We start from the raw sequence: 115,343 nt of genomic DNA on the forward strand, positions 1-115,343 counted from the left end.
CAATGAATAGTGCTACGATAGCTCCACCGGTTATTTTCAATCTATTCCATCTATTTAATCTTTTCATCCTATTCATGCTGTTTCCCCCTTTTTGGCCACGCGAATCCGGGGATCAAGCCGAGGATAAATTAAATCGGCAAGCAGATTGAGGCATAGGACGAACAGCGTCATCATTAGGAACAGACCATGCAGCAGCGGATAATCTCGTGCTAAGATCGCTTCTTGCAGTAATTTCCCGATGCCCGGATAAGAGAACACTGTCTCTACCAGTACCGACCCAGCCAGCATTCCCCCTATACGAGTAACGATAACCGTGACCAGGGGCAATGCTGAATTGCGAGCAACATGACGCCACAGGACAGCACGTTCACGAATTCCTTTCGCTGCTGCGAACTCAACATACGTGTCCTGACGTACTCGAATAGCTTCATTTCGCATCAGAAGATACATTCCCGCCAAATTCCCTATCGTCAATGTTGCGATGGGCAAAAAGGCATGTTTGCCGATATCAATAACTCGACCCAACCAATGCTCAGCTTGAGCAAAGGGACTCTCCGCACCGCTAAGCGGGAACGCACCCGCTTTAACAGATAAGCCGATAAGCAGCAGCATGCCTATAAGAAATTCAGGCACCGCGCTAAAACCCAACATCACCATAAAGATGGAGCGATCCTTTCTCCCCGGATATTTCCACGCTGACCACAGCCCAATCGTCAAACCGATAATCATCGACAATGCGGTTGCTGCCCCTACGATCAGCAGTGTCCAAGGCAAATGGGTTACAATCACCTCGAACACTGGAGCCTTGTACGTAAACGATAAGCCGAAGTCGAAAATAAACAGGCCTTGTATATAAGTCATGAACTGAATCCATAGCGAGTCATTCAGATGATAATACTCCAGCATCGCTTGTTTCTGTACCTCAGAGAGGAATATGACGCCTTCTTCCCCGCCTCCGGTCAAATACTCTACCGGCCCACCAGGCAGAAGCCTTGGAAGCCAAAAGTTTATCAATACCACGAACACCAGTACAGCCATATAAGTTAAAGCTTGTTTAGTTGCCGACATCGATAAAAGCTGCCTTATTGTCCCATAATGGTATACCGTCTGCTATACCTCCCGCAGTATTGAACCATCCGTCATATTGGCTCTGTTTATGCAAGAAGTAGAAGGGTCTGTGATACAGTACAAGCGTCGGTAATTCCTCTGCCAAAATATCTTGCATCTCTGACACGATTTCTTTCCGTCTGGGTGCGTCAAGCTCAGTCATTTGCATGACGGCAAGCTGCTGGAACTCCTTATGATCAAACTGCTTTCCTCTCGCGGCCAGAGAGTTGCTGGCCTGACCAAGGAACCATAAACGCAAATAATCAGGGTCTCCACTCAGGCCAATATGCCCGGTTACTGCCATATCATATTTGTTCTCACCCATGGCCGCCGAGAATGTTGCCGAGTCTACTTGCTGAATATTCAAGATGACGCCGACCTTCTTCAGCATTTCCTGCATTACCTGAGCTTCGGGAGATGTGGAGGATACCATCACATTCAGCTTCAAATCCTCGCGTAGGCCGTTCGCCTTCTTCGTATAGCCAAGCTCATCAAGGATTCGCTCTGCCTTGGACGGATCGTATTCATACTGCTTCACCTGCGTGTTGTACCATGGAGAATCCGGTGGAATAATACCTGCATTTCCAACCATCGGCTCACCGCCGGTAATCTTACTTGCCATCTCCTCACGATCGACCGCGTAGGCCAGCGCTTGGCGCAGTCGCTTGTCCTTTAGCTGTGGATGTTCGAGATTAAACGTGACGCGCAAAGCACTCCCCGTTGGTGCACTCTTGATGACATCAAAACCTTCCTTTACCATTTGCTCGACTTCAGCATAATTCAACACCATCGTTGCATCGATTTCGTTTTTTTGCAGAGACAGCACTTTGTTTTGTGCATTAATATAAGCTACTTCCCGAACCCGAACTTTGCCTTTAAAATAGCTATCGTTCGCCGTATACAAATACTGTCCGGCTTTCTCATCATATTCCTTCAATATATAAGGACCAGTTCCAACAAGAGCCGACGAATCGCGGAATTCCAGCGGCTTGTCCACCTGTTCCCACACATGCTTAGGAAGAATCGGAACAATGCCAACAAGATCGGTCAGGAACGGCGCATATTTATTATTCAATGTGAATTGAACTTCATGATCTCCTACCCTGGCCACCGACTTAATTTGACTAATATCGCCTGTCCACATAAAAGGGTGGCTCTTATAATATTCGAAGCTAAATACGACATCATCTGCCGTAAACTGCTCGCCGTCATGCCACTTAACCCCTTGCTCCAGCTCGAAAGTATACTCGAGCCCAGAATCGGATACGCTCCAGGATTTAGCCAGCCATGGGATTACGCCATGCTCATCCTTCCAGGTTAATGTATCGAATAAAAAGGAGTTTCTTAGGAACCCCCCAGGTCCAGAAGCGCTAAAAGCAAACGGAGACGGATATCCACTGTTCCCCCAAGCGATTCTAATTTGCTTCACTTCATTCGCTGCAGGCTGAGCGATCGAGACCTCCCCCGCAGCAGTAATGGGTTGTTCCGAGGAGTCTACTTGTTCAGCATTCTTCTGCATGCCACAGCCTGCAGTCAACACGGCTAAACAGATGATTAAGATAGCCAATATACTTTTTATATAGAATTTCTCGCTAAAGAACATGTCATACTCTCCTTATTTACTCATCGATGATAATGCAGCTTTCCACCCGCTAACCAAGGCAGAAAACCATTCAAAAACCTCTCCGTTGCCGGCATAAAATAAGAACCGTAATGATATTCTGGATCAAGCGTCGTTAAAATGAGCGTTCCCGACGTCGTTAATTGATCCACATATAGAATCGTGCCGCCACCCTCAACATTAATAATGCAATCCACACCTGCTGGAGGATGAAATACACCATGATAATGCCACGTGGCGTCCTCTAGTGTAATGTAATTGAACAAATCATGATCCGGCTTATTAGCCACAAGCCCACTGCTAGCGTCACGATCCAGCCACCACCAGAAATTGGTCGGTCTGAACTCCCACCCGTGTCCAGGCAGCAGATGAGTGGGCTGAGCTCCAAGCCCAGCCAATACGCCCCCCCTCTGCACAAAGTCGATCAATTTCGACTGGGATTCCATTAATAGACGCTGATGAAGCTGTGATGGGATCAATACGACATCATAATCATCCAATGACATACGATGCAGCTCGGGCAAGTAGATAAGCTCCTGACAATAACGCCGATACTTCGTTTCATAGAACGTTCTGTGTTGATGGGCGTTTCCCCCATAAATGACCGCTATTTTCCTCATTGCGTCTCTCTCCTTGCCTGAATCAGCCTATATTCCTCTTCCACCCATGCCTTCAGTTGCTTCCCGATGAGTCCGGTGGTATTGCTGGGATCGTTATAACCCAACAAATTGTTACCCGAATGAACAAGAAGGGTTCCACGCGTACTATGGCGATCGATGTAGGTAATCGGTTCACCGTTAGGCAGTGTCAGCAGCACCTCCGCACGGGAAGGAACCGGATGATGCCCGCGGGCAAAAAAACCGGATACCCCTTTGTTATATGTCAGGTCATTCGCATCGACGCCTGCAAATATCGGATGCGATCCTTGAATCGATACGACATAATCCAGATGGCTATGAATGGGCTTAGGTACGAATAACGAAGCTCCCGGAAGCCACGGCAGGAATAGATTCCCGCTAAAAATCAGCATTTTTCCCCGATCCAAAAATTGCTGAATTCGCTCTCTCTTCTCATATAAAAACTGTTGATCCACAAAACCGTCTATCACTAGACAAGCATGTGGATTCAAATCATAATTTGTTAAACGATATGTGTCTAAGACTAGGACGTCGTCTCCGAGTACTTTTTCACAACTCTCTCGACTGCTGAAATAACAGCCTGAATCCAATACAACAAAGCGTGGCGCTTTGCCTGCCAAACTAGCTTCTGCCGTCATCGTTCTCCTCACCTCTTTATATCAATCATCATCAATTTCGTATGTTACTCTAAATGATAATGATTATCAATATCAAAATTTAAAATATATGCGGTTTTTACTTGAGCGGTTCACGTTATTGTCTAATTATTAGATCATGTAATAGTTAACAAAAAAAATCTTATAACACAAAAAAACACCGCCAGTTAACTTGGCGGTGTGTCCGGTTGTAAGCCAAAATATTCTAATAAAAATATGCGAAATGATTGCGCGACTAGCGGTAATTTATCGTCGGTTCGATGAATGAGTCCGATCGTTCTCGTTACTTTTGGCGTGGAGATGCGTACCCTTGCCGGCTGCAGCGAGAAGCTCTGAAACAGCGCAACTTCTGGCAGCAGGCTAACACCCATTCCCGCAGCGACGAGACCGCGAATCGTGTCCGTCTCCTCGCCCTCAAAAGCAATTTTTGGAGTAAAGCCGGCTTCTAAGCAAGCATGCCATACGATCGGCCTTAATGAATAACCCTTACTAAATAATATAAATTTATCATCTTTCAATTGATTTAATTTAATGCTTTGCTCATTGGCGAGCGGGTGACCTGGGGGTAATATTGCTACCAAATCCTCCGTCAAAATAACATTGCCCGCAACCTGATTATGGTTCTCCGGGAAAGGAGAAATAAAGGCCAGATCGACTTCAGCCGATACAACATCACGAATGAGTGTCGGATACATCCCCTGCTTAAATCGGAACTTTACATTGGGATACAGCTTGCGGAACTCGGCAACTACACTCGGAATAACATGAACACCAAGGCTATGTGGAAAGCCTAGGCGAATTTCGCCTTGCTCTGGGTCAATAAACTCGTGAACTTCATTTACAGCTCGTTCCAAATCCTTCAGGATACTCTCTACACGACTGCAAAAAAGCTGGCCAACCGCAGTCAAATGAAGATTCCTTCCCTTTTGCATGAACAAGTCAACACCAAGCTCCTGCTCCAGTTGGTGGATTTGCCTGCTTACTGCAGACTGGGCCACATGAAGTTCTTCGGCTGCCTGCGTCACATGCTCCTTCTTCGCCACCTTCACAAAGTATTGCAGTTGTCTTAATTCCACGAATCTGATCGCTCCATTTCGATTCCTGTCATTACCCATAGGGGTGACTTGCCATCAATTTACTCTACCCTAACTTTACCATTTACTCACAAGGGGTTCAACGTCGTTTTAACAACCGAATAATTAATCCGTAAATGAAAAATCCGCCGATAAAGCCGCCAAGATGAGCGATCCAGTTAATCTGAGGCACGATGAAGGAGAAGACAACCCCGATCATAAGCAAACTGTACAGTGTCTTACGTGATGTTTCATCCATCAAGTTACGCTGCAGCAGCGCTACATACAGGAAGGCCCCATAAATGCCGTAAATGGCGCCAGACGCTCCCACGGATATATGTAGTTCAGTCGCATGCTGGTAGAACCCCATCGTCAGCAGATTTCCGACGATTCCACTCCCTACATAAAGCAGGATATATCGCCATGAACCGAGCAACCGCTCCATCGGCGGTGTAAAGATAAGAATCCCGAAGCTATTGGAGAACAAATGGCCGAAATCCGCATGCAGAAACATCGCAGTAAAATATCGCCACCACTCGTCCGCGTAAGGCAGTGCGTTCGTAATCGCTCCGTAGCCAATAATGGCGCCATAGGTTCTTCCTTTTAAAGCGAACAGGACATACATCACAATATTTACAGCGAGAATAAGGCAAGTAATTGGATAAGATTTCAGATAGGTTCTCCAGTTCTCGTAACGAATAAATATCATATAATCCATACCTTTCTTCCTAATGTTGGACATTTTCTTTCTAAAAAGATTATAATTAAAATTAGATGCATTCACAAAATCGTTTAGGAGGAGATAACATTGGCACAAGAACGTACTAATGCGGCAACATTTAAAGGTAATCCTATTACTCTAATTGGTCCTGAGTTGAAGGTTGGTGACACGGCTCCAGACTTCAAATTAAGCAAGAACCTGCTCGAGGAAGCAACCCTTCAGGACTTTGCAGGTAAAATCAAACTCATCAGTGTCGTCCCCTCCCTGGACACAGGCGTTTGCGACGCGCAAACTCGCCGCTTTAACGAAGAAGCCGCCAGCCTTGGCGATGACGTCATCATTTTGACGGTTAGCGCGGATCTGCCCTTCGCTCAAGCCCGCTGGTGCGGCGCTGCCGGTGTTGACCGCGTAGTTACGCTGTCCGATTACAAAGACAATTCCTTTGGTGAAGCTTACGGCGTGTTGATTAAAGAATTTAAGCTGGACCAACGTTCCGTATTCGTCATCGACAAAGATAACAAAATCGCTTATGTCGAATACATGAGTGAAATGACCGAGCATCCGAATTACGATAATGCAGTAGCTGCGGTTAAAGCACTTTTGTCATAAGCGCTAGAATAATATGTTGAATAACAAAAGCGAGTAGAAGGCCAACCACCCTCTTGCTCGCTTTTGTCTTCTTATGACGTTACTTTATAAGCGCCAATCTTCTTATCCAAAGCCGCGTAAAGATTAAGAATGTTACGATAATTGCTGCCTAAATCCCCAAGCGAGCCGCGAGTAGCCGAGTAAATATCGACGGCACTGCGAAGCGGCCCTGTGGACACGATTGAAACTGTAATATCCATGGTACGGCCCAAGGCTGTTTTCTTCTCCAGCGTAATTTCACCGACAGACTGAACCTCATGAAGCACCTTATAGCCTGGAATTTTCTTTAAGGTGGAGGAAACCTCCTCCCAAATTTTATCTTTGGACAATTGATAATACCTTGTTTTCATTTCAGGCATTTTCGCGCGATCACTCGTACCTTCTTGGCTGCGGAATATGCCGATGAGCGTTCTTTTTACTGACACTCTACTTCCTCCTTCGTTACTCGTCACGAGACATCGGTGTATGTACTACGTTGTATATAGTTTAACATTGTTACGTTACAAACAAAAGCAATCTCCTCATACTCACAGAGAAAAAAACAGCAGCAAAAAAAGCACCCTGCAGCCTTTAATCAATAAAGGGATGCAAGGTGCTATTAAGCTTGAACTATGTAGACCCGCCTATGCCGTCCGGTTACACTGCCTCGAACCTGCATTAGCAGGTGGGTGACCGCAGCAGCGCGTTTGAAGTCCCCTTATCATAAGTGATAGGGCCTTTCAGCAGCGTTACGATATAAGTCTCCCTGGACATTGTCATTGGTTCAAAACAACATGGAACCGAAACGTACATCGCAGGACGTAAACCTATTATAGTCCTTCTAGTTCTAAATGTAAACCTAATATAATACAATTGCATGATTTTCAAGAAAATACCAATCTGGATGTTTTTAATAAAATATCATCAAAATAACGGTCTAAAGCTTGGTATTCTCCTTGTCCATTCCGATTTCATCTGCATTCGCAGCGTCGACAGCATCTCCATTGCCTTCCGGCAGCCGATCCTGATCCTGGCCATCCTCACGGTTTTCAAGTTTCCCCTCATCCTCAGAAGCTGACTCCTCTTCGCTATCTTTCGCACCTTCTTCGTTCTGACGCATCTTCTCCACTTTCTCCTGCAGCTTGTTATAGCTTACGTTGAAATTGTAAAAAGCGACGAACGCGGTAAGCGTGCCGAAACCGAATAGAATCAGCCATGTGAATTGCGCAGTAATGAAAGCCAGCGCAATGACGCAAAGTACTGTCGACAATACACGAAACGGCCGGAGAATCGTCAACAGAACCGCGTTTTTAATCAAAAGCGTAGTTTTTAAATGATAGTGAGCAACTAAAGAAAAGAAATTAAACAAAGAAACTGAAAGCAAAATTAAGAAAATCAACATAATAATGCCGATGATCTGCATGTTGGCGAATTGCTTCATATACACGTTATAGTCGACAATCATAACAATGATCAGTAGCGTATAGAAGATCCCGCCGATCATGCTCTGCTTATAATTCTCTTTATACCCTTTAAAGTACACCTTAATGACGCTTACATCCGTCTCCCCCATCACCCATTTACGTGTGACAGAGAACAAGGCTGATGTCGCCGGGAATAGTGTAAACGGTGCCAAGATCGCTAGAATCCAGGCGATTTGAATCCACATTTCGATGTCCGGGCTTAATAATCCCGTAAGCACAAAAAACAAAAAAGGCGACGAACAGAGAAGCCAGAGCAAGTTGCTGCCTGATATTCTCATAATCCACTCAGTCACTTTGTAGAAACCGCTCATTAGTCCTTTGTATTCCAAAAAAAATTCTCCCTCCAGTAAGGTTTATGTCTATAAATAATACTATACATGATTCAATGAGCTCTATCCAGCGCCTATTTTGACTTGTTCTAGGTAAGCGTCTAATCTCGTTGAACAATTACACCATAGTATATACCGTAACTTCAAAAACCACACTTTTTAAGGAGGTTATCTCATGTCCAACGTAGGCCCAGGATATGGCGGTTTCTGGACTTCCACAGGTACAATTCTCGTATTGTTCATTCTGCTCGTTATCGTAAGTCGTTCTATTCTGTACTAATCTCCAGCAACAAGAAGACGGAACGCCCGCCGGGCTTCCGTCTTCTTTAATCATCCTACTATCTAATCAATTGTCGAACGAAGGATTGTCGCTGCGTCTAGGAGCTCTGCGTTCTCCACTGTTGCTTGCTGGACGCGGCTTACGATCCGATGAGGAGCGGTAAGAATCCCGTCCGCCGTCACGATTATAACCGCCCTTGCTGCCGTATCCGCCGCGGCCGCCGCCATCGCGATTGTCTCGACGGTATCCACCGCCACTGCGATTGCCATAACCATACGGTTTGCGTCCGCTAGAACGTATGTCCGGATTGCGGCGTTTTACACGAATCGGCTCTTCTGGAGTCAATTCAATGTTTGCTTTATCCGCTTTATCGCCGGTAATGAGCTTAAATGCGGCCGCCAGCAAATTAACGGAATCATATTGCTCCAGAAGCGTAATGGCGATTCCTTTATATTCATTCAGTTCACCAGCTTCAACGAGTTCCAAAATACGCTCTGCTGTAATGCGCTGTTTCCCTTCAATTGCCTCGGCAATCGATGGCAGTGGTTTACGTGTGATCTTCTGGCGGGTAATCCGCTCAATGAAACGAAGATGATCAATTTCCCGCGGTGTAACGAACGACCAGGCTACACCCTCTTTACCCGCGCGACCCGTACGGCCGATTCGGTGTACATAACTCTCCGGATCCTGCGGCAGATCGAAGTTAACAACGTGAGTTACGCCAGACACATCCAGGCCACGAGCTGCTACGTCGGTAGCAACAAGCACATCAATACTGCCATCCCGGAACTTGCGCATTACATTATCGCGCTGGTTCTGGGATAGATCGCCATGCAGGCCATCTGCCGAATACCCACGTTTTTGCAATGCTTCGGCAAGCTCATCTACACGGCGTTTCGTCCGTCCGAATACGATGGCAAGCTCTGGGGATTCCATATCCAACAAACGGGTAAGCGCATCGAACTTCTGACGCTCATGTACTTCGATATAAGCCTGATCGATCAGTGGTGCGCTAACTTGCTTAGGAATAACAGAAACATGCTCCGGCTCTTTAAGAAATTGCTGTGCGAGCTTTTGGATATTTGCTGGCATTGTAGCGGAAAATAGCATTGTTTGGCGCTCTTCGGGGACAAGCTTCAGAATCGACTGAATATCCTCCATAAAGCCCATGTCGAGCATTTCATCGGCTTCATCTAGTACAACAGTCTGTACATCATCAAGCTTAATCGTCTTACGGTTAATGTGATCCAATAAGCGGCCAGGGGTACCGATAATGATCTGAGGTTTCTTCTTTAATGCGCGAATTTGTCTTACAATGTCCTGCCCGCCATAAATCGGCAGGGAACGGATTCCTTTGAAGCGGGACAACTTCCCAATTTCCTCAGCCACCTGGATGGCAAGCTCCCGGGTCGGGGCCATAACGAGAGCAACGATACGATCTTCATTGGCTGGAATTTTACTGATTAGTGGAAGGCCGAATGCTGCTGTCTTCCCTGTCCCTGTCTGTGCTTGTCCGATCAGGTCGCGGCCTGACATCGCAATAGGTATTGATTTGGTCTGGATCGGCGTTGCTTCTTCGAATCCGAGTTCTGTTATTGCTTGTAGAACTTTAGGCTCTAGGCCGAAATCTGCAAATGTACTCAAAATATTCATACTCCTTCTATATAGTGGACATCCCACCATCTTGACTGTATTCTTAAGTAGCATTGGAACGTTTATAGGCTATCCCATCAACCCATAAAATTTACATAGCGTACGGATGTTTAGTCAAATTGCACGGATCGCTTCGTACATTCTTAACCATTTTCCATGGAAAAGGATACCTACTCAAGAATATCTCAAACATTATAGCACAAAACATGAAAAGAACACCAGCAAGCAGCCTGGCATATTTCTACATCTTTAAGAGGTGAATTTTTCAAATGCTCAAAACAATTTGGAACAGTCTAGTCATCGTAATCGGGGCGATACTGATTGCAGCCGGCTTCAATCTCTTTCTCGTCCCGCATCATCTGCTTAGTGGTGGGGTATCAGGTTTGGCTATGCTGACCGGTTACTTCACGCCCCTAAGCATAAGTGTAATGTATCTTGTATATAACATTCCTATTCTCATCGCGGGGCTGTTTTTACTTGGGAGGCGATTTATCCTGCTCAGCATTCTATCCGTCGCGACGGTTACTTGGTTCATCGCCCTAATTCCGGTACGCGAGATTCCGCTTGCGACGGATTCCTTTCTATCCGCGGTCGTCGGAGGAGTACTTGTCGGTGCAGGCAGCGGGATATCCTTTCGAGCCGGCGGTTCCTCTGGCGGCTTCGATATCGTCGGCTCGATCATTACAAGGTATCGCGACTTTCCGGTCGGCAGTGTCCTTGTCTCGATGAACGCTATCGTCATCTTGGCCATGGGCTATATCGAAGGGGACTGGAATCTGGCCCTTGCCTCGATGGTATCAATTTACCTTAGTGGTAAAGTGGTCGACCTGCTTCATGTTAGCCATATCAAAATTACTTTGTTCATTATCACGGACAAAACTGAAGAATTACTGAGTAGACTTTTGAAGCTGCCTCGTGGTGTTACTTTGATCAAAACACAGGGCGCCTTCTCCCACAAAGAGAAGGATATGCTGATGACCGTAACGACTCGCTATGAATTGACAGAGCTCAAAAGCATTATAAAATCTACCGATCCAGCAGCTTTTGTTAACATCGTGGAAACGGTGGGTGTGATGGGCTCGTTCCGTAAAAAGTAAATTTATCCATTAGCCTGTCTGCCGTGCCAATGTATCCAACATTATGTTATAATGAATTATGCGCGGTTCCTTCGTCAATTTCATAAGACTTCAGCTTTACCCGATTTCACAGGCTTTGTGCTTTTCCATGAAGAATGATTCTCTACACGAATGATTCTAGAAGGAAAGGGTGATTGATGTGGAAATGGAAACGGTAAAACTGGCACAAATCGTCATGAAGTGGTTCCCCGACATGCTTCCTTTCTTTAATGAGAAGGAGCTTGACTCCATGATCATCCTTCGGGACGGTATGAGCTTATTGGAACCGAATGATGCGATGGAGATTATTCAATTTAGCATTTGCGAGCTTCAGGATACGAATTTTCTTCATTAATAGAAGTATCCGTGAGACTCAGCATTATAGCAGCACCCAGGCCGCATTCTTTTGTTTTGGCAGAAGAAGCGGCCTTTTTTCGAATTTTTTTAAGACAAATTTAGGACGCGCATACAAATATCTTTTATAATCATCATAGAATGTGTATCTTACAGGGAGAGAATATAATGAATATTATTTGGACTATTTTACTGCTAGCTTTGAGTACCGGTGGCGGTGGGGACATCACTCCGGCTCATAAAAACCCATCTTACAGCAAACTGCCAGGCATACTGCAATCCTCCTATCAAACCTTCTTAGCCAATGCCGCCGAAGGCCGGCTCGATAATCCGCTTCCGCCTACGATGCTTGCAGTAAATCCTCAAGTGGAATCCCCCGTCGTAAAAGGAATTTACGTTACAGCTTATAGTGCAGGCGGTTCCCGCATGGATCAGCTTGTAGATTTATTAGATAGCACTGAATTGAATTCCATGGTTATTGATATCAAAGACGACACAGGTTACATTACGTATAAAACAGACAACCCGAAGCTTCAGGAGCTCGGTAAGCCGCAACCTTTCATTCGTGATATCGATGCCTTGATGGAACGATTGGAAAAACATGATATTTACCCCATTGCGCGAATTGTTGTTTTCAAAGACAGTATTCTTGCGAAGAAGCATCCCGAATACTCCTTCGTACATAGCGACGGTTCCGTCTGGAGTAACGGTAAAGGAGAAGCTTTTGTCAATCCGTACAGCAAGGAAGTATGGGATTATAACCTTGAAATAGCCAAAGAGGCGGCCAAGCTAGGATTCAAAGAAATCCAGCTTGATTATGTCCGTTTTCCAGAAGGCTTTGAGAAACGAGCGGATTCTTTAAAATACTACAAGGATGAGCGGAGCCGCGTTGATGCCGTTACCTCCTTTGTCAAATTTGCCAAAGAGGAACTTAAACCGCTTGGCGTCAAAGTATCCGTTGATATATTCGGTTATGCAGCATCCGTCCCTGCGGCTGAAGGTATCGGCCAGGACTTTGTGAAGATCTCAGAAAACGTGGATATTATTAGCCCTATGATCTACCCTAGCCATTATACAACGGGATGGTTCAATGCTAAGGATCCGGACAAGGCTCCCTACCAGACCATAAAAGGAGCAACGATCGATACACAAAAGAAACTGGAGCCATTAGGCGAAAATCAACCATTGATTCGGCCATGGATTCAGGACTTCACGGCAAGCTGGCTCGGCAAAGGCCACTACATCAAATATGGCAAGCATGAAGTCGAGGAACAAATACGTGCCCTCAAGGATTTGAACGTTGATGAGTATCTGCTTTGGAACGCATCCAATAGATATACATCCGGCGTGACCTATAAATAAGCATCATCTGACGAATATAAATCATACTGCAATTAAATAAAATTCATAATCAAAAAGGGAAATCCATTTGATGACAACTGATCATCTTGGATTTCCCTTTATTTTGTCCGAACTGGGTTCAGTATCTGATATCTGTTCTATACCTTAGTCCTCAATTCGGGACTATTGATTCACCACATCGTCTGTTGCAATTTACTGGGACAGACGGGAAGCGAGCTCATATAAGCCCATATCAAAAGTCTTCTTGGTCGACACTACTTTTTCAATATCCGTAAGAATCATTTCGCCGCCAATCATGCCGCAGGCTTTATTCGACTCGCCTTCAATCAGCTTGCGTACCGCGAAGTCTCCAAGACGGCTCGCCAGGTTACGGTCGAACGGAGTAGGCGAACCACCACGTTGAATGTGACCAAGAACTGTCGCACGCGGCTCAAGGGACGGCTGACGTTCTTTAATCGCTTTGACGACTTCTTCTCCCGAGCCTACGCCTTCAGCAACGATAACGATGCTATGTCTCTTACCGTTATCAAAATTCGCTCTCATCCGGTCAGCCACCTCGTTTAAGTCAAACGGTACTTCCGGAACTAGAATTGTCTCGGCGCCAGAAGCCAATCCCGCCTGCAGAGCAATATCTCCGGAATGGCGTCCCATAACCTCTACGACAGATGCCCGTTCATGGGAAGACATCGTATCCCGCAATTTATTTACTGCATCTACAACAATGCCGACGGCTGTGTCGAAACCGATCGTATAGTCAGTGAATGAAATGTCGTTATCGATCGTGCCGGGAAGGCCCATCGTTTTGATTCCCAATTGGCTAAGCTTGGCCGCCCCATGATAGGAGCCGTCACCGCCGATGACAACCAGGCCATCAATACCGCGATCGCGTAAAATTTGAGCACCCTTCTGCTGGCCTTCTGGCGTTTTGAATTCCACGCAGCGCGCCGATTGAAGAATCGTTCCACCACGTTGGATAATATCGCCTACACTTCTAAGATCCATGGAGAAGATGTCATTATTGAGCAGCCCCTGATACCCCCGTTGAATCCCGAATACTTCAAGCCCGTAGTACAATCCGCTGCGTACGACTGCACGTACGGCTGCGTTCATGCCCTGGGAGTCACCACCACTGGTGAGAACTGCGATTTTTTTAACTGCTGACATAATGATTCCTCCTCAAAGTTTTGTGAAGCAAAACTTGCTTCGTAAGCATTCGCTTAGTTTTGTGAAGCAAAACTTGCTTCGTAAGCATTCGCTTAAGTTTTGTGAAGCAAAACTTGCCTCATACGACTCATTTAGTAAAACTCTTAACTTGTTTTTTCAAACGTTTGCGGATCCAGCGGCTATTGATAAAGAAGAATATACGCATCAGCGAGCTTCTTCTCATTAATTGTTTGGAAACCCCTCGAATTTCCTGCTGCTCACTGACTTTGGGATCAGATAAGTACAAAGCCAACAACCCTTCGATAATCATCACATGGAACGACGATGCCGGCAATACAGCAACATCCTTGCGTGCCTCGTCAACCATAAATACAATACGCTGAAGCATCGTCTCTTTATTATCGTAATAGCTACAGAAATTCAAATCTCCGCCAATTTCATCTTCCGCCTGATCAATTAAATAATCAAGCATGATATGTAGTCCGCATACATAGGGAAAATACGCATCTTGGATCACCCGAGCGCTTGTCATATTCAAATGCTCATCGCTCGCCGAAAGAAACAACATAAATACGCCTAAGGTCGAGCCCGTAGCCGCAGCAAATTCGTTCCACTTCAATTGCGGCGTTCGCGACTGATGAAGCTTCCACCATTTGAGAAGCGCAGCCTCGCGCAAATCGGGGTGGATATGCTTGTACACCTGCAAATCCGTGTACAGCTGCACCAGCTCGGTTATAAAGGGCTGAGCCGCGCGATAACCCGGAAGCTTGCAAATTTGCTCATGACAGGTTAAGACGAGACGGTGCAAATACCCCCCATCCTCACGTTCCTCACGGAGTGCGTAGTAATCAGTCAGCTCTGCCTGCGGATCAATCGCGTCCAGCATACTCTGATGGAGCAGTCGAAAATCTCCCTCATCCATCGATGTGCTTCGGTCACAAAGATTATCTAAATAATCACTGATCGTCTGAAAGGCTACGATTAAGGGGATGAGAATATGCCGCTTCGGCAAATTAGCAGCCGCATATACCGCGCCCCCCTGACAGTGAAACTCCTTCGTCTCAATACTAGCAAGCGCTTGTCTTCTTAGCTCAGGGTCGGGGATCATACCCGCTTCCTTCTTCCAGCCGTTAAGTTCCTTCCGCACATCGGGCAAGATGAACTTGTATACTCGGCTCATCAACCTGATCGGTTCTTTAGGAAACTGGTTTCGGCTTTGCTTGAGTTCAATCAATGGCCTGCCTCCACTAGGTTGTTTGATATAGCGAGTTTTAAAACCAGTCTATATTATAATATGATCCCTCTCTTTGCACAAATTAACTAAATCACAGATGAGATTTTTCCGTAGGCTCATCTTGCGAGACATGCTGATCCCCCTATCGACAGGATTTCTTAATCTATATTATAACTAATTTACTATGTTAAAAAAACTAATTTAAAATACGATTGTGTTATACTATCCATGCTATATAATTACACAAGATTCTAGTGTCCTAATTTATTTTGAACGGAGCGTAGATCGAACGATGAAATCAAGAAACTTAGCTAGCGGCGAGGTGTCTTGGCTACGTGCTTTTATTTTTACCATTTACGGTACGAGTGCACTGGTTGCCTCCTACTTCCCGCTTTTCTACGCAGATCTCGGATTTTCCAGAACGCAAATCGGCTATATTTACGCCGTTGGTCCGATGATCTCCTTAATATCCAATTTGCTATGGAGCTATGCCAGTGATCGATACCGTACGATTAAGAAAATATTGTTTATCCTGCTTACAGGACAATTATTAATGTCGTTCTTCCTTTCGACGTCCACCCAATTTTCAGTCATCATGCTCATCATTACGCTGTACTATTCCTTTTTCTACCCTGTACTTCCGCTAACCGATTCGATCGCGATTTCAACGGCCAATCGTCACAATAAGAACTTTCTCTCCATCCGCATCTTTGGTTCAATTGGCTTTGCTGTCTTTGCTCTGTTGATCGGTTATGTGCTTTCTAAGATCCCTTCCATCTCAACGATGGGCGTAGCGATGACCCTAGCAGGAACCGCGCTATTCTTTACTTTTTTCATTAAAGACCAAGCAACCAGCGTATCGAAAGTGAATTTTTCCGGCGTCTTATCGATTCTTAAGCAAAAAGAACTGCTATGGTTTTTGGGCTGCGTATTTTGCCTCGCACTAGGCATGCGGATGAACGACGCTTTCTTGTCTATTACATTGCACGATCTTGGAGCGGGCGAGGATTTAATCGGCTGGGCTATGCTTCTGTCGGCCTTCTCAGAAATACCGATTTTCCTGCTGCTGACTAGGTACGGAGGGAAATTCAAAGAACTGCCCTTGCTGCTTTTCGCCAGCCTTATGTTTGCCTTAAGGTTTATGCTCGTAGGTATCTCGGATTCGGCAACCGGCGTGCTGCTAATCCAAATGATGCATGGCGTTTCCTTCGGTATATTTTATGTTACCGCCATTCGGATGCTCTCTCGCCTGATCCCTTCCCAATTTCAAGCAACCGGACTAGCCCTGTTCACAGTCATGTGGTCGAGCTTATCGGGTCTGCTCAGCGGAACCTTTGGGGGTATGCTGTTCGAGCATTTCGGCAGAGAAAATTACTATTTTGCTGCGATGGGCACATCGCTACTTGCTTTCATCGGCTTTGCATGCCGTTATTTATACAGAAGCAAACCTAGGCCGAGGGCACAAGCTAACGATTCTTTGCCCTTAAATGATTAATAGCCTTAAACAGATCTGTTCTGTTTCTGTTCAAAAATTGTCATATGCGCTATAATTAAGAGCAGGTTATAGTACCTAGTATTAATCAAAATGAAGGTGGGATATTAGATATTATGGATTTCAACCAATTCCGGGACATCGTCATTACCCGCCGAAGCATACGGGATTTTACAGAAGAGCCTGTGGCGATATCGGATATCGAAGAAATTATCGATTGCGCCCGTTATGCACCTAGTGATACAAACTCACAGACCTGGGAATTCATTGCGGTTGTCAATAAAGAAAAGATTAAGCATATTGAAGATTTCACTTGGAGTAAGCTGCATGAAATTGCCGAGCGTGCTGAAGGGGAGGGGCTGGCGAGAGAAGCCAAGCTGCTGGTCAAATCTTTCGGACCTTATGCTACCGCCTTCTCAGGAGCTCCCGTACTGATCGTATGTCTTTCAACACCGTACACTTCAAAATTCAGGGATCGGATCTTTGACCCTATTTCTTTCGTAGAGCCAGAAGTATGGACGGAAGAGGGACTCAAGAGCAGCTGCCTTGCGACGCAAAACCTAATGCTCGCTGCCCATGCTAAAGGACTTGCGACTTGTCCCATGACAGGCCCTGTTCTCCTAGCGGAGGACAAGCTGCGTGAATATCTCAATATCCCGGAAGACCGGGTAGTGAACATGGTCATTGCCCTCGGCCACCCGGCCATCTCCCCTAAGGCAACTCCGCGTAAAGAAGTTGCGGATATTCTGCAAATTGTGGAGTAGACGGCCTAAATAAGCAGACTTCCAACTAAAGGTAATAAAGGTTAAAAGTAGTAAAAAAGCGGACTGAACAGAGATCCCCTCTCTATGCAGTCCGTTTTTTATGTTGTCTCTGGAATATCCTTGTTTTACCGGGCATGCGGCAGGGCTTTGTCATCTTCGCTCCGAAGCATTAACGATGTCTCCCAAGGAGTTTTTGAACGTTTTCATTCCTTACAGCCGGTTACAGCCGGCCATATGCGCGGAGCTTCAAAAGGTAGCTTATTGTGAGGCATCCCCGCCACTCCTGCTCTGCGGCTATACTCACAGCCGGCCAAAAAATCGGCCACCCTCCGTCAGCTTCTTGCTGTTTCTGAAGCTCATCCAAATGCAGCTCCACCTCATCCCTCGTAACGAAGCGATAGGCATAACTAACGGGAGTGGGCGCATAATCAAGAACTTTTTGTACATACCCTTCGGCATGCGGATTCCGCTCTATAACGCCTGGAGAGCTGAGCCATTCATCAACCTTAGGGTAAAGCTCGGCTGCTCGCGCACGGTCCGGTGCATTGCCCAAAAAGCCAATCCATTGCTCCCCATCATGAAAGTCGTTAGGGCTACTACTCTCTAAAGTCTGCCAAAGAAATGCTATATTTGACTGGAACCATTCCTCTCCCCGTAAACGCTCGCGCAACGGGCTGGCCAAGAGCATCCCTACAATTTTTCCGGTGGGGTTCAAGGCAGGTATGCCGTCTTCATCCGTTATCCACCAAGGGGCATGCCCATAATGATTGACGGCGGTCGTCACCCGCGGCAAACCTCCCCCGGGAAGCGTCATTTTTTCCAAATAGGTCAACAGTGCCGGAACCAGCTCCGACTCCCATCCGCCAACCTCCTCAAGCAGTGAAATCGCCATTTCTGTTGTGACGGGTTGGCTATCTGGACAGCGCATATCCGGCTCAAGGGCTTGCCCAAACCCGCCGTCCTCATTCTGATACGCTCCTAACGCGCGAATGACATCCTCCCTAGAACCATTCTCAAAATGGTATGCAAAGCGCATTCGATCCAGCAGCCTGGCACTGTTATAAATAAAATTTTTAGCCCGCCCTAACGTTTCTTGGCCTTTCACAAGATCCTTCATGTTCTTTTTTTCCTCCTATCGGTTTAATTTAATATAGACAGTGGCTGCTAGTATCATAACGCTCCACCACTTGTCGGGCACGCTCTAGAATATCCGCTCTCAAACGCTGTGGCTCCAGCACCTCTGCGTCCATTCCAAGACTGTAGAACAAAGAGACGGCCCAGTTCCATTCCGTTCGGGGACAGTCGAAATCCACCTCCCACGTCTCATCCTCGACCTGCTTCACATGGTGGCCCATATGATGATCCTGCTCGACCAGGAGCGCCCCTTTATAGGTCAGCTTAACCCGGACATGAATCACTTCAGACCGATCATCGGTATCTGCTTTCTCCGCGGAATAAGCAACTTCCGCAGCTTCTGACGGCTTACAGATCCGTTGCACCTCATCCATTCGATCAACCCGAAAGGTACGCTTCTCCTGATGCTGCACCGAGTAGGCTTCACAGTACCAAAATCCATAAGCGGCAAAAATGCGAAGCGGTTTCACTTCAAGATATCGGCAATGATTTTGGGATCGATAATAAATCCTCAGCCACTCATCCTGTGCAGCGGAATACATTAATGTTGCCAAAAAAGGCGTCTTATAACGTCTGTCCGGTACCTCCAGATCGACACGGCTCAGCAGCGGACTAACTTCGGACAGCATTCCCTCCGGGAGAACGGATCTGATCTTGTCCATCACTGTCCATCTTGCCCGTTGGAATGGCCCATCTGCATACTTAGCCATCCCTTCGAGCGCCAGAAGCACGGTCATCGCTTCCTCCGCATCCAATTGAAGCGGCGGCACGGTATATCCATCCATCAAACGGTAGCCGCCGCCGTATCCGCTTTCCGCATAAAGAGGAACCCCCATTTCAGACAGCGCCTGCATATCCCTCAGCACCGTTCGCCGCGAGACCTCGAGTCTATCGGCCAAAGACTGTGCCGTCTCCGGCCGTTGCTGCAGCGCCAGGATGATTGCCAACATTCGATCAATCTTTTTCATAACGATATCGCCCCGATTCACTCACATCATAACAGGAGATCAGTGACAACTGCATGTCACCAAATATGTAATAGAAAAAAAAGGGAGCTAGAGAATCCCTCTTCCACTACCTAGGCCTGGGCAGCACAAAAAAACACAGCTCATAGAGAGCTGTGTCTTTCATATTTAAGCCTTATTGAAACCAAACTTTATAAGTGATCCGCTAATACGGAAGGATCTTATAATTTGATTACGTTAGCGGCTTGAGGACCACGGTTACCGTCGGTGATTTCGAACTCAACGGCTTGGCCTTCTTCTAGTGTTTTGAATCCTTCGCCTTGAATCGCGGAGAAATGCACGAACACGTCTTCGCCGCCTTCAACTTGGATGAAGCCATAGCCTTTTTCTGCGTTAAACCATTTAACTGTACCTTTCAAATGAACAACCTCCTAAAAATAATCGCCATCATTGACGAATATCCATATTATACTCCATGGTTTGATACATTGCAATGTATCATTTGCCTAGTCTTGCAGCATTTTTTGCGAAAGGCGCTCTCGTGGTTTTTATTTGCTTTCGGGCGGGGCGTGAGTTATCATTTTACATAAAAAATACTACTACTAAATAAAGCATGATCGGAGAACGCACAAATGATCAAAAAACACGAAATATACAAAAGAGACAAATGGAATATGATGACTGTAGAAGTTCAAGGCAAATATATCGTCCTTCGGGAAATTTCCGATCAATGGGGCGAGGAATCCCACACGTTTCTTAGCCGGCCCGCGCTCATGAATTGGGCTGAAAGCCGTTTCCCTAAAGAAGAATTTATCGGTAGGGAAGATGAGTGGACCGATATTATGAATGCGTTCAAGCAAGTTTAGCACGCCTTATTACCTTAATAAAGGAGTAACTATCAAGCCAATGGACAGTTCAAACTATTTGATCTTTATCATTTCCGCATTCGCTCTCGGTATCGTGCTGATCCTGAGCAAGAATCAAGTTCAACCCAAAATCAGGCGTTGGCTCGCCATTTTTGCTAGCTTGATGATTGCCTTTGCGTTTGGTCTGATCATTTACAGCTTCCTGGTATAGAATCCTGGCAGATTTCTGCCGGAGAAGGACAGAGAGTAAGCAGTTCAGTAGGATAAGAGCCATAATGCTTGAATTAGATTCCTGGCTCCGGGGCATACTAGGACAATCCCGTAAAGTGATCTAAGGGAGGCGTCTATGTTATGATCAACATTCCCCTGCTCCCCCTCCTGCTGTCCTCCTCTGTTCTTATGGCAGTTATTCCAGGCGGCTTAGCAGAGACAACGATTCAGCCGACAGCTCACTCAATTCAAAGGAGGATACCTATGACTACAATACCTAAACGTTCCGAAGTACTGCCAGAGAACAGCTGGCAATTAGAAGACTTGTTTCCAAGCCAGAATGATTGGGACAAGGCTTATGAAGAACTGAAGAAGCTTAAAAATAAAGCCGCTGACTACGAAGGTAAGCTGAACACACCTGATAATATTAAGGCGATATTTGCTCTGGAGGATGACCTTTCCCTGCAAATTGAGCGCCTATACGTGTATGCGCACCTAAATCATGACCAGGATACAACCAACCCTACATACCAGGCTCTTGTTCAAAAAGCCAGGAAGCTTAGCGTTGAAGTCAGTGAAGCTCTGTCGTTCATTACGCCTGAAATCCTGTCTCTACCGGAACAAGAGCTGGACAACTATATTAATGATCCGATGCTAGCAGATTATAAATTCACGCTACAAGAAATCAAACGCGAAAAGGCGCATGTGCTTAGTAAGACAGAAGAAGCATTGCTCGCCCAGGTCGGCAACTTATCGCAGGCTCCGCAGCAAATTTTCGGAATGATCAACAATGCCGACATGAAGTTTCCGAAAATTAAAGATGAGCATGGCAATGAGGTAGAACTGACCCACGGCAGCTATATTCAATTTCTGGAGAACCCAGACCGTGAAGTCCGCAAGCGGGCCTTCAAGGCGATTTACGAAACCTATAGCAAGCAAAAAAATACGATTGCCGCTACGCTTAGCGCCAACATAAACAAGAATATGTTCTACTCCCGAGTTCGTAAATACCCTTCCGTCCTGGAAATGTCCCTGTATGGTGACAATATTCCTAAAGAGGTATACACGAATCTTATCGATACGATTCACGAGAGCCTTCCTCTGCTCCAACGTTATTTGAAGCTGCGCAAGAAGCTGCTCGGCGTTGATGAACTGCATATGTATGACCTTTTCGCACCGCTTGTTGAAGAGTATAAGTGGGATATCACCTATGATGAAGCCAAAGCCATGCTGATGGAGGGGCTTAAGCCACTTGGAGAGAATTACCTCAATGTGCTGCGTGAAGGCTTTAACAATCGCTGGATCGATGTATACGAGAATGAAGGCAAACGCACTGGAGCCTATAGCTGGGGAGCCTACGGCACACATCCTTACGTTCTCCTGAACCATAAGAATAACCTGAACAGTATGTTCACCCTGGCACACGAGATGGGTCACGCCCTGCACTCCTATTTCTCTGACGAGAACCTGAAATACCGGGATGCGCAATACACGATCTTCTTGGCTGAAGTAGCCTCTACTACTAATGAAGCTCTGCTCATGGATTATCTATTGAAAAAATCCACCGATCCAAAGCAAAAGCTGTACCTGCTCACCTACTATGCCGATCAGTTCCGGACGACTGTGTTCCGTCAAACGATGTTTGCCGAATTCGAGAAGCTGATCCACGAACGGGCAGAAGCTGGTGAATCTTTGACACCGCAGGAGCTATCCAAAATCTACTACGAGCTCAACGTGAAATATCACGGCAAAGAGATGACGGTAGATCAAGATATCGAGATGGAATGGGCTCGAATTCCGCATTTCTACACTAGCTTCTATGTGTATAAGTACGCTACAGGTTTTAGCGCGGCGACTAGCTTCTCCAAGCAAATCCTTGAGGAAGGCCAGCCTGCCGTTGACCGCTATCTCGGGTTCCTCAAAAGCGGGGGCAGCGACTACTCCATCAATATCCTGAAGAAGGCCGGCGTCGATATGTCCTCGCCAGAACCGATTCGCGAAGCAATGAGCGTATTCGAGCAATTAGTCGAACAAATGGAAAGTTTGACGAAATAACCGCTCAATCAGAATTAATAAATCCCTTGCCCTTTTAGGGTGAGGGATTTTAAACTGTATACAGGAAGGAAGGTGCACAGTTCTATGAAAATTCAATGGTCTCTCATTCTTGCTCTTGTTTTCGCCCTCATTACCGCGGTATTCGCCGTAATCAACGTGGAGCCAGTCCAAGTGAACCTGCTGTTTAACTCAGTACATATTCCCCTAATTCTGCTTATTCTCGGCTCGACACTCATCGGCGGCATCATCGTGGGCTCATTCGGGATATACCGGGGATACCGGCTGCAAAAGGAAGTCAAACTCCTGAGTAGCAAGCTAGCTCAGATTCAAGAGGCGACAGGATACGAGTTCCCTGAAAATGAAAATTTGGATACAGAACAACAGCCTGCTGAAAAGGACATCTCTACTCCTCAAGCCTAAATAATAATTAGAGTATAAGAATCCATATTATATTAGGAGGCCTATTATGATTCACCCCAATGAAACCTACATTCTAGATTTACTAACAAAGCTCCTAAACACCGCCAGCCCAAGCGGCTTCACGCATCGCATCATGAAATTGATCGAGTCTGAAGCTAAAGCGCTTGGACTTCCCTATACGCAAAACGAGAAGGGGGGAGCTATAATCACTCTGAAAGGCAAGGATTCATCACGACGCATTGCTCTCAGTGCCCACGTGGATACCCTTGGAGCGATGGTTCGTTCAGTTACCTCCAAAGGAACGCTGGCAATCACCTCCGTAGGCGGCTTCATGATGCAGAGCATTGAGAACGAGTATTGTACGATTCATACCCGAAGCGGCAAAACATACACCGGTACAATATTGACCTCCCATCCCTCAGTTCATGTATACAGCGATGCCCGAGATTTCAAACGGGAAGAGAAGAACATGGAGGTTCGCATCGACGAGCTTGTGGAAAATAAAGAAGACGTCATGAAGCTGGGCATTATGACCGGTGATTTCGTATCTTTTGATGCCCGTCCGGTCATTACGCCGAGCGGATACGTCAAATCACGTCATCTCGATGACAAGGCGAGCGTTGCAGCCCTGTTCGGACTGCTTGAATCCAGCCGGCGCGAAGGATGGCAGCCGACGCACGACCTCGTACTCCTCATATCCAACTACGAGGAGGTAGGTCACGGCGCTTCCTGGATTCCAGGTGGTATTCAAGAGATGATCGCGGTAGACATGGGAGCGATGGGCGATGACCTGAACTGCAAGGAAACAGACGTATCGATATGCGCCAAGGACTCTACCGGTCCGTATGATTACGAAATGACAGGCAAACTGATTCAGCTCGCCGAAGAACTGATAATTCCCTATGCCGTGGATATCTACCCCCACTACGGCTCCGATGCCTCTGCCGCGTTAAGCGGCGGCAACAACATTCGCGCCGCTTTGCTCGGACCAGGAGTTCATGCTTCGCATGCCATGGAACGGACGCATAAACAAGCAATATTGAACACGACCAAGTTACTGGCAAGTTATGTCATGAGCTGATTCCCAGCCATGCCCCTTAGAATAAACATTGGAACCCCCTTGGTTTAACCGATGAATTCTAGGGGGTGTATTTTTATGTCGATTAACGGTCAGTAGATGTAAAGGTCAGTAAATTTAAAGGTCGGCCGCCCGAATCAGCATGTCTCGTTGGGTCAATTGCCTAGACAAAGTATCTATGGCGAATGTCTAATAAATAGGGGCGAGATCATTTCCTAAGCTAGAATACAACAAATGGAATCTATGTATTTAATTTCGCTCTAAATGAATATTTCAGAGGACTAGATGGATTTTATGCATATAAATCAAGAATCCAACCCATGATAGGCCATTTCCCTTCCTCTAACGACATGAAATCCATTTAAATTTACTTTCCAGCTGCTGCAGAAAACTAACTACCATAAATCCATTTATATAAATTGAACTATCATAACAGGTGTGGCAAGTCCATAAAATGTTCCTCACGAATACTGCTGCTCCCATTTTCATGGGGTAAAATGTCTTCATAAGAGGTAGAAATGCCGATCACAAAACCGGCCTCAAAGACGACCTCTAGCTTATACTGCCGAAGCAGCCTTCATTCAAGAAAAAACGGAGCTATCCTGAAAATCAGTGAAAACTGACTTCTGGACAACTCCATCCATTTCTTAGAAATTAATTCACTCCCTTGCCTGCGACCCATTCTTTAGTTCATCTCATATAGTTCATTAACGCACCAAATGTTTCATTTGCTTCGCTGCTGCTCAATTTTCTCAGCCAGCTCATTTAAATACGTCCAACGATCCATTAGCCGTTCAAGCTCAGCCTCCGCTTCCTGCTGCTCGGCCATCAACTCCTGCAGACGGGAAGCATCACTTGCGGCTTGCTCCATTGCCGCTGCGATCTCGGTGAGCCGCTCTTCCGCGGCTTCTACAAGCCCATCGATTGCCTCATATTCCCGTTGCTCATTATAGCTAAATTTCAATCTGTCTACACGAGACTGATCTTTCTGGCTTCCGGAACCGGATGCCTTATCGCCCTGGCTTGCAGAATCGGAAGCCGCCGAAGAAGCTTCCCTGCCCTTTGCACCGCCGGCTCCCTGACTCGTTCCAGCCTCCGAACTTTTGGCAAGCAGCTGAAGCCTCTCTTCATATTCGCTATAATCGCCGACATGAACGGCAACAACACCGTCTCCTTCAAAAGCCATGATTTTATCCACCGTACGATCCAAAAAATAGCGATCATGGGACACGACGAACACAGCCCCAGGAAATTCATCCAAATAAGCTTCCAACACCGTTAGTGTCTGGATGTCGAGATCGTTCGTCGGTTCGTCGAGCAACAGCACATTCGGAGCTCCCATCAGAACGCGGAGCAAATACAACCTGCGCTTCTCTCCGCCCGACAGCTTGCCTATCGGCGTCCATTGCATAGTTGGCGAGAACAGAAATCGTTCCAGCATCTGCGCTGCCGTAATTCGCGAGCCGTCAGCTGTTGTTATGACCTCTGCCTCTTCCTTGATGTACTCGATGACCCTTTGCTTGTCATCCATCTCCTGATGCTCCTGGGTGAAGAATCCCAGCTTCACCGTTTGACCCAGCTCTACATAGCCATGATCCGGTTCTACGCGGCCGGCAATCATATTAAGCAGTGTCGATTTGCCGCTACCGTTCGGCCCGACAATGCCGACGCGATCTCCTGGAACAGCGGTATAGTTCAGCTCCCCGATCAAAAGCCGATCCCCGGCGGACTTTCTTAACTCAGAAATCTCAACAATTCTTCGTCCAAGCCGAGTCGACGCCACCGAAATATCAAGCTGATCGCTTTTATACTCCGTTTTCTCCGCTTGCAGCTTCTCGAATCGTTCTATTCTTGCTTTCTGTTTCGTCGTCCTTGCCCTGGCACCTCTCTTGATCCAGGCAAGCTCAGTGCGCAGCAGGTTTTGCCGCTTCTGCTCCGCCGAGGCTTCCCGCTCCTCCCGCTCACTCTTCAGCTCCAGGAAGCGGCTGTAATTCGCTTCATAGCGGAACAGACGTCCATGATCCAGCTCCAGCATGACATTGCATACCCGATCCAAAAAATAACGATCATGCGTAATAAGGAGCAGGGCACCGCGCCGTCTTTGCAAATAGGACTCCAGCCATGCGACCGACTCATTATCAATATGGTTTGTTGGCTCGTCCAATATAAGCAGCTCAGAGGGAATAATAAGTGCTGAGGCCAGAGCGATTCGTTTGCGTTGTCCACCGGACAGTTGCCCGACCTTTGCTCCGAAATCGGTAATCCCCAGCTTAGATAACACGCTCTTTGCTTCACTTTCCAGACTCCAAGCCTGCAATCGATCCATCTCTTGGCTCAATCTCATCACCTCGGCCTGCAGGTGCTCGTCCGTAGGATTGAGCTCAAGTCTATCCACAGATTCCATGTATTCGGCTACCGTGCGCAATAATGGATCGCCGCCCTGGAACACCTGCCGCAATACCGTCGTCTCCGGATCAAAATCCGGGTTTTGGGGCAGGCAAGCGATCCGCACATCATTGTTTACTGCAACACGGCCGGAATCAGGCACCTCCAGTCCCGCAACAATACGCAGAAAAGTAGACTTCCCCGTTCCATTTACACCAATCACACCGATTTTGTCATACTCCTCCATACCAAAAGAAGCATCTTGAAACAGTACTTTATCCCCGTAACTTTTCGATATCTGTTCAACCGTTAAAATATTCATTTTGTTCCCTACTTTGCATAAATTACGTATTTATTGACTGCCGACTCTGTACAACTTGAACAATTTTGTCATCCGAGGATAACTTTCTGTACAATCTCTGTTAGCCATCTTCCTAAAACCAAGGCGAGACCTCCCGCCGCAAGCGAACTAATCATATTCACCATATCGTTATTCAGCCAGCTCCAGCCCCGGAGAGGAACCGTATTCTCGTTACAATGTCTGGTTGCCTCAACACTTCGGCCGCAGACTGTACAGCGATACATGCTCTGCAGTGTAGCCCCAAGGTAAGAGTCTAACATCGCTCCGGCAAAGCCAGATAAACCGCCAATCACGATCCAATAGTGAAGCGGCAGGAATATGTAAGAGGTTAGACCGCTCCACATTACGAATAGCCAGGCTGCGCCTCCAATAACGACTCCACCTGCTAAAGCCGCCGAGCTTCCAAGCAGCGAGACTCCCCCAGACGTACCAGGAGATAAAGGCCTACCATTCAAAATTGACCTTGGCGGCTTCCGGCTAAGGCTGCCCCATTCCGTTGCCCAAGTATCCGCAGTCACTGAAGCCATCACGCCGACAAAAAACAACGCCCATCCAGGATCAGGCCAGAGCGCGTTGCCTATGCAGGCAGCCATCCCCAGCCCACCATTTGCCATCACTTGACCAGCATCTCTTCGACCCGTTTTTGCATAACTTTTCTCCGTCTCCCGCTTTTGATCTGCTTTTAGCTTGGAGAATATACTTGATGAAACGAAGAATAGCAGCAATATGCCAAACCAAAACAAATTTCCGGCTCCAAAATACACCGTTCCCATCAGTGCCGCGGCCAGCATACCAGAAAGACTGAGCGACCTTTTCCAGTAAGCGGCTACTGAAACGGCAATCGCGCAAACAGCTCCTATTATCCAGTTCATATTACGATATCAAATCAGGGCCTAGCCGAACGGTACAGCTGCCCAGAACCTGTCCAGCATAATCCAGCTCCAGCTTATCTCCACTAGTTACAGGCCCTACTCCTTCAGGTGTTCCGGTGAAAATCAAGTCACCCTCGCCTAACCCATAATTCTTCGCGATAAAATCAATGATTTGCTGCAACGAGAATATCATATGACGGGGATTTCCCCGCTGAACAACTTCGCCATTCTTGCGAAGCACGAAGTCTGCCCCAGCGATATCCGCTTCTCCCGGAAAAGCGATATAAGGCGTCATGGGCGCCGAGTTAAGAAATGCTTTGGCCGCTGTCCATGGATGCCCCTGATCCTTCAGCTTGTTCTGGATGTCGCGAAGCGTAAAATCGATGCCAAAGGCCATCACATCTACCAGGTCATCTACTTTCATGCCCACCTGATAATCCCGACCAATGCGGAGTACAAGCTCAGCCTCATAGTGTATTTCGCCTCGCCCTTCCGGCAATTCGATGCTACTCCCATCCATTAGAACAGCCGCATGAGAAGGTTTCATAAAAATCAGTGGTTCAGACGGAACATTATTGCCAAGCTCCTCAATATGCAATCGGTAATTCCGCCCAACGCAGTAAATGTTCCTAATTAATTGCCTCATCGCAGGAAGCGCCTCCTAAAATTAATATCCCTGAAAAATCCCTAACTTCATTTAAAGCAACGCATCTTGCCATACATCCGGACGGTTCGTACAAATAAGTATATCTTCATGTAGCGCCGCAACACGCCGCATTGTCCGGGCATCATCGATCGTCCAAGCCATGACGGTCATCCCCAGCTTTGCGGCCCGGGAAGCCAAATCGGCGCTTAAATAGCGGTGGCTGATGGAAAGAAATGAACAACGCAGCAACTGCAGCCGCAAAAGCAAGTCCTTCGGCCTGCCCTCAATAATAAGGCCAGTACGCATACCACGCGCAAGCTCTTTTATATTAGCCAATATTCGAGGTTCAAAAGAGGTGAGCACCACATCATACTCCATCCGATGCCGCTTAATCGCGGCCACCACCTTCTCTTCAATTCCGGGATACATGTTCCCCCGGGTTTTAATTTCAATATTCGCCCGAAGCCGCCCGCACACGCCCTTTAGGAACTCATCCAGCGTGATCAGACGCTCACCCTTGAACACTCTGGATTTCCAGCTGCCGGCATCCAGCTGCTTCAATTCCTCCAGCGTCTTCTCCTTCACTGGTCCGCGCCCATCTGTCGTTCGATTCAAAGTGAAGTCATGGATCAATATCGGAATACCGTCCTTGCTCAATTGCACGTCTACTTCCACCCACTGTACATGCGGCATCTGCATAGCCATATGCACTGCGGCCATCGTATTTTCGGGAGCCTTGCTTGAGAAGCCCCGGTGAGCCACACATAAGTTGTTCAATCCTAGAGGCCTCCTTCAGCGATTTATAACATTTCTTTCAATAGCTGATGACATAAAATAATATGAATAATTACTCTTTAATGAGACTGTGCACATTTCCCAAGCTATCAATACTAATATTATTAGACAAACTCTCCACTTTCTTGAGCAACTGAGCTCCCTCTTCATCCTTTAATGGAACAGGCTGGCCGATGTCTGTGCGGAAAGGATGCAATTTCATTTGGCAGTCCCCTTGCTTTGTACACTTCGCTTCAAATACTGCTGTCTCCAAAGTATCGGGAGCTGTAGGATTTTTAGTAAAAATAAAATTTCCCGTACTATAGGCAATCCATTTGCCTTTGTATCGTTCTAGGCCTTGCAGCACGTGAGGATGACCACCGATGATCAGGTCAGCCCCAGCATCAACAAAGCTATGCGCCAGGGAGGTTTGGTGCTTCTCCAGTACTGTTGCTCGCTCCTTCCCCCAATGGGTAACAACGATTACGAGATCGGCATTCTCCCTAGCGCCTTGTATCGCTTTTACTGCCTCTTTAGGGTCATAAGCAACAGCCAAGCCTGGCTTGTTCTTGCCGGCAGCCCAATCTGCATGAGGGATGACCCGGCTAAATCCGAAGAGAGCCATTTTAATTCCTTTGCGTTCCAGATAAACCGGGGCGTAGGCATCCTGCTTATTTTTTCCGGCTCCGAAATAATGAATCTTGCTGTCTTTTAGATGCTTAATCGTATCGAGCAGGCCTTCGATACCTTGATCCAGTGTATGATTGTTCGCTAAATTCACTGCGTCTACCCCTGCTAGAAGCATAGAGGGCAGCACCTTGGGCGAGGCCTTGAATACAAATGATTTATCTTCAGCCGGCGTGCCTCGGTCCGTGACTGGCGTCTCCAGATTCAGCACACTCAAATCATCGCTAATGAATAAATCGCGAACATGCTCATAGGGATATTGATATCCTTCCTTTTCCAGCATCGATGCGACGCTTCCCGAAAATATCGTGTCTCCGGCAAAATGAAGTTGAACCGTCTCCCCGTCTTCCTGATCCTCAAACAAAGGCGGAGCTTCCTCATCATCAGGAGATTCAATCTCCATTCCTTCGTCTATTTCGTCAGCAGCCGGATGGCCGTCTTGCTCATGAGCAGATGGAGGACTCCCTTCATCCGCCTTCGAAATATCTCTGCCCTCGGCAGGATCCTCCGATGTGTGATTCAAGGAATATTCCACAGAAGCCGGCTCCTCGCTTCGCCCACTGCCTGGTGAAGTGCGTTCTTCAACGAAGTAATAGGCCCCCAAGGCAATGATAGCGATAATGAGGGACACATTTAGTGTAAGCCAGAAACGGCTTTGCCTGCGCTGTTTCTCCTGTTTTTTTGTCCGATATTTCTCTGATCTTGGTGGATACATCATAAACTCCTTTAAACCATGGTTCAAGCTCATGATTGAACCCTCATTATACTACTCGCTTCATACATGAGGAGAAAAATCACTACACCGATGATTTTATTATATCAGGTAACCTGAAATAAATAGAACCCTTCGCCTATTTTCAAGCCGAAGGGTTCCTGATTCATAACGTTTACTTCTGAACGGCAAGCTTGCTTGCCATTTGTTCCGCAAGCTCCTTGGCCTGGCGAATGCAATCCGGAAGGCCAACTCCATCAAAAGCCGCACCGGTAGCATAAATGCCCGGCAGCTCTCGTTCCAGCCTATCCCGAAACTCAGCAATATGCTGTAAATGATGTACAGGGTACTGCGGCATAGACTTCGGCAAACGGGTAATTTCTACGAACAACGGCTCTGCCGTAATATTCATGAGTTCCCGCAAGTCCTTCCGTACAAGCTCTATCAAATCGGCATCTGGATATGACACCTTCTCCTCATCACCAAAGCGCCCGACATAGCAGCGCAGGAGCATCTTATCCTCAGGGCTCGTGTGCAGCCATTTGACGCCAGTCCAGGTGCATGCCGTAATGTTGCGCCCTTCTTTACGAGGGACTAAGAAGCCGGAACCGTCAAACGATCCGCTGACGTCTTGCCGTTCGAAGGCCAGCACGACATTGGCTACGGAAACGTAGTTAATCGCATCTAGTTCGCTGACGTCTACAAGCGGTCGCAGCAAATCAGCAGCAGCAAAGGCAGGTGTTGTCACGACAACATCATCGACGATAATCCGCTCTCCGGAAGCAAGTGCAACTGTGTAACCTGCTTGATCACTGCCTCTGTGGTCCTCAATAGAGCTTACCTTCGTCTCCAGACGCTGCTCCACATCGTCCAAATCATGCACAAGAGCATGGACAAGACTTTGCAGCCCTTGACGGAAGGTCAGGAAGGCGCTCTTCTTCGTGCCAGTATGCGTCTCCACAGGCTTTTTGCCCGTCATCATCCCTTTGATCAGGCTGCCATATTTCCGCTCCATTTCGCCAAATTGCGGAAACGTCGATTGGAGGCTAAGACGATATGTGTCTCCGGCATAAATGCCCGCCAGCAGCGGTTCCGTCATATTGCTCAGCACTTCTGCTCCAAGGCGGCGCTCGATGAAAGCTCCTAGCGATTCATCCTCTGAGCTTTGCCGCGGCGCACGAACCAAATCCATCAATGCCCGAAACTTGCCACGCCAACTAACAAGTCCTGTTTTTAGAAATGGTCCCAGCTCAGTAGGTACCCCGAGTACAAGCCCCGAAGGCATCGGATGAAGACGTCCTTGATTGACGATATACGTCTTCTTTGCTTCCGGGTTTGTAGATACCAATTCGTGGTCGATCTCCAGCTCCTGTGCCAGATCAATCATCGCTGTTTTACGGGCCAGAAAAGAATCCGGCCCTTTCTCAATGACAAAGCCGTCACGGTGAAGCGTCTCAATCTTGCCGCCGAGCACCTTATCCTGTTCCAGAATTACAATTTCCGGTTTAAACCCTTTTTCTTTGTAAAATTTACGAATATAGAAGGCGGCGCTAAGTCCGGTCAAGCCCCCGCCAATGATGGCCACCTTGCGGGAAGCATCGTTCATAATCCATTCATTCCTTTGTCCAAGTGTTAAGGATGACCTCACTTAATGTCTCCATATATAAGGGATCCGTATTTAAAGAATCGATGCGTTCAAGCCGAATGTCAAGCTCCTTGGCAATCGCTTTAGCCTCAATATCTAAATCATACAGCACTTCCAGGTGATCAGAGACGAAACCTACCGGGGCCACAAGTACATCCTCGACCTGTTCCTGGCTAAGAGTTCGGAGCGTATCTAGGATATCCGGCCCCAGCCAAGGCTCTGCCGTGCGACCGGCGCTTTGCCAGGTAAAGTCCCACAAAGTCACACCAGCCTTCTCTGCGACAGCGGCAGACGTCTCTAGCAGCTGATCCTGGTATGGATCACCCATCGCGACAATTTTCTCGGGCAAGCTGTGCGCGCTGAACAATACTTTGACTTTACTCCGCTCTGCCCCCGCCTCCTCGAACAGATCGAGCTTGCTGGATACACGATCTGCAAAAGCCTGGATCAGCTTCGGATGAAGATGATAGCTATGAATGAATCTCATTTTTATGCCGCATTCCTCCGCCTTAGCCTCAGCACGCTTCACATAACCGCCTACACTCATGATCGAATAGTGTGGAGCAAGGACAATACCGATCGCTTCCGTAATACCGTCCTCAGCCATCCGGGCGACTCCATCCTCAATAAATGGTCGGGCATGCTTCAAGCCCTGGTAGCATACGAATTGCTGATCCTCGTTCGGATTCATACGGGTTAACGTCTCTTGAAGAGCTGCTACCTGACTGTCCGTATTCGCCCGCAGCGGGAACACACCACCTACGATCGCCTCATAACGGTCTTTAAGCTCCTGCAGTTGTTCTTCAGTAGGCGGATGCCCCCGGCGGATATGAGTATAATACTGTTCTACTTGATCCAGACTCTCCGGTGTTCCGTAAGACATGACTAATACACCTATTTTGTTCACGATTATCCTCACCTCTCTCTTCGTTATTAAGGCTTATCGATCTACAATCATGCTTCCTCTTGAACTTCCTTAGTTGATGTTCCTCATATTTGAATTATTTATATATGAGTGGCTTCAGTCAGTATCTCATCTATGTCGTCTGCAGCTTCTGCCGCGAAATAGCTTCGGAAGAATAATCATGAACATACTCAGTCAGCTCGCGGAGCTTATCCAGCGAAGCTTCGGGAAATAGACCATGTCCCAAATTAAATATAAAGCCTGGCGACTCAACTCCCTGATCAATGATTTCCCGGGCATACTCTTTAATAACCTCCATTGGCCCAGTTAATACTAGTGGATCTAAGTTGCCTTGGATGGCGTACTTCCCGCTAGTCCGGCGTCGGCCTTCGCGGATCGGAACGCGCCAGTCTATACCAATCACATCCACCGGAAGGTCAGTTAATGTCGGTAACAGCTCTCCTGAGCTGACGCCTGGGAAATAAATTTTTGGTACATTCAAATCCTTCAGTTCTGCAAATATACGTTGAATCGTCGGCAGCACAAAAATTTGGAAATCCTTAGCCGACAAAGCGCCTACCCAGCTGTCGAACAGTTGGAACGCCTTCCCTCCATGCTTAACATGAGCGCGCAAGTACGTGATAACCATGTCCCCAAGCTTCTCCATCAGCGTGTGCCATAGCTGAGGTTCACCATACATTAAGCTCTTGGTACGAATATAGTTCTTTGAAGGTCGGCCCTCAATCAAATAGCTGGCCAGCGTAAATGGAGCTCCCGCAAACGTAATGAGCGGAACCTCCAGCTCCTTGTCCAGAATCGAAATCGTCTTCAGGATATGGGATAGATCCTTCTCTACATCAATCGGCTTGAGTCGGTCAATATCCTCTTTCGTGCGAATCGGATTATGGATGACCGGTCCGACATCTTTAACAATATCAAAATCAATACCGATTGAAGCAACCGGATTCATAATATCTGAATATAAAATAGCAGCATCCACGCCCAGTTTTTTTACTGGCATGAGCGTTACTTCAGCAGCGAGCTCAGGCTGAAGGCAAATTTCAAGTAAGCTATACTTCTCCTTGATCTTGCGATACTCCGGGTCATATCTCCCAGCCTGGCGCATGTACCAGACAGGAGTACGATCCACTTCCTGCCCGAGACAGGCACGAATAAACCGATCATTATAACTCATGTAAGCTAGCCCCCAATATTTAAAATTTCCCTATATTACATTATGCCCTTTTTAAAAGTAAGTAACAACTGTCACACCTTGACTGCCAATGACAATACTATGACATCCTCTATCGGGATACTTAATTTAGGTATGATATAATTAGTGCGTTTATGGAAAATATTATACACAGGCGAGATTGTACAGAAAGGAAGTGAAAAAGTGAAGGACAATACTTGGAAAGTGAACGTCCTTGTGCTTTGGTTCGGCCAGTTCCTTGTCAATGCCGGCATGACCATGATCACTCCGTTTCTGTCTCTTTACTTGGCAAGAGATCTGCACGTGCAGGGCGAGCAAGCGATCGGTTTGTGGGCCGGGTCGATATTTGCCGCAAACTTTGCCACAGCTTTTATTTTTCAACCAATTTGGGGCAAACTCGCTGACAGGTACGGCCGAAAAATTATGCTGCTGCGTTCCGGCTTTGGGATGGCGATCGTTATCACATTAATGGGCTTCGCCACGCAGCCCTGGCATCTACTTGCCCTGCGCATGCTGAATGGCACGATTTCCGGATTCAACCCGGCGGCAGTCGCTCTCGTCTCAGGCACTGCTCCGAAAGAGCGTATGGGCTTTGCGATGGGTGTAGTGCAATCCGGTATTGTTGCTGGAACGATTCTTGGTCCGCTTATCGGTGGATTACTGGCGGAATGGGTTGGATTCCGGCCTATTTTCTATATTACAGGGATATTGCTATTCGTCGCCTCTGTCCTTGCTCTTCTGTTCGTGCGCGAAAAATTCGATCGCGAGGAAGCAGCGCATGTTCCACAAATCTCTATTCTGCAGGGACTTATCGAGCTGAACAAAACACCACAATTGACTGCGCTATTTGCAGTAACTTTCTTGCTGCAATTCGCGATGCTAAGCCCGATGTCGCTTCTACCGATCTATGTGGAACATCTGCACGGCATTGCAACCAATGTCCCGTTCTGGGCGGGCGTAGTCACCGCGGCCACCGGCATATCAAACATGATTACCTCCCCCGTGCTCGGAAGAGTCAGCGACAAGATCGGAGCACACCGCATTCTAACCTACTGCTTAGTCGGAGCTGCTGCGACACTAATTCCGCAGGCCTTCGTTCAAAGCGTATGGCAGCTTATTATTATCCGCTTCCTGATGGGGGTATTTATGGGCGGGTTACTGCCGAGCGTTAACTCGCTTATACGACACTATACCCCTGACGGCATGGAGAGCCGTGCTTTCGGCTTTAATAGCAGTACACTGGCTCTTGGAAATATGCTCGGTGCGTTGATCGGCGGATTTCTATCCGGGTATATCGGCATTGAGGGAATCTTCATCATTTCAGGAGTATTGCTCTTGTGCAACACGGTCTGGGTTAGATTGAAGCTGTATGGTAAACCAAAGCTCTCAGCGCTGAAATAAGGGCTAACATTGTGACGTAGTTCCAAGGCATAGCCCAACAGCAGGCAGAGGCAGGGAAGCTAGTAAACGAAAACGGGATGGATGATCAAAGCTAACTGGGCTCGCTTCACTGAACGGTGTCATGCGTAGGACAGGGCCATTTCACAATAGCCTGGACGTATGAATCGGCCTAAGGGCATGATGTGACTAGCACACGACTGTGCACCAGCTAACGGTGTAACGCGGGCATGATAGTTTGCTTAAAAAGATGGTGTGCGTAACAGCCTCTGTTTGCTCCTGTTAAAACAACCTCGCCGATTGGCGAGGTTGTTCCTTCTAGCGTTAGACACACGCGATAATTGGGATATGATAAGAGGGTTTATAGTATTTAGTTTCCGCGGCAAAGAAGGTAATGTAGATTTAAATGGATTTCGTGTCATTAGAAAAGGAGAATTTCCAGTCATGGGCTGGATCTTTGATTTTAGGTGCATAAAATCCATCTAATCCCCTGAATCATTCGTTTTGAGCATAATTAGATACATGAAGTCCATTTGTGTTCGGCAGCTTGGTACCAGAAATTTCAGTATACAGCAGCTTGGCATACAAAACTTCGTTCACGGCACTTCGTGTACAGCCACTTTGTGTCCAGCATTTAGTGTCCCACAGCTTATGAAAATTGAACTGCAAAGACAGCTGCCAACTGCCTACACAATGCAACCAATGCCCGGATCGAATACCTTCCCAGGCAAGCGATCAAAAGACTCTAAAGACTCTAAAGATGTATCTATTTGACCATAGCGAGCGCAAGACCATCATAGGCTGGAAGAAAGGCACTGATCAGGCGCTCGTCCCGGGCTATCATTTCGTTAAACTTGCGCATTGCGAGCACGGCTGGGCCATTCTTATCCGGATTCAAAGTACGGCCGCGAAGCAGTGTATTGTCACCTGCGATAATCGCCCCCGGCAAGGCCAATTTAATCGCATATTCTAAATATGCCGGGTAGTTCTCCTTATCCGCATCGATAAAAAAGAAATCAAACCGCTCCCCCTGCCGTTCCAATTCAATGAGGCTGTCTAGAGCAGGGCCGATTCGATAGTTTACAATTTGCCCATAACCTGCATCAGCCATATTTCTACGCGCCAAAGCCGCATTTTCCTCTTTCAGTTCCAGTGACAGCAGCTTGCCTCCCTCAGAGAGTCCCCTTGCCAAACATATTCCACTGTATCCGCCCAACGCACCTATTTCCAGTACGGACTGAGCCTTGGACGATTTAGCCAGCAAAGTCAATAATCTGCCATAGCCCGGTACGATTGATACATCTCTGATCCCGTTGTCCAGAATAGATTGCTTCACTTTATTCAGCTGTTCATCTTCAGCATATAATTCCTCACCGTATTGTTCAGGTGTTATCATAATAAATATGGCTCCTCTCACTCGAATTCATAGCGAATCCGTTTGTATCTTCATTGACATTGTCCTATACTGAATTGTATGGTTTTTAGGCGGTTACCACAATAGAGGTTTACATAAGCGAAAATTGTCAGAAGCTTAGGTTTAGCGTAATTCAATCAGTAAATTCATTAGTAAATCAGATTAGTGGTTCATATGAGTCATTCATATTTAGCGGTTCCCATTAGTGGACACATTTGTGATTCACTTTCTAAAATCACCGCAACTTGTTAAAACTGATAAAACGGAGTTGATACATTCTTATGCCAGGTCCACTGCAATTAATTGCAACCTCCCCGATGGGGCTCGAAGCCGTCGTCGCCCGAGAACTGAAAGAACTAGGCTACGAAGATACGATGGTTGAGAACGGGAGAGTAAATTTCACGGGAGATCTCATCGACATTTGCCGCTGCAATTTATGGCTGCGCACATCTGACCGTGTACTGATCAAAATGGGCGAATTCTCCGCCCTTACCTTCGATGAGCTGTTTGAAGGAACAAAAGCATTGCCTTGGCAGGATTGGATCCCAGCCCATGGCGAGTTTCCAGTCGAAGGCCGCTCCCACAAGTCCCAGTTGAGCAGCGTACCCGCCTGTCAAGGTATCGTCAAAAAAGCGATTGTCGAAAAACTGAAGGAATCCTATCGCACGGAATGGTTCGAAGAGAACGGCCCGCGTTATGTTATCGAGATCAATCTTTTGAACGACAAAGCACTGTTGACCTTAGATACAACAGGACCGGCATTACATAAACGGGGCTATCGCAAGCACGCAACAGAGGCCCCACTGAAGGAGACCATGGCCGCAGCTATGATCTTGCTCAGCCGCTGGAACCAAAATCCGTCGCGACCATTCTACGATCCTTGCTGCGGATCAGGCACATTGCCTATCGAGGCAGCCTTGATCGGCTGGAATATCGCGCCGGGACTACGTCGCTCATTCAATTCCGAAGCATGGCCTGTTCTTCCGGAGGAGCTTTGGCAGCAGGCTCGCGAGGAAGCCTTCGACGCAGTCAAGGATGATATTCCGCTAAGCATTGCGGGCAGCGATATCGACCCGAAAGCGATTGAGATTGCCAATGCTGCCGCGAAGAGCGCCGGTCTCGGCAAGGAAATTACTTTTCAGACTATACCTGCGGTACAAATACAGCCTGAAGGCGAATACGGCTGCCTGATCACGAATCCTCCATACGGCGAGAGGATCGGTGAAGAGAAAGAAGTCCGCAAGCTGATATCCCAGCTTGGCCGGGTTGCGGCTGGACTGCCTACCTGGTCGTTCTTCGCATTAACGCCTACCAAGCAATTTGAGCATGATTTCCATCGCAAGGCGGACAAGCGCCGCAAGCTGTATAACGGCCGAATTGAATGTCAATACTTGCAATTTCTTGGCCCCCTTCCTCCACGGCACTAATGCCGCCGGAAGGGGTTTCCCCTTTGAAAGGAGCTTAATTCGTGCTAACGCGAGCAAGTCAAATTTTCAATTATAGCTATAAAAAGCTGAAACATCGGCTGCAAGCCCCATTTTTACGCTACCGCCATTTCGAATATGCTTTATTCACCATTGTACTGTTCGGAAAGCTCCGTTATTTCCATCACAACTTAAACGCCAACAATATTGATATGAATAGGCTGGATAATATCATTGCCATCGGATCGATTATCCTCGCTTCCTTCTGGACGCTATGGCTGCATGGGCGTAAACGGTCGGTTGCCCTTTTGCTCCTGAATGTCTTGCTTACCGGTGTAATTTTTGCTGATCTGGTCTACTATCGGTATTTTCAGGATTTTCTTACGATACCGGTTCTGCTTCAAGCAGGGCAAATCGGGGAACTGGGCGAGAGCATTTCATCCTTAATCTTGAGATCCGACCTATGGCTGATCGCCGACTGGCTCATTGGGCTCGCCGTGCTAAGCTTTAGGATCATACGTCATAGAATAGGCCGAGCAGGGAATGTAAGTACAATTAGCAATATTGATGCATCAAGTAACGCAGGCAAAGTAAACATCGATAATACATCAAGCCACGATAGTGTATCAAGTAACCATAGCCTATCAAGCCACGATAGTGCAGCCAGCAGCGCAACATACAAAAAGCGGCCGATTCGCCGCCTGCTAACCGGATTGCTCGCTTTTGCCATTGGTTACAGCATGACGATGGGGCCAATCAACCATTACAAGAACACCTGGGCACGCGACTTGTTTGTCGGCAACTGGTGGACGTTATCCCTCTATAACATTACGGGATTGCTTGGTTTCCATTATTACGATGGATATCGCTATGCCAAGGACCACTTCAGCAGTAAGCCTTCGCTCTCCGCTAAAGAGCATGAGGAAATCCAGCAATGGTTCCGCAGCGCTGCGAAGGCAAGAGCAATGGGCAAGGGTGACGACACCTTTGGCGCCTACGAAGGCAGCAATATTGTCGTTGTCCAGATAGAGGCGCTTATGAATTTCATCATCGGAAAGACAGTTGGTGAGGAGGAGATTACACCTCATTTCAACAGTCTGATGAAGGACAGCATGTACTTTGCTAACTACTATCATCAGACAGGGCAAGGACGTACCTCAGATGCCGATTTTTCATCAAATAGCTCCCTGCATCCCCTTCCCACAGGCTCGGTCTTCGTCCGTTATCCGAATCACGATTATGATACGCTTCCGCAAATTCTTGGCATGCATGGCTATGAGACCAGCGCTTATCACGCGTATGAAGGCAGCTTCTGGAATCGAAATGTGATGTACAAAGCGATGGGTTACGATCATTTTTACAGCAAAAAACATTATGTCATGGATGAAGCGCTTGGCTGGTCACTCGGGGATAAATCCTTCTTTCGTCAATCGCTAGATTTTATGAGCAAGGGTACGGAACAGCCGTTCTACTCCTTTCTCATCACATTAACAAGCCATCATCCCTACCAGCTGCCCGCTGCAGAACGCAAGCTCAATGTTGGGGATTTTGAAGGCACTATCTTCGGCAACTATTTGCAGTCCGTGCATTATGCCGATGAAGCATTGGGACAATTGGTTGAAGGGTTGAAACAGAAAGGGCTTTGGGATCATACGGTTCTATATGTATACGGGGATCATGATAATTCCATTAAAGATAAGAGTGCTTACGAGAAATTCTTAGGAAGTTCTCTATCCGAATTGGACATGCACCAGATTATGAATCAAGTCCCAATGCTTATTCATCTTCCAGATGATAGACAAGCCGGAGTGTATAAGGAGCCTGCCGGACAGCTGGATATGGCTCCCTCGCTTCTGCACCTGCTAGGTATTCCGACCGAGTCCTATTTTATGATGGGCAACAATTTATTTAGCAGCAGCGACCGCTTTATCGCCCTTCGTTCCGGCGCATTCACCGACGGCCGCGTGTACTACATTCCATCCGCCGACGGCATATTCGATAACGGTCAATGCTACAGCTTGGATACAAGGAGGCTTACGAGCTTGGAGCCTTGCCGACGAGGTAATGAGGAAGCGAAGCTTCGCCTATCCATATCGGATCGGGTTATTCAGTCCAATTTGATTCAGCATTATCGTTGAACTTCCAATGAGGGTCAGGTTTCAAAATAAATTAGATGCCGTACAAAAAGAGCTGCCTATCTACGACAGATAAGCAGCTCATCTTCTAAGTTCACTTCTGCAATCACTTCGATTTCGGCTTTTTCACGAAAGGAGCCGCCTTGTCCAGCACCTCTTCCTCTGTTGGAGCGCTGATGTAACGTCCGTTAATATATACGAACGCCCGCTTGCCGCATGGCCCGCAATATGATTTGCAGCCGATCTTAATTTCAGCATCAGGCGCAAGCTTCTGAAGCTTGGGCACGAATGTCTTCATCCGTATATGATTGCATTTATCGCATACTCGAATGTCATTAGCCATGGTAAATCCCTTCTTCTTTCAATGCTAGTGGTCACCGTGATTTCCTTTGGACGGGTTCGTGATCACGAAGCCTTCCTGCGGGAAATACAAATAATCGATCTTCACGCCTTCGAGAAGCGGTTCGTTCAGATCAATAATAACATCAATTTCTTTATCTGTAGCCACAACCTGGTCATTGTTGGAACGCTTGACCAAATCGAGACCATAATGTGCATGATCACCATGAGCATGGGTGATGAACACTTTGAGCGTAAGACCTTTGTTCTCTTCCTTTTCCAGTTCCCTCTTTATCACCTTCGCCGCATTGCGGGTAATTTTGACGCTCATACGATCGCTCCTATCTTCTAATGACTACCTAAGAACCTAACATTCCTATTGTAAAGAATGTCTCTTGTTCACGCAAGTGCCGGTACGCGTTCAACCCACTATCATTTCAAGGTGGGGGGATGCTTGCGTTCCGCCCTAGTCACGAACCAATCCATCAGCAGCATAGTTACAGCCATATCATCAATTGGAATGAACGGCAGCACATCAGGCAATACCCAATAGGCGAGAGCAGGTACAATGAGCAGCAGCTTGTCCAGGATAGGAATTCGTGATGATGCCAGCAGCCTCGGAACACGACGGAAAATATGCGACCAATGCCGAAGCGACCATAATCTTCTCCATTTCATGCTGCTCCCTCCTCCTTTTTGCATTTACTTCATTGTTGTCATAATTCGCAGAAACTTGACACTCTATCCATTATCCGAGATACAACTTGCAATTTACAATACCCTATTTTGACGGATTAAAAAAATAACCCGGGGTTACCCCCGGATAAACGCGGCCAGCAATAACGAAATCTCGCTGTAAATTTGCTCGAACTGCTCTGGCGGCAGCGGGTTAACACCTTCTCCCGCTTCGATTGTGAAGCCGGGACGGCGAAATTCGCTGATGAACCAATCTTTATACCCCGCATCGCTGTCCATAAGTTTCACCGCCTCATATCCACTAACCTTCGCTAACCGTCGAGCTAAGCCTTCTGAGTAAGCGGGCTCCAGATTCCGGTAATTCCAATAGATCTCGCGGCCTTGAGTATGCAGTGATGCTACCCTGCTGAAGCTGATCCTTCTTGTCAGAGCGGCAAGGGCAAACGCCTCCGGCTCACAAAGCGGATGCTCTCCCCCGTAGTCCTGAGAAGCCGGGGCAGCAACGCCCCGACGTAGACGCTCCTCCTCCCAGCCTGCGGGGAATTGATCATTTAAATCAACGCCGCGAATATTCGCCTTCCAACGGCTGAAGTCCTCTTGCCCGGAATTCCATTCCATGAGCTGCACTCGAAAGGGGCAACCCGGCCACAAGCCATCCTGCGACAAGTTCATGCCGTCCGGATTCACCATCGGCACCGCCCATAATGTAACATCACTCAATACATCGCTCAACGATTTCATGACTTGACTGTTATGGCGATGATCCTCAATGCCGGGTACAGACTCATATAAGGCGGCCAATTGCTCTATGAACCGTAGCAGAAGCGGCGTGGTGATCCATTCGTTGGCATGGACAGAAGCATTCGCATGAACGCACTCTGCGCCTTTGCCAATGACAATCGCATCGATCGATTTACCCAATACGCTTTTTCCAATTTCCACACGCCTCAAACTAGAATAACGCTCTAATAACCGTCCGATATGGGCTATCCCATCCTCATAACGGTACCCATCATGCACGCGCACAATAGGTTGTTGGCCACTGCTCTCTGACGCCATCAGCATCCCTCCCTTAACAAATCATTGGTTGATTGGGGTGCTTCCACGTTGCATTTAAGACTACAGACGACACTGGAAACAATCCGTTATTTGCCTATGAAATAAAGGATCAGCGCAAGTACGGCTAAATGTGCCGGGTAGAACAGTCTCCAGAACCAGCGGGGCATACGCCACGACTCCAGCCTTATCCACAGATTCGGTCCATACACGATCAACATGGTCGGAATAATACTAAATAGCTGTAGAATCCAACCGTACGTAAACAGAGCAGCCAAATTTAACAATAAATGCATTCCTACGAGCATTGGGCCCGACTTCATATAATTGAATATAAGCATGAGAAGCAGTCCATATGCCCCATATTCAAAAGGAAATATCTCAAATAAGAAGCAAACGAATACAATCAATATAAACGAGAAACAACTGTGAGACAGTCTGTCGAGCGCGCGCAGCAGAACCGCAGCAACACATAAAGAGGCAACGACATTCAGTTCATTCGTGTCGAATACTAATTGGTACGGTATTTGTGATACAACAGCAATACTAAACAACCGGATCACATATTTGCTGTGAGAGGATGTATGCTGATGCCCTTGCGCTAGAGCATATGCATATAAAGGAAATGCGATGCGGCCAATGATTCTCCATAGAGGTTGGTCCGGAAAAAACAGCAGTCCTACATGATCGATCAGCATGGTCAACATGGCGAGAAACTGCATCCCTAATCCTCCTTCATCCAAATTTATGTGCGATGGAATGACTGAACTATATTCACCTGCATGGTTAACCGCCATTACCAGTGTGCCCAGCTATGACGGTGGGCTCAAAATTTGTCCGGAGGCGCATCCTAGCGACGGGCAATTGGACATTTATATCGTATTGCGGCAGATTAATGCTGCTGTTCCTATTTTTCGACAGTATTCTTCGACCGCCAATTACATAAAAACAACCTTTGCCGGATAGCAATCCTTCCAGCAAAGGTTGTTCTCATGTTCCGACTCAAGTTGGGGTGGATATCTGCCAGACGATGGGGGTCAGCTCAATCTGCTCTCCCAACCATTGGCGAGCGATTTTACTGAACATTTCAGAATCTCCACTACAAAAAAATTGATGTATTGGCATTTCATTACCACGGGCTAACTGTCCTTTCTGATACAGTACCGTGCTAATTTCCCGTGCAGTCTCATCCGCTGAACTGATCAACTTCACATTAGGCCCCATAACCTCCTGAATTGAGCGCTTCAAGAACGGGTAGTGCGTACATCCCAGGATCAAACAATCGATCGGATGCAACCTCATCCATTGCAAAGATTGCTCTACAACCTGCTTTGCTTCCGGCGTCTCGAACTGTCCTTGCTCAACAAGTGGAACGAATTCAGGGCATGCATCGCTTACTACGTCAATGCCAGGGTTCAACTCCTTCAAAGCCGACGTGTAGGCTCCACTATTAATTGTGCCTATCGTTCCGATAACGCCGACTCTTCCTGTCTTTGTCGCGCTGATTGCCGCCCTTGCCCCAGGATGGATTACCCCAATGACGGGAACGCTAACCTTCTTCTTAATATGCTCGAGTGCGGCTGCTGTTGCAGTATTACACGCGATGACAATCATTTTGGGATCAAATTGAATCAGATAATCCACGATTTGCTCGGTAAATAAAGTGACCTCTTCCGGGGAGCGAGGTCCGTAAGGTGTACGATCTGTATCCCCGAAATAGATAATTTTCTCTCTGGGGAGCTGTCTCATGACTTCCTTGGCCACAGTAAGACCGCCCACTCCCGAGTCTAGTATTGCGATGGCTTGCTGCACGAACATACCGCTTCCTTTTATTTTAGTTTAAATGCCCTACGTTACATTATGACTATTCATCATAAAATGTACTAAATAAATATTACCCTATATGAGGAGACCGTGACAAGGAAAGAACCTGGCAGCTTAACGTGCCATAACTGAGAAAAAGACCCTGCTGGGTCTTTTTCAGAGCATATTCGACTAGCATTAAATCTTATTCTTGTTCCCTTCAGCGGAAGCTGCTTGCTCCTCTACGGCTTCTATTTCCAATGCCTGGGTTTCTTCTGCGCTAAAGGATATCTCGTCAACTGCGGATCCCTCTCCAGCCGCGGCTGTCTCAGCGGTTAAGGCCGTTTCCAAAAGCTCGGCTGCTTCCCCCGGATCAGTCTCCAGGGCGATTGTTGAAATCTGCGCTTCATCGCCAACCTCGTTGCCTTCTTCGCCTTTGCACTCGCGCCAAGCCTGGATATCCTGGGTAAGGTTTCCGGCGGTTTCTTTTACTTTCTCCGCTAAATGAACGCTTTGTTCACTAACTTTTCCGGCGATTTCCTCCGTTTTCTCACCAACTTGACGCGCACCTTCAGCAATGTCTTTGCGAAGCTCTTTCCCCGATTTTGGAGCAAATAACAACGCTGTAACCGAACCTACAATCGCACCAATGGCTGCGCCCCATAACCATTCTTTGTTTCCCTTGCTCACGATACATCTCTCCTTATGCGGCCGCCCGTACATCAGGGCTAATGCCTATATAGTTAATTCATTATAAGCAGTAGATGCTTGTTTCGACACAATCCTGGAGAAGACATTTTCTCGGATACCTTCTAAGCTCGATTAATTTTCAATGCCTTCTTGATCCAAATAAGCACGGACATGCTCCGCAAAGGCAGGAAGCGCTTCTTCTTTCTTAAGGCGATTCAATAGTTCAGAGGCTACAACGCGATCCACGTCATAGTATTCCTGTACTAGCGGCTTACGCAAACGAACGAGTTCAATTAAGCTAGCATGCAGCTCCGAGCCGACTACTTTCTCATCCAGCATAATATCAATAATGTCTTCGTAGCTGCTGGCATCTCTCATAATAAAACCGTCAATTAAATAACTGCCCACGTCAGTAACGATTTCCAACGCCAAATGAAGCGCTCTCTCTAGGGCATAACGTTCAAGAAGATTTGAATCTTGAATCTGCAAGGTGTCTGATGACTTCAAGACTTGGACGATTTCCGGCAGCATATGTAATCTGCGCTCAATTTGTTCCCGGTTGACGTAATACAAGAAAGTCTCCCCCTTTGCTCATTTCAAGAATAACTTATTGCCCGGCTAACTTAGAATTCAAAATCAACCGCTACCTGGCTCTCTCTAGCTTCCGCCATATGCTCAATTACCTTCTGGTGAACGGGATGCACCTGATAACCTTGTAAATCCACCAGGGAGTCAAATGTAGTTACAAGCGCAATATCATACGAACGCGGTGATTTTACAACGTCCACTCCCACCTCAATACTGCGAAGCTGCTCGATCTTTCCTTCCATATTACGGAGAACGCCAGCCGTTCTCTCGATGCTCTCTGGGGAAGAATCCTTCAGTTTAAACAATACAATATGCTTAATCATGACATGCTCTCTCCTTAAAATAAGTAATTACTCTCAGAATATATCATACCGCATATCGAACGGAAAGCGGACGCACAATTCAACTGGGCATAAATCTAACTTTCTCGAGGCAGCACATTTGTCCAAACTCTATGATAATACCGAACATATCATATATTGCGAATCTTATAAAACACCAGGAGTGGATCTATCATGGGCATATTGAACATGTTGTTCAAACGGCCGAAGCTTAAGCTTCGTTTGCTCCAAGCTTCACTGGAGCTTCTGGAGCTGCGGGTCGATCATTTGGAACACCTGCTCGCTTCAGCTACATTCCCCGACTCTGAAACGACGGAACGGCTCGGCAAATTTGTCGGCCAGCAGCTTTCCATACAAACGAATACCATTAAAATCCCGGGAAAGTTAATCGCTGTGCACAGTGACAACTTCGAAATCTGTGATTTAAACGGAAGGCTGGTTTTCATACCCGCTACAAAAATTATTTCCGTTACATTTGATAATAAACAGCTGCAACATTAAACTATAGATATGCGAATTTTTAATGCGATTTCAGCCCTAATGTCCCTATTATGAGGTGAATTGAATTGCCAAGTTTAATATTAGAAGGGGGAACCCTCCGTCCCATTTTTAGCGCGGGCGTGATGGATGCGCTGCTGGACGAGCAAATTATGTTCCCCTACTGCATTGGAGTGTCTGCAGGAATCAGCAATGGATTTTCCTATATATCCAAGCAAAAGCGGAGAAACCTGGATATTGTAGAGCAATACCGCAACGATCCCCGTTACATCGGGTATCGGAATTTCATTCGTCATCGCAGCCTGTTCGGCCTGGATTTTATTTTTGGTGAAATCCCTAGACAGCTTATCCCATTTGATATGGAGACATTTCAGAGCTATTCGGGCAAGCTGCTTGTTGGGGTAACCAATGCGGAGACAGGCCAGCCGGAATACATTGACGGCCTGCAAATCGACGAAACAATGACGATGCTCCGGGCGACCTGCGCCATCCCTATGTTCTTTCCAGCCATTGAGATGAATGGCTCCAAATATTATGACGGCGGATTAATCGATCCCATCCCGATCCGCAAAGCGGTGGCGGATGGCAATGATAAGCATTTAATTATTCTCACTCAACCGAAAGGCTATGTAAAAACATACAGCAAACAGAATGGTATGGTCGCTAAAATGCTAAGACGCAAGTATCCGCTGCTGGAGGAGATTTTGCTGACGAGACATGAGAGATATAATGAAACGGTTGCTTATTGCGAACAATTAGAAAGAGCGGGCCAGGCGATCATTATTCGTCCGAAAATACCCCTGAATAGCTTCGAGAAAGATGTCAACAAGCTCCGCGCTACATGCCAGCACGGGTATGATCTGGCGATGGAGCAAATGCAAGACATCCATAAGCTATTCCATTAATCGCTGGAGCATTCCTTTATCCGCTTCACATGTGCGTGTACGTCTTAATTAAATTTAGAGAGATAGGCGGCAAACATTAGGTTCAAACTATTTCTATAGTCGGGTCTGCCAGCCTATAAGCTTCTTAGCACTGAACCTCCGAGCTAACAGCCGAGTAATCATATATTGGTTATAAGTGCTGTAAGGCATAACCTCCCCGCCCTCAGGGGGAGCAGAATAATACATTCCGGCGATGCAGCCAACATTATATTCATCCCAGCTGACATACTGGCGCTGGGCAATCCGGGCGATTTCATGGGAGAAGACTCTGGCTTCCCTGATCGTTATATAACCTAATCTGACACCGGTTTGAGCGAGTGCCAGATAGAGCGCATAGTCGTAGGCAGCTATTCCCCCTGAGCCCAAGAATGGCATGATCTTGTCCACACGCATTAGCTTACTCTTATGCTCACTCGAGTCAGGCAAGCTTGCAATGTATTTACTGCGCTCCGTCGCCGGCATGGCGGACAGGCAATTTTTCAAGCTGTTGTATTCCAAGCGATGTCCCTCATATAACAACCACTTCAGCTTCTTATTGCAAGTATAAGCATCTTTTACTCGGTGGCGACGATATATCCAGTGATCAAGCGCATCTCTGGAAGTCACTCCGAGTAAATTCAAGCTCCTGATGCTTGGATCATTTAGAGGATCGTCCACAAAAAGAGCGTCTGTCATCGCACTATAATAGATTCTTCTTTTCACGATTCCGATCATGCGCTTGTCCTTTCTTTAAGCGTTTTTAGTAACCTTCTTCTCTTCTCTTTCAGCAAACGTATAAACCAGATGAGGAAGAACAGCATGGTTCCAAAAGAAAATAAATGCAAATCTGTGATAAGAGATTGCTCATGCTGTGGTCCCTCTTCAATATATTTTGAAAAATAACTTAGAGGCTTCTCATTGTCCAGAGGCAGCCACTGTAAAGCCTGGAATGCAGCGTGTTCAACGTCCGTAGAAGCTAATTCATGGATATACCCGGAGATAGTCGCGGAATACCCGCTGTCTTTCGCGGCATCTCCGAGCCATCTTTTAGATATAAAAATGACATTGTGCTGCTTAATACCGCCTACATAAAAATAACTCATGGCGAAGCCGTATTCCCTCCAGTTATTGTCAGCAAACGTTCTGTTCTGAATAACTATCTTAGGATTTCGTGTGACCGCTTCAAGCTCATACCGTCCCAAATTAAGATCCTTAATATCCGTCAAAGTTAAGGTTACATAGCTTCCCGCCCCAACTTCCTCCAGTTGACTCAGACTCGTTATAACGATAGTCCCCCCGCTCTTTACACCATCCACTACGGCATAGCCGAACCATCCTATGCTCATGACCAATGCCATAAATACGCATATTACCCGCCAAAAGAACCTTCGATTTTTAACAAGCTGTTGTCTAGCGGCTTGCCTTTCTCGATTATGCAGCTCCTTTACATATTTAGGATGCACAATTGCCAAACCATGAAGCGCCTGGATCGCCTCCAATGAGCCCGGTTCTGCCTGCTCGACTACTTCCATAAACCCATCTTTCGCTCGATCGCCTTGTCCTAGCTTCAGCCAGCAATGATAGAGCATCAGCTTCGCTTCGACCAGGTGAGGAGTATGGATTAGTAGCGACTGAAGATCCTCAGCTGCCTGTGCATACTTTCCTTGCTGATACTTCATACGGGCGCGCTGGAAATAACCGTCTAATTCCTCGGGAACCACTTGGATAAGCTTGGCACATGCATCCAATGCTTCCGCATCCTTTCCCACTCGCACATAATATTCTGCCAGCAATCGCAGTAAGTCGGGATCATCGGCAAAAATCGCATAGCCTTGTTCAAGGAGCCGGCCCGCTTCATTCAATTTATTGGCCATCAATGCTTGATAGCCTTTATATCGAAATCTAAGAAACTGTTCAACATCTATATCGCCGGCATGCAGTAGAAATTCATAACGCAGGCCAGGTTCTTCCAACTGTTTCACATAATATTCCGCAAAAGAATCGGCTCCCTCGTGTTCATACCCATTCCATCGCTCGCCCAAATCAAATTTCCAACCAAAAAAGCCCTCAAGCAGCTTCCAAATCTCCTGTGGGAGATAAGGGCGGCCTTCCAGCACCACAAGCAATCGTTCACTGATCTCAGCTTTGTTGTAAATATCCCAGGTTACCTTCGAATTCAACAGTTCTACCCAGTTATCACTTGAAATTCTTGAAGGAAAATGATCATATAAAGCGATTGCCTGCTCAATGAACTCATCAATACTCTGACTACCTTCTCCCCATTCATCGAAGCCGAAATCAAAAGAAGCCATGTCTAGCCCATTTGGCAATCTAGATGGAATAATTACCATTTGCCCAAGCTCCTCTGTAGGTCCGCTTTCCATTGGTTCTACGTATAGCCAATTTTGATTTTGTTGATTCTGTGGGTCGAACTGATCTTGTTGCTCTTGTTCTATGTAATTGGGCTCGTTTGAATGCTTTACCATTTCATTTTGCTGCTTGGCGATCTTCAATGCTCGATCATACGCCTCGCGAAGCTCTTGATAACCTGCCGGATCATCTTCGGGATGGTATACCTGAAGCTGTTTGGCATATGCACGTTTAATTTGTTTGATATCATTTGTAGGCTCGATGCCGAGCCAATGCCAAATGCTCATATAAGACATAACTATACGCTCCACTATAAAATGTAATTTTTTCGAAGTTCCCCCTATTTTATCGGTAGCAAAGAAAGATTTATTAATAAATTAGTATACTTTTTATACTTGCTATATTTTTTATATTAGATATAATTATTACACAAAGGGAGGCGATATTCATTCAAATTTGCCCATACTTAGAGTACTCCTTCAGCATTCTGGGGAGGAAATGGAATGGATTAATCCTTCATTACCTCTCTCTTTGCGAGAATGGTACAGCTCATTTCTCAGACATAAAGCGGGATCTGACTGACATTACCTCAAGAACATTATCCTTGAAGTTGTCCGAGCTTATCGATTATGGATTAATTGAGAAAAAGGTAACTTCTAACCCTACTGTCACCATTTCGTATGTTTTAACGGAAAAGGGGCTTTCCTTAACAGCAGCGCTCATGCCTATTCAAAAATGGGCTCAGCAATATGAGAATCTATCCAGAAAAGAGGAATAACACGATGACCAACAAAAATATGATGTGTGATTTAAAAACAGGCGTATGCGGAGAAGTGAATGATGACGGAATTGAGCTTATCGATTTGAATGAGCCTGAAAAAAAGGTTCGTCTCTACTATGTAACCGATCCGATTTGCTCCCATTGCTGGGCGCTTGAACCGGAATTACGTCGATTTGAAATTCAATACGGACAATATTTCCAATTCCACACGGTTATGGGGGGGTTACTGGAGAGCTGGAATGGCTTTGCCGATGTAAAGAACGGCATTAACAGCCCAGCGGATGTGGCCGGCCACTGGCGTGAAGTAGGGGAGCATTCCCGCATGCCAATCGACGGTTCGCTATGGCTCGATAACCCGGTACAGTCCTCTTATATTCCTTCTCGGGTATATAAAGTCATTCAACAGCAGGATGAGCAGCAGGCAAGCACTTTTTTGCGCAGGGCAAGAGAAGCGGTATTTGCCTTTAACAAGAACATCGGAAAGGACGATGTATTGATCGACATCGTTAATCAAATGGGTTTGGATGGCCCAAGGATCGTAGAGCAAGCGGGAATGCCCGCGGCACAGAATTTATTAGAGGAAGATTTCGAGCTGTCACGTTCGCTCGGGGTGCGGGGATTCCCAACAATTATCATGGTCAATTCAGACAATAAAGGCGTGAAAATTGTCGGCGCCAGATCTTTAGATGATTATGTGAAGGCACTGAAACAACTGTTAGAGGTGAATAATCTGCAATCTCGCGACCTTCCTGATATTGCAGACCTTCTGAAAAGAGAGCAGCGCTTGTTCTCTAAAGAAATAGAAGTCATGTATGATCTGACTCCGCAAGAGGTTAACGGCTTTCTGGAAAAATCAATTCCTGCAAGCGAGTATACACTTTCAAAGGTGATGGGAGAAACATGTGTGGAGTCTATTTAAAGTGAAAGTTATCCACGCAAAAAGTCTATGATTTAATTTCTTCAATAATTATATGCTGAAAGCAATCAAGACGACTGCTGCGAGAATATTTGCAGCAGTCGCCTTTTTCGTAATTTTTCCAATAGTTATCCGATTTGAAAAAGAGGACGCTCTTCCATAAAATGCACGGGAAGCGGATGATATACGGCCTGCAGCTGCTTCGCCAAAGCTCTCATTCCCGGCGCTTCGCTTTCTGCATGACCCATTACGATGAGCGCCGTCTGTCTTCCCTGCTGAGCAGCGTCTCTAACATACTCCGGGGCTTCCCATTCCGGGCCTTCTCCGACAATGACCACATCGAGATTCTCCGCCGTGAATAAAGGAATTACATTTGTGCCTCCGCCCCGGTAACCGACTAATATCCCTGCTCGCTTGCAGCTCAACAACCTGTCGCCGACAATGCGTACATAGGGAATCCGGAGTTTCAGCTTCATATCATTCGCGATCTCGGCTACAGTCATCTCAGGCAAATCAACGATAGTAGAGTTCGGGTGAACACGCTCGATATAACCTTCCCAATTCATTGCTTGAATCAGACCAGATGTGATCATGTCCGGTTTATATTTATGAATATAGTCATGCAGCCGAAAAATCGCGATACCCGACTCTTCAATCAATCTTCGCTTCTGCAAATAGACCGGATCGTTCTGCAGCAATTCTGGAGAACATTGATGACTATAATAAATGCCTTCATGAGTAATTAGTAAATTGATACCTAATTCGATAGCCTGCTGGATAACATGATATGTCGGCATAAAAGTAACGCCAATTCCGGTAACCTCGGTATCTGGTTTTCCCGTTTCAAGTCGATCCACAGTATTCTCCAAAAGTCCGATTGGAGCTATCAAATAATCCAGTACTTGCTGTATCGATATCATCATCGTTAGTATCCTTTCTACATATCATTAACCATCGCCATGGTCATCATACCCAGATTTTGATCCTGTGAAGCTTCTGCAAGACTATAAAATGATGAACCATTACTGAGAGAAGGCTACCGGATGACAAAGCTGCTTCCAGCATTTGATCGCATTCCTCTAAGCGACATCGCCATCGGTTTCTCTACGAGCACATGTATGCCCGCCGCAGAAAATCGCTTGCCATCTGGGCATGTTTTTATTCTATACTACCCATTTAAGGGGGATGCTGACATACGAGAAACGCATAATTTACTTTTAAATCCTCCAAAAATAAAAGACCATTCCGATTTTTTTGATATGCATCTTCTATCGTAGAGCGTTTCTACCAACAGAGATGCAGTTCATGTATGGAAGGGTCTCATTCAATTACAACCATTTTCTACGTTCGACCCATAAAGCAAAAGGCTCTGTATCGTGTTAATGGTTAGCCCGATATGCGAAAATTAAATGATCGCTCCGATTTGGGTCAAGCAGATTATCTTGTTAAAATGAATTTCAATATGAACAAGATAGCAAATATAAGAAGCCAATAATTGGCTGAACTCCTCTGATCGTGATTTTCTACCGGATCTTTGTCATTATTTTCACCATCATCAAATATCTGCTTCTCAGCTTCGTTACGCGTTAAACATTCAATTTCAAAAATTCTACGCGAAGCTTGTTTGTGAATTTTATATTCTGCTTTGTTACTCGGATCAGTCATATCGAGGACAGATCTATAGATGGCTTGGGCTCGCCTGAGTTGTCCGCGGGCATCATAGCATTGACCCAGTAAAATTCTTACTTCCAGATATTCAGGCCACTTCTCTAGGATGGACTCACATTCCAGTACAGCTAGTTCAAGTTGTTTGCTGTAGTAGTAACTCTTCGCCCGTTTGTAGTAACTGGCGATATCATCCGGCTGTAGCCGCAATATCTTCGTTAGCACATCCACCGCAAGATCATATTGCGATTTTCTAAAGTAATACTCAACAAACAGCCGAAGCAGGTCAGGATCATCGTCAAATATTTGAAGGGCAGCCCTCAAAGCATGTCCAGCTTCCTCCAGCTTGCTCTCTTTGAGCGATTGATGAGCTTGTTCTCGATACTGCAGAAATTCATCGAAATTGATATTATCCGCCTGAAGCAAAGATTCGTAATTTAATCCCTCTTCGTTGAGCTGTTCTAAATAATATTTTTTAAAAGAAACCGGAATCTCCACGATATGAGGCTCCAGAGATTCTCTCATTTCCTCTTTCCAATGGAAAAAGTCTTCTAGCAGTCTCCATATCGCTGAAGGAAAAAATCTATAGTTTTGCACAAAATTGAGCATTTCCCTGCTTAGACTCCGCTTATATGTAGTGTCCCAAGCAACATCCGAGTTCAACAGCTGCATCCACAGCTCAGGATTGATTCGCGAGGGAAAATGTTGATACAGATCTGCCGCTTGCTCGATAAACTGCTGTACGGTACTAATCTTTAACTCTGTTGAGCTCGTATCCTCCAACGCCAAAATGCCTGGGTCGATTTCTGGGATGACCCAGTTATCGGCATGTTCAAAGCTGTCTTCATCATATGATGCTTCTGCTTCTGCTTCCGCCTCAGCCTCTCTCCTTACCTGCTCCTTAACGAATTTCAGTGCCCTGTCGTATGCCTCGCGAAGAGCTTGATAACCTTCGGCATCCTCTTCCGGATGGTAGACTTGCAGCATTTTTGCATAGGCGCGTTTTATCGCTTTTATGTCATGAGTCGGCTCAATGTCCAGTCTCTCCCAGATTGTCATGATTACGTTTAATCCGCCTTTCAAATACACTCTTGAATTCACTTAGTGAAATCGTATATTTCTTTTATCGGACAATAAGTAATTTTTTCAAACCCTGGGATTTAGATACTCGAATAGCTGCTCACCACAGTCCCCACATAGAAGCCCCACTCAACCGAGCGGGGCTGCGAAAATGACTAAAGATATGGCTCTAAATAAGCCTTGCTCCAGCCTACACTACACGTCAACCTCGCTCCGCTCTGGAATCGATGTCTGTGCACCTGCCCTCGTCACTACAATAGAAGATACTTTCGTAGCGAAGGTAATGGCCTCCTGTACGTTCTTACCCTCGGACAGCCCTACAGCAAAGGCGGCAACAAACGAGTCGCCGGCTGCAGTCGTATCCACGGCTTTAACTGTGCAGGCCGGAATATGGACGGATTCATTAACATTCACGTACAATGAACCATTGCTGCCAAGCGTAACGATGAGGCTGCTCACTCCTTTGGCCAGCAACACTTTTGCCGCCTCCTCCGCTGCAGCTATAGAATCAACAGGCAGTCCGCTCAATTTCTGCAGCTCCGTCTCGTTGGGTATTAAATAGTCCAATTTCCCAAGGACGTCATCAGGAATGGAAACTGGTGCAGGCGCCGGATTTAATATAACGATTTTGCTATGCTTGCTTGCCAATTCAACAGCTTCGTAAACCGCCTCATAGGGAATTTCCATTTGCAAAATAACGATGTCTGCTGCCTCGATCAACTTCTCATGCGCTTTCACGTAATCTCGATTACACAGATCATTGGCTCCCAAAAGTACAACTATGCTGTTATTGCCCTCGTCATTCACTTGAATGACGGCCAGCCCGGAGGATGCTTCTGATACAAGTTCAATGTGATCCGTATCCACACCAGCCTGGCGCAGGTTATCGATGAGCGGGCCTCCGAATTCATCGCCGCCAACCTTGCCCAGCATGGAAACGTCGGCCCCTAGTTTGGCAGCAGTCACCGCCTGGTTTGCTCCCTTGCCACCGGGTACCCGCTTAACAGAGCTGCCGAGCAAAGTCTCACCAACCTGCGGAATATACGGAACCCGCAGCACCAAATCCATATTAATACTGCCTATTACTAAAATTTTGCCTGCTCCCATAGATTACACTCCTCATTGCAATACGTTAATACCATAATAAGGACATCCTTAACTTATCCTACTTTATCCTATTATTCTCTCCAATACCAGTTGATTGAATCGGGAGCACTAAACCTCGGCCGCAAATGCTGATTTGAGGGAGCTCACTCTTGACATGAAGCTGCCTCATCTCCCGTGTCGGAGCCATCCTAATGAATCCCGGAGGATGCACATTCATTAGCACCTGTAATCGTAGCCAAACCGTATCAGGAACATTGATCATCGTTGCGCCCGCTTTAACGACGATTCGATCTAGTTATCGCCCACGTCAGGCGCACAAAAAACCTCGTCCCTACGTATGTATAGAGACGAGGTTTAATCCGTGGTACCACTCTAGTTCATTTCTCCAGAAATGAACTCATTCGATGGCTAGCACGATCTACCTAACTACAAAATTGCTTCATAAAACCGCTCGGAGTAAATCTTTTTATTAATCCTAATTCTCTAATTCCACAAATACACATTGTCCACATACACTGAGGTTTGGCCAGATGAATTGCTTGCACCAATGAACTGAACGCCATACTCCTTAATATTGGCCTTGTCCACACCGGATAAATCCAATATCAGATCCGTTTGGCCGCCAACGCTAATCGTCTTCCAGCCACTATCCGCCCATGTATAGCTGTTGCCATATTTCACATACAGCTTCACGCCTAATCCGGAGCCGTAATTACCGGAATTAGCGCCTTTTACCGTTGCTCTAAGCTGGTTGTAGCCGGTGAAATCTGCGTTTCCACTCTTAAACATGTAATGCCCGCTGCCGCTGGACATGTTAATCGTTGACTTCAACGATCTAGTATCCTTTGAGCTCCAATCCGCCGAGGAGGAAGGGCCGGATACGACGTTACTGGCAGACCAACCGTCCGTACCCGTTTCAAAATTGGCGTAGGCTCCTGTACCTGGCTGACCTGGATTACCAGAAGAACCACCTAAATATTGCTTCAGCCACTGCAAGGCAGGGCGCTCGGCACCGGAACTAGTTATTAAATGTGTATTCGAAGCCCAGGTCTGTCCTTCCATATATCCCCACAGTGTAATTCCCTTTACAGCGGGATGCTCCCATAATACGGGGAATTTCTGTTGATAGCGTTGCAGTTGGGTATTATCATCGCCCGTAATATCCAACTCGGAAACATAGATAGGCAATCCCGTTGCCGCTAACGTATTCAGAACGTTATTCATCGTACTGACCGATACATTATCCATATTAAAATAGTGGCACTGAATTCCTATACCGTCGACCAACCCTCTAGCCTTTAACAAATTGATGATTTGCACAAATTGGGCTGCTGCGTTAGGATCACTGATAATTCCGTAATCATTGATTAGCAATTTAGAGTTAGGAAAAGCTTGTCTTGCCTGCTCGAAAGACCAGATGACCCAATCCCAGCCCGTGGCTCCATCCCCACCTATGGCGTTGCGATAAGAAGGCTTCGCATGTAGAGGTTCGTTCACAACATCGACAAATTCTGAATTGCCATATTTTTGTCCGGCGGCTTGAATCCACTGGATGACCTCTGCCTTTTGCTCGGAGGCGGAGAGACCGCTAATCCATGATGGCTCTTGACTTCCCCAAACTAAAGTATGGAATTTAAAAGGTAATCCGCGGCTTTTCGCATAGTTGTATGCCGTATCCGCCGCACTCCAATTCATACTGTTGCGTGTCGACTCTACCGCGCCCCATTTCGTTGAATTCTCGGGCGTAACCTGATCCCAATACGTAGCAAAATTAGAAGGAACATTGTTCGCAATGATGTTTCCTAAAAACTTGCTGCCGCTAGCTATGCCAGCGTGGGCGTCTTTGACCAATGCCGAAGAAAACAAGGATGCCATTAATGCAATTGAAGTAAGCAAAATCGTCAGCTTAGATTTTGATTTTAACATTGTCTTACCTCCTTGTCTGGGTTATTCAAAGTAATTCTTGCGCGGTTCCTTTCGTTACATCAGCTTTTATCACCTCCAACTGCAAAGGCAATTTTCAAACGCTTACATTTACCATAATATAGAAATTTAAGAATAATGATATATCACAAATTAAAGAACATTTCTTCTAAATCATAGTTTTTTCCAAATAAAAACTCGGACTATTTGGCCCGAGCTTCGAAAACGCGGGGCATACTCAGCCCCTCATTGTGCCTCAGCCGATCCGGATTGAAGGTGCAGGCGGACCGGATTTTGCCGGAAACGAAATCGCCCGCACCTTCAATTACAGGGCGGGCGATGTCGGCTACGTTCCGTTTGCTTATGGTCATAATATTCAGAATACTGGTACGGAATCGCTATGGTTCCTGGAGATGTTCAAAAGCGATCGGTTCGCCGATATTTCCTTAAGTCAATGGATGGCCCTTACGCCCTGAAGCCTCGTCGCCAAGCTTCAAATCGAGTCTCAGGTCGAACTTGATTCATTGCGGTCGATCTATTTCGAACAGCCTTCCAAGTGTTGCATAAGAACTGCCGGCGAGGCGACTGACCGGATTCAGCTTCACAGGATCGATGCGACCCTGATTATATAATTCTTCGTCCACGATAAAGCGAACGACGCGGGCAATGAGCAGGTCTGTAGTCGACGCTTCCTCTGTCCCGCCTAGCGTCACGGATTTGTCGAGCACACATTCCATTCGCACCTTCGCCTCACGGATTCCTGGTACGGCAACGACATCACTTTTGATGGGCGTCAAATCCGTCAAGGCAACTTCACTTTCCTCCGGCGGCAGGTTCGCTGCAGTTTCATTGACTGCGAAAACCATGCTTTCGTCGACGATATGAACCACCAGCTCTCCACATTCCATTGCATTTCTTGCCGTGTCTTTAGCCGCCCCATTTTTACGCTGAACAGCTATGGAAAGCAGCGGAGGCGAGCTCGATACGATTGAAAAATAACTGAAGGGCGCGGCGTTGAGTACTCCGTTCTCGGACAAGGTCGTCACGAAAGCGATTGGCCTGGGAATGACGCTGCCGATCAACAGCTTGTAATTATCCCGCTCACTTTGTGCTGATGGATCAATAGATATCACAATGCTTACGCCTCCCGTTTTATTTTTGAAAATTATACATTGCCCATCTTTTTACGGAACCAAGCTGCCGCTGCGTTCACCTCACTGCTTGTCAACTGATGCCCGAAGTTCTCCCAGTGCACGGTAACGTCGGCACCCGCTCCGCTTAGCAGCTTCTCAAGCTCCTCCGTCTCGCTGGATGGACAAATCGGATCATTGCTTCCCGCGCCAATAAAGACAGGTACATCTGCAAGATTCGGAAGCTGTATCCCCCGCAGAGGAACCATTGGATGATGGAGAATCGCTCCTTTGAAGGCATGTTCATAATGGAAAAGAAGGCTGCCAGCAATGTTTGCTCCATTCGAGTAGCCAATCGCCAGCAGATTCCCCCGGTCGAATTCATAGTCCTTGGCCGACTGATCCAGGAAATCATTTAGCTCCTTCGTACGGAATACTAAATCCTCCTCATCGAATACGCCCTCCGCAAGCCGTCTGAAGAACCGAGGCATGCCGTTCTCCAGTACATTCCCTCTCACCGAAAGAACCGATGAATTCGGAGAAACCAGCTTGGCGAGCGGGAGCAAATCCCGCTCTGTTCCGCCAGTGCCATGGAATAGTACAAGTGTAGGCGCCTTCGTGTCGATCCCTTTTTCATAAATATGTCTCATGACTTCATTCCCTCCTCTAGCTCCCTAACTTCGATTGGGTCAAGATTGGCTTCGATCTGCGAACGCACCGGTTCAAACCAGGATGGAAGCATCAGCTTCTCACCCAACATTTCGGCTTCCTCGTCCCGTGCAAATCCTGGCGGATCGGTAGCAATCTCAAATAATATCCCGCCTGCTTCCCGGAAGTATATAGCATTGAAGTACTGGCGGTCAATAATTTGTGTCGGGCTAAATCCGCTTTGCCCAACCCTTTGCTGCCATTGCTCATGCTCATCGAAATCCTTCGCGCGCCAAGCGATATGATGAACAGTGCCTGCACCGCCAATGCCCCATTCCATGTCCTTCAGCGGTACATCGATGATGTTGCCAATCTCCCCCAAGGCTTGGAATCGGGCGTAGAACTCGTCCTCAGCTACTTTGCTTAATCCGAGAACCTCCTCCAGGACTCGCATCGTTTGCTTGGCATCCACACTGTACAAAACGGCGCCGCCAAATCCCTTAATCGCTTTCTCCACAGGAACTCCCCCGAACGACCAGGTGCTGTTCGCTCCCGCTTCCCGCTCTACAAGCTCAATCTGCAAACCTTCATTGTCCCGGAAATGAAGAAGTTCTTCACCGAAGCGCGAGGTTTTCGTTAAAGAAATACCGAATGCTTTCAACCGCTCCTCCCAAAAGCCAAGCGCCCCAGGTGGTACAACATATGTGGTGATCCCTACCTGACCTCCGCCAATCTTACCTCGCCGGGAACCCGTAAAAGGAAAGAAGGTAATGATCGTTCCCGGACTTCCGTTCTCATCACCGAAGTACAGATGGTACACTTCAGGTGCGTCAAAGTTGATCGTTCTCTTTACTAGCCGCAGTCCTAGAATGCCGGCATAGAAATCGACGTTCTCCTGCGGACTCCCTGCAAATGCTGTGATATGATGAATACCTGCTGTTTGAAGTTTCATAGCTATACACCCCTATTTTTATAATTAAAAACCGTTATAAGTAACAAACTCGCCAACTGGCTTGCGATAACCGCGCAGCCGCTGCCTCGATGCATCTTCTTTACCCAATGCAATCAACATGACTGGCACATACTGTTCCGGAATGTTCAGCTCCTTGCGCATTTGCTCTGGGTCAAACCCAATCATCGGACAAGTATCCCAGCCTTTATCCTGGGCAATCAACATGAATAGCATCGCCGATAAACTCGCATTGCGAATGGCTTCATCCCGCTTGAAGGAATCGCCCCGTTCCCTATAGAACTGGGTTACCGACTCCACCGTCATATCGAGCTCTTGCTTGTTTATAATCCCCAAATTAAGCATTCCCTCGTTCATCTCTCTCACATTCTCGTAAGCATTTAAATCTCCCAGTACGAGAATGGCTGCCGAAGCGGTCTTGATCTTGAACTGTTTATTCGCAGCCTCGTAAACTCGGTTCTTCTTCTCCGGGTCATTTACCACGATGTAATGGGCATGCTGCAAATTAAAAGCAGAAGGCGCATACTTTACGAGACTGAACATTTCCTCCAGCTCTTGCTCGGAAATCTTCACCTCTGGATGAAACTTCGTCGCCGACCTTCTTTCTTTCAACACGTGTGTAAGCTCGCTCATGATATAATCCTCCATCGATTTAATGTGTGATGTTCTATCCATTACAACAGAGCATCTACTGAATAAGCACCTGCGCCCGTCAATGCGATAACGATCACGACAACGACAGAACCCGTGAATGTATTCATATGGCTTCCAAGCATAGCCAGCGCAATCAGTAAGGCTGCTAGCGGGAGCACTATTACTTTGAACCTAATTATCTTTACTTCAAGATATTTATGAATAAAGGAGGGAGGAAGCAGCCTAATAACTAGCATCACAATTTATCGCTATGCCAGTTTATCCCACCTTACCCTTACGCTTGCTAGGACACTTCCGCCCCTTTGCCAAGACGCTTTAGCAGTTCAATCGCCTGTAGCTTCTCTTCGTAGCTAAGACTGCTCAACCTCGAATGTACGAACTCAGAATGATCGGGAAAAATTTGCTCGAACATTTCGGTTCCATCCGTAGTAATTTCGGCGTGAATCACTCGCCGGTCTTCTTCGCAAGGCACCCTCCGAATGAGTCCCTTTTGCACCAGCTTGTCAATATTGTAGGTCACGCTTCCACTAGTAATCAGAATTTTATCCCCAATTTGTTGCAATGGAATTCGCCCTTTGTTATACAGTACCTCCAGGATCGTAAACTCCGAAGGGGATAAGCCGTGCCGCTTCATGTCTTTGATCGCTTGATCCATAATCGTTTTGTAAGCTTTAGAGAGTACAACGAACAGCTTCAATGAAGCTGTATGTTCTTGATCCGGCATTCAATCACCCCATTTATCTTGCGTTCAAATATCTTGAATTAAAGATAAATGATTTCGCATCGATTGTCAAATCCATTTTGCAATCGAGTTTTTTCTTAGTATAGCGAAAAAAATTGAAAAGATCCTAAGCGCAAAAAAGGATTTAAGGGTATTTGGGTAGAATGTGATTTTGATAGCGTTGTCAAGTGACTGACGATCTTTCATATACCCGAAGGGAGATTTTAAAGAGAATGCTGTTGGAAAAAGGGCAAAAATTACTGTTCATTGGGGATTCTATAACGGATTGCGAACGTCAAAGACCGGATGGAGAAGGATTATTTTTCGCTTTAGGCAAAGGATATGTTGCCTTGGTTGATGCTTTGCTGCAAGCTGTTTACCCGGAGCTGGGAATTCGTGTTGTCAACAAAGGGAACAGCGGCAACACCGTGCGCGATCTGTATAAGAGATGGCAAGAAGACGTATTGGATCAGAAGCCAGACTGGTTATCCATCATGATCGGAATTAACGATGTATGGCGGCAATATGATACGCCGTTTATTCCCGAATGGCATGTCTATGCCGAGGAATATGAAGAGACTTTGCGCAACCTAGTAAACCAAACAAAACCGCATTTGAAAGGGCTTATATTGATGACTCCGTTTTATTTAGAGCCCAATCCGGAGGATAAAATGCGCAAGACGATGGATGAATACGGAGCGATCGTAAAGAAGGTCGCTGCGGATACCGGAGCGGTATTCATCGATACCCAAGCAGCGTTTAACGTAGTGCTTCAGGAGTTGTACCCGGCAACGCTGGCCTGGGATCGGGTGCACCCTACCTATGCAGGGCATATGGTACTAGCCCGAGCGTTCTTGAAGGAAATCGGGTTTGAGTGGGGCCGGGCTTGAGAATATATCCATAATCATTTTATTTATACAAAATCAGTTTACCAGTTGCTTTATCACACAACTTTTTTACAAACGCCTTGTGTAAATAAAAAAACATTCAACTATCGAATATGACCCCTGATAAAAAAATATCAAGGGTCATTTCGTTAAAACGCTATAGGTCTTACTTTATGTTCTACAAGATAAGGTTATCTCTGAATACATTACTTCGTTTGCATTAGCTTTAGAATTTCATCTCCCATACTCTCCAGCGTATCATCCCAAAGCTTCGGGCGGTAATTAGAGAGAATTACTACGCCAAGCTGCTTTTTCGGAATAAACCCCATGAAGCTTGAATAACCGTGCGTGCTGCCATTATGCCATACACATCCAGTACGATGATCGATAATCCAGCCCAGCCCGACGCCCACATCCTTACTTAGGCTATGATACTGCTTATACGTGTAATGTAACGCTTCATCTATTAGAGATTCGGATTGCTGCATATTCATGTGTGACGCTAAAAACCAAAGCAAATCAGATACGGTAGAACGCAGTGCCCCTGCTCCAGCAAAATCCTTCATCACCAGTTCAGGTTGCTGAATATCTTTACCTGCATATCCAGGTATTAACCGTCCTCTCTGCTCCGAAGATAAAGAGATTGTCGTGTCCTTCATACCAAGCGGTTGGCAAATATGCTCGATCAGTGCCTCCTCTAGGTCTGTTCCCATCACCTTGGCGATAATCCGACCGAGCATTCCCATTCCTTCGTTCGAATATCGGAATTTTTTGCCGACACGTTTTGAAGAAATTTTCTGTATATAGGCTAAAGTTTCCTTTACGTCAAAGATGCAATAAGGATCACGAGAGATTCTCTTATCAAAGCGGTTTTGGAGGGCTTTTATGAAGGAAACAGACGGCAATCCAGAAGTGTGTGAAGCAAGGTGTCGAAGTGTAATTGGATGTGCATTCGACAAGGAGTCTTCGTATAAGCCAATCGAATCCTCCAAGCGAACGACATTTCTTTTAATTAGGAGCGACAACAATGATGTAGTGAATACTTTGGTCAAAGATCCGATTTCATAAATGATGTTCCCATAGGAAGATGTACCAAATGGAGTTATATTACCGTAGCCGAATGTCCTCATCATCGATTGCGAGACGATGCCAATGGACAAGACAGCATGCTTATATTTGCTCGTATAAGGCATGGCCATTTGCTGAAGAGATTCGTCTAAACATCCGTACAATTGTAAACTCATCGAGAGCACAGCTCCTTTATTCAAAAATTCAAGACGATTATCAACCAACAATTAATTATAATAAATATTTAATCAAACTTAACTATTAGCCAAAAAAACGTTCTATCTCTCTAGGGAATATTTACAAGTTATTCTGTTCTTTCTCTATAATTTTCCTGAATTTTCTCATAATGTCCCTTAATGTCTTTAAATCAGCCATATCAAGTTTGGAATAGAAACGGTTTATAATCGATTTCTCGATCTCCTCATTGCGATCCATATAACTTACGCCTTTGATATCCAGTTCAACAAAAATTTCCCGCCGATTGTCGGGATTAATGGAACGTTTAATATAACCTCCCTTCTCCAGCTTATTTAATGTCTGACTGACGGCGCTTGGCGTAATGTTCATCATCTTTGATAATTCACCTGTGAGAAGGCGTCCATGCTTATGAATGTGACCCAGCATAATGATTTGGCTGTTCGTAATGCTCTCATCCAACAAGCCTGCATATTCTTTAGCCAACATCGTATTACATGCATAATCGATTTCATTGATTTCTCGTACGAAAGAAAGAAGTTCTTCATTCATTTTACCACATCCAATATTTAAGTTCGATTAACTATTTATCAACATTAATATACTTCATTACCAGCCACTCTGTCAATTCAAAAAAAACGGCTGCATTATGCAGCCGCCTCCTTCTTTCTTCACCATATGGATCTTCCCGTTCAACGCACCGCAGCATGTTGCGATGCTGGATATCAATTCAAGCCCTGCTCCTCTCGAATGACTTGCAGCAGACGCTGGCAACCTTCCTCGACCATTTCATATACTTCCTGAAAATTTCCGGTATAGTAAGGATCCGGGACATTTCCTCCGGCATGCTTCGGCACGAAATCAAGCATCTTCTTCACTTCAACCTTGCGGTCTTCCGGGAACCACTGCGCCAAATCCTTGACGTTCATATCGTCCATGGCAATGATGTATTGGAAGTCATGAAAATCATTTTTGCTAACCTGTCTCGCGAACATTCCCGCATCATCGATGCCGTATTGCTTTAAAATTTTGCGAGTCCCTTCATGCGGCGGCTTGCCGATATGCCAATCCCCCGTTCCCGCGGAATCAACTGTGATCCGATCCGTTAATCCGGCCTCTTTCACCTGGCTGCGAAATACAGCTTCCGCCATCGGAGATCTGCAAATATTACCCAGACATACAAATAACACTTTAACCATAGAATACATTTCCTCCTCACTCGTACCATGCTGTCTCTATTTATTGAATCATCCGCAAAATGCGCTTCTGTTAACTTTACTAATAAACGGGTACTTTTTCAATGTCTTAGCTTGGCAAATACCAGCTTGGAACCGAGATTTCAAAACCGTTATACCAATCCAGCACTTGCTCTACCTGTTCCAGCATATAATTCACTTGTGATTCGCCATAGGGAATCGACCAGGGAACAGATGCGATTTGATTACACGCTATATATAATGCCATTAACTTGAAAAACGATTCTGGCACCTCACCATGAAAATATCCATGAATCCGCCCTGAGGCGAATTCTGCGCTCTCATTAGCACACCAGGTAATACGATTAAATTCCTCCCAAGGATCTCCATCATCTAAGCGATTAAAATCAATGATGCCCAGCTCCCCGGAGCTTGAAACGACCATATTACCGACATGATAATCCCCATGCTGAAAGGTCATCGGCCTGCTCTCCAATAAAAATCGATGGGTTTCAATATAGTTTAGAACTTGCTCCGCTCCCTTAAAATGAATCCCGCATGTGCTGTAATTGGCAATATATCTATCGATTTTAAGATTATAGCGCTCGGCCCAGGATGAAGAGCGATTTAGTACCGGAATTTCATGCATAGCTTTTAATATCTCTCCAGACTTCAAGCCAAGCCGATATTGTTCTGAGCAGGAGAGTTTAGGAATAGCTTCTTTAGCATCCTGGCCTTCAACCCAAGTATACAGGGAGTAAACGGACTTGCCTTCATCACAAATTCCAAAGTCCACGGGACGAGGTATACGGATATCTGTATCTTTTAGGCGCTCAACAGATTCAAACTCCAGTTTCTTCCGATCATGCTGCATTATGTCCGCCAATCTAAGCAGCATTTCTCTATCATCGTTGGTCTGAATATAATATTTCTTATCACTCGACCATCCTGCATAAATCTGCTTTATGTTTGTCCAAGTCCTTGCATCTGGTATTTCCTTGTACATAAAGTTCACCTCTTCACTAAACTGCTATAGCTCCCGTTCAAAACCGGACAAGCTCCCCATTATTTGATTTGTAACGACAAAGCAACTTCAGGACTATAAGTACGAAAAAAGGCAAGGCCCAAAACATGTAGACTACATGTCCTGGGTTTTGCCTTTTCAGTAACAATTCCAAAGTCAGAATAACACCACTTCCGTATTTTGGCAAGTGGAAAAGTATGCGCTTTCTTTAGATTGATTTAGATGCTTCCCACGGTATATAAATTTTCAACAGCTTCCTCCATATCAGGTTCCTTAATTTTGATATCTTCAATTTCACCTATTTCCGACATCATAGCGAGGCATTCTGTAACACTGATTTCTTCTTTTTTGAAGAGAACAGTGATCCTATTTTCTTGCGAATCCAACACCTTTAACCTTGGATCAGTAATGTCGTTATATTTAACTTTAAAATTAACGGTAAGTTGATGGCCCACACTATAAGTATGTTTAAAGAGATCTAGCGAACCGTCAAAAATCTTCTCGCCCTTCTCAATCGTAATCACACGATGGCAAATTTGATCGATATCATCCATATCATGGGTAGTCAAAATGACCGTCGTGTTTTTCTCTTGATTCAGCTGCCTGATGAATTTTCTAATCTTCTGCTTTACGAGAATATCAAGCCCTATAGTAGGCTCATCCAGATAAAGGATTTTAGGATCATGCAGCAAAGAGACCACTAGCTCCGCCCTCATTCTTTGACCCAGACTTAACTGCCTGACTGGAGTTCTTAAGAATGGCTGCATCTCCAACAGCTCAACAAAAAAGTCTACATTTCGCTTGAATTCCGCGGCATCGATTTTGTATATCTTCTTATACAAATCAAAAGTTTCCTCCATCGGAAGATTCCAATACAGCTGCGTACGTTGACCAAATACAACCCCTATTTTCCTTGCGTTGACCTTTCTGTTCTTGTAAGGCACCAAATCATCTACGACAACGCTGCCGCTCGTCGGAACAAGAATCCCAGATAGCATTTTGATCGTGGTAGATTTCCCCGCCCCATTGGAGCCGATATAGCCGACGACTTCACCTTCATCAATTTCGAAGGACAAATCTTTGACGGCGTGTTTTATGCTGTAATCCCTTTTAAACAAGGCCCTTAAGGAAGAGGCGACCCCTTTCTGCCTCCTGTTGATCCTAAACTCTTTGTTTACATCAGCGACCTGTATTAAAGACATATGAATCCCCCTTACGAGCCAGTACTCTTATAGTGATTAATTCCCACACTCCAAAATAGATAGGCTAAACAGAAAAGCCCTATTCCAATGACAGGCGTCAAATACTGAAAGACGGGATTGAATATGGAGAAATCATGCTTATCCAGGAAAAATTGCGCCGGATAGAAGTTAATAAAAGCATAAGGAAGAATTAACGTTAAAATGACTTGAATCGGCGTTGCAAAAATAGAGATCGGATAGCGAATGAACCCTTTTGCCTGGAAGAATAGAATATCCCTGAGTCCCCCACTCTCAACGACCCAGAAAGCCGGGACAGACGTAATAATCAGTGCCGCTCCTTGAATTAAAGACCCTCCGATCAGAGTAACGACCAGGAACATACTATTCACGAGATGCAAGGGGATTTGCAGTGAATGAATCGAATAGGCAATCACAAGAAGGGACAATAGAAAGTGGCTTAAATAACCGGAATTGAACTCCCTGCACACTAAGTACCAAAAGCTGTTCAAGGGCTTCACGAGCAATTCATCAAAGGTTCCGTCCTTAATCATGGCCGATAATTGTACCGTTGGATTGAAAAAGAAGAAGCCTGCAATCGCATACGAGCATAAATTTAATCCGTAGAGAAGCAGTACCTCCGGCGCTTCCCATCCATTGATCGTCTGAAATCGCGTCACGACGACCCATATCAGAAAAAATTCCGCAAAGTAAGAAACAAACTGGGCGATAACTCCAAGGATAAACGCTTTCCTATACTCAGCGATTCCGAGTATTCTTATTTTAATAAACTCGATATACAGTTGTACGTAATGCATCATTTATCCTCCATGTACCACGATCTTTTTCTGGGCGCCGGACCAGATCAGCTTCTCGAGAACAACGAGTACCATCAGCCAAAGCAACTGAATGCCGAGGATGGATATTGAATCATCATAGGAGTATTTATTTAGGAATATGGAGATCGGCTCGAAGAAAATCATGCGGAAAGGAAGCAAATAGCATATGTTTTTCAGCCACTCCGGAAAGAACCATAACGGAATCGTTGATCCCGAGAATAATTCAAAGACCGCAAACACAAAGAAGGGAATATACCATGAGGTCTCCAGCCAAAAAGCAAACAACCCTATATTATACTTGATATAAAAGGAAATGAGGACGCCGAGTACGACAGAGATGACAAAGATGATAGAATTGAGGAAACTTCCAGGCCAAGAGAAGCCACAAAACAAGCTTACGATGAACACGGCTGGAAAGGAGATAAAGATGACCTGAAAGAAGTTATTGCCGAGGTCTTCAGCGAATAAATAATTTTTGAAGTTTACAGGTCTCGTGAAATCGCTGATAATGGAGCCGTCTTCTATTTTTCTCCCAATCTTATTCCCCGCCTCAGACTTCGTAAGCGTAAAAATAATCGAAGAGATCATAACGTATGTGATCATCTGCTGCAAGCTTGCTGAATCCACTGTGCTCCCCTTGTATAAAGCTTCCCAGACGTTAATTTGCACGACGATAACTAGCAAACTGGCCAGGATTGATATGTAAAAATCAAATTTATACGCATATTTCTCCTTGAAAGCCAATACAAGAAACTTGCTGAATAAGCTCATCCTATTCCTCCATACGATGATCTATATAGCCCAACAGCCCAACAAAATGTTAATATATTCTAATCAGAATTAATACCATAACAATTAGTGATAAATTCATGCGCTTTACTTCAAAATAAAAGAATATTCAAGAAAGAGGCCGATCCTCGCCGGATCAACCTCCTTTGATGACGCTAGCATCAATGCTTCTTCAAGTAAAACTGACGATGGAGCTCACGAACTTCCTCTGCGAGCTCAGGCACAGGACCGTCCACGACAGTATCACGAATAACATCCTGGATGGAAAGATTGCGTACGCGCGACGCGGGAACCCCGAGTTCACTTAACCATTGAGCCAACTGTTTGGAGGAACTCGCATAAACAATCCTCCCTAACCCGACCCAGCCATGCGCTGCAGCGCACATCGGGCAATGTTCACCGGAGGTATATACCGTCGCCTTTTCCCGCTCTTCCTCCGTCAGGTTATTCGCTGCCCAGCGAGCCAACGCAAACTCCGGGTGCTGGGTATGGTCTCCGCCGGCGACATGATTATGGTCTTCTGCAAGCACTTCTCCATCGGATGAGACCAATACCGAGCCAAATGGCTCATCACCAGCCTCCAGGGCATCCTTTGCAAGTTGAATACAGCGTCGTAAATACTTCAGGTCCGTATCATTAATCAAATCAATCCCCTCCCCTTTACAATCTATCAGGCCTATATCTAACACCTCACATATTTGCGTCTAGACCGATTGCTTTGGCGGTTTCAACCGCACAACTTATATTTTACCGCTTCCTCCCCAACAAAACCAATGCATCCATATGCGCATATGCTAGAAACCTAAATCCAGAGACCTTCCAGTTTCTGCAATCGTCTTAATGTTACTTAGGATCATCCACCAATATTGTTCTGTTTTACTGAAAAGAGGATTATCTTCTGTCCATTGATCATTAATAAGGTGTAATTTTGTACATGCCCCTACTAATTCCAAAGATAAAGTAACTCGGCTTTCCATCTGAGCATGTTCGGCGTAATGAGAAGGACCAGGGTGATCCGTGTAGCTTAAAATTCGATTCGGTTCATATTGAAGTAATTTTCCATAAATATGAACAGTCTCATCTCCATCGACACCCGGTCCTACAAATTGAATATCATCACCAACTTGATATGTTGATTGAATCACTCCGCCCATAAAGGCTTTAAAAGATTTCTCCGGATTGACCAAAACATCCCATACTTGCTCAGGTTTTGTGTCAATGTAAAATACATACTCCAATTTCATATTTAATTCCTCCCACTATAAACTAATCATTTTTACTCGTTTAATAAATTTTACTTCGTCCAGTTGAATCAATTGTAGTTTATAATGGATCCTACCATGTCTTATTCATTATTTATTGTAAAATCGCGCCAAATCATAAATGAATTTAGATATTAATGTTAGAGGAGTGAAATAAGTGAAAAGTAATCGCAATCCGAATATGGGAATTTTGCGTTATAACACGAACAAAAACAAGTTTTCAATTACTCGTCACGCTCCGTCCGACAGTCTCCGGTTTTTTATTCAACATTATTGGCTTGTCGATTGGGACTTACGAGGACAGCCCCCCTATACCCAAGAAGTTTTACAGCATCCGGGAGTAAATGTCGTTTTCCAGCCTGGCAATTCGTACATCTGCGGAATAGAAAGCAAAAAATCCCTGAATATTTTACAAGATAAAGGGCAGATTGTGGGGATTCTTTTTAGACCTGGAGCTTTCCATAGTTATTTTAAAGCATCTGTTTCCACACTTACTGATCAAATCGTAAATATTTCCGATTACTTTTCCCTGGATATTAACTCTTTTGAAAAGCAACTATTTTCACTTCAAAATCAAGATGAAAAGATTAAGTTCGTTGAACAGTTATTACAGCAAAATATGCCTGAGCATGATAAAACGGTGGACTTGCTGAATGAAGTGGTAGATAAAATCATTTATAATGCTGACATCACCAAAGTCGAACACTTAGTCGACCAGTTTGAAATTTCCAAGAGAACATTACAGCGTTTGTTCCAGCAATATATAGGTGTGAGCCCTAAATGGGTCATCCGGCGCTATCGGATGCATGAGGCGGTCGAGTTAATAGAACGTGGAGTGGATATAACTCAGTTGGCAATGGATCTCGGCTATTTCGACCAAGCCCACTTTAGCAAAGATTTTAAAGCTGCCATCGGCAAATCTCCAAAGCAATATGCGAAGAGCAGCGATTAGCTCATAATTCCCTCAAGCACAAAAAGGAATGGCACTCAATCCTATCACATCATTCAAAACTAAAAAGTGATCCCAAAAGTTCATATTTGTAAATTTTACCTGAACTACCTGAAGGAACAGGCCGAAGCTTCCCCTTGAGTACCAACTTGCTGCAATATTTAATGACCGTTTGCTTGTGAAGTTCTAGTTCGATTGCTGCTTCCACAGGACGGACGATTCGGTTATGACATGCCGCATAACGGATCAACATTCGTTCTATTCTTCCATACGGTTGCAGCATAGGCTTACCGGAGTGAAATACGGAGCCAACATATTACGCAGGATCGCTTGAATGAGCGCAGGATTTTCTTTCATCTCATCAAGAGAGATTGATATGACATGACATTGTTGGGATTGCAGGAACAATCCCCGATTCAGATCCATCCGATATTTAGTGCGGTCTTTGCCATGCGAGCCATAGTCCATTATTTCGAATGCAAAACGGAGTGCTCCTAATATCCACATGAAGTCTACAAAATACGACCGCCCGCGCCAATCCAACACCTCGTACTCTGGATGCAAGCCTTGAAAATGCCCGACTAACGGCCACCAAATTTTCTCTGCAAATAATTGGTTTCCATAACCGTGTCCCCGCTTTAAAGCGTCTTTACGCTCTCCATAACGACGACTCAAATGCCAGCTGATCCATTTTTCATGTTCGATTTCAAAGCTCATCCAATTAGCCTCCTTTAAAATTTTTCAAAAAACATAAAAACGCCCCGGTAATTCCTGCTCAAGCAGAAATAACTCGGGGCATGCTTCGCCATAATGTAACTTTGTTCGATTTATCATTCAAACCTAAGTACAATCCGTTGATTCAGGACGATTTGTAAGATTGGTCGTACAAATATCGTCGTCAATCCTATCGAACCTCTGATTTTGTACGATGAATCGTACAAATCAGTTAATTTCACTGAATATGGGTGTAATTTGTACGACTTATCATACAAAAACACGATAATTTAGTAAAAGCAGCCTAACAGGCTGCAGTGGCGTGGTTCCGTATATTGTGTATGGTATGGAGTCTAGGGGGATCGAACCCCTGACCTCTTCGCTGCCAGCGAAGCGCTCTCCCAGCTGAGCTAAGACCCCGTAAGCGACTATTTCATTGTATTAAATAGCTTGCCATATGTCAAGCCCTTTGTACTAATATCATTTTCTTGCCATATTCTAATGGAGATATGACTTCGTATGCATCCCTTAAGTCGGAATAAATTGTATTACAACTTCCAGCAACTGTTTCTAAAGTCCCGAAAGACACTTATCTACCATAAAAGAAAAATAATTACATATTCATAGGGATATGTGCTTTTAGTGGGATTAATTATATTCCGCTTTAAAATCATAATGATATATACTCCAGGTTTATCACATCAAGTAAGGCTGCTGTCCAACTCGCAAGTAATCTTGTTTTCAAAATGAGAGGAGTGGGAAAGATTGATTAAATCTCTATTTCGCAGCTCAAGCTTATGGTTCATGGTATTGTTAATTGCTCTGTCTGGATTTACCGGAATTCCCAGCCTAACCAAACATAGCTATGCAGCTTCCAGTTTGGAACAAACTACTATGGAATGGTCAAAAGACTATGGGAACCACTCATCCGGCAAAGGAGTAATCGCCACGTCAGACGGTGGATACTTATTGCTAGGAGAAATTAAGGAAATAGGCGCTTCGGGCTATTTAGACTCACTTGCTTACATCGTGAAAACCGATTCAATAGGCAATACGGAATGGGAAACAAAAATCAACTACTCTTCGAATGACCAAGCCAGAAATGCCGTAGAAACGAAGGACGGCGGTTACTTGGTCACAGGCACGATCACGGATTACAGCGGCAAGCCTTACAGCATGCTCTACATGGTTAAGCTGGATGGCAGCGGCAGCATACAATGGCAAAATACTTATGATGACCCGTACTACCATAACTACTCTCTCTCAGTCATCGAGACCGAGGACGGCGGCTTTGCAGTCGCGGGATTTGGCGCAACCAGCGCCGGCTTCTATAAAGCCTTCGCCCTTCGAACAAATATTCTCGGCGAGCAACTGTGGTTTAAGAAATATTGGTTCGGGGATGACCAGGATATTTACGATATCGTTCAAACTCCGGACGGCGGATTTCTCGCTGTAGGAAGTATTACAAGAGAATACTATGAACCTGTTGAAATCCAAAATGCTCTGCTCATCATTAAGCTGAACGAGCAAGGTGAGATCGATTGGAACAAGCAGTACCAGGATCAGACGGGAACCTTCCTCGCCCATACCCTTATCCCAGCCAAAGACGGCGGCTATCTGATCGGGTACCGCAAGTCCTCATTCGGCAAAGTTGCAAATATGCTGGCTAAAATCGATGCTAACGGCAGCCTTGTCTGGGAAAATGCTTATCCCTCGGATTATGAATCAGGGACTAGGGTTTATAGTCAACTACTTCCGGCCGAATACGGTTATGCTCTGATCGGAGCCAATACGAATGGGGTCTATCCGGAAGTAAGGAGACAATATACTGCCCTTACCATCGACGATGAGGGGCAAGTGCTGAGCGATTATCTGTACGAGGGCCCGTCGCTGTATAACCTTGGCGAAGCGGCCGCAGCCTCAGACGGCGGGTTCATCGTAACGAGCACAATCAAACACGGAGACATCTATAAAGCTCAGCTGAGCAAGCTACCCAAACCGCAGGAACCTGCTCCACCCGGCGAACGAACGCTGACACAGATCACTTTTACGGAATCCGAGAAAAAATTACACAAAGGTGATAGCGCATCCACCGTCATTCAGGCCGTCTATTCAGATGGATTTATGGATACACTTTCGGCTGCCGCCCAGTATCAGATCGCAGATCCTTCAATTGCAGCTGTGGACAGCCTGGGCAGGATAACAGGAATCGAGTCAGGCACTACGCGCCTTGTCGCAAACCATCAGGGCTTACAGGCCACTTTGCCGATTATCGTGTTACCTGGGGATTCAAGTGAAGTGGAGCATCCTAGCTTCTCTCTGGATTCCACCGAGTATTCGCTCGCCGTCGGAGACAAGCTGGATACGAGAATGTACATGTACGATGATTCGACCGCCAAGCGAACTGACATCACCCATCTCACGACGTACATAAGCGAGAATCCGGAAATTGCCGACTATGACCAGAATGGCGACCTCGTGGGACTCAAAGCCGGAACGACCAGAATTTATGCCTATTACAAAGAAAGTTACGTCACTGCTACAGTACAGGTTGTACGGCCATTCACTCCATAGAATCCACACATCAATTTAAACATTCCGTACAAGAACTTTAGCAAGCCATACTAAAAACATCTTGATTCCCACGCATCGTTGTAGTAAACTAACGTCAATATTTAAATACGTTGAAAAGGAATAGTAGGATCATGCAAGCGCCCAGAGAGCTGTTGGTCGGTGTAAAACAGCCGCAAGCCAAATCCGAACTCGCCTTGAAGTAGCTCGCTGAAATTGTATTAGAGTAGGTGGAGCCGGAGCCTAACCGTTATATTAGGAGGATATAAGGCCGTGTCTCATTGGAGTACGCAGCCCGTATCCGCAGAGTGCATACCTTAACGGTATGAATCAGAGTGGTACCGCGTAAGCTGACAACAGCCTTTCGTCTCTAAGTTCTTTTGGAGACGGAAGGCTTTTTTTATACTCCAAATACAAATGTGCTGTAAATTTATGAAGACTCTAAATCGATGGAAAGGTGGTCATTCACATGAAAAATTACAACAAATACACCAGAGGCTATTTTATGCCTCCGCAAACTAGTCTGAAATGGACTCAGAAAGAGTACATCACCGAAGCCCCTACCTGGTGTAGCGTCGACCTGCGCGATGGGAACCAAGCACTCGTCGTGCCGATGAATCTGGAGGAGAAGCTGGAATTTTTCCAACTACTCGTCAAGTTGGGTTTTAAGGAAATCGAGGTGGGGTTCCCCGCCGCTTCCGAGACAGAATACACTTTCCTACGTACCTTGATCGAACAAAATCTCATTCCTGATGACGTGACGATCCAAGTGCTGACTCAATCTAGGGAGCATATAATTCAAAAGACGTTTGAATCACTTAAAGGAGCTAAGCAGGCGGTAGTCCATCTCTACAATTCCACCTCAGTAGCTCAGCGTCAACAGGTATTCCGGAAATCCAAGCAGGAAATTATCGATATTGCGGTAACCGGAGCCAAGCTTCTGAAAAAATACGCGGCAGAAACCGAAGGTAACTTTAAATTCCAATACTCACCGGAAAGCTTCACGGGAACCGAGATTGAATTTGCGCTTGAAATTTGCAATGCCGTCCTCGATGTATGGCAGCCAACTGCAGATAACAAGGTCATCATCAACCTGCCGGCAACAGTCTCTATGTCGATGTCCCACGTCTATGCCAGCCAAATTGAGTACATGAGCGATCATATGAAGTACCGTGACAATGTCATCCTGTCCCTGCACCCTCATAATGACCGCGGAACCGGAATTGCTGATACAGAGCTTGGCTTGCTTGCTGGCGGTCAAAGAGTCGAAGGCACATTGTTCGGCAATGGGGAACGCACAGGGAACGTCGACATTGTAACCCTAGCCTTGAACATGTATTCTCATGGCGTCGATCCGAAGCTGAACTTCGAGAACATCCCGGAAGTCATCGAAGTTTACGAGCGCATGACCAAAATGAAAGTAAACGAAAGACAGCCGTACGCGGGCAAGCTCGTGTTCGCCGCCTTCTCCGGTTCCCACCAGGACGCGATCGCCAAAGGCATGAAGTGGCGCGAGGAGCATAATTGCGAGCATTGGACGGTTCCTTATCTACCGATCGATCCTAAGGATATCGGCCGGGAATACGAAGGCGATGTCATCCGCATTAACAGCCAATCCGGCAAGGGCGGCATCGGTTACCTGCTCGAACAGCATTACGGCCTCGATCTTCCGCCAAAAATGCGCGAGGATTTCGGCTATCGTGTGAAAAATGTCTCCGACCGCTTAAGCAAAGAATTGGTGGCAAACGAAATTTACGATATTTTCAAGGATGTCTATGTCAATATCAAATCGCCTGTCGAGTTCCTTAAATATCATTTCACGCATCATGACGACTACGAGACGACGATTACGGTGAAAGAGAATGAAGTAATCCAAGAGCTTAACGGCATTGGAAACGGACGGCTTGACGCGATCAGCAACGCCCTGCAATCTAAGCTTAGCATCAGCTACAGCAACTTAGTCTACAAAGAGCATGCACTTGAGGTAGGCTCTAGCTCCCAAGCGGTCTCCTACGTCGGCATAACAGCTGCAGACGGCAAAGTTCATTGGGGCTGCGGCATTGACGTGGATATTATGACCTCTTCGGTCAAAGCGTTGTTTAGCGCCGTGAACAATATGATCCAATCCCAAAGCGAACAGGCAGATGTAACAAAAGCGGTTGTCGATAAGTAACCAACTGGACTTCACAGCCTAAACCAAATGTAGACGCTCTTAAAACAGCAACCATGTCCCTTGCTGGGACATGGTTGCTTTATTTTCTATCTGCTATTTCTAAAATTCTCGCCTAGATCATCAAAATTTCACGGATCTCCTCTTCCGACAATGTAGACAGCGCCTCCTGGCCCGGCTGAATCACTTCATCGATCAGATTCCTCTTCTTCTGCTGAAGCTCGTACATTTTATCCTCGACGGTTCCTTGCGTCACTAAGCGAATAACGTGAACTACATTCTTCTGTCCCATTCGGTAAGCACGATCTGCGGCCTGCTCCTCTACGGCAGGGTTCCACCACAGATCATACAATATAACCGTGTCGGCGCCAGTGAGGTTGAGCCCCGTCCCGCCTGCCTTGAGCGAAATTAGAAACACATCCTTCTCGCCTCCGTTGAACCGATTGCAGAGCTCAACCCGTTCCGCAGCGGGAGTCTTGCCATCCAGATAAAAGAAAGGAATGCCTTCGTATCCCAGCTCTCGTCCGATAATCCCCAGCATTTCCGTGAACTGCGAAAAGATCAGCATCCGTTTCCCCGCGCTACGGCATTCTTCCACAATTTCGAACAACTGCTCGAATTTAGCCGAGCTGCCGCTGTAGCCATCCACAAAGAGTGCCGGGTGGCAGCATAGCTGACGAAGCCGGGTCAATCCGGCCAATATTTTTATCCGATTTCGCTTAAATTCATCCTGATCCAAATGCTTAAGCGTCTCCTGCTGCAGCTTAGCCAAATAAGCAAGATACAATTTCTTTTGTTCGGGAAGCAGCTCGGAGGCCTGAAGCGTCTCGATCTTTTCCGGAAGCTCCGTAAGTACATCGGTTTTCAAACGGCGCAGCAAGAATGGGCGGATCCTTTTGGCAATCGTCTCCCGGGACATATCATTAAATTCTTTCTTGCCTGGGAATAAAGCTGGAAATACGGCCTCAAAAATCGACCACAGCTCCTCCAATGAATTTTCGATCGGAGTCCCCGTTAGCGCAAAGCGGTATTTCGCATAAATGGCCTTTACCGCCTGCGCAGTTTGAGTCGTATGATTTTTAAAAGCCTGCGCTTCATCCAAAATGAGCGTGTGGAATGATCGCCCCTCGTATAGGTCTACGTCCCGCCTCAATAGCGGATATGACGTAATGATGACGTCGATATCCGATGAATCCCTCATTGTTCGTCCCCGGTCGGTCCGGCTGCCATCTACAATAACTGCTTTGATGTCAGGAGCGAATTTTGTCAATTCATTCCGCCAGTTATAGACGAGAGAGGCTGGTGCCACAATCAGCGCTGGAAGATCCTGCTGCCTAATTTCTGGAAGTACTGATAGAATGAATGCAATGCTTTGCAGCGTTTTACCCAGTCCCATATCATCAGCCAAAATACCGCCGAATCGGTAATGTGCCAGTGTTTTCATCCACTGATAGCCATACTTCTGATAATCCCGCATCACACTATCAAGCTGCTCAGGTACAGGAAAATCCAGATGATCAGGGTTTCGCATATTTTCCAGTAGACGCCGTAATGATTTACCCAGCTTTACATTATTTGTCGTAGCGGAATAGTTCATGAAATGCAGTCCGCGTACAGCTGGCAACCGCGTCTCGGCTCCATTCAAATCAGCTCTGTGAATCCCCATCTCATTCATGAGCTTAACCAATTCTTGAAATTCACTGCTTTCCAGCGGCATCAAGGCCCCATCCGGCATTCGATAGTACTTTCGCTTCTCCTCTAGCGAGTTCAGCACGTTCTTAATTTCCGCTTCTGGAATGCCTTTCATCTCGAACTTGATTTCCAACCAGTCGGTTCGCTCATCCACATCGATACGGATTTGTGGGTGGGCGTGCTCTGTATACAATCTCGTTTTGACCGCAGAGGTTGCATAGACGTCGAGAAGCTTCTCCAGCTCGGGAAGGACATGATACAAAAATTCGTATTCGCCATCCTCGTCATCCAGGAAATATCCACTATCCGTCTGCGCGAATAGGCCGCCGTCCATCAAGCTCATAATGCGTCCTTCCTTATCGCTATCACGCATAAGTATGCGGCTTTCACCACGCCTTTCATCATGGGACGCTAACGGGTTGAAGACAATATCCCCATATTGGAACTCAAGCCCAGCCAAGAGTCGATCTCTCACACGATCCAAATATAATCTAGCCTTCAATGGCGCGTGTACGATCTGCTCCGAAATCGAGGGACTCATCTGAACAGTACCTAATTTTTTGAGACCGGGAACGACCTTTTCCAGAAAAGGTTCCATTTGCTCAGCCGAGATATAAATCTCATCGCCTCGCGAAAAGTACAGCATATGCTTCAATTCGGATAAACGGTTGCACTGCTGAGCAGGCAGGGGGATAAGCTTTTGACCAGACAGCACCAGCCCGTAAGCCTCTAAAACGATGAGCTCATCAAGCCCCTCGATCCGAAGCTGATATCCCTCTGGTTCGTGCGCATCGAACTCAAAATGAAGCGGAAGCGGCTCTTCGGAAATTTCAAAGGCATGGGCTCGGTACTGCTCCCCTGTAATTTGTACAGCAGAGTTTCCTGTTAGCAAAGGCTGCAGTGCATCCCAAGCAAAAGGCGGAACAAGCAGCATTCGGTCATCGCTAATCAGTTTGTCATACGCCGAATAGGACGTAACCTTGGAACTCGTCTCCTGATATAATTTTTCGTTACGGTAAATATGCAGCAACTGCCGGAGGATAATGCTATCTTCAGGTCTGAAGTAATGAAGCTCCGGGACATAAGTAAAATGCTTAGTGAACTCATAAGGCTCTCCGCGTTCAACGCAATCCAGAAATTCTCGAATCTTTTGTACAATATATAGCCGCTTTGTACCAACTCTAAGCTCCACACCAAATAAATGCTTTTGCGCTCGGTGAGGATGCAACTTGCAAATAATTTCCACCTGGAGCGGCGTTTTTGTGTCCACAAGATGCCTCGTAAAGCTAAATCGCCCTTGCTGCTTATCATCAAAAATCCTTAATATCCCCTTTGTGACCCCTGCATCCCGCGCCTCCATCGAATCGCGTCTAAATCTTTGCACACCGTACAAGCCGCCTAATGAGCCGGCACTCCTTTTAGATTTCGGGGAGTTCAAAGTATTTTTATGACCCATTGTATTTTTTTCCTGCATCACACCCGTCTCATCCAAATTCGAGGTCATGCTATGCGTCCTAACAGGCGAAACGCCTCCATTTTTTAAATCATGAGTATGAATTAATACCGCCGCAATATGCTTGCAAAAGTTATCATCTTTTGCGTAAGCCGGACAAGAACATTCAGCTTTTACATCCCCATCTTCATCGATATTAACATGAACCGTGTAATTTTTGCTGCCTCGAACCGTCGCCGTAAACTCCGATGCTTCTGGTTCGGGATTAGGAACATGAAGATGAACCCGCCCACCTTGAGAGTAAGCAGCCCCTCGCATATAACTAACCTCGCCGCACAGTAATTTGATGACCCTTGTCGTCAACTGAAAGCTCATTCCATTGTCCCTTTCCTTCAATAATAAAGTCTTAGCCAGAATCCGAACAATCACTTTTTCTAGCTAATATGATAACAGATTAAGAAGGCTTGAATCAAAAACAACTCCCTATTCATTTTCAACTGACAACGATCCTTCAGAGTTATTCAACAGGGATTAAGAAAACATGAGCAATGCCCATGCCTTGATTGAAAACAACTGCATACTATAAATGAAGAAGATTTTAAGCAGGTGATAATTTGGCGAAAAATAAAAAGCCGCAGCAACAAGATATCGAATTAGCGGATCTTACTGCCGATGATTTGGCACTCATTGCGTCTGGACTGAATGTATTAAGCAATATATTCACCATTTGGTCACTGCTAAAAGTTCGAGAGGAAGCTGAACATTTACCAAACGATTAAAAAGGCGTTGGAGTAAAATTACCCGACGCCTTTAGCTTATAAATATTCGTCCCCCTCTTTAAGTTCCCTTCCCTCCACAAAGCGGCCATTATACCCAATCTTTATCCGAGTTCTTTCTCTCGCCTCGTCTCCTTCAAGCGCAGCCTCCGCCATTTCCAGATAAACCAGAAAATCAGCAGCGCTCCGATTCCTGTACATATGTATTTCAAATAGTTCTCGACGAGTTCAAAAATATGCTGCCACTGCTCTCCAAACACATATCCAATGCTAACAAACACAAATACCCAGAACGCCGCCCCTGTATATGCATAGATAGCGAATGTACGAAAGGGAATTCGAATAATTCCAACGAAATACCCGAAAAACTGCCGAACTCCAGGTACGAAAAAACTGAGCAACAGCATTTTATTCCCATATTTATCATAGGTTCGTCTTGTTTTCTCAATTTGGGAGGGTTTAATAAATATCCATTTTCCATATCGGTCTATAAGCGGTGCCCCTACTTTATATCCGATAAAATACGTAACCGTAACTCCAATCGCAGCTCCGACAAAAGCTACCGCCATAGCCGGTATCCATTGAAATACGCCCTTATAGGCTAAATAACCTGTAAACGTAAGTGTCGTTTGCCCCGGAGGCAGAGGCAGGGCAATGAAATCTATAGGAAGTCCAATTAGCAATACCAAATATCCATACTGCTTGAACATCAGCTCAATCCACTCTAACACATTCATTAAAACTCTCCTTATGCCACCAGTACCTTGCAGAATTATGATGGTTACTTGCAAAAATCAAGCAAGCTAATATGTTTGTTCCAAAACGCTTAGGAGGGGGCTTCATTTAAATTTTATTTGAGTTAAAAATGACAGACACCACTTTCTGGGCTATAGCATAGGATGGCATCAGCTAAGTACATTGCATGATAGTGGAGGTTAAACGTATGACATCCAATGAAAGAAATAAGCAAGTCGTGTATCAAGCCAATTCAAATGCCGTCCAAACGATGAAAAACATGAAGGATCAGCTGCATAAACTCAGCAAGCAATATGCAAATCGTCCGGTACGCATTCAAACGTTAGACGGTATAAGTTACGAAGGTGTCTTATCGCATACAGATGGAGGTTTGCTTTTCCTTGTCATACCCGGTCAGCAAACTGGCCCGGACTCGCAATACGGACATCATGGGCATTACGGACACTATGGGATACATGGTTATCCGGGGCACGATGGGTATTACGGAGTTCATGGACACCCGAGTTACCCGGGATATCCTATCCCCACTCCCTATGGGGCGCACGGCACCTATGATGGGTATAACCGCGGATTGTTCGGCTCGTATTACTACAACAATGTCATTCTTCCGTTAGTACTGTATGAACTGCTCGTTATTAGTTTGCTCTAACCACTAACCCTATATAAGCTTGCAACAAAAAGAACCGGATAGAAGGCAAGAGGCCTGTCCGGTTCTCGGTCATGACGACAGCTCCGCTGCTTCTAGTCTATCCAACAATTCACGAATAATAGACATCGTGCCTTATGCCCTGCATCAATCACTGGACTACTTCCGGCAAAAAATCTTCTCTGCTTATTGTACTCCAAACCTTTGCGATGCGCCAATTTCATACAAAACAAGACACAGCTATGTGCTAACACATCAAACGAAAGGCAGGCTGGATCTTTAATCCAGCCTGCCTTTTCGCTCCATCCACCCTAGCCGAACCGACCAGAGATATAGTCGTCCGTTCGTTTTTCACTCGGATTTGTAAATACTTTATCCGTATCATCAAACTCAACAACTTCCCCCATAAGGAAAAATGCCGTCTTCTCCGATACCCGTGCCGCTTGATGCATATTGTGTGTAACGATAATAATGCAGTACTCTTTCTTCAAATCGGCGATTAGCTCCTCGATTTTAGATGTAGACACAGGATCAAGCGCAGAGGCAGGTTCATCCATCAAAATAATGCTTGGATTGACAGCAATCGATCTTGCAATGCACAGCCGCTGCTGCTGCCCGCCAGACAACGAAAGTGCTGAACGGTGCAGCCTGTCCTTCGTTTCGTCCCACAAAGCAGCCTTCGTCAAAGATTCCTCAACGATCTGATCTAGCTTCTTCTTATCCTTAATCCCATGGTAACGGGGACCAAATGCAATGTTCTCGTAGATTGATTTATGGAATGGGTTCGGTTTTTGCCAGACCATGCCGATCCTTTGGCGAAGCAGCACCACGTCGGTCTTAGGATCATTAATATTCTCGTTACCGATCCATATTTCTCCGGTAATTTTTGCGCCGCTAATGAGATCGTTCATTCGGTTCAGACTTCGAAGAAAGGTCGATTTCCCACAGCCGGACGGACCGATCAGCGCCGTAACCTGTTTGGATTCAAAATCAAGAGATACATTCTTAACCGCCTGCTTCTCCCCGTAGTACACGCTCAGATCTTTGACGGAAAGTTCGATATTGCTCATTGAGGCTCCTCCCTATTTCGTTGCTGTAAATTTCTTGTGCATGACACGCCCCAGCCAGCGAGCCAATAGATTGAATGCTAGTACGGTGATTATGAGTACAGCCGAAGCTCCTGCCGCAATTTCCGGAGCGTCCGGTGCCAATCCTTCCGAATTGATCTTCCAGATATGAACGGCCAGTGTCTCAGCCGGGCGGAACGGATTCAGCGGTGACATTGGGCTGAACGGATTCCAATCGGTAAAATCGAGTCTCGGACTACTCATACCTGCCGTAAACAACAGGGCAGCTGCTTCACCAAACACACGGCCCGCCGCGAGAATCGTCCCTGTCAAAATAATCGGCATAGCGATCGGCAACATAATCGAGCGAATCGTCTTCCATTTTGACAGGCCGAGGGCAAGACTAGCCTCCTTCTGAGCAATGGGGACACTGTTCAAGCCCTGTTCCGTAATCCGTACCATCAGCGGCAAGTTAAACACAGTCAGCGCTAGTGCACCGGAGAATAGTGAGAAGCCGAACCCAAATACGTTGACGAAAACAAGCAATCCGAACAAACCGACGACGATTGACGGGAAAGAAGACAACACTTCCACGATAAGCCGGATAAAATCCGTTACTTTGCCTGGCTTGGCATATTCGCTCATATAAATGCCCGCGCCAAGCCCTAACGGAATTGTGATCAATAAGGTCAACACGAGCAGAAACAAAGAATTGAATAGCTGCGGCCCAATTCCGCCGCCCTCTTTAATCGTCTCCGGCGGTGAAGTTAGGAAGTCAAAGCTAATATGTCCCAGTCCCCGGACGAGGATAAATCCAAGCAATCCAGCAAGGATGAGTACGATGAAGCCAGCCAAGGTTACAATAACGGCCGTTGCGATTTTATCTGCTGTTTTTGCACTCATCGATTAGCCCTCCCTTCCAGCCAGCGTACAACGAAGACGAACACGAAGGTCATCATCATGAGAATCAGAGCCAATGTCCAGAGTACATTGTTCTGCATCGTTCCCATGACAGTGTTACCCATACTTAATGTAATAACGCTCGTTAATGTTGATGTGGATTCAAATAGCGAGCCTGGGATATGCGGAGCATTCCCAATGACCATCTGAACGGCCAATGCTTCCCCGAAGGCGCGTGCCATCCCAAGTACGACGCCAGTCATTAAAGCTGGCAGCGTCGTAGGCAGTACTGTGCGATACAGCGTCTGCCATCTCGTTGCTCCTAGCGCATAAGAGCCTTCCTTCAAGCCAGACGGCAAGGCTGCTAGCGCATCTGTAGCAATCGACGTGATTGTCGGTAGAATCATAATAGACAGGACGGTTGCCCCCGCTGCGATCCCTAGGCCCTGTCCCGGAAATACGTCGCGATAAAATGGGACGACCACACTTAAGCCAACAAATCCGTAAACAACAGATGGTATTCCTGCCAGCAATTCAATTACAGGCTGTAAATATTTTCTGCCGATTTTCGGCATGATTTCAATCATGAACAAAGCCGCACAAATACCTAGTGGAGCAGAAATCAGTGCAGCGAGCAGAGATGTACTGAATGATCCAATAATGAATGGTAAGGCGCCAAAAAGTGGAGGTTCTCCGTCAGGCTTCCATTCTTTACTGCCGAAAATCTCCGCAAAACTAATGCCATCTTTTAAGAAAGTGCTTAATCCTTTGGTCGCAACAAAATATACTATCGAAAATATAGTCACTACCAGGAAGACGATGCACAGTGATGTAAATATTTTACCGGTCCATTCTTCGATTAAATGTTGTTTTGGCTTTTGTCTTCTGCCGGTACGAGCCATAAGACCTCTCCCTTTACACAGCACAGAAAGAGGCAGAAGAATCCGCCTCTCGTCTTGCCGATATGATGAAAATAATTATTTATTCGTAATGTTGCCGTCTACATCGCGTGAAACTTGCATAGATGAGACTGGAATATATCCAAGCTCAACAACATCGTTATTTTGCACATCATCGGAAGCCATGTAGTCAAGGAATGCTTTTACGACTTCATTTGGCTCGCCTTTTGTATACATATGTTGATAAGCCCATATTGGATAGCTGCCGTTAGCAACATTTTCTACATTCGCTTCAACGCCTTCATAATTCACACTCTTGATAGAGCCATCCAAGTAGGAGAGGGCTAGATAGCCGATCGCTCCAGGTGTCTCTTTCACAAGCTTCTTAACGTTACCCGAGGATTCCTCTTGAATGGAGCCCTTAAGGTCTCCTGTTTTTGTGCCTAAGGCGTACTTCTCAAACGTTGAACGAGTACCCGAGCTTGATGGTCTATTTACGATTTGAATTTTTTGATCCTGGCCGCCAACTTCACTCCAGTTTGTAATTTCACCTGTGAAGATGCCAACCAATTGATCCTTCGTAAGATTATCAACAGTAATCTCAGGATTAATAACTGCAGCCATTGCAACAACAGCTACTTGATGACTAACCAATTCTCCCGCTTGAGCTGCATCCAGCTTCTCTTCTGCAAACACATCGGAGTTACCAATGTCAGCTTGTCCACCGGATACTTGAGTCAATCCTGTACCGCTACCTCCACCTTGCACTTGGATAGAAACCTTTGGATTTTGATCCATGAACTTCTTGGATGCCTGATCCACTAGAGGTTGAAGTGCGGAAGAACCAACAGCCAGGATAGAACCGGACAGTTCGGAGGATGCCTCATTACCCGAGCCCTCATTAGTAGTACCTGGAGCATCCGCGGAGCCATTGGAATTTGTCGTGTTGTTTTGACCGCAGGCGGCCAATGTAAAAGTTAGTACTAAAGTCAAAACTAACATCAAACTCTTTTTCATTGTTAAGGTTTCCCCCTTGTTTGTTTATAACTTGATTATAGAAACCGATTATCAAACCCATGTATGAGTTTTGTAAACTCTGTGTAAAAAATAATTAATACCCGCCTCTTCCACTTAACGTGAATTAAACGGGTATTAATTATTCTAATTTCGAAATTATTTTTTCATTCATTAAATTAGCTTGCATCAGAGGTGTTGCGAAGGCACATCTTGACCGTCCAACCTCCAAGGATAGCCCCCAAGACGCCAAGCGCACTTACAATCACGACTAAATTATACGATTGCCAGTGAAACAGAAAGCCAATCCCACTCCCCAATGTCGTGCCTGCAAGAAATCCAAGCGCCCTTCCGGCCAGGCTGTTCCATTTCATGAATGTAGCCTCCCTCCAATGTCTCCAAATTTGCCTTAATTACATGGGTTCTGACGGATCGTTGCTTTTCGATAGCAGTCCCTTCAATTCCTTCATAAACATATTAATATCTTTGAACTGTCGATATACCGAAGCAAATCTGACATAAGCAACTTCATCTACCGGATACAGCTGCTCCATAATAAGCTCCCCAATTTCGCGGCTTTCTACCTCAGCATTTGCAGTATGACGAAGAGATCTCTCTGCGGCCGAGACAATGGACTCCAACTGATCCACAGATACGGGCCGCTTCTCGCATGCACGGATCAAACCGCGAAGCAGCTTCTCGCGATTGAACTCCTCGCGACTGCCGTCCTTCTTTATTACGATCAGCGGCATTTCCTCCACCATTTCAAATGTCGTGAACCGGCGGCTACACTTCTCACACTCCCGCCTGCGACGGATAGATCGGTTCTCGTTAGCTGGTCTTGAGTCAAGCACCTTTGTCCCCGAATAATCACAATATGGGCATTTCAAAGTGCTCTTACCCCCTTTTTATTAAGAAATTTGGTTAAGCTACCCCACTGACTATTAGATTTGTTGAACAATACCAATAAATAACTAAAAAAAACGTAATGAAGATGACAAGTTCGGTACATAATACTTTTACCAACCACAAGGAGGTGAACATATCATGGCCCAAAATAATAACTCTTCAAATAACCTAGTGGTTAGACAAGCTTCCGGAGCATTGGAGCAAATGAAATATGAAGTAGCTCAGGAACTTGGCATCTCTTTTCCACAAGACGGATATGCGGGTAACCTGACTTCTTACGAAAACGGATCGATTGGTGGCTACATCACCAAGCGTTTGGTAACGATTGCCGAGCAACAGTTGGCAGGTCAATTCCAATAATTATGACTAACTGATCTCAGAAGCATTGGTTCAGGCCCAGCCTGTCCAATGCTTTTCTATCATGAAAGAAACGACACTCGTTACAGATCATCGTAAACGTCAGAATATTGATCATAGTAATGAGTAACTCTTTGCACATAATGTCTAGTTTCGCCAAAAGGAATATTTTTAACAGATTCAAGCCTTCCGTCCCACTTGCCACTGCGCAGCCAATTACGGACATTCGTCGGCCCTGCATTATATGCCGCAATCATGGCGATTTCGTTCCCCTCAAATTGTTCATAGAGGGACTTCAAGTACCAGGTACCAATCGCAATATTGGCATCACTTTCTTCTTTTACCTTATCTAGGGAGATATCTGGTAGCTTTGATTGTTCGATTACCCATTTGGCTGTTTCCGGCATAATCTGCATAATGCCAAGCGCACCTTTTCTAGATTCAGATCCTGTCTTGTAATTGCTCTCCACCCGGATAATCGCCGCAACCATCAAAGGATCAAGATCATGCTTCTGTGCATGCAGCTTAATTTCCTCTTTATAGTAAATCGGATAAAATACGGCCAGCCACTTGGAGTTAAAAAATAAAATAACGGTAAACCCGAGAAACAACAAAAGCAGTACTCTCTTTTTACGAAGCCACTTCATAAGCCCTTGTTCCGCCAAAAATCTTCAATCTGTAATTCCGTCTTGTCCAATCCGAGGCTATTATCCACCAAAATATCCGCCCTCTCCTTCTTCCTTTCAATGTCTAGCTGGGCTCCTACTCTAGCCTCCGCCTGTTCTAATGTTAGTCCGTCTCTTTGCATCAGCCTCTTAAGCTGCATCTCACGAGGCACATAAACCACCATCACTTGCTCAAACATCGACTCCAGCCCGGATTCATACAGCAGCGGTATGTCCACGACGATGAGACAGCCGGGCTGAGCAGCCTCATAATTAGCCATCCGCATCTTTATTTCCGAACGAATGGCCGGATGGGTAATCTCATTAAGCACCTTACGCTCCTTGGGATTGGAGAAGACGATCTCGCCTAACTTTTTACGATTTAATGTTCCATCCTCTTGAATTATGCCTGCACCAAAACGCTTCCGTACCTCAAGCAGCACCGGATGTCCTGGTTCCATGACCTCTCTGGCGATGACATCAGCATCAATTAATATTGCACCCCGTTCGACTAACATTTGGGAGACCGTGCTTTTACCTGTTGCGATTCCGCCTGTCAGTCCGATATTCATCCATTCACCTCTTTAATACGGATTTGCTCGATTTGCTTCATTCTATGAATGCTATTCGTTAACCTGGCAATTAGGGCAATAGTGAGTGCCCCTTCCGCCGACTACGATTTTCTCGATGGGATGTCCACAATTCATGCATGGCTCATCCTTACGCCCGTAAATTTGCAGCGAGTGCTGGAACATGCCCATTTCACCCTGCCCGTTAACATATGACTTTATCGAGGAGCCACCAGCTTCTACCGCATCGTTCAAAGTTGTGAGAATCGCTTCATGGAGCGAAACCCATTCTCGATCAGACAGTGTATTCGCTGGGCGTTCCGGATGAATCCCCGCCCGAAACAAAGCTTCATCAACATAAATATTTCCAAGCCCTACCACATATTCCTGATTTAGCAGCGCGACTTTGATCTTCGTTGACCGTTTAAACAATATATCCCGAAGCACAGTTGATGTAAATGTCTCTTCCAGCGGCTCAAGCCCAAGCTTCATTAAGGGTTTCTCCTTGAACTCCTCGCCGGGAAGGAACAGATGCATCGTGCCGAATTGCCTGACATCCTTATATCTAAGCTCCGTACCATCGGTAAACCGGAAGATGACATGCGTATGCTTCTCTACTTCATCATTCTGATCATATACCCCATACCGACCTTCCATTCGCAAGTGGGACACCAAAACAAGCTGATCCATAATAATTCTCAAAAATTTCCCACGGCGGCCAACATCTACAATAGTATGACCTGCCAGTTCCATTTCGAATCGTCTAATATCGTCGGGACGCTGGATAATTCGCGGCAGCAACACCTTCACCGATTCAATCGTCTTGCCGACGATGAGACCGGACAACGTGCGCCGCACGGTCTCGACTTCCGGCAGCTCCGGCATATTCTTTCACCTCAAATTTTAACTGTATTGCTCCTTAACTTTTGTGATCGGTAGTGATCAAAAGCGACTTTTTGAACTACCTTCTCAATCAAGGTTCATAACGTCGATTTTCAGCACCGAGAAGGTTGCGTAAACCCGAAGAAGGAGGAGCGGAGTGTAGGAGAAGCCTACATGAGCACCACACTTCGAGGGTGAACGCAAGATTCGACGCCGAAACCACTTCCAGAGTTACTTCGTGATCAAAAGCGACTTTTTGAACTACCTTTTCAATCAAGGTTCATAACGTCGATTTTTAGCACCGAGAAGGTTGCGTAAACCCGAAGAAGGAGGAGCGGAGTGTAGGAGAAGCCTACATGAGCACCACACTTCGAGGGTGAACGCAAGATTCGACGCCGAAACCACTTCCAGAATTACTTCGTGATCAAAAGCGACTTTTTGAACTACCTTTTCAATCAAGGTTCATAAAGTTGCTTTTCAGCACCGAGAAGGTTGCGTAAACCCGAAGAAGGAGGAGCGGAGTGTAGGAGAAGCCTACATGAGCACCACACTTCGAGGGTGAACGCAAGATTCGACGCCGAAACCACTTCCAGAGTTACTTCGTGATCAAAAGCGACTTTTTGAACTACCTTCTCAATCAAGGTTCATAACGTCGATTTTTAGCACCGAGAAGGTTGCGTAAACCCGAAGAAGGAGGAGCGGAGTGTAGGAGAAGCCTACATGAGCACCACACTTCGAGGGTGAACGCAAGATTCGACGCCGAAACCACTTCCAGAATTACTTCGTGATCAAAAGCGACTTTTTGAACTACCTCTTATTATTTGGCTTCATACCAGTTGATTCCGCTGCTAACCTCCGCCTTCAAAGGCACCGACAGCTTCAACGCCTTCTCCATCGTTTCCGGCACAAGCTTATTCATCGTCTCCAATTCCTCCGGCGGCACCTCAAATACCAGCTCATCATGTACCTGCAGCAGCATCCGGCTCTTCAGTCCATGCTTTCGCATCACCTCGTCCATCATGACCATAGCGAGCTTAATAATATCCGCAGCAGTGCCTTGAATCGGCGTATTCATCGCCGTACGCTCCGCAAATGAACGCAGATTAAAATTGGAGGCGTTAATTTCCGGTAAGTAGCGTCTGCGTTCAAGCAGCGTAGTCACATAGCCATCGCGCTTCGCCTCCTGAACGATTTCATCCATATAACGGCGCACCCCTTGGAATGCCTCAAAATATTGCTCAATAAAATGTGCGGCTTCCTTCCGAGTAATATGCAGGTTCTGAGACAATCCATAATCACTGATGCCGTAAACAATTCCAAAGTTGACTGCCTTTGCGGAACGGCGCATATTGGCATCTACTTGGTCTTGGGTTACACCAAACACGTCCATCGCCGTTTTCGTATGGATGTCCATATCATGCAGGAATGCTTCCTGCAAGCCCTTATCATCGGAAATATGCGCGAGAACCCGCAGTTCAATCTGCGAATAGTCCGCAGCAAGAATATGCCAGCCCTCTTCCGAAGGCACGAATACCTGTCGAATTTTTCGTCCTTCTTCAAGACGGATTGGAATGTTCTGCAAATTCGGAAATTGACTGCTAAGTCTTCCGGTCGCCGCGATCGTCTGCCGATAGTACGTATGAACTTTCCCGGTGTCTGGACGAATCTCCTTGAGTAATCCTTCTACATAAGTCGATTTCAGCTTGGCCAACTGACGATACTCCAATATAAATTGAACAATCTCATGATATGGGGCCAGCTTATCCAGTACTTCAGCATCAGTGGAGTATCCCGTTTTCGTCTTCTTCACGACTGGAAGCTCCAGCTTATCAAATAAAACTTCACCCAATTGCTTGGGAGAGTTCAAATTGAACTCCAGACCAGCAAGTTCATAAATCCGGGTCTCCAGCTTCTCAATCTGCGCTTCAAATTCCCTGCCCAGCTCAGCCAGCGCCTCACGGTTAACAGCAATGCCTTGCTTCTCCATATCTGCCAAAATACGCGACAGTGGCATTTCCAACTCGTAAAAAAGGCGATTCATTTCATTCTTCTTCAGCTCTTCCTTCTGGAGCGGAATCAGGCGCAGCATTGCCAGCCCTTTACGAGCTAAATGACGACTAAGTGTCTCCTGATCTGGAATTTTGAATTTTGCCCCTTTTCCATATACCTCATCATCCGATGGCACAGACGGCAGTTTATATTTGGCGGCCAATCCGCTGATCGTCTGGTTATTGTCCGTCGGATCAAGCAAATACGCCGCCAATTGAATGTCATGCTCTGCCCCGGCGAACGAGATCTCTTGCCAATACAGTGCTAAATCCGCTCGGTGCAAGTCATAACCGGCCTTTGGATGTTGCGGATCCGCAAGCCATTCCCGAATCGGCTTCGCCGCTTCACTTAACAGAAATTCGTTGGATACGAAGAAATGTTGTTCCTCGGTGGACAGAATGAGCCCCATCACCTCGGCCTGATGCGGATTGTCCCCGTGAGATTCCACATACATCACTTCAATCTTTGGCAGTTGCTTCACAAGCTCTGTTAGAGTTGTGTCGTCAACAACCGTCACATCGACTTCTTCCAGCTCTACTGAACCATCAGCCGCTTCGGAAGCCTCAGTCCCTTCACCAAAAGCTAATCGTTCAAGCAAGGATTTAAACTCTAGCTTACGCAGCATCGGCGCCGCCTTTTCTTCTTTTAGGCCCCGAAAAATCATATCGTCAAAAGAACGATCAATCGGAACCTCACGGTGAATCGTAGCAAGTCGCTTGCTCAGCCGCGCATCCTCTGCATGCTGAACTAGGTTTTCCTTCATCTTGCCCTTCAGCTCGTCCGTTCGCGCAAGCACCTCTTCTACGGAGCCGAACTGATGGAGCAGCTTCAGTGCCGTTTTCTCTCCAATTCCCGGAACGCCGGGTATGTTATCCGAAGCATCGCCCATAAGACCTTTTAAATCGATAATTTGCTCCGGAATAAGACCGTATCTCTCCTTGATTTCTTGTGGTCCATAAGGTTCGACCTCACTGATCCCCTTACGGGTTAATGCCACCTTAACCTTATCGCTGACCACTTGAAGCATATCCTTGTCACCAGTTACGACGAGTACCTCTTTACCAGCCTCTTCAGCCTGCTTGCTGACCGTGCCGATAATATCATCCGCCTCATAACCGGGCTGCTCAAACCAGCATATTCCGAAGCTGTCCAGCAGCTCACGTGTTAACGGAAACTGCTCGGTCAATTCAGACGGCGTTTTCTCGCGGCCCCCTTTATAATCCTCATAACCTTCGTGGCGAAAAGTAACTTTCCCTGCATCAAATGCGACCATAATATGACTCGGTTTCTCATCTTGAATAAGTCTCAACAACATATTGGTAAATCCGTATACAGCGTTCGTATGTAAACCACTTGAATTATTCAGCGGCGGCATGGCAAAGAACGCCCGGTAAATAATACTATTCCCGTCAATTAAAATTAATTTTTCCATACAGCACCTCGTTCTTCAACATACTCCTGACTATTATTCTAACACATGCTCCCCGGATATATAAAAACAATACGTCAACTCCATGAAGTTATTTCAGGCAGGCTTATAAAATGCACTTGAGTTTTGATGATACCTAAAGCATGAACAAACGCAAACAGCAAAGCACCGGAACATTCCGGCGCTTTGCTGTTTCAGCATTTTATTCATATTAGAGCACTATTGATTCAGGTCAGGTCGATGCCCCGTTACAAGATAAACGGTGCTCTCCCCGATATTCGTAGCATGGTCTGCAATGCGCTCAATATATCTTCCTACAAGCGTAAGCAGCATCACCTGCTGTACAGAATCTGGATGACTAATGACGATCGAATACAGCTCGTTGATCATTTGACTATACAGATGATCGACCTCATCGTCATCCTTAGCCATCTTATAAGCCAAATCCGTATTTTCATCCAAATAGGACTGCAGTGATTCTTCCACCATAAGTTCCACAAGTTCTGCCAACTTCGGAATATCTACCAGCGGTTTAATCAGCGTCTGTCCACTCAAACGTAATGTCACCTTAGCGATATCCACCGCTAGGTCTCCCATACGCTCCAAATCGCTGGATATTTTAAAGGCAACGATAATCCGACGGAGATCTTTAGCTACAGGTTGCTGCGTAACAATCAATCTGGAGCCGATGTCCATCACTTCTTCTTCCATTTTGTTCAACTTTAGATCTTGCTCAATAACCTCTGTGGCTTTGCTTGAATCCATGGATTGCAGCGATAAAATGGAATCCCTAAGAGCACACTCCACATGCTCTCCCATTTCCCTCAACAACTGCCGCAGCTCCTCCAAATTTTGATCGAACTCTCTTCTTTGGATCATATCTCACTGCTCCCTTCTGTTAACCAAAACGTCCTGAAATGTAATCTTCGGTGCGAGAATCCTGTGGTGTCGAGAACAGTTTTCGAGTATCGTCTGACTCTATAATTTCACCACTCAGGAAAAAAACGGTTCGATCGGAAACCCGAGCCGCTTGATGCATGTTATGAGTGACCATAACGATGGTATACCTATCTTTTAATTCTTGAACCAAATCTTCAATCTTCAGTGTAGAAATGGGATCGAGCGCTGAAGTAGCTTCATCCATCAGCAGGATGTCAGGCTGTACAGCGATGGCCCTGGCGATGCAAAGCCGTTGCTGTTGGCCACCGGACAAACTAAGCGCGGAACGTTTTAGAAAATCCTTGACCTCATCCCACAATACCGCTTGACGAAGGCTCTGTTCGACAATCTCATCCAACTTTTCTTTATTTTTTACGCCATGAAGACGGGGGCCGTAGGCAACATTATCATAAATCGATTTCGGAAAAGGATTCGGCTGCTGAAACACCATGCCGACCTGCTTACGTAAAGTCTCTACCTCTACATCGTCGCTGTATATATCTTTACCGCCAATTAGCACAGATCCCTCGATTCGCGTGTTTGGAATCATGTCGTTCATCCGGTTGAGCGTCCGCAACAATGTAGATTTTCCGCATCCCGACGGCCCGATAAATGCGGTAATAGCTTTCTCCGGAATATCCAGGGACATATTCTTTAGCGCCTGAAATTGATCGTAATACAAATTCAATTTATCAATATGGATGATTGGTTCCATGTCATTTCTCCTTCATATCTCAGCAGCATACTGACAACAAACTGTAGGTCAATTATTAGTAACTATCAAACTTTAGACATAAAACCATTTTACCTTATCTATGTAAAAGATATTACCCCGAAATGTTAACGTAGTGTAAAAAATGTTTTCCGTACATTAACGCACCAGCGTTGTTTGTATGTTTTATTTTACTGCACAATGTTCATTGTTCCCCAGATAATTGCTCTAATTCATGAAGCACATTTTCTGTTTTCAAAGCTGCATTTCCTGCAGTCTCGTACACATCCCGGCCACTGGATTCTACACTTCGTACTGATTCAACAAGCATTTTAAAAGTATGATCCGCACTGTTCACACGATCGTGACTGAGCTGCATTTCCTGCGTGGTCAAGGATGAAGCATCTGCCGTTTGCCGAACAAGTCCGCTGACGATGTTGAGGGTTGAACCGATTTCATCCGAAAACTGCTTGGTTTGGAGTGCCAGCTTTCTAATCTCGCTAGCGACGACCGCAAAACCTCTTCCATGCTCGCCAGCATGAGCCGCCTCAATCGAAGCATTCATCGCAAGCAAACTGCTGCGATCCGCCAAGTCCCGTATCGAGGCTGCGATTGACGAAATATTGTCAGCATGCTGAAGTAACACCGCCACCTGCTCCGCTTGGGATTTTGTCAGAGACAGTACGCGAGTAAACGAGGCTTGTACCGTCTCGAGCTCAGACCGGCCTGCTGTCGCAAAGTCGCTCATCTCCTCCGACTCCCGCAAACTACGTTCGGCAGTAAGGGACACCTCTTTAACCAATCGGTCGATTTCAAGCACACTGATCTGACTTTCTTGGACAATCGCTTCGCGAATTTGGTCAGCTTCCAGCTGTAGTTCCCTCGACATTAACATAAGATCTTGAACCGTCATAACACCTCTGAACTTTCCTTCCTCCGTTAAAATCAGGCTATCATAGAACACGACGGCCTCCCGCTTTAACGCTGAATCGATGAGCTGCCCTGGCGAGGTACTTATCTCCGCGATTAGTGGCGATTTCTCCGCAAACATCAAAGCCGGCCTTTCATAAAATAAATCCGCGGCAAAACGCCCAGCCAAATGACGATAAAAGGTATCCCTCATCAAAAGGCCCAACGGCCTGTTCGAATGATCGCACACAATAATGCAAGGAATTCCCTTGTCCTTTTGAAAGATCTTCAAAACACCAAGACAGGATTCGTTAGAATCGACTTTTGGCACAGTTCGGCAATAAAATTCCGTCTTCACCACACAGCTTCGATCCTTCTTCCCCCCGGATGCCTTATCTCCCTTGTCATTCCTGTGCTCCTTGTGTTCCTTCACATGGACTGCAGCTGCACCACGATCAATCGTATTATTTTCCCGTTCAGCGACGGCCTGATTAACCACATTCACCACTCCCCCATCACGTACCTGCTCTTTCCTCTTATCTATCTCTGAATGCATCATAGAAGAAATTTGTTATGCACATGTCAACGGTACTTTGGGCCTATGTTAAATGTTTTACAATCCGGCAAACTTTAGACGTATATTCCAGAATTGCTTCTTTATTGACCTAGGTCATAAAAAGAAAGCCCTCTTAGACCTTCCCACAAAAAAAAAAGGCCCTGATCGATCAGAGGCCAATTTATATTTTATTACTCAGGCGATATGGTTGATGTCTTCTTCTTATTAACAACGAGCTTATAACCGACTCCGCGAATAGAATCAATATATACCGATCCGGGATCAAGCTCCAGCTTCTTACGCAACGAGCTCACATGAACATCCACGGTTCGCTGCCCGCCAATATAGTCAAAGCCCCATACCGCATTCATCAAGTCGTCCCGCGTCATAACTACACCCGGTTTGCGAGCCAAGTACAGCAGAACTTCAAATTCTTTCGGGCGCAACGTGATCTGTTCGTTCCCCAAGGTCACTTCATATTTCTCCGGGTAAATGACAAGATCGCCTAGCGTAATTTGGGAACCCACTTCTTGAGGCACCGACTTCCTCTCCGACTCATCCAGTCCCGAGGATCTTCTCAGCACCGCTGCTACCCGAGCTAACAGCTCAGCTACGCCAAAAGGCTTCGTAATATAATCATCTGCTCCCGATTTTAAACCTTGAACGACTTCCTGTTCCGCATTCTTCGCAGTTAGCATAATAACGGGTGTCTTCACACCTTCATTCCGAAGCCTTGACATGATTTCGAACCCGTTCATGCCCGGCAGCATCAAGTCCAGCAAAATCAAATTAAAATCATTTTTCAATGCCGTTTCCAATCCAGACTGCCCATGCTCTTCAACTACGACTTCATAACCTTCACTTGATAGATTATAAGATAGAAGCCTCGAAAGCGTTGGCTCATCCTCAATAACTAACAGCCGTTGCGTCATAGTACCCCCCATTTTCTAGTCCTGCATAATGGATGTCGACGAATCATGACAAGCCCAGCATATCACGGCATTGTTAACGTAGTGTAAAATTTTCAGCAAATTTCACTCTGGTCATGATTTTTAATTCTCATTTTTCATTTGATGCTAATTTCTATACGCTTTTGTTAATCAATCTATCGGATGCATGAGTGGCAGATCTAGTATAAACGAAGTACCTTCGCCCACTCTACTCTCCACCCGAATCGCGCCCCGATGGAGTTCTACCAAGTGCTTCACAATAGATAATCCCAGCCCTGTGCCTCCAGAACCCCGAGAACGTGCTTTATCTACTCTGTAAAAACGCTCAAAAATCCGCGGCAAGTCCTTCCTTGGAATGCCAATACCCGTATCGCTAACTGAGAATCGAATGATCTCTTGCTCCCCACCTTCATGCAGAACCTTAGCACCAATGCTTACTCTACCGCCTTCGGGTGTGTAGTTGATCGCATTGGATATCAAATTCATGAAGATTTGCCGAAGACGATCCTCATCTCCCTCGATAAATAAATGCTCCGGTATTTCCTGTAACAAAACAATCGATTTCTTGTTCGCCGCCGGAAGAAGCACCTCGGTGACACTGTCAAGCAGTTCTTTTAAATGAATCGGAGCATATTCCAAGGGAACACGCTTGGATTCAATCTTAGATAATTCCAGAATATCCCCAATCAAGCGATTTAACCGATCGGATTCATCATAAATAATCTGCAGGAAAGAGCGAATCGTATCGGTATCCTTAACTCCCCCCGACAACAATGTTTCGGCAAAGCCTTTTACAGCTGCAATCGGTGTTTTAAGTTCATGAGAGACATTCGCAACGAATTCGCTGCGCATCCTCTCCAATCGGCGAATGTCGGTCACATCCTGCAATAAGAACAGCATTCCCCGGTAACTGCCACTATCTTCACTCATCGGAACACCGTCAAATTGAAGAATTTTCTCTTCTGGATCGTACACATTACGTTCTTCCTGCAAGTATTCCTTATGCTGAATACCTTCCTCCACGAACTTCATGAACTCGTAATTCCGCTTCAGAATCGAATAGGGCTTGCCTAGGAGCTGATCTCCCCTCAAATGCAGAATCCGCTCCGCCTCTCGGTTTACAAGCGCAATATGCCCACCGGAATCCACCATCACAATTCCTCCGGTCATGTTGGCAAGAACACTTTGCATCAAGTCTTCATTGTCCCTAATCCACTTTAGCTGCTGCTGCAAACTATCTGCCATACCGTTAATGGCGGAGGCCAACTGACCAATCTCATCCTTGCGCTGCAGCTTTACCCGTGCGTCGTAGTCCAGACCGGAAATTCGATTAGCTACACGCGTGATATGCTCCAACGGCTTGGTCAGTCCGCTTGCGATCCGATAGCTAAGAAGCGCTGCTGCCAGGAACAGAATGATCAGCCCCCCGGCCATCCATACCCATCCACGGTTCATCCCTTCATCTATGGCGCTTAGGCTCATCGATAAGCGAATATACCCTTCGAAGCCTTCGTCCGAATACACCTTGTGCGCGACATAAAGCATATCGACATCTAGCGTTTCGCTATGCCGGATTACACTGCCAAACTTCTCTTGAGAAGCAGACAGGATTTCCTCCCGATCTAAGTGGTTATCCATATCCGCGGCACTCTTCTCCGAATCTCCAACCACTCGCCCATCCAAATCGATGAAAGTAACGCGGGAATGGATGCGCCGTCCAAGCTCTTCGGCTTCCCTCGTATAGTACTCCAACACTTGTTGACTGTCATCAAGCGGTCGAAACGGGAAGGTATACTCCAACAAGTTAATTTCCCGAACCAAATTCTCTTCCAGCGCTCGGATATGCGAATCCTTGAAAACCTGTATCATAGATAGTCCCGCGGCAAGCATGGATATTCCGATCAAGCTCATCAAGATGATCGTCAGCCGTGTTCGAAACGTCTTCATGCTTATTTAAATACCGGCTCTTTGAATGCAGCCAGCCTCTCTAGCGAAGACTTCTCAACATCGGCATGCAGACTTTGCCCATGAGAATCCATCGTCACAATAGCGGCGAAGCCATCCACTTCCAAATGCCACATCGCCTCAGGAATGCCGAACTCCATGAAATCTACACCCTTAACTTTCTTAATGCACTCTGCATAATACTGAGCTGCACCACCGATGGCATTCAAATAGACACCGCCATGCTCTTGCAGCGCTTTAAGTGTCTTCTTACCCATACCGCCTTTACCAATAACCGCACGAATACCGAATTTCTTTATAATATCCCCTTGATAAGGCTCCTCGCGTATACTCGTCGTCGGCCCAGCAGCCTTAACATGCCAGCCCTGCTCATCCTGAAGCATAACCGGTCCACAGTGATAGATAACCGCACCGTTCAAATCAACCGGGGCATCATGATCCATCAAATATTTGTGGAGGGCATCACGACCCGTATGCATCTCACCTTTAATGACAACGACATCGCCAACCCTTAGACTGCGAATCTGTTCTTCCGTGATCGGAGTATGCAGAATTACTTCCCGGTTAGCCTTTAGAATTGTCTCTCCGGCTGCCGCTGAGGTGACCTCCTCACTCCCCTTGATCGCCACTTCGTCCCCGCGCTCGTACAGCCAATTCACAATTTCGCCGCTGGCCGGATCAATGGCTACACCTTGCCGTCTAAATGCCCAGCAGTTATAGGCGACAGATACAAAGAAACTAGCAGGAAGGCGATTCGCCGCCCCGATCTTGCAGCCAAGCAGCGTTACTTCCCCGCCAAACCCCATTGTTCCAATCCCCAACTTGTTCGCTTTATCCATAATGTACTCTTCTAGCTGTTGAAGCTCTGCGACTGGATTCACATCATCGGCTAAACGAAACAATTGTTGCTTGGCAAGCTCATATCCCGTAGTCCGGTCTCCACCTATGCCCACGCCGATAAATCCAGCACTGCAGCCCTGGCCCTGTGCCTGGTAAACCGCATGCAGAATACATTTGCGAATGCCATCCAGATCACGGCCCGCTCGCCCCAGCCCCTCTAGCTCGGTAGGCAGGCTATATTGAATATTTTTATTTTCGCAACCGCCGCCTTTGAGTATTAGACGGATGTCCACAACGTTCTCTTCCCATTGCTCAAAATGAATAACGGGCGTTCCCGGCCCCAAATTATCCCCGCTATTCTCTCCTGTCAACGAATCAACCGAGTTCGGACGAAGCTTGCCCTCTTTGGTCGCACGTTTGATTGCCGCCAGAATGCCCTTCTTCATCTCTATTTGATTCGCCCCGACAGGGGTATGCACAATAAAAGTAGGCATGCCTGTATCCTGACAAATCGGCGATACTTGTTCTTCTGCCATCTTAATATTCTGCGTGATCGTAGATAGAGCAAGGCCTGCTCTCGTATCCTGATTTTCCGCTAGCGTCCCCCGCTTTATCGCTCGCCGCACATCCGCAGGCAAATTCGTTGAAGTTTCCACAATAAGTTCATACACACTTTGTTCAAACTGCCGCATAATCCAAGATCCCCTCTCTTGTCTACAAGTAACTGATTGACACAAAATTGCCGCGAATCTTACAGTTGGATTAACTTGTTCGTTAGTCTTATAATAACATAAACGTAGTGACAGGTTGACATATTCTGTTCAAAATTACCGATCAAGAAGAGAGGTAGCTCACTGATGAATTTTCATTTCTCCGCCTATATGTATCGCCTTCGTTCCATTAAACGCTGGAGCTTGATGAGAAGCACGGCTACAGAGAATGTAGCCGAGCATTCCTTCCACGTAGCCTTATTGACCCACCTGCTCTGCGAAATAGGTAACCACTTGTTTGATAGGAGCCTAAATTCAGACCGCGCGGCAACATTTGCTTTATTTCATGATGCGACAGAAGTATTTACTGGTGATATCCCAACCCCTGTGAAGCACCATAACCCTAGGCTTCTTTCAAGCTTCCGCGAGATGGAAGAAATCGCAGCTGAACGGCTTTTATCCATGGTGCCTCCCGAACTGCAACAAACCTATGGACCTTTACTATCGCCAACAAAGCATGCAGGCTATAGTGCAGAAGACAACGAATTACTTAAGTATGTTAAAGCGGCCGACAGCTTAGACGCCTACCTGAAATGCGCTTGGGAGCTCACATCAGGCAACCGCGAATTCGCTGTAGCCAGAGATCAGTTATTGGAAAAACTGGACCGACTTCATCTTCCGGAGATCGATTATTTTCTTCAACATTTGGCCCCCAGCTTTGACATGACGCTTGATGAGCTATCCGAACAAGTTTAAGCCCGTCCGTCATTCACCATAATAAGAATAATCGCCCCCAGGATAAGCGGCCGACTTGCGTGTAGCACACTCCTTGAGGGCGATTTATTGGCTTCCTATAGCTATCTTAAATCCAAACGAGAGAATGACTATCCATTCACGATCTCCCCGCCGTTAATATGCAGCACTTGCCCGCTGATGTAAGACGAATCATCACAACCCAGGAACACATACGCTGGAGCTAACTCCTCTGGCTGACCAGGTCGCTGCATTGGTGTATTCCCTCCGAACTGAGCCACCTGTTGCCGATCAAAGGTTGAAGGTATGAGCGGTGTCCAGATCGGCCCAGGAGCCACAGCATTTACACGTATTCCTTTCTTGCCGACGATATTCATAGAGAGAGCCCGTGTAAAACTGACGATCGCTCCTTTCGTTGCCGAGTAATCAATCAACTGCGGATTTCCTCGGTATGCAGTTACAGAGGTCGTATTAATAATCGCGCTGCCCTTCTTCAAGTGAGGCATCGCAGCCTGCGTTACGAAGAACATCGCAAAAATATTCGTTCGGAACGTCTTCTCCAACTGTTGGGCTGTAATATCGGTTATCTCCTCCTGTGGGTGCTGCTCTGCGGCGTTATTAATCAGAACATCCAGCCCGCCAAGCTGATCGACCGTTTGCTGTACAGCCTGCTTGGCAAAGGACTCATCACCCAAATCCCCGGATATGAGCACGCACTTCCGTCCCTCCTGCTCGACCTCTTGTTTCGTCCGGTTCGCATCTTCATTCTCGTTTAAATACACGATAGCCACATCAGCGCCCTCTTTGGCATAAGCAACCGCCACGGCCCGGCCAATCCCGCTGTCTCCACCTGTAATCAGCGCTACCTTGCCTTCCAGTTTGCCCGCTGCTTTATAGTTCCCTTCATACTTCGGACGCGGAATCATTTCTTCCTCAATTCCGGGCCGCTGATTCTGATGCTGCGGAGGCATGGTTTGCTTACCTTGTCCATTTCCTGACATGCTGCATTCTCCTTCCTCGCCGGTGTATTCATTTCCTGACCTTCTTTAGAATAACCCCTGTTCTTCGCCTTATCCGCCTACCTGCAATCATGCGTCTCAAGGGCTTAATCAAATGGAAATTACCACAACGAGCCTGGGTTTAAACAAAGGAGAAGGAATTACAGCAAGATATCAAACCGGTTTGCGAACCAGATCGAGTCATATTGGCGAAGCTTCAGATACCTCTCTCTAGCCTCATCAAATTCTGCTTGAGCGGCGCTGACATCATGCTCTCCATCACATGTCAATACCAATTCACGGGTCTTAACAATAATTTCTTCTTCGAAATGTATCCGAGTTAAGTTGATCACATCATTGCCCCAATAAGCAACCCGCTCATCCGGAGGATAATTATACCTGAATACCAGCGTCAGACATATGCCGGGGACGTGATAACACACGCGCCCAAGCAGCCAGCTTCTTATAGAAAACTCTGCTGTCTCTATTTCCTTCGTAAAAAAACCGCTTAACAGCCCACCCAGCTCTTGGAAGGTTTGAAGACTTACGGCAAAACAATCCGAGGATAGCCAAGGAATATCATCTTGCTCCGACACGGCAGGAAAATTATAAATCGACGCAAGCAGCCCACCCGCTGGAAACTCGCAGCGCTGTACATTGTCCGAACGGCCTTGTGCCGTAAATGACGGTGAAGTGCAATCCGCCCTTCCCTGCTGGATCGGTTCCAGCAGAGCCTCCATCCAGCCATCTTCAAAATAAAGTCTGGGGCTGCAAAAAATCAAATAACTCCCCAGGGCATGGGAAGCTGCCAGTTGCCTGGAGGATATCCCACTTTGCGCTTTGAATTTGCGAAGCGGCTTATCAAATTTGTAGTGAATTAGAAAATCACAACAGCCGTCCACAGAGCCCTCGTCAACGATGATGACTTCATAGCTATAAGCGACACGAGATACCTTCATGGATTCTAGCGTTGTCTGTAAATCAATTCCTTCGTTCTGCACCGAAATAATGACGGATACAAGAATAGGTTGAGCAGACATGGTTTCTCTCCTTATAAATGGAAATAATAAAATACGGAATGGAAATTGAGATAATTTTAATCATTGATTACATATTAACCCATTTAACACTTGGAGTAAATACAAACAAAACTAATAGTATATTATCTTTACCTCTCATACTCACTATGGTTAATTACAGGAGGGGTGTTATGGATTACAGATCATTGGGTAAAAGGCTTCGTCAGGAACGTCATAAAATGCATTTGACCCAGGAAAAACTTGCTGAGAAGATTGAGGTTTCCGATGCGTACATAGGTCAAATTGAGCGAGGCGAAAGAAGCTTATCGTTAGAAACTCTTGTTAAGCTAGCAAATCAATTAGGTGTCACGGTCGATTACTTGCTTCACGATTCCATCGAAATCAATGACGACCATTTCCTGAACCAAATCAACCAGATTATGATTCACCGTTCACCGAAGGAGAAGCAATTGGCGTTAGACACAATCAAGATGATATTTACCCACTTAGACGATATGCAAAGTGACAAAGATTCCTGATATTCCCATACTTAAATTAGTTCGCCGTTACATGAAAAAAACCTCTGATTTTCGAAAATTCGAAAATCAGAGGTTTTCATATTTCTTTCATATTTCTTTAGACCACTATCACATTAAATAATTGTCGAATAAACCATCAAGAAAGATATCAGGATCACGCTAACAGATAACAACATGCCTAAAGTACGGAGCTTGCCAGCCTCTGCTGTGATCTTTTTATTCTCGCGAATGCTTCCGATCGCCTGCTTCAATGGTTTAGCCATGACTCCGCCAAGTGCGCCAATGACAAGGAAGAGAATGACCACGACAACCATCCAAAGCACGGAATAATTTCCTTTACCGACCAAGTAACCGCCAGTCAACAACTGGATGACTAATCCGATTTGAGCAAAGCGATTTAATGATTTAACCGCGGAGAGCGTTCCTTCTTGAGCAGCTAAGGATAATTTACTGACCGCACCGAATACAAATGGCAGAACTAAGTAAAAACCAAGAGCCATAGCACCGATAATGTGAAGAAAAAGCATAACCTGAAACATGAACTAACCGCCTTCCATTTGTCAATTAATTTTATCACTATCCTAAATCCTATTATAGCTGTCAGGAAGTCAAACGTCTATCAATGTAAGTTCTTCTCAGAACTCTCCACGCTAAAAAAAGAGCAAACCTGCTCCTAGAAGAGGTTTGCTCTTTACTAATCATTTTATAAGTTATTAAAATTTAACCTTGGACAACTGCGATAACATTGCGTACCGAGTCCGCAGATTTGTCAAGCGCGGCCTTCTCATCCGCCGTCAATTCCAGCTCAAACACTTTCTCAATGCCATCGCCGCCAAGAATAGCAGGAACGCCCATGAACAGATTGTCATAACCATACTCGCCTTCAAGCAGAGCGATGACCGGCAGAACCCGTTTCTTATCCTTCAGGATCGCCTCCGTCATTTGGACAAGCGAGGCAGCTGGTGCATAGTATGCACTGCCACTGCCCAGCAAATTGACAATTTCCCCGCCGCCCACACGTGTGCGCTGAACGATCGCTTCGATGCGTTCTTTGGAAATCAGCGTGTCGATGGGAATGCCCCCGACGCTGGAGTATCGTACTAACGGTACCATATCGTCGCCATGGCCGCCAAGCACAAAGCCGCGAACGTCTTCGACCGATACGTTGAGCTCTTGTGCGATAAATGTGCAGTAACGAGCCGTATCGAGAACTCCAGACTGACCGATAACGCGATTTTTAGGGAAGCCTAGTGTTTGATAAGCCGCATAGGTCATCGCATCAACCGGATTACTTAATATAATGACGATGGAATTCGGGCAATACGTCTTCACGTTCTCACACACCGAACGAATGATTCCTGCATTCGTACTTACAAGGTCATCGCGGCTCATTCCCGGCTTGCGAGCAATTCCTGCCGTAATGATCACGATATCGGAATCGGCAGCATCCTCATAGGTCGATGTTCCTACAATGTTACTGTCGAACCCCTGAACAGGACTAGCTTCCAACATATCTAGCGCCTTACCCTTCGTCGGATTCTCCAATTGTGGAATATCCAACAAAACGACATCACCAAGCTCCTTTTGTGCCAGCATAAGCGCAGTGGTCGCGCCGGTAAATCCGGCGCCGACAACTGTGATTTTGTTTCGACGAATGGCCACGTTAATCAAGACCTCCTACATTACATGTTTTTGATGACTTGATCCGCAAATTCAGAACATTTTACTTCAGTAGCGCCCTCCATCAAGCGTGCAAAGTCATAAGTAACAGTTTTATTGTTAATCGATGTCTCAAGTCCTTTGTAAATAAGATCTGCTGCTTCCTGCCAGCCCAGGTGCTCAAGCATCATAACACCAGACAGAATGACAGATCCAGGGTTTACAACATCCTTATCTGCATATTTAGGAGCCGTACCGTGCGTTGCTTCAAAGATCGCGTGTCCGGTAACATAGTTGATGTTCGCACCTGGCGCAATGCCGATCCCGCCTACTTGAGCCGCAAGCGCATCAGACAGATAGTCGCCGTTCAGGTTCAATGTTGCGATAACATCGAAATCCGTTGGACGGGTTAATACTTGCTGCAGAGCAATATCCGCAATAGCATCCTTAATGATAATCTTGCCGCTGTCTTGAGCTTCTTGCTGAGCCTTGTTAGCAGCGTCCGTTCCAGACACTTCTTTGATCCGGTCGTACTCTGCCCATGTGAACACTTTATCGCCGAATTCCTCTTCCGCCACTTCGTAGCCCCAGTTCTTGAAGGCACCTTCCGTAAACTTCATGATGTTGCCTTTGTGTACCAGCGTTACGCTCTTACGGCCATGCTTGATCGCATATTCAACCGCAGCGCGTACAAGACGCTTAGAGCCTTCCGCAGACACGGGCTTAATTCCGATGCCGGAGGTTTCCGGGAAGCGAATTTTATTTACACCCATTTCATTTTGCAGGAACGAAAGCACCTTCTTCACTTCTTCGGTACCTTCCTGGTATTCAATACCTGCGTAGATATCTTCTGTATTCTCACGGAAGATGACCATATCTACCAACTCAGGACGTTTAACTGGGGATGGCACACCATTGAAGTAGCGCACAGGACGCAGACATACGTACAAATCAAGCTCCTGGCGCAGAGCCACGTTCAGGGATCGAATTCCACCGCCGATCGGCGTCGTAAGCGGGCCTTTGATCGCTACAATATACTCGCGGATTGCGGTCAATGTATCAGCAGGCAGCCACTCTCCGTATGTATTGTAGGCCTTCTCTCCAGCGAATACTTCGTACCAAGCGATCTTCTTGTCACCACCATAAGCTTTCTCTACAGCAGCATCTAGAACACGTTTGGACGCTTTCCAAATATCGCGGCCCGTACCATCGCCCTCAATAAATGGGATAACAGGATTGTTAGGCACCAATAGCTTGCCGTCCTGAATTTCAATTTTCTGCCCTTCTGTCGGCAGAGCAAATTTTTCTAGTTTCAACATATGAATGGTTTCCTCCTCATTTGAATTCGTAATACTTGTCCGGTCTCCATTCTATCATAAATTGAAGACCGGTTACCTATTTCTATTATCTCATATCAATTGGAATGTAACGTTGATTCGTTGGGCCGACATAGTCAGCGCGTGGACGAATGATCCTGTTGTCATCCAATTGCTCCAGAATATGAGCAGTCCAGCCAGATAAACGGCTGATGGCAAAAATCGGGGTAAACAGGTCGCTAGGAATACCCAGCAGCGTGTAAACCGATGCGGAGTAGAAGTCCACATTTGGCTTTAATCCCTTTTGTCCGGTTACAAGCTCTTCTACCTTCACGGAGATATCATACAAAGTGGAATCGCCCTTCAACACGCTAAGCTCGCGGGACATCTTCTGCAGATGCTTGGCACGAGGATCTCCGTTCTTGTATACACGGTGACCGAAGCCCATAATTTTCTCCCGATTATTCAGTTTGTTCTGAATGTAAGCTTCGGCCTTATCTAACGTGCCGATTTCGCTCAGCATATTCATGACGGCTTCATTCGCTCCCCCATGCAGAGGGCCTTTTAACGTGCCGATAGCCGAAGTAATTCCGGAATAGATGTCGGACAGGGTAGCAATGGTAACACGTGCTGAGAATGTAGATGCATTCAGCTCATGATCTGCATGAAGCACCAGTGCTTGATCTAAAGCGCGAACCGCAACCTCATCCGGCTTCTCTCCGGACAGCATGTAAAGGAAATTGTACGGAAGGGAGACATTTTTAAGCGGAGCAATCGGCTCCTTGCCATCCCGGATACGTGCGTAAGCAGCGATTAGTGTCGGTAGTTGAGCCTGAAGTTTAATCGCCTTCAACTGATTGCTCTCCCGGGAAATATCATTTGCTGTCTCATCATACAAAGCAAGAGCCGACACAGCGGTCCGCAGCACAGCCATCGTATTGGCGTTATTTGGATACAGCTTCATCTGCTCCAATACCGCTTCCGGTACTGCTGCATAATCACAAAGCTGCTGTTGCAGCTTCAACAATTGAGATTTCGTGGGTAATTTGCCGTACCAAAGTAAATAGGCAGTCTCTTCATAACTCGCCCGCTCTGCCAACTCATCGATATTAATTCCGCGATAGGCCAGAACGCCGTCATGAATGGAACTAATCGAGGATGTAGCCGCCACAATACCTTCGAGGCCCTTAGTAGCCGTCATAGTATATCTCTCCTTTGTAACGAAAATATAATAATCAAACTTGTGAATGAAAACATTTACATTTTAAAAGATTAAAATTTTTAAAATATGGCCGGAGTACGCCTAGATAATAACAAGCCGCACAAAATTCCTCCCTAAATCATCATACTGGATTTCGAGAACCAAGGGAACAATCTGAGAGAAAGCCGTTTATCAAAATGTTTTATCACCATTATAAAGAATTTTTTGTAAACGATTTCAGATTGCAATGATAAATGTCACCACGACGAACTTTTATGAATTTCCGTCATACTCGTCCCATCCAATTAATAGAGTAAGACAAGGGGAAGGAGGGGAAGCTATGGATAATGTACTCTTTAAGCGTGCATTGCGGGGAACTTGGGTATGCCTGCTGCTGGTTGCTTTATTGTTGGCAGCCTACTGGCTTGTTCCACTCATGTATCCCTTTCTCATAGCCTGGCTAGTTGCCTATATTATGAATCCCTTCGTTTCGCGAATCGAAGCCCATTTGCGACTTCCCCGCTGGTTGGCCGTAATCTTTGCACTGCTAGTCTTCTTCGGAAGCACGATCATTGTCTTCTCGGCAGCTATAACCCGGCTGGTCAAGGAATTGATACATGTTGTGGACTCTTTAGATCTAAGTATCGAGAAATGGAAAAATATCATTTTGGAATGGATCCAGAATGAGAAGCTCCAAAGCATCATGAATGAAATCAATCGTTTCATCGCCAGCCATCCGGGCTACTCCAATACGCTGCATAAAAACATAGATTCTACAGCTGCGAATATTAGCACCGCCATTTCCCGTACCGTTGCCAGCCTATTAAATGGCGTCGTCAATTTATTAACCTCTCTGCCAAGCCTTGGCATCATTTTGCTCGTCGTTTTGCTTGCTGCCTTTTTCATGAGTAAAAATTGGGATCAAAATTGGCTTTTTCTCACCCGCATTATTCCTGGCCCATTTCAACAAACTGCTCGAGAAATTTGGCATGATCTGCAAAAAGCGCTGTTCGGCTTTCTGACGACTCAATTTATCATGATTTCTATCACCGCTGTCATCGTACTGATCGGGCTGTTGATTCTTGGGATTGAATCTGCCTTCACCTATGCCATTCTGATCGGATTCGTAGATCTCCTGCCTTATCTCGGCGTGGGAACGATCATGCTTCCCTGGCTCATATACGCCTATATCAGCGGGGACATTACACTTGGCATTGGATTGTCGATCCTTTACAGCATCATCCTTGTCGCCCGTCAACTCATTGAGCCGAAAGTACTCGCTACAAGCGTGGGACTTGAGCCACTGCCCGTATTAATCGCCACGTTCGCGGGACTTAAGCTATTTGGCGTTCTTGGACTGATCATTGGCCCCGTGTCCCTGGTCATTATGGGCGCAGTCATTCGTGCTGGGGTCATGCGGGATATAAGAAACTATATTATCCACGGTAGACTTCGTTAACTTTACTCCTTTCACTCACAACAAACAGAGCCGAACTGCAAGGAGTCCGACTCTACAGCCATCACAATGTTTTAACGGCGAAAAAATGTAATTTTTCCTTCTTTGATCTTCTTACCGATCCATTTCATGAGCAGGAGCCGATAGATCGGCCGTGTTAACGGAAAAACCATAGTGAAACCAACGATATCCGTAATAAAACCGGGCGACAGCAGCATGATGCCGCCGGCAAACACACAGATTCCGTCCAACACCATACGACCGGGAACCTGCCCTCCGCTCATCTGTGTTTTCGCGTCTACCATGACCTTACGTCCTTCGAATTGCATCATCAGTCCCCCGATAATCGAGGTAGCCAGAGTAAGAAATATCGTCTTGCCAACTCCGAGTCGTTCACCCACTTCGACGTAAGCCCAAAATTCGGCGACGGAAATCAGAGCAATAATGACAGGGATCCATTTGCGCATGTAATAACTCCTTTACAATAAACCAGCCAGCGGATGGGAATGGTCACTTCATTCAAAAATTTATTTGTTGGAACAATTACTTAAAAAGTATTTTACCGCTTCATGCGCATTTTTTCAAAGTTTGCTTGCCTCATCGAAGGCCGCGTACCAATCAGGGAATACTTTTTTGAAGGCAACGGGCTTAAAGTCCTTACGTCGTACCACATAGTGCGAAGAATTTCCTTCAACACAAAGCGTGCCCTCCCCGTTATAAAGCTCATACCCATACACCGTCTTGACACCCCCGTTATCCAAAATACGGGTCTTGAGAACGACCTCATCTCCATATGTAATTCCTTTATGATACTTCACATTCATTTCATGAACTGGGGAAATATAGCCAGCCCGCTCCATGTCAATATATTTAAACCCAAGGTCCTCGCAAAGCTTCAATCTTCCCATCTCAAACCACCCCAAGTAATGGGCATGGTAAATAATACCCATCATATCGAACTCAAAGTACTTAGGGACGATCACTTGCTCGCTAACGTACACGATATACTCCTCCTTTGTTCTAGGAAACAAAAAGCAATGGTATCCGCATATCGGAATGCCCATTGCCTTTGTCCATTTATCCTTAATCGTATATAAGCTATCGCAAACTATTTACGTACTTGACCAATTTTAACCAAATTCGTCGAACCGGAACGGCCAAGCGGCACCCCTGCTGTAATGACCACAAGATCGCCTTCTTTAACCACTCCGCTATCAAGTCCGCCCTTCATCGCCATATCAAACATTTCGTCAGTAGAAGAAGCTACATTGCCTTTAACCGGCGTAACTCCCCAATTCAAAGCTAGACGACGCAGCGTATTATCTTGCGTAGTGACAGCGATAATCGGAGCTTTCGGACGATATTTGGATACCATGCGAGCCGTATAACCGGTTTCTGTAGATGTAATGATCGCCTTTGCATTCAGTTCTAGCGCTGAGTTGGCAACAGCCTGGCTGATTGCTTCCGTAACTGTTGTTTGCTGTGCATTGCTTTGCTTAACAAAAATTTCACGATATTCCAGCGCAGATTCAGCTTTCTCCGCAATGCGAGACATCGTCAATACCGATTCAACCGGATATCTACCAGCTGCTGTCTCACCAGACAACATGATTGCATCAGTACCGTCAAAAATAGCGTTCGCTACGTCACTTGCTTCCGCACGTGTCGGTCTTGGGTTGCGTTGCATGGAATCCAGCATTTGTGTTGCTGTAATGACCGGTTTACCTACGCGGTTACATTTCTCGATCATTTTCTTCTGAGCAAGTGGTACGTCTTCCGCTGGAATTTCAACCCCAAGGTCTCCACGAGCAACCATCAAACCGTCGGAAACCTCCAAAATTTCATCCAGATTGTCGATTCCTTGCTGGTTCTCAATTTTGGAGATGATTTGAATATGTGCTGCATTATTACGCTCTAGCAATTGACGGATTTCAAGAACGTCGCTAGCTTTACGTACGAAGGATGCGGCAACGAAATCGATGCCCTGCTCGATCCCGAAAAGAATATCGTTAGCATCTTTGTCCGTGATGCCCGGAAGGGAAATATCAACTCCAGGAACGTTAACGCCTTTCTTGCTTTTAATCGGACCGCCGTTGATAACGCGGCATTTGATTTCAGTACCTTGGATATCAACTACAGTAAGACCAATCAATCCGTCATCGATAAGAATGGTCGAACCTACTTCCACGTCTTGCGGAAGGTTTTCATAAGTGATTGAGATGCGGTCCTTGTCGCCGAGAATTTCTTCCGTCGTCAAGGTAATGAATTCATCCTGCACTAGCTCAATCGGTTCTTCCTTCAACTTGCCGGTGCGGATTTCTGGACCTTTCGTATCCAACAGTATGGCGATTGATTTCCCCAGCTCCTCGCTCGCTTGGCGAATCACTTTGATACGATTGCCATGCTCCTCAAAATCTCCATGGGAGAAGTTCAGACGAGCGACGTTCATTCCGGCCATGATCAGTTTCTTAATGTTCTCTAACGATTCACTTGAAGGACCGATAGTACATACGATTTTTGTTTTGCGCATTTGGGTTTCCTCCGTTTTGTTTTGTTCTCTCTATATCGTCTTTTCCAACATCTAAATTTACTATAGTTTTCCCTTTTTGTATAGGAAGTTTGTCATATCGTCAAGATCTCAGACATTTTATACTCTTCTTACGTTACTCATTTCCCACTGTTGCGGCGTCTGTTACAGTATTCTTTTCTATGTCTTTTTCTACTTCTTCTGTGGGAGCTTCTGATGCGTCCGCTGCGGTATTTTTTTTGTCTTTCTCCGGTTCCTCCGTAAGCTCCTCGAGTTTGCGCGCCTCAGCAAAGTGTCCGATTTTACGAAACTTCAAATAGCGATCCTCAAGCAGCTCGTCCGGATTGAGTCCAGACAACTCTTCAAGCTGACGAACCAATACCGATTTAATCTTTTCCGCAGTGAACTCGTAATCCCGATGTGCTCCCCCACGAGGCTCAGGCACGATCTCCTCGATAACTTCCATGGCGAGCAGATCTTGGGCTGTAATCTTCATCGCTTCCGCCGCTTGATCTGCTTTAGAAGCATCCTTCCACAGGATTGAGGCCGCTCCATTCGGAGAAATGACGGAGTAAATAGCATTCTCCAACATAACCACCCGATTCCCAACACCTAGAGCTAGAGCACCCCCGCTACCGCCTTCGCCGATGACTACGCAAATTACGGGCACGCGCAGCATCGCCATATCGCGGAGATTTCGAGCAATCGCTTCCGACTGCCCTCTCTCTTCAGCAGTAATCCCGGGATAAGCTCCCTTGGTATCAATAAAAGTAATAATCGGGCGTTTAAATTTATCAGCCTGCTGCATTAAACGTAGCGCTTTGCGGAATCCTTCCGGATGCGGACTGCCGAAGAAACGGGCTATATTGTCCTTCGTATCCTTACCACGCTGCTGTCCAATAACGGTAACCGGCATCCCATTCAACTTTGCCAGGCCGCCTACAATGGCCAAGTCATCGCCGAATACCCGGTCACCATGCAGTTCGATAAAGTCAGTAAAAATTAGATTTATTAAATCTAGTGACGTAGGGCGCTGATGATGACGCGCCAGGTGCATTTTCTGTGAAGGCGAGATATTATCGTAAATCTCATCCTCAAGCTGTTTATAGCGCTCCTCCAGCCTCGCAATTTCTTCCGAAAAGTCAATCCCCTTCTCACTACCGAACTGCTCTAGCTCCTGAATCTTTTCACGAAGCTTCACAAGGGACGTTTCAAAAGGCAACTCTCCAGCCACTTAAACTCCTCCCTTCACACCGTGTAGATCAAGCAGCTTGCCTAGTGTCGCTTTGATCTCTTTGCGATGGACGACCATGTCCAGCTGTCCATGCTGCAAATTGAACTCTGCAGTCTGGAAATCATCCGGCAGCTTCTGGCGAATTGTCTGTTCGATAACGATCCGGCCTGCAAAACCAAATACCGCCCCAGGCTCAGCAATAATAATATCTCCAAGCATGGCAAAACTAGCCGATACGCCCCCTGTGGTCGGGTCCGTAATGACCGAAATGTAGAGTCCGCCCTGCTCATTTAACTTAGCCAAGGCAGCGCTAGTCTTAGCCATTTGCATCAAGCTGAGAATACTCTCCTGCATCCGAGCTCCACCAGAGGTGGAGAAAATAATAAGCGGCAGCCTCTGCTCTATCGCAGCCTCAATCGCCCGGGTAATCTTCTCACCAACGACGGAACCCATGCTCCCCGTAAAGAAGTCAAAGCTCATGACAGCTACGACCGTAGGAAAGCCTCCGATCGTACCTTGTCCAGTAACCACCGCCTCGCGAAGGCCCGATTTCAGTGTCTGCTGCTCCAGCTTCGTCGCATAGCCCGGAAATTCCAATGGATCCACAGAAATTAAGTCAGCATCATACTCGACAAAGCTGCCCTCATCCAGCGTAATGCGAATTCGTTCAAGCGCATTCAAGCGCATATGGTATCCGCATGAAGGACATACCTTCAGATTCTTTTCCAGTTCTTTACTATACTGGATGGTTCCGCATTTGCCGCATTTATTCATCAGGCCTTCTGGAATCTCACGTTTGGGTCTATCCTCCGGCTGTACACTGCCTTCCTTCCCAAGACTTCCTGAAGGAATGGTCGCGTATTTTCTTTTTTTATGGAACAAATCTTTAAACACAACTACACCTCTTCAGCCGTTGATTTAATAGGCCGCACCTACAGTCAAGGATACATCGCTTTAACTGATTTGCCCTCACCTTGTACTCAAGGATGCAAAATAGAATTAAGCACTTCTTGTACCTCTTCGAGCTCGCCCGATGGAACCAAAATTTCAAACTGCTGTTTCGATAAATTGACAGGACGTGTTTGGACGAGAAAGCCTTCTTCTGTAAGCCTCGATTTTATCATATCCGCAATTTTAGCGGTAGGCGCAATGTACATTACAGTCCACATGTCCTTACCAAAGCCCCCTAACCATTCGTTTTGAGCCCGTATAATAGAGTAATGATAACATAATTTTCAAAAATCCCGCAACAAATGGGCAAAGCGAAGATGTGATTGGCAAGGGAATTCAGAAATTGCGAGATCTAAGTCGTAAAATAATTGTTCGCTGATTCGCTTTTATGGGCGATTCTCGCCGAGGCCGCGGCCGCAAGTCCTGCAACCAAATCATCAAGATAAACGTGGATCCGTTCTCCCTTCCTATTCAGTTTGCCAATAATCCCAGGCTTTACCTTATCCAAATAACCAAAGCTCGTCAGCCCGATCATCCCGTACACACTGGTAATTCCCAGCGCCATTGTCTCATCGACTCCATATAGCGGCTCATCTGCCTCCAGTATCGCCTGCAGTGGCTCGGGTAACAGCTTTTTCTCCGCCAGTTCATCCAAAGCAATGCCTGTATATAAAGTATATTGAACTTCGCGTTTCTGCAAGACAGCTTTTACGCTTTCTACGCACTCCTCCATTGTCAAGTCAGCATGATAGACATTTTGCAGTGAATAAACAATTTCAGCAATATCCTCCAAAGTAACCCCTCTTCGGAGCAACTGAGCCTTAGCAATTTCATACGACATTCGTCATTCCTCCCACATCCTGAATAAGCTTCTTTACCTTGTTGTCTTGAGTTGTCTTGTACAATTCTGCGCATTGCTGCCACACCAGTATCCCCACAAACCGTCACCTAGCTGCCCCGCTGGCAGGAAAATAGCCGGAGGGGCTGACATGTCAAGCAACGATAAAGCCGGGTCGCATGAACACTACAGCAGCCTTCTTGACCCGAGAGAAACGTATAGGACAACGTAAATCTGGTGTTCCTAAGTGTATGCAGGAGTACGTCAAAACGTGCGTAAAAACTGCAGCCGAAATATTTTAGTAGAACATTAATTCGAAAGAAATTTCCCAGAAAAAACAGCACAAACCATAATGAAAACCAAACAAAAAAGCACTTAAATTCATGGAGCTGGAAAGTGATAGACCGCGATGAGAATCCAGGCATTTACTTTAGAAAAGCCGCACTCCTGTTAAGGAATGCGGCTCTTTGTGCG

At 46.1% G+C, this 115,343-nt stretch carries 117 protein-coding genes, 1 tRNA gene, 1 other RNA gene, 2 pseudogenes and 1 other annotated feature (1 of these 122 cut by a window edge); of the genes and pseudogenes, 32 read left to right on the plus strand and 89 right to left on the minus strand.

What is annotated here, in order from left to right; all coding sequences use genetic code 11:
• The 7 genes from EIM92_RS19030 to EIM92_RS19060 form a co-directional block, all read right to left on the minus strand.
• A protein-coding gene (locus EIM92_RS19030; protein WP_125084170.1) for an ATP-binding cassette domain-containing protein crosses the window boundary here: on the minus strand, positions 1-76 show its beginning. Its footprint begins 1,595 nt before the window's first position; 76 of the gene's 1,671 nt are visible here — the first part of the coding sequence; the start codon lies at positions 74-76; its stop codon lies off the left edge, out of view.
• A complete protein-coding gene (locus EIM92_RS19035) occupies positions 73-1,068 on the minus strand; it encodes an ABC transporter permease (protein ID WP_125084171.1) in 996 nt (331 codons plus the stop codon). Before EIM92_RS19035 ends, EIM92_RS19030 begins: the two co-directional genes overlap by 4 nt.
• On the minus strand, positions 1,055-2,710 hold the full coding sequence (locus EIM92_RS19040; protein WP_246021059.1) for an ABC transporter substrate-binding protein: 1,656 nt from the start codon (positions 2,708-2,710) through the stop codon (positions 1,055-1,057). The genes EIM92_RS19035 and EIM92_RS19040 overlap by 14 nt, the downstream gene beginning before the upstream one ends.
• 20 nt (positions 2,711-2,730) lie before the next feature.
• Positions 2,731-3,348, minus strand: coding sequence for a hypothetical protein (locus EIM92_RS19045; protein WP_125084172.1), 618 nt, complete (start codon positions 3,346-3,348; stop codon positions 2,731-2,733).
• Positions 3,345-4,004 (minus strand): phosphate starvation-inducible protein PhoH, encoded by a 660-nt coding sequence (locus EIM92_RS19050; RefSeq protein ID WP_125084173.1) that lies wholly within the window; start codon positions 4,002-4,004, stop codon positions 3,345-3,347. Before EIM92_RS19050 ends, EIM92_RS19045 begins: the two co-directional genes overlap by 4 nt.
• A 185-nt stretch (positions 4,005-4,189) precedes the next feature.
• On the minus strand, positions 4,190-5,098 hold the full coding sequence (gene gltC, locus EIM92_RS19055; RefSeq protein ID WP_125084174.1) for a glutamate biosynthesis transcriptional regulator GltC: 909 nt from the start codon (positions 5,096-5,098) through the stop codon (positions 4,190-4,192).
• A gap of 97 nt (positions 5,099-5,195) precedes the next feature.
• The gene (locus EIM92_RS19060; protein WP_125085277.1) at positions 5,196-5,804 is read right to left on the minus strand and encodes a rhomboid family intramembrane serine protease; all 609 of its coding nucleotides are present in this window, start codon (positions 5,802-5,804) and stop codon (positions 5,196-5,198) included.
• A gap of 99 nt (positions 5,805-5,903) precedes the next feature.
• Here EIM92_RS19060 and tpx point away from each other — a divergent pair, with 99 nt between their 5' ends.
• On the plus strand, positions 5,904-6,425 hold the full coding sequence (gene tpx, locus EIM92_RS19065) for a thiol peroxidase (RefSeq protein WP_125084175.1): 522 nt from the start codon (positions 5,904-5,906) through the stop codon (positions 6,423-6,425).
• Positions 6,426-6,496: 71 nt separating this feature from the next.
• Here tpx and EIM92_RS19070 read toward each other — a convergent pair whose 3' ends face one another.
• The 3 genes from EIM92_RS19070 to EIM92_RS19080 all read right to left on the minus strand — a co-directional run bounded on the left by EIM92_RS19070 (position 6,497) and on the right by EIM92_RS19080 (position 8,256).
• A complete protein-coding gene (locus EIM92_RS19070) occupies positions 6,497-6,889 on the minus strand; it encodes a DUF1499 domain-containing protein (protein WP_125084176.1) in 393 nt (130 codons plus the stop codon).
• Between the two features lie 187 nt (positions 6,890-7,076).
• Positions 7,077-7,267, minus strand: a non-coding RNA gene (ssrS, locus tag EIM92_RS19075) — 6S RNA.
• 113 nt (positions 7,268-7,380) lie between these two features.
• Positions 7,381-8,256 (minus strand): YesL family protein, encoded by an 876-nt coding sequence (locus tag EIM92_RS19080; RefSeq protein WP_125084177.1) that lies wholly within the window; start codon positions 8,254-8,256, stop codon positions 7,381-7,383.
• Positions 8,257-8,431: 175 nt separating this feature from the next.
• Between EIM92_RS19080 and EIM92_RS19085 the strand changes: the two genes are divergently transcribed.
• Positions 8,432-8,536 carry a sporulation protein YjcZ gene (locus EIM92_RS19085; RefSeq protein ID WP_110933370.1) on the plus strand — a complete coding sequence of 35 codons (105 nt, stop codon included), beginning with the start codon at positions 8,432-8,434 and terminating at the stop codon, positions 8,534-8,536.
• A 66-nt stretch (positions 8,537-8,602) separates the two neighbouring features.
• On the opposite strand, the gene cshA is transcribed toward EIM92_RS19085, so the two are convergent.
• Positions 8,603-10,180 carry a degradosome RNA helicase CshA gene (gene cshA / locus EIM92_RS19090; RefSeq protein ID WP_125084178.1) on the minus strand — a complete coding sequence of 526 codons (1,578 nt, stop codon included), beginning with the start codon at positions 10,178-10,180 and terminating at the stop codon, positions 8,603-8,605.
• Between the two features lie 278 nt (positions 10,181-10,458).
• Between cshA and EIM92_RS19095 the strand changes: the two genes are divergently transcribed.
• The 3 genes from EIM92_RS19095 to EIM92_RS19105 all read left to right on the plus strand — a co-directional run bounded on the left by EIM92_RS19095 (position 10,459) and on the right by EIM92_RS19105 (position 13,020).
• The gene (locus EIM92_RS19095) at positions 10,459-11,286 is read left to right on the plus strand and encodes a YitT family protein (RefSeq protein ID WP_125084179.1); all 828 of its coding nucleotides are present in this window, start codon (positions 10,459-10,461) and stop codon (positions 11,284-11,286) included.
• A gap of 184 nt (positions 11,287-11,470) precedes the next feature.
• Positions 11,471-11,659, plus strand: a complete 189-nt coding sequence (locus EIM92_RS19100) for a hypothetical protein (RefSeq protein WP_246021065.1) — start codon at positions 11,471-11,473, stop codon at positions 11,657-11,659.
• A gap of 167 nt (positions 11,660-11,826) precedes the next feature.
• Positions 11,827-13,020, plus strand: a complete 1,194-nt coding sequence (locus tag EIM92_RS19105) for a putative glycoside hydrolase (RefSeq protein WP_125084180.1) — start codon at positions 11,827-11,829, stop codon at positions 13,018-13,020.
• Between the two features lie 192 nt (positions 13,021-13,212).
• Here the strand turns inward: EIM92_RS19105 and pfkA are convergent, their stop codons facing one another.
• Together pfkA and EIM92_RS19115 are read right to left on the minus strand one after the other, a co-directional pair.
• Complete coding sequence (pfkA, locus tag EIM92_RS19110; protein ID WP_125084181.1) at positions 13,213-14,184, minus strand: 6-phosphofructokinase; 972 nt, start codon at positions 14,182-14,184, stop codon at positions 13,213-13,215.
• A 127-nt stretch (positions 14,185-14,311) separates the two neighbouring features.
• Entirely contained in the window at positions 14,312-15,418 is a 1,107-nt protein-coding gene (locus tag EIM92_RS19115) for a tetraprenyl-beta-curcumene synthase family protein (protein ID WP_125084182.1), read from the minus strand.
• 292 nt (positions 15,419-15,710) lie between these two features.
• Between EIM92_RS19115 and EIM92_RS19120 the strand changes: the two genes are divergently transcribed.
• Positions 15,711-16,913 (plus strand): MFS transporter, encoded by a 1,203-nt coding sequence (locus EIM92_RS19120; RefSeq protein WP_125084183.1) that lies wholly within the window; start codon positions 15,711-15,713, stop codon positions 16,911-16,913.
• A gap of 113 nt (positions 16,914-17,026) precedes the next feature.
• Complete coding sequence (locus tag EIM92_RS19125; RefSeq protein WP_125084184.1) at positions 17,027-17,674, plus strand: nitroreductase family protein; 648 nt, start codon at positions 17,027-17,029, stop codon at positions 17,672-17,674.
• 220 nt (positions 17,675-17,894) lie between these two features.
• On the opposite strand, the gene EIM92_RS19130 is transcribed toward EIM92_RS19125, so the two are convergent.
• From EIM92_RS19130 to EIM92_RS19140, 3 genes are all read right to left on the minus strand, one after another.
• Positions 17,895-18,791, minus strand: coding sequence for a hypothetical protein (locus tag EIM92_RS19130; protein ID WP_125084185.1), 897 nt, complete (start codon positions 18,789-18,791; stop codon positions 17,895-17,897).
• A gap of 28 nt (positions 18,792-18,819) precedes the next feature.
• Entirely contained in the window at positions 18,820-19,776 is a 957-nt protein-coding gene (locus EIM92_RS19135; protein WP_125084186.1) for a helix-turn-helix transcriptional regulator, read from the minus strand.
• 218 nt (positions 19,777-19,994) lie between these two features.
• Entirely contained in the window at positions 19,995-20,192 is a 198-nt protein-coding gene (locus EIM92_RS19140) for a cold shock domain-containing protein (RefSeq protein ID WP_009222768.1), read from the minus strand.
• Between the two features lie 213 nt (positions 20,193-20,405).
• On the opposite strand from EIM92_RS19140, the gene EIM92_RS19145 reads away from it, so the two are divergent.
• From EIM92_RS19145 to EIM92_RS19160, 5 genes are all read left to right on the plus strand, one after another.
• Entirely contained in the window at positions 20,406-20,639 is a 234-nt protein-coding gene (locus EIM92_RS19145; protein WP_125084187.1) for a hypothetical protein, read from the plus strand.
• A 40-nt stretch (positions 20,640-20,679) separates the two neighbouring features.
• Entirely contained in the window at positions 20,680-20,850 is a 171-nt protein-coding gene (locus EIM92_RS23780) for a hypothetical protein (RefSeq protein ID WP_164515158.1), read from the plus strand.
• Between the two features lie 263 nt (positions 20,851-21,113).
• Complete coding sequence (gene pepF, locus EIM92_RS19150; protein ID WP_125084188.1) at positions 21,114-22,904, plus strand: oligoendopeptidase F; 1,791 nt, start codon at positions 21,114-21,116, stop codon at positions 22,902-22,904.
• Positions 22,905-22,988: 84 nt separating this feature from the next.
• Positions 22,989-23,324, plus strand: a complete 336-nt coding sequence (locus EIM92_RS19155; RefSeq protein WP_125084189.1) for a LapA family protein — start codon at positions 22,989-22,991, stop codon at positions 23,322-23,324.
• 43 nt (positions 23,325-23,367) lie between these two features.
• Entirely contained in the window at positions 23,368-24,405 is a 1,038-nt protein-coding gene (locus EIM92_RS19160; protein ID WP_125084190.1) for a M42 family metallopeptidase, read from the plus strand.
• 721 nt (positions 24,406-25,126) lie between these two features.
• On the opposite strand, the gene EIM92_RS19165 is transcribed toward EIM92_RS19160, so the two are convergent.
• The 8 genes from EIM92_RS19165 to hemE form a co-directional block, all read right to left on the minus strand.
• Entirely contained in the window at positions 25,127-27,109 is a 1,983-nt protein-coding gene (locus EIM92_RS19165; protein WP_125084191.1) for an ABC-F family ATP-binding cassette domain-containing protein, read from the minus strand.
• A gap of 68 nt (positions 27,110-27,177) precedes the next feature.
• Positions 27,178-28,020 carry a DUF92 domain-containing protein gene (locus EIM92_RS19170; RefSeq protein ID WP_125084192.1) on the minus strand — a complete coding sequence of 281 codons (843 nt, stop codon included), beginning with the start codon at positions 28,018-28,020 and terminating at the stop codon, positions 27,178-27,180.
• Between the two features lies 1 nt (position 28,021).
• Positions 28,022-28,666, minus strand: coding sequence for a fumarylacetoacetate hydrolase family protein (locus EIM92_RS19175; protein ID WP_125084193.1), 645 nt, complete (start codon positions 28,664-28,666; stop codon positions 28,022-28,024).
• Positions 28,667-28,717: 51 nt separating this feature from the next.
• A complete protein-coding gene (locus tag EIM92_RS19180; protein WP_125084194.1) occupies positions 28,718-29,443 on the minus strand; it encodes a glycerophosphodiester phosphodiesterase in 726 nt (241 codons plus the stop codon).
• A 70-nt stretch (positions 29,444-29,513) separates the two neighbouring features.
• Positions 29,514-30,842, minus strand: coding sequence for a CapA family protein (locus EIM92_RS19185; RefSeq protein WP_125085279.1), 1,329 nt, complete (start codon positions 30,840-30,842; stop codon positions 29,514-29,516).
• 172 nt (positions 30,843-31,014) lie between these two features.
• Positions 31,015-32,445, minus strand: coding sequence for a protoporphyrinogen oxidase (gene hemG / locus EIM92_RS19190; RefSeq protein ID WP_125084195.1), 1,431 nt, complete (start codon positions 32,443-32,445; stop codon positions 31,015-31,017).
• Between the two features lie 7 nt (positions 32,446-32,452).
• Positions 32,453-33,394, minus strand: coding sequence for a ferrochelatase (hemH, locus tag EIM92_RS19195; protein ID WP_125085280.1), 942 nt, complete (start codon positions 33,392-33,394; stop codon positions 32,453-32,455).
• 127 nt (positions 33,395-33,521) lie between these two features.
• Positions 33,522-34,583 carry a uroporphyrinogen decarboxylase gene (gene hemE / locus EIM92_RS19200; protein WP_125084196.1) on the minus strand — a complete coding sequence of 354 codons (1,062 nt, stop codon included), beginning with the start codon at positions 34,581-34,583 and terminating at the stop codon, positions 33,522-33,524.
• 201 nt (positions 34,584-34,784) lie between these two features.
• On the opposite strand from hemE, the gene EIM92_RS19205 reads away from it, so the two are divergent.
• Complete coding sequence (locus EIM92_RS19205; protein ID WP_125084197.1) at positions 34,785-36,002, plus strand: MFS transporter; 1,218 nt, start codon at positions 34,785-34,787, stop codon at positions 36,000-36,002.
• A gap of 763 nt (positions 36,003-36,765) precedes the next feature.
• Here the strand turns inward: EIM92_RS19205 and EIM92_RS19210 are convergent.
• The gene (locus EIM92_RS19210; protein ID WP_211344392.1) at positions 36,766-37,395 is read right to left on the minus strand and encodes an O-methyltransferase; all 630 of its coding nucleotides are present in this window, start codon (positions 37,393-37,395) and stop codon (positions 36,766-36,768) included.
• Positions 37,396-37,694: 299 nt separating this feature from the next.
• Here EIM92_RS19210 and EIM92_RS19215 point away from each other — a divergent pair, with 299 nt between their 5' ends.
• Together EIM92_RS19215 and EIM92_RS19220 are read left to right on the plus strand one after the other, a co-directional pair.
• Positions 37,695-38,840 (plus strand): THUMP domain-containing class I SAM-dependent RNA methyltransferase, encoded by a 1,146-nt coding sequence (locus EIM92_RS19215; protein WP_125084198.1) that lies wholly within the window; start codon positions 37,695-37,697, stop codon positions 38,838-38,840.
• Positions 38,841-38,881: 41 nt separating this feature from the next.
• The gene (locus tag EIM92_RS19220; RefSeq protein WP_246021066.1) at positions 38,882-40,975 is read left to right on the plus strand and encodes an LTA synthase family protein; all 2,094 of its coding nucleotides are present in this window, start codon (positions 38,882-38,884) and stop codon (positions 40,973-40,975) included.
• 103 nt (positions 40,976-41,078) lie between these two features.
• Here EIM92_RS19220 and EIM92_RS19225 read toward each other — a convergent pair whose 3' ends face one another.
• From EIM92_RS19225 to EIM92_RS19245, 5 genes are all read right to left on the minus strand, one after another.
• A complete protein-coding gene (locus tag EIM92_RS19225; RefSeq protein ID WP_125084199.1) occupies positions 41,079-41,315 on the minus strand; it encodes a YuzB family protein in 237 nt (78 codons plus the stop codon).
• A 24-nt stretch (positions 41,316-41,339) separates the two neighbouring features.
• A complete protein-coding gene (locus tag EIM92_RS19230) occupies positions 41,340-41,642 on the minus strand; it encodes an iron-sulfur cluster assembly accessory protein (protein WP_125084200.1) in 303 nt (100 codons plus the stop codon).
• Between the two features lie 101 nt (positions 41,643-41,743).
• On the minus strand, positions 41,744-41,989 hold the full coding sequence (locus EIM92_RS19235; protein ID WP_125084201.1) for a YkvA family protein: 246 nt from the start codon (positions 41,987-41,989) through the stop codon (positions 41,744-41,746).
• Positions 41,990-42,124: 135 nt separating this feature from the next.
• A complete protein-coding gene (locus EIM92_RS19240; RefSeq protein WP_125084202.1) occupies positions 42,125-43,066 on the minus strand; it encodes a M14 family metallopeptidase in 942 nt (313 codons plus the stop codon).
• A gap of 86 nt (positions 43,067-43,152) precedes the next feature.
• Entirely contained in the window at positions 43,153-43,785 is a 633-nt protein-coding gene (locus EIM92_RS19245) for a TraX family protein (protein ID WP_125084203.1), read from the minus strand.
• Between the two features lie 37 nt (positions 43,786-43,822).
• On the opposite strand from EIM92_RS19245, the gene EIM92_RS19250 reads away from it, so the two are divergent.
• The gene (locus EIM92_RS19250; RefSeq protein WP_125084204.1) at positions 43,823-44,029 is read left to right on the plus strand and encodes a hypothetical protein; all 207 of its coding nucleotides are present in this window, start codon (positions 43,823-43,825) and stop codon (positions 44,027-44,029) included.
• 36 nt (positions 44,030-44,065) lie between these two features.
• Here EIM92_RS19250 and racE read toward each other — a convergent pair whose 3' ends face one another.
• The 4 genes from racE to EIM92_RS19270 all read right to left on the minus strand — a co-directional run bounded on the left by racE (position 44,066) and on the right by EIM92_RS19270 (position 46,467).
• Entirely contained in the window at positions 44,066-44,881 is an 816-nt protein-coding gene (gene racE, locus EIM92_RS19255) for a glutamate racemase (RefSeq protein WP_211344393.1), read from the minus strand.
• A gap of 183 nt (positions 44,882-45,064) precedes the next feature.
• The gene (locus EIM92_RS19260; RefSeq protein WP_125084206.1) at positions 45,065-45,556 is read right to left on the minus strand and encodes a YtxH domain-containing protein; all 492 of its coding nucleotides are present in this window, start codon (positions 45,554-45,556) and stop codon (positions 45,065-45,067) included.
• A 132-nt stretch (positions 45,557-45,688) separates the two neighbouring features.
• Positions 45,689-46,129 (minus strand): DUF86 domain-containing protein, encoded by a 441-nt coding sequence (locus EIM92_RS19265; RefSeq protein ID WP_125084207.1) that lies wholly within the window; start codon positions 46,127-46,129, stop codon positions 45,689-45,691.
• A 50-nt stretch (positions 46,130-46,179) separates the two neighbouring features.
• A complete protein-coding gene (locus EIM92_RS19270; protein ID WP_125084208.1) occupies positions 46,180-46,467 on the minus strand; it encodes a Dabb family protein in 288 nt (95 codons plus the stop codon).
• Positions 46,468-46,659: 192 nt separating this feature from the next.
• Between EIM92_RS19270 and EIM92_RS19275 the strand changes: the two genes are divergently transcribed.
• Both EIM92_RS19275 and EIM92_RS19280 read left to right on the plus strand, forming a co-directional pair.
• Complete coding sequence (locus tag EIM92_RS19275; protein ID WP_125084209.1) at positions 46,660-46,986, plus strand: hypothetical protein; 327 nt, start codon at positions 46,660-46,662, stop codon at positions 46,984-46,986.
• Positions 46,987-47,051: 65 nt separating this feature from the next.
• A complete protein-coding gene (locus tag EIM92_RS19280; protein ID WP_125084210.1) occupies positions 47,052-47,888 on the plus strand; it encodes a patatin-like phospholipase family protein in 837 nt (278 codons plus the stop codon).
• 93 nt (positions 47,889-47,981) lie between these two features.
• Here the strand turns inward: EIM92_RS19280 and EIM92_RS19285 are convergent, their stop codons facing one another.
• Positions 47,982-48,641, minus strand: a complete 660-nt coding sequence (locus EIM92_RS19285; protein WP_125084211.1) for a DUF1266 domain-containing protein — start codon at positions 48,639-48,641, stop codon at positions 47,982-47,984.
• Positions 48,638-50,572: a tetratricopeptide repeat protein gene (locus EIM92_RS19290; protein WP_125084212.1), complete on the minus strand. Its 1,935-nt coding sequence runs from the start codon at positions 50,570-50,572 to the stop codon at positions 48,638-48,640. The genes EIM92_RS19285 and EIM92_RS19290 overlap by 4 nt, the downstream gene beginning before the upstream one ends.
• Positions 50,573-50,724: 152 nt before the next feature.
• Here EIM92_RS19290 and EIM92_RS19295 point away from each other — a divergent pair, with 152 nt between their 5' ends.
• Both EIM92_RS19295 and EIM92_RS19300 read left to right on the plus strand, forming a co-directional pair.
• The gene (locus EIM92_RS19295; protein WP_125085283.1) at positions 50,725-51,054 is read left to right on the plus strand and encodes a winged helix-turn-helix transcriptional regulator; all 330 of its coding nucleotides are present in this window, start codon (positions 50,725-50,727) and stop codon (positions 51,052-51,054) included.
• 4 nt (positions 51,055-51,058) lie between these two features.
• Positions 51,059-51,976, plus strand: coding sequence for a DsbA family oxidoreductase (locus tag EIM92_RS19300; protein WP_125084213.1), 918 nt, complete (start codon positions 51,059-51,061; stop codon positions 51,974-51,976).
• A gap of 125 nt (positions 51,977-52,101) precedes the next feature.
• Here EIM92_RS19300 and EIM92_RS19305 read toward each other — a convergent pair whose 3' ends face one another.
• Positions 52,102-52,896, minus strand: a complete 795-nt coding sequence (locus EIM92_RS19305; protein WP_125084214.1) for a Nif3-like dinuclear metal center hexameric protein — start codon at positions 52,894-52,896, stop codon at positions 52,102-52,104.
• A 120-nt stretch (positions 52,897-53,016) separates the two neighbouring features.
• Here EIM92_RS19305 and EIM92_RS19310 point away from each other — a divergent pair, with 120 nt between their 5' ends.
• Positions 53,017-53,250, plus strand: coding sequence for a hypothetical protein (locus EIM92_RS19310; RefSeq protein WP_125084215.1), 234 nt, complete (start codon positions 53,017-53,019; stop codon positions 53,248-53,250).
• Positions 53,251-53,410: 160 nt separating this feature from the next.
• Here the strand turns inward: EIM92_RS19310 and EIM92_RS19315 are convergent, their stop codons facing one another.
• The 4 genes and pseudogenes from EIM92_RS19315 to EIM92_RS19325 all read right to left on the minus strand — a co-directional run.
• Positions 53,411-54,697, minus strand: coding sequence for a J domain-containing protein (locus EIM92_RS19315; RefSeq protein ID WP_125084216.1), 1,287 nt, complete (start codon positions 54,695-54,697; stop codon positions 53,411-53,413).
• A gap of 216 nt (positions 54,698-54,913) precedes the next feature.
• Positions 54,914-55,825 (minus strand): ribokinase, encoded by a 912-nt coding sequence (gene rbsK / locus EIM92_RS19320; protein ID WP_125084217.1) that lies wholly within the window; start codon positions 55,823-55,825, stop codon positions 54,914-54,916.
• Positions 55,826-56,308: 483 nt separating this feature from the next.
• A complete protein-coding gene (locus tag EIM92_RS24640; protein WP_342772928.1) occupies positions 56,309-56,821 on the minus strand; it encodes a hypothetical protein in 513 nt (170 codons plus the stop codon).
• Positions 56,798-57,751: pseudogene (locus tag EIM92_RS19325) on the minus strand (endo-1,4-beta-xylanase); the annotation flags it as partial. The pseudogene EIM92_RS19325 and the gene EIM92_RS24640, both read right to left, overlap by 24 nt.
• Positions 57,752-58,041: 290 nt before the next feature.
• On the opposite strand from EIM92_RS19325, the pseudogene EIM92_RS19330 reads away from it, so the two are divergent.
• A pseudogene (locus EIM92_RS19330) lies at positions 58,042-58,221 on the plus strand (cupin domain-containing protein); the annotation flags it as partial.
• 48 nt (positions 58,222-58,269) lie between these two features.
• On the opposite strand, the gene EIM92_RS19335 reads toward EIM92_RS19330, so the two are convergent.
• From EIM92_RS19335 to EIM92_RS19355, 6 genes are all read right to left on the minus strand, one after another.
• On the minus strand, positions 58,270-58,881 hold the full coding sequence (locus EIM92_RS19335; protein WP_125084218.1) for a flavin reductase family protein: 612 nt from the start codon (positions 58,879-58,881) through the stop codon (positions 58,270-58,272).
• A gap of 32 nt (positions 58,882-58,913) precedes the next feature.
• A complete protein-coding gene (locus EIM92_RS19340; protein WP_125084219.1) occupies positions 58,914-59,528 on the minus strand; it encodes an alpha/beta hydrolase in 615 nt (204 codons plus the stop codon).
• The gene (locus tag EIM92_RS19345) at positions 59,525-60,478 is read right to left on the minus strand and encodes a ring-cleaving dioxygenase (protein WP_125084220.1); all 954 of its coding nucleotides are present in this window, start codon (positions 60,476-60,478) and stop codon (positions 59,525-59,527) included. The genes EIM92_RS19340 and EIM92_RS19345 overlap by 4 nt, the downstream gene beginning before the upstream one ends.
• Positions 60,479-60,502: 24 nt before the next feature.
• Positions 60,503-61,129: a nitroreductase family protein gene (locus EIM92_RS19350; protein ID WP_125084221.1), complete on the minus strand. Its 627-nt coding sequence runs from the start codon at positions 61,127-61,129 to the stop codon at positions 60,503-60,505.
• Positions 61,130-61,170: 41 nt separating this feature from the next.
• Positions 61,171-61,308, minus strand: a complete 138-nt coding sequence (locus EIM92_RS23785; protein WP_164515159.1) for a hypothetical protein — start codon at positions 61,306-61,308, stop codon at positions 61,171-61,173.
• 125 nt (positions 61,309-61,433) lie between these two features.
• Positions 61,434-61,874 carry a MarR family winged helix-turn-helix transcriptional regulator gene (locus EIM92_RS19355; protein WP_125084222.1) on the minus strand — a complete coding sequence of 147 codons (441 nt, stop codon included), beginning with the start codon at positions 61,872-61,874 and terminating at the stop codon, positions 61,434-61,436.
• A 230-nt stretch (positions 61,875-62,104) separates the two neighbouring features.
• Here EIM92_RS19355 and EIM92_RS19360 point away from each other — a divergent pair, with 230 nt between their 5' ends.
• Positions 62,105-62,761, plus strand: coding sequence for an SGNH/GDSL hydrolase family protein (locus tag EIM92_RS19360; RefSeq protein ID WP_125084223.1), 657 nt, complete (start codon positions 62,105-62,107; stop codon positions 62,759-62,761).
• Between the two features lie 203 nt (positions 62,762-62,964).
• Here the strand turns inward: EIM92_RS19360 and EIM92_RS19365 are convergent, their stop codons facing one another.
• The 9 genes from EIM92_RS19365 to EIM92_RS19405 form a co-directional block, all read right to left on the minus strand.
• The gene (locus tag EIM92_RS19365; protein WP_125084224.1) at positions 62,965-64,002 is read right to left on the minus strand and encodes a serine hydrolase domain-containing protein; all 1,038 of its coding nucleotides are present in this window, start codon (positions 64,000-64,002) and stop codon (positions 62,965-62,967) included.
• 121 nt (positions 64,003-64,123) lie between these two features.
• The gene (locus EIM92_RS19370; protein WP_125084225.1) at positions 64,124-64,573 is read right to left on the minus strand and encodes a MarR family winged helix-turn-helix transcriptional regulator; all 450 of its coding nucleotides are present in this window, start codon (positions 64,571-64,573) and stop codon (positions 64,124-64,126) included.
• Between the two features lie 173 nt (positions 64,574-64,746).
• Positions 64,747-65,220 (minus strand): low molecular weight protein-tyrosine-phosphatase, encoded by a 474-nt coding sequence (locus EIM92_RS19375; protein WP_125084226.1) that lies wholly within the window; start codon positions 65,218-65,220, stop codon positions 64,747-64,749.
• Between the two features lie 106 nt (positions 65,221-65,326).
• Positions 65,327-66,232 carry an aminoglycoside phosphotransferase family protein gene (locus EIM92_RS19380; protein ID WP_125084227.1) on the minus strand — a complete coding sequence of 302 codons (906 nt, stop codon included), beginning with the start codon at positions 66,230-66,232 and terminating at the stop codon, positions 65,327-65,329.
• A 227-nt stretch (positions 66,233-66,459) separates the two neighbouring features.
• The gene (locus tag EIM92_RS19385) at positions 66,460-67,443 is read right to left on the minus strand and encodes an ABC transporter ATP-binding protein (protein ID WP_125084228.1); all 984 of its coding nucleotides are present in this window, start codon (positions 67,441-67,443) and stop codon (positions 66,460-66,462) included.
• Positions 67,444-67,454: 11 nt separating this feature from the next.
• Positions 67,455-68,261 (minus strand): ABC transporter permease, encoded by an 807-nt coding sequence (locus tag EIM92_RS19390; RefSeq protein WP_125084229.1) that lies wholly within the window; start codon positions 68,259-68,261, stop codon positions 67,455-67,457.
• On the minus strand, positions 68,262-69,050 hold the full coding sequence (locus tag EIM92_RS19395; protein WP_125084230.1) for an ABC transporter permease: 789 nt from the start codon (positions 69,048-69,050) through the stop codon (positions 68,262-68,264).
• A 179-nt stretch (positions 69,051-69,229) separates the two neighbouring features.
• A complete protein-coding gene (locus EIM92_RS19400) occupies positions 69,230-69,712 on the minus strand; it encodes a nucleoside deaminase (protein ID WP_125084231.1) in 483 nt (160 codons plus the stop codon).
• Positions 69,713-69,862: 150 nt separating this feature from the next.
• The gene (locus tag EIM92_RS19405) at positions 69,863-70,312 is read right to left on the minus strand and encodes an SRPBCC domain-containing protein (RefSeq protein WP_125084232.1); all 450 of its coding nucleotides are present in this window, start codon (positions 70,310-70,312) and stop codon (positions 69,863-69,865) included.
• Positions 70,313-70,487: 175 nt separating this feature from the next.
• Between EIM92_RS19405 and EIM92_RS19410 the strand changes: the two genes are divergently transcribed.
• Complete coding sequence (locus EIM92_RS19410; protein WP_125084233.1) at positions 70,488-71,282, plus strand: helix-turn-helix domain-containing protein; 795 nt, start codon at positions 70,488-70,490, stop codon at positions 71,280-71,282.
• Between the two features lie 255 nt (positions 71,283-71,537).
• Here the strand turns inward: EIM92_RS19410 and EIM92_RS19415 are convergent, their stop codons facing one another.
• Together EIM92_RS19415 and EIM92_RS19420 are read right to left on the minus strand one after the other, a co-directional pair.
• Positions 71,538-71,996, minus strand: coding sequence for a hypothetical protein (locus EIM92_RS19415; protein WP_246021067.1), 459 nt, complete (start codon positions 71,994-71,996; stop codon positions 71,538-71,540).
• 344 nt (positions 71,997-72,340) lie between these two features.
• Positions 72,341-72,413 (minus strand) — tRNA-Ala (locus tag EIM92_RS19420).
• A 345-nt stretch (positions 72,414-72,758) separates the two neighbouring features.
• On the opposite strand from EIM92_RS19420, the gene EIM92_RS19425 reads away from it, so the two are divergent.
• Together EIM92_RS19425 and EIM92_RS19430 are read left to right on the plus strand one after the other, a co-directional pair.
• Entirely contained in the window at positions 72,759-74,567 is a 1,809-nt protein-coding gene (locus EIM92_RS19425; protein WP_125084234.1) for a hypothetical protein, read from the plus strand.
• Positions 74,568-74,668: 101 nt separating this feature from the next.
• Positions 74,669-74,939: a binding site (T-box leader), on the plus strand.
• Positions 74,940-75,033: 94 nt separating this feature from the next.
• Positions 75,034-76,737 carry a 2-isopropylmalate synthase gene (locus EIM92_RS19430; RefSeq protein ID WP_125084235.1) on the plus strand — a complete coding sequence of 568 codons (1,704 nt, stop codon included), beginning with the start codon at positions 75,034-75,036 and terminating at the stop codon, positions 76,735-76,737.
• 112 nt (positions 76,738-76,849) lie between these two features.
• On the opposite strand, the gene EIM92_RS19435 is transcribed toward EIM92_RS19430, so the two are convergent.
• Positions 76,850-80,254 carry a DEAD/DEAH box helicase gene (locus tag EIM92_RS19435; protein ID WP_125084236.1) on the minus strand — a complete coding sequence of 1,135 codons (3,405 nt, stop codon included), beginning with the start codon at positions 80,252-80,254 and terminating at the stop codon, positions 76,850-76,852.
• A gap of 239 nt (positions 80,255-80,493) precedes the next feature.
• On the opposite strand from EIM92_RS19435, the gene EIM92_RS23790 reads away from it, so the two are divergent.
• Positions 80,494-80,658 (plus strand): hypothetical protein, encoded by a 165-nt coding sequence (locus EIM92_RS23790; RefSeq protein WP_164515160.1) that lies wholly within the window; start codon positions 80,494-80,496, stop codon positions 80,656-80,658.
• A 101-nt stretch (positions 80,659-80,759) separates the two neighbouring features.
• Here EIM92_RS23790 and EIM92_RS19440 read toward each other — a convergent pair whose 3' ends face one another.
• Positions 80,760-81,392: a DedA family protein gene (locus EIM92_RS19440; protein ID WP_125084237.1), complete on the minus strand. Its 633-nt coding sequence runs from the start codon at positions 81,390-81,392 to the stop codon at positions 80,760-80,762.
• A 206-nt stretch (positions 81,393-81,598) separates the two neighbouring features.
• Between EIM92_RS19440 and EIM92_RS24345 the strand changes: the two genes are divergently transcribed.
• Positions 81,599-82,060, plus strand: coding sequence for a hypothetical protein (locus tag EIM92_RS24345; RefSeq protein ID WP_246021069.1), 462 nt, complete (start codon positions 81,599-81,601; stop codon positions 82,058-82,060).
• A 308-nt stretch (positions 82,061-82,368) separates the two neighbouring features.
• Here the strand turns inward: EIM92_RS24345 and pstB (EIM92_RS19450) are convergent, their stop codons facing one another.
• From pstB (EIM92_RS19450) to nrdR, 6 genes are all read right to left on the minus strand, one after another.
• Positions 82,369-83,127 carry a phosphate ABC transporter ATP-binding protein PstB gene (gene pstB / locus EIM92_RS19450; protein WP_125084238.1) on the minus strand — a complete coding sequence of 253 codons (759 nt, stop codon included), beginning with the start codon at positions 83,125-83,127 and terminating at the stop codon, positions 82,369-82,371.
• 12 nt (positions 83,128-83,139) lie between these two features.
• A complete protein-coding gene (pstA, locus tag EIM92_RS19455) occupies positions 83,140-84,027 on the minus strand; it encodes a phosphate ABC transporter permease PstA (protein ID WP_125084239.1) in 888 nt (295 codons plus the stop codon).
• Positions 84,024-84,926 carry a phosphate ABC transporter permease subunit PstC gene (pstC, locus tag EIM92_RS19460; protein ID WP_125084240.1) on the minus strand — a complete coding sequence of 301 codons (903 nt, stop codon included), beginning with the start codon at positions 84,924-84,926 and terminating at the stop codon, positions 84,024-84,026. The genes pstA and pstC overlap by 4 nt, the downstream gene beginning before the upstream one ends.
• Before the next feature lie 75 nt (positions 84,927-85,001).
• Positions 85,002-85,940: a phosphate ABC transporter substrate-binding protein gene (locus tag EIM92_RS19465; protein ID WP_125084241.1), complete on the minus strand. Its 939-nt coding sequence runs from the start codon at positions 85,938-85,940 to the stop codon at positions 85,002-85,004.
• Between the two features lie 176 nt (positions 85,941-86,116).
• The gene (locus tag EIM92_RS19470; RefSeq protein ID WP_125084242.1) at positions 86,117-86,311 is read right to left on the minus strand and encodes a hypothetical protein; all 195 of its coding nucleotides are present in this window, start codon (positions 86,309-86,311) and stop codon (positions 86,117-86,119) included.
• A gap of 39 nt (positions 86,312-86,350) precedes the next feature.
• Positions 86,351-86,827, minus strand: a complete 477-nt coding sequence (gene nrdR, locus EIM92_RS19475) for a transcriptional regulator NrdR (protein ID WP_125084243.1) — start codon at positions 86,825-86,827, stop codon at positions 86,351-86,353.
• A 157-nt stretch (positions 86,828-86,984) separates the two neighbouring features.
• Between nrdR and EIM92_RS19480 the strand changes: the two genes are divergently transcribed.
• A complete protein-coding gene (locus EIM92_RS19480; RefSeq protein ID WP_125084244.1) occupies positions 86,985-87,206 on the plus strand; it encodes an alpha/beta-type small acid-soluble spore protein in 222 nt (73 codons plus the stop codon).
• A gap of 80 nt (positions 87,207-87,286) precedes the next feature.
• Here the strand turns inward: EIM92_RS19480 and EIM92_RS19485 are convergent, their stop codons facing one another.
• From EIM92_RS19485 to EIM92_RS19530, 10 genes are all read right to left on the minus strand, one after another.
• Positions 87,287-87,850 carry a lytic transglycosylase domain-containing protein gene (locus EIM92_RS19485; RefSeq protein ID WP_125084245.1) on the minus strand — a complete coding sequence of 188 codons (564 nt, stop codon included), beginning with the start codon at positions 87,848-87,850 and terminating at the stop codon, positions 87,287-87,289.
• Positions 87,847-88,440, minus strand: coding sequence for a dephospho-CoA kinase (coaE, locus tag EIM92_RS19490; protein ID WP_125084246.1), 594 nt, complete (start codon positions 88,438-88,440; stop codon positions 87,847-87,849). The genes EIM92_RS19485 and coaE overlap by 4 nt, the downstream gene beginning before the upstream one ends.
• A 51-nt stretch (positions 88,441-88,491) precedes the next feature.
• Entirely contained in the window at positions 88,492-89,322 is an 831-nt protein-coding gene (mutM, locus tag EIM92_RS19495; RefSeq protein ID WP_125084247.1) for a DNA-formamidopyrimidine glycosylase, read from the minus strand.
• Positions 89,323-90,136: 814 nt separating this feature from the next.
• The gene (gene polA / locus EIM92_RS19500; RefSeq protein WP_125084248.1) at positions 90,137-92,800 is read right to left on the minus strand and encodes a DNA polymerase I; all 2,664 of its coding nucleotides are present in this window, start codon (positions 92,798-92,800) and stop codon (positions 90,137-90,139) included.
• Positions 92,801-93,016: 216 nt separating this feature from the next.
• Complete coding sequence (gene phoU / locus EIM92_RS19505; protein ID WP_125084249.1) at positions 93,017-93,676, minus strand: phosphate signaling complex protein PhoU; 660 nt, start codon at positions 93,674-93,676, stop codon at positions 93,017-93,019.
• Between the two features lie 19 nt (positions 93,677-93,695).
• Positions 93,696-94,451, minus strand: coding sequence for a phosphate ABC transporter ATP-binding protein PstB (gene pstB / locus EIM92_RS19510; RefSeq protein WP_125084250.1), 756 nt, complete (start codon positions 94,449-94,451; stop codon positions 93,696-93,698).
• 202 nt (positions 94,452-94,653) lie between these two features.
• Positions 94,654-95,862: a methyl-accepting chemotaxis protein gene (locus EIM92_RS19515; RefSeq protein WP_246021070.1), complete on the minus strand. Its 1,209-nt coding sequence runs from the start codon at positions 95,860-95,862 to the stop codon at positions 94,654-94,656.
• A 242-nt stretch (positions 95,863-96,104) separates the two neighbouring features.
• Positions 96,105-96,845 carry a response regulator transcription factor gene (locus EIM92_RS19520; protein WP_125084251.1) on the minus strand — a complete coding sequence of 247 codons (741 nt, stop codon included), beginning with the start codon at positions 96,843-96,845 and terminating at the stop codon, positions 96,105-96,107.
• Positions 96,846-97,013: 168 nt separating this feature from the next.
• Positions 97,014-98,810: a two-component system histidine kinase PnpS gene (gene pnpS, locus EIM92_RS19525; protein ID WP_125084252.1), complete on the minus strand. Its 1,797-nt coding sequence runs from the start codon at positions 98,808-98,810 to the stop codon at positions 97,014-97,016.
• Positions 98,811-98,812: 2 nt separating this feature from the next.
• Positions 98,813-100,360, minus strand: coding sequence for a fumarate hydratase (locus tag EIM92_RS19530; RefSeq protein WP_125084253.1), 1,548 nt, complete (start codon positions 100,358-100,360; stop codon positions 98,813-98,815).
• A gap of 165 nt (positions 100,361-100,525) precedes the next feature.
• Between EIM92_RS19530 and yfbR the strand changes: the two genes are divergently transcribed.
• Entirely contained in the window at positions 100,526-101,134 is a 609-nt protein-coding gene (gene yfbR, locus EIM92_RS19535; RefSeq protein ID WP_125084254.1) for a 5'-deoxynucleotidase, read from the plus strand.
• A gap of 128 nt (positions 101,135-101,262) precedes the next feature.
• Here the strand turns inward: yfbR and EIM92_RS19540 are convergent, their stop codons facing one another.
• Together EIM92_RS19540 and EIM92_RS19545 are read right to left on the minus strand one after the other, a co-directional pair.
• Entirely contained in the window at positions 101,263-102,132 is an 870-nt protein-coding gene (locus tag EIM92_RS19540; protein ID WP_125084255.1) for an SDR family oxidoreductase, read from the minus strand.
• 158 nt (positions 102,133-102,290) lie between these two features.
• Positions 102,291-103,169: a glycosyltransferase family 2 protein gene (locus EIM92_RS19545; RefSeq protein ID WP_125084256.1), complete on the minus strand. Its 879-nt coding sequence runs from the start codon at positions 103,167-103,169 to the stop codon at positions 102,291-102,293.
• Positions 103,170-103,339: 170 nt separating this feature from the next.
• Here EIM92_RS19545 and EIM92_RS19550 point away from each other — a divergent pair, with 170 nt between their 5' ends.
• On the plus strand, positions 103,340-103,687 hold the full coding sequence (locus EIM92_RS19550; RefSeq protein ID WP_125084257.1) for a helix-turn-helix domain-containing protein: 348 nt from the start codon (positions 103,340-103,342) through the stop codon (positions 103,685-103,687).
• A gap of 113 nt (positions 103,688-103,800) precedes the next feature.
• On the opposite strand, the gene EIM92_RS19555 is transcribed toward EIM92_RS19550, so the two are convergent.
• The 4 genes from EIM92_RS19555 to EIM92_RS19570 form a co-directional block, all read right to left on the minus strand.
• Entirely contained in the window at positions 103,801-104,226 is a 426-nt protein-coding gene (locus tag EIM92_RS19555; RefSeq protein ID WP_125084258.1) for a hypothetical protein, read from the minus strand.
• 181 nt (positions 104,227-104,407) lie between these two features.
• Complete coding sequence (gene mdh, locus EIM92_RS19560) at positions 104,408-105,349, minus strand: malate dehydrogenase (protein WP_125084259.1); 942 nt, start codon at positions 105,347-105,349, stop codon at positions 104,408-104,410.
• Between the two features lie 20 nt (positions 105,350-105,369).
• Complete coding sequence (gene icd / locus EIM92_RS19565) at positions 105,370-106,665, minus strand: NADP-dependent isocitrate dehydrogenase (RefSeq protein ID WP_125084260.1); 1,296 nt, start codon at positions 106,663-106,665, stop codon at positions 105,370-105,372.
• A gap of 85 nt (positions 106,666-106,750) precedes the next feature.
• Entirely contained in the window at positions 106,751-107,863 is a 1,113-nt protein-coding gene (locus EIM92_RS19570; protein WP_125084261.1) for a citrate/2-methylcitrate synthase, read from the minus strand.
• A 340-nt stretch (positions 107,864-108,203) separates the two neighbouring features.
• On the opposite strand from EIM92_RS19570, the gene ytvI reads away from it, so the two are divergent.
• A complete protein-coding gene (ytvI, locus tag EIM92_RS19575; protein ID WP_125084262.1) occupies positions 108,204-109,322 on the plus strand; it encodes a sporulation integral membrane protein YtvI in 1,119 nt (372 codons plus the stop codon).
• Between the two features lie 71 nt (positions 109,323-109,393).
• On the opposite strand, the gene EIM92_RS19580 is transcribed toward ytvI, so the two are convergent.
• The 7 genes from EIM92_RS19580 to EIM92_RS19610 form a co-directional block, all read right to left on the minus strand.
• Complete coding sequence (locus tag EIM92_RS19580) at positions 109,394-109,786, minus strand: FxsA family protein (RefSeq protein ID WP_125084263.1); 393 nt, start codon at positions 109,784-109,786, stop codon at positions 109,394-109,396.
• 114 nt (positions 109,787-109,900) lie between these two features.
• Positions 109,901-110,320 (minus strand): acyl-CoA thioesterase, encoded by a 420-nt coding sequence (locus tag EIM92_RS19585; RefSeq protein ID WP_125084264.1) that lies wholly within the window; start codon positions 110,318-110,320, stop codon positions 109,901-109,903.
• A 107-nt stretch (positions 110,321-110,427) separates the two neighbouring features.
• Positions 110,428-111,849 carry a pyruvate kinase gene (pyk, locus tag EIM92_RS19590; RefSeq protein ID WP_125084265.1) on the minus strand — a complete coding sequence of 474 codons (1,422 nt, stop codon included), beginning with the start codon at positions 111,847-111,849 and terminating at the stop codon, positions 110,428-110,430.
• A 133-nt stretch (positions 111,850-111,982) separates the two neighbouring features.
• Positions 111,983-113,080 (minus strand): acetyl-CoA carboxylase carboxyltransferase subunit alpha, encoded by a 1,098-nt coding sequence (locus tag EIM92_RS19595; RefSeq protein ID WP_125084266.1) that lies wholly within the window; start codon positions 113,078-113,080, stop codon positions 111,983-111,985.
• Positions 113,081-113,974: an acetyl-CoA carboxylase, carboxyltransferase subunit beta gene (gene accD, locus EIM92_RS19600; protein ID WP_125084267.1), complete on the minus strand. Its 894-nt coding sequence runs from the start codon at positions 113,972-113,974 to the stop codon at positions 113,081-113,083.
• A gap of 86 nt (positions 113,975-114,060) precedes the next feature.
• Entirely contained in the window at positions 114,061-114,249 is a 189-nt protein-coding gene (locus tag EIM92_RS19605) for a glutamate decarboxylase (RefSeq protein ID WP_110933485.1), read from the minus strand.
• Positions 114,250-114,383: 134 nt separating this feature from the next.
• On the minus strand, positions 114,384-114,872 hold the full coding sequence (locus EIM92_RS19610) for a phosphatidylglycerophosphatase A family protein (RefSeq protein WP_125084268.1): 489 nt from the start codon (positions 114,870-114,872) through the stop codon (positions 114,384-114,386).
• Positions 114,873-115,343 lie beyond the last annotated feature (471 nt).

It is taken from the genome of Paenibacillus lentus, from assembly GCF_003931855.1.
GTDB lineage: Bacteria > Bacillota > Bacilli > Paenibacillales > Paenibacillaceae > Fontibacillus > Fontibacillus lentus.

Excerpts from the sequence above, each read along its gene's own strand:
- EIM92_RS19435 (WP_125084236.1), bottom strand. The coding sequence starts at position 80,254 with ATGAGCTTTCAGTTGACGACAAGGGTCATCAAATTACTGTGCGGCGAG.
- EIM92_RS19145 (WP_125084187.1), top strand. The coding sequence starts at position 20,406 with ATGATCAAAAAACACGAAATATACAAAAGAGACAAATGGAATATGATG.
- EIM92_RS19130 (WP_125084185.1), bottom strand. The coding sequence starts at position 18,791 with ATGAAGGATCTTGTGAAAGGCCAAGAAACGTTAGGGCGGGCTAAAAAT.
- EIM92_RS19340 (WP_125084219.1), bottom strand. The coding sequence starts at position 59,528 with ATGAGACATATTTATGAAAAAGGGATCGACACGAAGGCGCCTACACTT.
- EIM92_RS19035 (WP_125084171.1), bottom strand. The coding sequence starts at position 1,068 with ATGTCGGCAACTAAACAAGCTTTAACTTATATGGCTGTACTGGTGTTC.
- EIM92_RS19610 (WP_125084268.1), bottom strand. The coding sequence starts at position 114,872 with ATGTCGTATGAAATTGCTAAGGCTCAGTTGCTCCGAAGAGGGGTTACT.
- EIM92_RS19470 (WP_125084242.1), bottom strand. The coding sequence starts at position 86,311 with ATGAAATGGAACAGCCTGGCCGGAAGGGCGCTTGGATTTCTTGCAGGC.
- yfbR (WP_125084254.1), top strand. The coding sequence starts at position 100,526 with ATGAATTTTCATTTCTCCGCCTATATGTATCGCCTTCGTTCCATTAAA.
- EIM92_RS19355 (WP_125084222.1), bottom strand. The coding sequence starts at position 61,874 with ATGCCGGATCAAGAACATACAGCTTCATTGAAGCTGTTCGTTGTACTC.
- EIM92_RS19270 (WP_125084208.1), bottom strand. The coding sequence starts at position 46,467 with ATGATTAAGCATATTGTATTGTTTAAACTGAAGGATTCTTCCCCAGAG.
- EIM92_RS19300 (WP_125084213.1), top strand. The coding sequence starts at position 51,059 with ATGACCAACAAAAATATGATGTGTGATTTAAAAACAGGCGTATGCGGA.
- EIM92_RS19185 (WP_125085279.1), bottom strand. The coding sequence starts at position 30,842 with ATGTATCCACCAAGATCAGAGAAATATCGGACAAAAAAACAGGAGAAA.
- EIM92_RS19085 (WP_110933370.1), top strand. The coding sequence starts at position 8,432 with ATGTCCAACGTAGGCCCAGGATATGGCGGTTTCTGGACTTCCACAGGT.
- hemG (WP_125084195.1), bottom strand. The coding sequence starts at position 32,445 with ATGAACGATGCTTCCCGCAAGGTGGCCATCATTGGCGGGGGCTTGACC.
- rbsK (WP_125084217.1), bottom strand. The coding sequence starts at position 55,825 with ATGGGAGCAGGCAAAATTTTAGTAATAGGCAGTATTAATATGGATTTG.
- EIM92_RS19385 (WP_125084228.1), bottom strand. The coding sequence starts at position 67,443 with ATGTCTTTAATACAGGTCGCTGATGTAAACAAAGAGTTTAGGATCAAC.
- EIM92_RS19440 (WP_125084237.1), bottom strand. The coding sequence starts at position 81,392 with ATGAATGTGTTAGAGTGGATTGAGCTGATGTTCAAGCAGTATGGATAT.
- EIM92_RS19050 (WP_125084173.1), bottom strand. The coding sequence starts at position 4,004 with ATGACGGCAGAAGCTAGTTTGGCAGGCAAAGCGCCACGCTTTGTTGTA.
- EIM92_RS19100 (WP_246021065.1), top strand. The coding sequence starts at position 11,471 with ATGGAAACGGTAAAACTGGCACAAATCGTCATGAAGTGGTTCCCCGAC.
- EIM92_RS19370 (WP_125084225.1), bottom strand. The coding sequence starts at position 64,573 with ATGAATGAAGAACTTCTTTCTTTCGTACGAGAAATCAATGAAATCGAT.
- EIM92_RS19175 (WP_125084193.1), bottom strand. The coding sequence starts at position 28,666 with ATGAGGCAATTAATTAGGAACATTTACTGCGTTGGGCGGAATTACCGA.
- EIM92_RS19570 (WP_125084261.1), bottom strand. The coding sequence starts at position 107,863 with ATGACGGCTACTAAGGGCCTCGAAGGTATTGTGGCGGCTACATCCTCG.
- pstA (WP_125084239.1), bottom strand. The coding sequence starts at position 84,027 with ATGAGTGCAAAAACAGCAGATAAAATCGCAACGGCCGTTATTGTAACC.
- EIM92_RS19225 (WP_125084199.1), bottom strand. The coding sequence starts at position 41,315 with ATGGCTAATGACATTCGAGTATGCGATAAATGCAATCATATACGGATG.
- pepF (WP_125084188.1), top strand. The coding sequence starts at position 21,114 with ATGACTACAATACCTAAACGTTCCGAAGTACTGCCAGAGAACAGCTGG.
- EIM92_RS19530 (WP_125084253.1), bottom strand. The coding sequence starts at position 100,360 with ATGCGGCAGTTTGAACAAAGTGTGTATGAACTTATTGTGGAAACTTCA.
- EIM92_RS19040 (WP_246021059.1), bottom strand. The coding sequence starts at position 2,710 with ATGTTCTTTAGCGAGAAATTCTATATAAAAAGTATATTGGCTATCTTA.
- EIM92_RS19395 (WP_125084230.1), bottom strand. The coding sequence starts at position 69,050 with ATGAGCTTATTCAGCAAGTTTCTTGTATTGGCTTTCAAGGAGAAATAT.
- EIM92_RS19365 (WP_125084224.1), bottom strand. The coding sequence starts at position 64,002 with ATGAGTTTACAATTGTACGGATGTTTAGACGAATCTCTTCAGCAAATG.
- EIM92_RS19540 (WP_125084255.1), bottom strand. The coding sequence starts at position 102,132 with ATGTCAGGAAATGGACAAGGTAAGCAAACCATGCCTCCGCAGCATCAG.
- EIM92_RS19415 (WP_246021067.1), bottom strand. The coding sequence starts at position 71,996 with ATGAGCTTTGAAATCGAACATGAAAAATGGATCAGCTGGCATTTGAGT.
- EIM92_RS19215 (WP_125084198.1), top strand. The coding sequence starts at position 37,695 with ATGCCAGGTCCACTGCAATTAATTGCAACCTCCCCGATGGGGCTCGAA.
- EIM92_RS19485 (WP_125084245.1), bottom strand. The coding sequence starts at position 87,850 with ATGAAGTGGCTTCGTAAAAAGAGAGTACTGCTTTTGTTGTTTCTCGGG.
- EIM92_RS19580 (WP_125084263.1), bottom strand. The coding sequence starts at position 109,786 with ATGCGCAAATGGATCCCTGTCATTATTGCTCTGATTTCCGTCGCCGAA.
- EIM92_RS19155 (WP_125084189.1), top strand. The coding sequence starts at position 22,989 with ATGAAAATTCAATGGTCTCTCATTCTTGCTCTTGTTTTCGCCCTCATT.
- EIM92_RS19350 (WP_125084221.1), bottom strand. The coding sequence starts at position 61,129 with ATGAGCGAGCTTACACACGTGTTGAAAGAAAGAAGGTCGGCGACGAAG.
- EIM92_RS19480 (WP_125084244.1), top strand. The coding sequence starts at position 86,985 with ATGGCCCAAAATAATAACTCTTCAAATAACCTAGTGGTTAGACAAGCT.
- pstC (WP_125084240.1), bottom strand. The coding sequence starts at position 84,926 with ATGGCTCGTACCGGCAGAAGACAAAAGCCAAAACAACATTTAATCGAA.
- EIM92_RS19405 (WP_125084232.1), bottom strand. The coding sequence starts at position 70,312 with ATGAAATTGGAGTATGTATTTTACATTGACACAAAACCTGAGCAAGTA.
- EIM92_RS19315 (WP_125084216.1), bottom strand. The coding sequence starts at position 54,697 with ATGACAATCTGGGAGAGACTGGACATTGAGCCGACTCATGACATAAAA.
- EIM92_RS24345 (WP_246021069.1), top strand. The coding sequence starts at position 81,599 with ATGACATCCAATGAAAGAAATAAGCAAGTCGTGTATCAAGCCAATTCA.
- EIM92_RS23780 (WP_164515158.1), top strand. The coding sequence starts at position 20,680 with ATGGACAGTTCAAACTATTTGATCTTTATCATTTCCGCATTCGCTCTC.
- pyk (WP_125084265.1), bottom strand. The coding sequence starts at position 111,849 with ATGCGCAAAACAAAAATCGTATGTACTATCGGTCCTTCAAGTGAATCG.
- pstB (WP_125084238.1), bottom strand. The coding sequence starts at position 83,127 with ATGAGCAATATCGAACTTTCCGTCAAAGATCTGAGCGTGTACTACGGG.
- EIM92_RS19375 (WP_125084226.1), bottom strand. The coding sequence starts at position 65,220 with ATGGTTAAAGTGTTATTTGTATGTCTGGGTAATATTTGCAGATCTCCG.
- EIM92_RS19105 (WP_125084180.1), top strand. The coding sequence starts at position 11,827 with ATGAATATTATTTGGACTATTTTACTGCTAGCTTTGAGTACCGGTGGC.
- EIM92_RS19390 (WP_125084229.1), bottom strand. The coding sequence starts at position 68,261 with ATGATGCATTACGTACAACTGTATATCGAGTTTATTAAAATAAGAATA.
- EIM92_RS19285 (WP_125084211.1), bottom strand. The coding sequence starts at position 48,641 with ATGATCGGAATCGTGAAAAGAAGAATCTATTATAGTGCGATGACAGAC.
- EIM92_RS19520 (WP_125084251.1), bottom strand. The coding sequence starts at position 96,845 with ATGACGCAACGGCTGTTAGTTATTGAGGATGAGCCAACGCTTTCGAGG.
- pfkA (WP_125084181.1), bottom strand. The coding sequence starts at position 14,184 with ATGTCAGCAGTTAAAAAAATCGCAGTTCTCACCAGTGGTGGTGACTCC.
- EIM92_RS19290 (WP_125084212.1), bottom strand. The coding sequence starts at position 50,572 with ATGTCTTATATGAGCATTTGGCATTGGCTCGGCATCGAGCCTACAAAT.
- pstB (WP_125084250.1), bottom strand. The coding sequence starts at position 94,451 with ATGGAACCAATCATCCATATTGATAAATTGAATTTGTATTACGATCAA.
- EIM92_RS19170 (WP_125084192.1), bottom strand. The coding sequence starts at position 28,020 with ATGAACTGGATAATAGGAGCTGTTTGCGCGATTGCCGTTTCAGTAGCC.
- EIM92_RS19235 (WP_125084201.1), bottom strand. The coding sequence starts at position 41,989 with ATGAAATGGAGAAGATTATGGTCGCTTCGGCATTGGTCGCATATTTTC.
- EIM92_RS19305 (WP_125084214.1), bottom strand. The coding sequence starts at position 52,896 with ATGATGATATCGATACAGCAAGTACTGGATTATTTGATAGCTCCAATC.
- EIM92_RS19605 (WP_110933485.1), bottom strand. The coding sequence starts at position 114,249 with ATGTGGACTGTAATGTACATTGCGCCTACCGCTAAAATTGCGGATATG.
- polA (WP_125084248.1), bottom strand. The coding sequence starts at position 92,800 with ATGGAAAAATTAATTTTAATTGACGGGAATAGTATTATTTACCGGGCG.
- EIM92_RS19165 (WP_125084191.1), bottom strand. The coding sequence starts at position 27,109 with ATGAATATTTTAACGGTTGAACAGATATCGAAAAGTTACGGGGATAAA.
- phoU (WP_125084249.1), bottom strand. The coding sequence starts at position 93,676 with ATGATCCAAAGAAGAGAGTTCGATCAAAATTTGGAGGAGCTGCGGCAG.
- EIM92_RS19465 (WP_125084241.1), bottom strand. The coding sequence starts at position 85,940 with ATGAAAAAGAGTTTGATGTTAGTTTTGACTTTAGTACTAACTTTTACA.
- EIM92_RS19345 (WP_125084220.1), bottom strand. The coding sequence starts at position 60,478 with ATGAAACTTCAAACAGCAGGTATTCATCATATCACAGCATTTGCAGGG.
- EIM92_RS19125 (WP_125084184.1), top strand. The coding sequence starts at position 17,027 with ATGGATTTCAACCAATTCCGGGACATCGTCATTACCCGCCGAAGCATA.
- EIM92_RS19240 (WP_125084202.1), bottom strand. The coding sequence starts at position 43,066 with ATGGCGTCAGAGAGCAGTGGCCAACAACCTATTGTGCGCGTGCATGAT.
- EIM92_RS19210 (WP_211344392.1), bottom strand. The coding sequence starts at position 37,395 with ATGATAACACCTGAACAATACGGTGAGGAATTATATGCTGAAGATGAA.
- EIM92_RS19060 (WP_125085277.1), bottom strand. The coding sequence starts at position 5,804 with ATGATATTTATTCGTTACGAGAACTGGAGAACCTATCTGAAATCTTAT.
- EIM92_RS19135 (WP_125084186.1), bottom strand. The coding sequence starts at position 19,776 with ATGAAAAAGATTGATCGAATGTTGGCAATCATCCTGGCGCTGCAGCAA.
- EIM92_RS19545 (WP_125084256.1), bottom strand. The coding sequence starts at position 103,169 with ATGTCTGCTCAACCTATTCTTGTATCCGTCATTATTTCGGTGCAGAAC.
- EIM92_RS19045 (WP_125084172.1), bottom strand. The coding sequence starts at position 3,348 with ATGAGGAAAATAGCGGTCATTTATGGGGGAAACGCCCATCAACACAGA.
- racE (WP_211344393.1), bottom strand. The coding sequence starts at position 44,881 with ATGTTCGTGCAGCAAGCCATCGCAATACTAGACTCGGGAGTGGGCGGT.
- EIM92_RS19430 (WP_125084235.1), top strand. The coding sequence starts at position 75,034 with ATGAAAAATTACAACAAATACACCAGAGGCTATTTTATGCCTCCGCAA.
- EIM92_RS19095 (WP_125084179.1), top strand. The coding sequence starts at position 10,459 with ATGCTCAAAACAATTTGGAACAGTCTAGTCATCGTAATCGGGGCGATA.
- EIM92_RS19550 (WP_125084257.1), top strand. The coding sequence starts at position 103,340 with ATGGATTACAGATCATTGGGTAAAAGGCTTCGTCAGGAACGTCATAAA.
- pnpS (WP_125084252.1), bottom strand. The coding sequence starts at position 98,810 with ATGAAGACGTTTCGAACACGGCTGACGATCATCTTGATGAGCTTGATC.
- EIM92_RS19310 (WP_125084215.1), top strand. The coding sequence starts at position 53,017 with ATGACAAAGCTGCTTCCAGCATTTGATCGCATTCCTCTAAGCGACATC.
- EIM92_RS19275 (WP_125084209.1), top strand. The coding sequence starts at position 46,660 with ATGGGCATATTGAACATGTTGTTCAAACGGCCGAAGCTTAAGCTTCGT.
- coaE (WP_125084246.1), bottom strand. The coding sequence starts at position 88,440 with ATGAATATCGGACTGACAGGCGGAATCGCAACAGGTAAAAGCACGGTC.
- EIM92_RS19555 (WP_125084258.1), bottom strand. The coding sequence starts at position 104,226 with ATGTTTCAGGTTATGCTTTTTCTTCACATTATCGGTGCTATGGCTCTT.
- EIM92_RS19230 (WP_125084200.1), bottom strand. The coding sequence starts at position 41,642 with ATGAGCGTCAAAATTACCCGCAATGCGGCGAAGGTGATAAAGAGGGAA.
- mutM (WP_125084247.1), bottom strand. The coding sequence starts at position 89,322 with ATGCCGGAGCTGCCGGAAGTCGAGACCGTGCGGCGCACGTTGTCCGGT.
- EIM92_RS19360 (WP_125084223.1), top strand. The coding sequence starts at position 62,105 with ATGCTGTTGGAAAAAGGGCAAAAATTACTGTTCATTGGGGATTCTATA.
- ytvI (WP_125084262.1), top strand. The coding sequence starts at position 108,204 with ATGGATAATGTACTCTTTAAGCGTGCATTGCGGGGAACTTGGGTATGC.
- EIM92_RS19120 (WP_125084183.1), top strand. The coding sequence starts at position 15,711 with ATGAAATCAAGAAACTTAGCTAGCGGCGAGGTGTCTTGGCTACGTGCT.
- hemE (WP_125084196.1), bottom strand. The coding sequence starts at position 34,583 with ATGAGTTATAATGATCGGTTTATTCGTGCCTGTCTCGGGCAGGAAGTG.
- EIM92_RS19250 (WP_125084204.1), top strand. The coding sequence starts at position 43,823 with ATGACTGAACTATATTCACCTGCATGGTTAACCGCCATTACCAGTGTG.
- EIM92_RS19245 (WP_125084203.1), bottom strand. The coding sequence starts at position 43,785 with ATGCAGTTTCTCGCCATGTTGACCATGCTGATCGATCATGTAGGACTG.
- icd (WP_125084260.1), bottom strand. The coding sequence starts at position 106,665 with ATGTTGAAACTAGAAAAATTTGCTCTGCCGACAGAAGGGCAGAAAATT.